Source organism: Pseudomonas sp. nanlin1 (assembly GCF_045571515.1).
Lineage (GTDB): Bacteria > Pseudomonadota > Gammaproteobacteria > Pseudomonadales > Pseudomonadaceae > Aquipseudomonas.
In genome coordinates, this window is the sequence record NZ_CP124218.1 from 3489680 (window position 1) to 3600828 (window position 111149).

112 protein-coding genes and 1 tRNA gene (2 of these 113 running past the window's edge) are annotated in these 111149 nt (G+C 61.0%); 42 read left to right on the forward strand and 71 right to left on the reverse strand.

The features are described from left to right. On the reverse strand, positions 1 to 271 hold the 5' portion of the coding sequence (locus QCL65_RS16170) for a hypothetical protein (RefSeq protein ID WP_407310407.1). 35 nt of this gene lie to the left of the window's left edge; only the first 271 of its 306 coding nucleotides appear in the window; its start codon is at positions 269 to 271; its stop codon lies beyond the left edge, outside the window. A gap of 148 nt (positions 272 to 419) precedes the next feature. Here QCL65_RS16170 and QCL65_RS16175 point away from each other — a divergent pair, with 148 nt between their 5' ends. After that, a complete protein-coding gene (locus tag QCL65_RS16175) occupies positions 420 to 671 on the forward strand; it encodes a hypothetical protein (protein ID WP_407310409.1) in 252 nt (83 codons plus the stop codon). Here the strand turns inward: QCL65_RS16175 and QCL65_RS16180 are convergent. From QCL65_RS16180 to QCL65_RS16210, 7 genes are all read right to left on the reverse strand, one after another. Beyond that, entirely contained in the window at positions 655 to 1632 is a 978-nt protein-coding gene (locus QCL65_RS16180) for a nucleoside hydrolase (RefSeq protein ID WP_407316887.1), read from the reverse strand. The genes QCL65_RS16175 and QCL65_RS16180 overlap by 17 nt on opposite strands. A gap of 72 nt (positions 1633 to 1704) precedes the next feature. Next, positions 1705 to 2109, reverse strand: a complete 405-nt coding sequence (gene rbsD / locus QCL65_RS16185; RefSeq protein WP_407310411.1) for a D-ribose pyranase — start codon at positions 2107 to 2109, stop codon at positions 1705 to 1707. Then, positions 2106 to 3026 carry a ribokinase gene (gene rbsK, locus QCL65_RS16190; protein ID WP_407310413.1) on the reverse strand — a complete coding sequence of 307 codons (921 nt, stop codon included), beginning with the start codon at positions 3024 to 3026 and terminating at the stop codon, positions 2106 to 2108. Before rbsK ends, rbsD begins: the two co-directional genes overlap by 4 nt. 33 nt (positions 3027 to 3059) lie before the next feature. Then, positions 3060 to 4070, reverse strand: coding sequence for a LacI family DNA-binding transcriptional regulator (locus tag QCL65_RS16195; RefSeq protein WP_407310415.1), 1011 nt, complete (start codon positions 4068 to 4070; stop codon positions 3060 to 3062). Positions 4071 to 4072: 2 nt separating this feature from the next. Further along, positions 4073 to 5065, reverse strand: coding sequence for an ABC transporter permease (locus QCL65_RS16200; RefSeq protein ID WP_407310417.1), 993 nt, complete (start codon positions 5063 to 5065; stop codon positions 4073 to 4075). Continuing rightward, on the reverse strand, positions 5062 to 6615 hold the full coding sequence (locus tag QCL65_RS16205; protein ID WP_407310419.1) for a sugar ABC transporter ATP-binding protein: 1554 nt from the start codon (positions 6613 to 6615) through the stop codon (positions 5062 to 5064). The genes QCL65_RS16200 and QCL65_RS16205 overlap by 4 nt, the downstream gene beginning before the upstream one ends. Before the next feature lie 53 nt (positions 6616 to 6668). Continuing rightward, the gene (locus tag QCL65_RS16210; RefSeq protein WP_407310421.1) at positions 6669 to 7628 is read right to left on the reverse strand and encodes a sugar ABC transporter substrate-binding protein; all 960 of its coding nucleotides are present in this window, start codon (positions 7626 to 7628) and stop codon (positions 6669 to 6671) included. Between the two features lie 267 nt (positions 7629 to 7895). Here QCL65_RS16210 and QCL65_RS16215 point away from each other — a divergent pair, with 267 nt between their 5' ends. Together QCL65_RS16215 and QCL65_RS16220 are read left to right on the forward strand one after the other, a co-directional pair. Next, positions 7896 to 8144 (forward strand): DUF1654 domain-containing protein, encoded by a 249-nt coding sequence (locus QCL65_RS16215; RefSeq protein WP_407310423.1) that lies wholly within the window; start codon positions 7896 to 7898, stop codon positions 8142 to 8144. A 92-nt stretch (positions 8145 to 8236) separates the two neighbouring features. Then, positions 8237 to 9196, forward strand: coding sequence for an endonuclease (locus tag QCL65_RS16220; RefSeq protein WP_407310425.1), 960 nt, complete (start codon positions 8237 to 8239; stop codon positions 9194 to 9196). Between the two features lie 13 nt (positions 9197 to 9209). On the opposite strand, the gene QCL65_RS16225 is transcribed toward QCL65_RS16220, so the two are convergent. Next, positions 9210 to 9794: an SPOR domain-containing protein gene (locus QCL65_RS16225; RefSeq protein ID WP_407310427.1), complete on the reverse strand. Its 585-nt coding sequence runs from the start codon at positions 9792 to 9794 to the stop codon at positions 9210 to 9212. 117 nt (positions 9795 to 9911) lie between these two features. On the opposite strand from QCL65_RS16225, the gene QCL65_RS16230 reads away from it, so the two are divergent. Both QCL65_RS16230 and QCL65_RS16235 read left to right on the forward strand, forming a co-directional pair. Continuing rightward, on the forward strand, positions 9912 to 10208 hold the full coding sequence (locus QCL65_RS16230) for a DUF6388 family protein (protein WP_407310429.1): 297 nt from the start codon (positions 9912 to 9914) through the stop codon (positions 10206 to 10208). A gap of 12 nt (positions 10209 to 10220) precedes the next feature. Continuing rightward, a complete protein-coding gene (locus QCL65_RS16235) occupies positions 10221 to 10604 on the forward strand; it encodes a DUF6388 family protein (RefSeq protein WP_407310432.1) in 384 nt (127 codons plus the stop codon). Here the strand turns inward: QCL65_RS16235 and QCL65_RS16240 are convergent. Further along, on the reverse strand, positions 10578 to 10901 hold the full coding sequence (locus tag QCL65_RS16240) for a hypothetical protein (RefSeq protein ID WP_407310434.1): 324 nt from the start codon (positions 10899 to 10901) through the stop codon (positions 10578 to 10580). The two genes, QCL65_RS16235 and QCL65_RS16240, sit on opposite strands and share 27 nt — an antisense overlap. Positions 10902 to 10931: 30 nt before the next feature. Between QCL65_RS16240 and QCL65_RS16245 the strand changes: the two genes are divergently transcribed. After that, positions 10932 to 11174: a DUF6555 family protein gene (locus QCL65_RS16245; RefSeq protein ID WP_407310436.1), complete on the forward strand. Its 243-nt coding sequence runs from the start codon at positions 10932 to 10934 to the stop codon at positions 11172 to 11174. Positions 11175 to 11269: 95 nt separating this feature from the next. On the opposite strand, the gene QCL65_RS16250 is transcribed toward QCL65_RS16245, so the two are convergent. Then, positions 11270 to 11346: transfer RNA gene (locus QCL65_RS16250), tRNA-Val, on the reverse strand. Between the two features lie 189 nt (positions 11347 to 11535). Between QCL65_RS16250 and QCL65_RS16255 the strand changes: the two genes are divergently transcribed. Further along, complete coding sequence (locus tag QCL65_RS16255; protein WP_407310438.1) at positions 11536 to 12819, forward strand: NAD(P)/FAD-dependent oxidoreductase; 1284 nt, start codon at positions 11536 to 11538, stop codon at positions 12817 to 12819. Positions 12820 to 12821: 2 nt separating this feature from the next. Here QCL65_RS16255 and QCL65_RS16260 read toward each other — a convergent pair whose 3' ends face one another. From QCL65_RS16260 to QCL65_RS16270, 3 genes are all read right to left on the reverse strand, one after another. Further along, positions 12822 to 13478 carry a peptidase C39 family protein gene (locus QCL65_RS16260; protein WP_407310440.1) on the reverse strand — a complete coding sequence of 219 codons (657 nt, stop codon included), beginning with the start codon at positions 13476 to 13478 and terminating at the stop codon, positions 12822 to 12824. 588 nt (positions 13479 to 14066) lie between these two features. Next, the gene (locus tag QCL65_RS16265; protein ID WP_407310442.1) at positions 14067 to 14834 is read right to left on the reverse strand and encodes a TerC family protein; all 768 of its coding nucleotides are present in this window, start codon (positions 14832 to 14834) and stop codon (positions 14067 to 14069) included. A 32-nt stretch (positions 14835 to 14866) separates the two neighbouring features. After that, a complete protein-coding gene (locus QCL65_RS16270; protein WP_407310444.1) occupies positions 14867 to 15124 on the reverse strand; it encodes a hypothetical protein in 258 nt (85 codons plus the stop codon). A 133-nt stretch (positions 15125 to 15257) separates the two neighbouring features. On the opposite strand from QCL65_RS16270, the gene nhaR reads away from it, so the two are divergent. Next, positions 15258 to 16151 carry a transcriptional activator NhaR gene (gene nhaR / locus QCL65_RS16275; protein WP_407310446.1) on the forward strand — a complete coding sequence of 298 codons (894 nt, stop codon included), beginning with the start codon at positions 15258 to 15260 and terminating at the stop codon, positions 16149 to 16151. Here the strand turns inward: nhaR and QCL65_RS16280 are convergent. Further along, a complete protein-coding gene (locus QCL65_RS16280; RefSeq protein WP_407310448.1) occupies positions 16140 to 17297 on the reverse strand; it encodes an MFS transporter in 1158 nt (385 codons plus the stop codon). The two genes, nhaR and QCL65_RS16280, sit on opposite strands and share 12 nt — an antisense overlap. Positions 17298 to 17484: 187 nt before the next feature. Here QCL65_RS16280 and QCL65_RS16285 point away from each other — a divergent pair, with 187 nt between their 5' ends. Continuing rightward, entirely contained in the window at positions 17485 to 17859 is a 375-nt protein-coding gene (locus QCL65_RS16285) for a carboxymuconolactone decarboxylase family protein (protein ID WP_407310450.1), read from the forward strand. A gap of 6 nt (positions 17860 to 17865) precedes the next feature. Here QCL65_RS16285 and garD read toward each other — a convergent pair whose 3' ends face one another. The 3 genes from garD to QCL65_RS16300 all read right to left on the reverse strand — a co-directional run bounded on the left by garD (position 17866) and on the right by QCL65_RS16300 (position 21898). Then, a complete protein-coding gene (gene garD, locus QCL65_RS16290) occupies positions 17866 to 19419 on the reverse strand; it encodes a galactarate dehydratase (RefSeq protein WP_407310452.1) in 1554 nt (517 codons plus the stop codon). Positions 19420 to 19493: 74 nt separating this feature from the next. Then, positions 19494 to 20855: an MFS transporter gene (locus tag QCL65_RS16295; protein ID WP_407310454.1), complete on the reverse strand. Its 1362-nt coding sequence runs from the start codon at positions 20853 to 20855 to the stop codon at positions 19494 to 19496. Between the two features lie 311 nt (positions 20856 to 21166). After that, positions 21167 to 21898 (reverse strand): FadR/GntR family transcriptional regulator, encoded by a 732-nt coding sequence (locus QCL65_RS16300; protein WP_407310456.1) that lies wholly within the window; start codon positions 21896 to 21898, stop codon positions 21167 to 21169. A gap of 207 nt (positions 21899 to 22105) precedes the next feature. On the opposite strand from QCL65_RS16300, the gene QCL65_RS16305 reads away from it, so the two are divergent. Both QCL65_RS16305 and QCL65_RS16310 read left to right on the forward strand, forming a co-directional pair. Further along, a complete protein-coding gene (locus QCL65_RS16305; RefSeq protein ID WP_407310458.1) occupies positions 22106 to 22264 on the forward strand; it encodes a hypothetical protein in 159 nt (52 codons plus the stop codon). A 265-nt stretch (positions 22265 to 22529) separates the two neighbouring features. Further along, positions 22530 to 23999, forward strand: a complete 1470-nt coding sequence (locus QCL65_RS16310) for a sugar porter family MFS transporter (protein ID WP_407310459.1) — start codon at positions 22530 to 22532, stop codon at positions 23997 to 23999. A gap of 39 nt (positions 24000 to 24038) precedes the next feature. On the opposite strand, the gene QCL65_RS16315 is transcribed toward QCL65_RS16310, so the two are convergent. Next, entirely contained in the window at positions 24039 to 24182 is a 144-nt protein-coding gene (locus tag QCL65_RS16315) for a hypothetical protein (protein WP_407310461.1), read from the reverse strand. 202 nt (positions 24183 to 24384) lie between these two features. On the opposite strand from QCL65_RS16315, the gene QCL65_RS16320 reads away from it, so the two are divergent. Beyond that, the gene (locus tag QCL65_RS16320; RefSeq protein ID WP_407310463.1) at positions 24385 to 25638 is read left to right on the forward strand and encodes an AGE family epimerase/isomerase; all 1254 of its coding nucleotides are present in this window, start codon (positions 24385 to 24387) and stop codon (positions 25636 to 25638) included. A 50-nt stretch (positions 25639 to 25688) separates the two neighbouring features. Here the strand turns inward: QCL65_RS16320 and QCL65_RS16325 are convergent, their stop codons facing one another. Next, positions 25689 to 26222 carry a cytochrome b gene (locus QCL65_RS16325; RefSeq protein WP_407310465.1) on the reverse strand — a complete coding sequence of 178 codons (534 nt, stop codon included), beginning with the start codon at positions 26220 to 26222 and terminating at the stop codon, positions 25689 to 25691. Next, on the reverse strand, positions 26219 to 27277 hold the full coding sequence (locus QCL65_RS16330; protein WP_407310467.1) for a catalase family peroxidase: 1059 nt from the start codon (positions 27275 to 27277) through the stop codon (positions 26219 to 26221). The genes QCL65_RS16325 and QCL65_RS16330 overlap by 4 nt, the downstream gene beginning before the upstream one ends. Positions 27278 to 27441: 164 nt before the next feature. On the opposite strand from QCL65_RS16330, the gene QCL65_RS16335 reads away from it, so the two are divergent. From QCL65_RS16335 to QCL65_RS16350, 4 genes are all read left to right on the forward strand, one after another. After that, positions 27442 to 27951: a sigma-70 family RNA polymerase sigma factor gene (locus QCL65_RS16335; RefSeq protein ID WP_407310469.1), complete on the forward strand. Its 510-nt coding sequence runs from the start codon at positions 27442 to 27444 to the stop codon at positions 27949 to 27951. Beyond that, entirely contained in the window at positions 27948 to 28691 is a 744-nt protein-coding gene (locus QCL65_RS16340; protein ID WP_407310471.1) for an anti-sigma factor family protein, read from the forward strand. Before QCL65_RS16335 ends, QCL65_RS16340 begins: the two co-directional genes overlap by 4 nt. Before the next feature lie 61 nt (positions 28692 to 28752). Further along, the gene (locus QCL65_RS16345; RefSeq protein ID WP_407310473.1) at positions 28753 to 29742 is read left to right on the forward strand and encodes a LysR family transcriptional regulator; all 990 of its coding nucleotides are present in this window, start codon (positions 28753 to 28755) and stop codon (positions 29740 to 29742) included. Continuing rightward, on the forward strand, positions 29739 to 30803 hold the full coding sequence (locus QCL65_RS16350) for an FUSC family protein (protein ID WP_407310475.1): 1065 nt from the start codon (positions 29739 to 29741) through the stop codon (positions 30801 to 30803). Before QCL65_RS16345 ends, QCL65_RS16350 begins: the two co-directional genes overlap by 4 nt. Before the next feature lies 1 nt (position 30804). Here the strand turns inward: QCL65_RS16350 and QCL65_RS16355 are convergent, their stop codons facing one another. Continuing rightward, complete coding sequence (locus QCL65_RS16355; RefSeq protein ID WP_407310477.1) at positions 30805 to 31407, reverse strand: LysE family translocator; 603 nt, start codon at positions 31405 to 31407, stop codon at positions 30805 to 30807. 150 nt (positions 31408 to 31557) lie between these two features. Here QCL65_RS16355 and QCL65_RS16360 point away from each other — a divergent pair, with 150 nt between their 5' ends. Next, positions 31558 to 32097: a cytochrome b gene (locus QCL65_RS16360; RefSeq protein WP_407310479.1), complete on the forward strand. Its 540-nt coding sequence runs from the start codon at positions 31558 to 31560 to the stop codon at positions 32095 to 32097. A 198-nt stretch (positions 32098 to 32295) separates the two neighbouring features. Beyond that, entirely contained in the window at positions 32296 to 33918 is a 1623-nt protein-coding gene (locus QCL65_RS16365; protein ID WP_407310481.1) for a methyl-accepting chemotaxis protein, read from the forward strand. A 33-nt stretch (positions 33919 to 33951) separates the two neighbouring features. On the opposite strand, the gene QCL65_RS16370 is transcribed toward QCL65_RS16365, so the two are convergent. Both QCL65_RS16370 and QCL65_RS16375 read right to left on the reverse strand, forming a co-directional pair. Continuing rightward, the gene (locus tag QCL65_RS16370; protein WP_407310483.1) at positions 33952 to 34410 is read right to left on the reverse strand and encodes an Lrp/AsnC family transcriptional regulator; all 459 of its coding nucleotides are present in this window, start codon (positions 34408 to 34410) and stop codon (positions 33952 to 33954) included. An 82-nt stretch (positions 34411 to 34492) separates the two neighbouring features. Further along, the gene (locus QCL65_RS16375) at positions 34493 to 35107 is read right to left on the reverse strand and encodes a YitT family protein (protein ID WP_407310485.1); all 615 of its coding nucleotides are present in this window, start codon (positions 35105 to 35107) and stop codon (positions 34493 to 34495) included. 209 nt (positions 35108 to 35316) lie between these two features. On the opposite strand from QCL65_RS16375, the gene QCL65_RS16380 reads away from it, so the two are divergent. From QCL65_RS16380 to QCL65_RS16400, 5 genes are all read left to right on the forward strand, one after another. Then, a complete protein-coding gene (locus tag QCL65_RS16380) occupies positions 35317 to 36090 on the forward strand; it encodes a transporter substrate-binding domain-containing protein (protein WP_407310487.1) in 774 nt (257 codons plus the stop codon). A gap of 221 nt (positions 36091 to 36311) precedes the next feature. After that, positions 36312 to 37001, forward strand: a complete 690-nt coding sequence (locus tag QCL65_RS16385; RefSeq protein ID WP_407310489.1) for a GntR family transcriptional regulator — start codon at positions 36312 to 36314, stop codon at positions 36999 to 37001. 15 nt (positions 37002 to 37016) lie between these two features. Next, positions 37017 to 37694, forward strand: coding sequence for a DUF2848 domain-containing protein (locus QCL65_RS16390; protein ID WP_407310491.1), 678 nt, complete (start codon positions 37017 to 37019; stop codon positions 37692 to 37694). After that, complete coding sequence (locus QCL65_RS16395) at positions 37694 to 39061, forward strand: amidase (RefSeq protein ID WP_407310493.1); 1368 nt, start codon at positions 37694 to 37696, stop codon at positions 39059 to 39061. Before QCL65_RS16390 ends, QCL65_RS16395 begins: the two co-directional genes overlap by 1 nt. Beyond that, positions 39058 to 40383: an MFS transporter gene (locus QCL65_RS16400; protein WP_407310495.1), complete on the forward strand. Its 1326-nt coding sequence runs from the start codon at positions 39058 to 39060 to the stop codon at positions 40381 to 40383. Before QCL65_RS16395 ends, QCL65_RS16400 begins: the two co-directional genes overlap by 4 nt. 20 nt (positions 40384 to 40403) lie before the next feature. On the opposite strand, the gene ptrR is transcribed toward QCL65_RS16400, so the two are convergent. Beyond that, positions 40404 to 41252: a putrescine utilization regulator PtrR gene (ptrR, locus tag QCL65_RS16405; protein WP_407310497.1), complete on the reverse strand. Its 849-nt coding sequence runs from the start codon at positions 41250 to 41252 to the stop codon at positions 40404 to 40406. Between the two features lie 119 nt (positions 41253 to 41371). Here ptrR and QCL65_RS16410 point away from each other — a divergent pair, with 119 nt between their 5' ends. Then, positions 41372 to 42760: an aldehyde dehydrogenase family protein gene (locus QCL65_RS16410; protein ID WP_407310499.1), complete on the forward strand. Its 1389-nt coding sequence runs from the start codon at positions 41372 to 41374 to the stop codon at positions 42758 to 42760. A gap of 182 nt (positions 42761 to 42942) precedes the next feature. Here the strand turns inward: QCL65_RS16410 and QCL65_RS16415 are convergent, their stop codons facing one another. Then, positions 42943 to 43590, reverse strand: a complete 648-nt coding sequence (locus tag QCL65_RS16415; RefSeq protein ID WP_407310501.1) for a DUF1826 domain-containing protein — start codon at positions 43588 to 43590, stop codon at positions 42943 to 42945. Continuing rightward, positions 43587 to 44492, reverse strand: coding sequence for a GTP cyclohydrolase FolE2 (gene folE2, locus QCL65_RS16420; protein WP_407310503.1), 906 nt, complete (start codon positions 44490 to 44492; stop codon positions 43587 to 43589). The genes QCL65_RS16415 and folE2 overlap by 4 nt, the downstream gene beginning before the upstream one ends. A 147-nt stretch (positions 44493 to 44639) precedes the next feature. On the opposite strand from folE2, the gene QCL65_RS16425 reads away from it, so the two are divergent. After that, positions 44640 to 44981 carry an FKBP-type peptidyl-prolyl cis-trans isomerase gene (locus tag QCL65_RS16425; RefSeq protein WP_407310505.1) on the forward strand — a complete coding sequence of 114 codons (342 nt, stop codon included), beginning with the start codon at positions 44640 to 44642 and terminating at the stop codon, positions 44979 to 44981. Between the two features lie 327 nt (positions 44982 to 45308). Here the strand turns inward: QCL65_RS16425 and QCL65_RS16430 are convergent, their stop codons facing one another. Then, on the reverse strand, positions 45309 to 46934 hold the full coding sequence (locus QCL65_RS16430) for a methyl-accepting chemotaxis protein (protein ID WP_407310507.1): 1626 nt from the start codon (positions 46932 to 46934) through the stop codon (positions 45309 to 45311). A 379-nt stretch (positions 46935 to 47313) separates the two neighbouring features. Between QCL65_RS16430 and QCL65_RS16435 the strand changes: the two genes are divergently transcribed. The 6 genes from QCL65_RS16435 (at position 47314) to QCL65_RS16460 (ending at position 53375) form a co-directional block, all read left to right on the forward strand. After that, positions 47314 to 48774, forward strand: coding sequence for an NAD-dependent succinate-semialdehyde dehydrogenase (locus tag QCL65_RS16435; protein WP_407310509.1), 1461 nt, complete (start codon positions 47314 to 47316; stop codon positions 48772 to 48774). A 155-nt stretch (positions 48775 to 48929) separates the two neighbouring features. Then, a complete protein-coding gene (gabT, locus tag QCL65_RS16440; protein WP_407310511.1) occupies positions 48930 to 50219 on the forward strand; it encodes a 4-aminobutyrate--2-oxoglutarate transaminase in 1290 nt (429 codons plus the stop codon). 87 nt (positions 50220 to 50306) lie between these two features. Then, positions 50307 to 50993 (forward strand): hypothetical protein, encoded by a 687-nt coding sequence (locus QCL65_RS16445; protein ID WP_407310513.1) that lies wholly within the window; start codon positions 50307 to 50309, stop codon positions 50991 to 50993. A gap of 37 nt (positions 50994 to 51030) precedes the next feature. After that, a complete protein-coding gene (locus QCL65_RS16450) occupies positions 51031 to 51525 on the forward strand; it encodes an Lrp/AsnC family transcriptional regulator (protein WP_407310515.1) in 495 nt (164 codons plus the stop codon). 151 nt (positions 51526 to 51676) lie between these two features. Then, positions 51677 to 52603 (forward strand): 2-hydroxyacid dehydrogenase, encoded by a 927-nt coding sequence (locus QCL65_RS16455; protein ID WP_407310517.1) that lies wholly within the window; start codon positions 51677 to 51679, stop codon positions 52601 to 52603. A gap of 67 nt (positions 52604 to 52670) precedes the next feature. Next, a complete protein-coding gene (locus QCL65_RS16460; RefSeq protein WP_407310519.1) occupies positions 52671 to 53375 on the forward strand; it encodes a YoaK family protein in 705 nt (234 codons plus the stop codon). Between the two features lie 349 nt (positions 53376 to 53724). Here the strand turns inward: QCL65_RS16460 and QCL65_RS16465 are convergent, their stop codons facing one another. Continuing rightward, positions 53725 to 54609: a LysR family transcriptional regulator gene (locus QCL65_RS16465; RefSeq protein WP_407310521.1), complete on the reverse strand. Its 885-nt coding sequence runs from the start codon at positions 54607 to 54609 to the stop codon at positions 53725 to 53727. A 95-nt stretch (positions 54610 to 54704) separates the two neighbouring features. Here QCL65_RS16465 and QCL65_RS16470 point away from each other — a divergent pair, with 95 nt between their 5' ends. After that, complete coding sequence (locus QCL65_RS16470) at positions 54705 to 55220, forward strand: GNAT family N-acetyltransferase (protein WP_407310523.1); 516 nt, start codon at positions 54705 to 54707, stop codon at positions 55218 to 55220. A 9-nt stretch (positions 55221 to 55229) separates the two neighbouring features. On the opposite strand, the gene QCL65_RS16475 is transcribed toward QCL65_RS16470, so the two are convergent. The 7 genes from QCL65_RS16475 to QCL65_RS16505 form a co-directional block, all read right to left on the reverse strand. Then, on the reverse strand, positions 55230 to 55928 hold the full coding sequence (locus QCL65_RS16475; protein ID WP_407310525.1) for a response regulator: 699 nt from the start codon (positions 55926 to 55928) through the stop codon (positions 55230 to 55232). Then, a complete protein-coding gene (locus tag QCL65_RS16480) occupies positions 55925 to 58582 on the reverse strand; it encodes a DUF4118 domain-containing protein (protein WP_407310528.1) in 2658 nt (885 codons plus the stop codon). The genes QCL65_RS16475 and QCL65_RS16480 overlap by 4 nt, the downstream gene beginning before the upstream one ends. A 22-nt stretch (positions 58583 to 58604) precedes the next feature. After that, a complete protein-coding gene (kdpC, locus tag QCL65_RS16485; RefSeq protein WP_407310530.1) occupies positions 58605 to 59165 on the reverse strand; it encodes a potassium-transporting ATPase subunit KdpC in 561 nt (186 codons plus the stop codon). Between the two features lie 22 nt (positions 59166 to 59187). Continuing rightward, positions 59188 to 61248: a potassium-transporting ATPase subunit KdpB gene (kdpB, locus tag QCL65_RS16490; protein ID WP_407310532.1), complete on the reverse strand. Its 2061-nt coding sequence runs from the start codon at positions 61246 to 61248 to the stop codon at positions 59188 to 59190. Positions 61249 to 61255: 7 nt separating this feature from the next. After that, entirely contained in the window at positions 61256 to 62950 is a 1695-nt protein-coding gene (kdpA, locus tag QCL65_RS16495; protein ID WP_407310534.1) for a potassium-transporting ATPase subunit KdpA, read from the reverse strand. 6 nt (positions 62951 to 62956) lie between these two features. Further along, positions 62957 to 63046: a K(+)-transporting ATPase subunit F gene (kdpF, locus tag QCL65_RS16500; protein WP_407310536.1), complete on the reverse strand. Its 90-nt coding sequence runs from the start codon at positions 63044 to 63046 to the stop codon at positions 62957 to 62959. Between the two features lie 161 nt (positions 63047 to 63207). After that, positions 63208 to 64167, reverse strand: coding sequence for an RHS repeat-associated core domain-containing protein (locus tag QCL65_RS16505; protein ID WP_407310538.1), 960 nt, complete (start codon positions 64165 to 64167; stop codon positions 63208 to 63210). 237 nt (positions 64168 to 64404) lie between these two features. Here QCL65_RS16505 and QCL65_RS16510 point away from each other — a divergent pair, with 237 nt between their 5' ends. Continuing rightward, a complete protein-coding gene (locus QCL65_RS16510) occupies positions 64405 to 65169 on the forward strand; it encodes a response regulator (RefSeq protein ID WP_407310540.1) in 765 nt (254 codons plus the stop codon). Then, entirely contained in the window at positions 65166 to 66224 is a 1059-nt protein-coding gene (locus QCL65_RS16515; protein WP_407316889.1) for a sensor histidine kinase, read from the forward strand. The genes QCL65_RS16510 and QCL65_RS16515 overlap by 4 nt, the downstream gene beginning before the upstream one ends. Here QCL65_RS16515 and QCL65_RS16520 read toward each other — a convergent pair. The 7 genes from QCL65_RS16520 to QCL65_RS16550 all read right to left on the reverse strand — a co-directional run bounded on the left by QCL65_RS16520 (position 66221) and on the right by QCL65_RS16550 (position 71387). Further along, positions 66221 to 67255 carry an AI-2E family transporter gene (locus tag QCL65_RS16520; RefSeq protein ID WP_407310542.1) on the reverse strand — a complete coding sequence of 345 codons (1035 nt, stop codon included), beginning with the start codon at positions 67253 to 67255 and terminating at the stop codon, positions 66221 to 66223. The genes QCL65_RS16515 and QCL65_RS16520 overlap by 4 nt on opposite strands. 21 nt (positions 67256 to 67276) lie before the next feature. Continuing rightward, positions 67277 to 68077 (reverse strand): DUF4892 domain-containing protein, encoded by an 801-nt coding sequence (locus tag QCL65_RS16525; RefSeq protein WP_407310544.1) that lies wholly within the window; start codon positions 68075 to 68077, stop codon positions 67277 to 67279. 130 nt (positions 68078 to 68207) lie between these two features. Then, positions 68208 to 69059, reverse strand: coding sequence for an alpha/beta fold hydrolase (locus QCL65_RS16530; protein WP_407316891.1), 852 nt, complete (start codon positions 69057 to 69059; stop codon positions 68208 to 68210). A 3-nt stretch (positions 69060 to 69062) separates the two neighbouring features. Further along, the gene (locus tag QCL65_RS16535; protein ID WP_407310547.1) at positions 69063 to 69503 is read right to left on the reverse strand and encodes a hotdog fold thioesterase; all 441 of its coding nucleotides are present in this window, start codon (positions 69501 to 69503) and stop codon (positions 69063 to 69065) included. 35 nt (positions 69504 to 69538) lie between these two features. Next, entirely contained in the window at positions 69539 to 69997 is a 459-nt protein-coding gene (gene sixA / locus QCL65_RS16540; RefSeq protein ID WP_407310549.1) for a phosphohistidine phosphatase SixA, read from the reverse strand. Next, a complete protein-coding gene (locus QCL65_RS16545; RefSeq protein WP_407310551.1) occupies positions 69994 to 70341 on the reverse strand; it encodes a DUF4389 domain-containing protein in 348 nt (115 codons plus the stop codon). Before QCL65_RS16545 ends, sixA begins: the two co-directional genes overlap by 4 nt. A gap of 20 nt (positions 70342 to 70361) precedes the next feature. Then, complete coding sequence (locus QCL65_RS16550) at positions 70362 to 71387, reverse strand: NAD(P)H-dependent glycerol-3-phosphate dehydrogenase (protein ID WP_407310553.1); 1026 nt, start codon at positions 71385 to 71387, stop codon at positions 70362 to 70364. A gap of 328 nt (positions 71388 to 71715) precedes the next feature. Between QCL65_RS16550 and QCL65_RS16555 the strand changes: the two genes are divergently transcribed. The 4 genes from QCL65_RS16555 to QCL65_RS16570 all read left to right on the forward strand — a co-directional run bounded on the left by QCL65_RS16555 (position 71716) and on the right by QCL65_RS16570 (position 76192). Further along, positions 71716 to 73623: a response regulator gene (locus tag QCL65_RS16555; RefSeq protein WP_407310555.1), complete on the forward strand. Its 1908-nt coding sequence runs from the start codon at positions 71716 to 71718 to the stop codon at positions 73621 to 73623. Between the two features lie 245 nt (positions 73624 to 73868). Next, a complete protein-coding gene (gene fabA, locus QCL65_RS16560; protein WP_407310557.1) occupies positions 73869 to 74384 on the forward strand; it encodes a 3-hydroxyacyl-[acyl-carrier-protein] dehydratase FabA in 516 nt (171 codons plus the stop codon). Positions 74385 to 74394: 10 nt separating this feature from the next. Next, positions 74395 to 75615 carry a beta-ketoacyl-ACP synthase I gene (gene fabB, locus QCL65_RS16565; RefSeq protein ID WP_407310559.1) on the forward strand — a complete coding sequence of 407 codons (1221 nt, stop codon included), beginning with the start codon at positions 74395 to 74397 and terminating at the stop codon, positions 75613 to 75615. Between the two features lie 166 nt (positions 75616 to 75781). Further along, entirely contained in the window at positions 75782 to 76192 is a 411-nt protein-coding gene (locus tag QCL65_RS16570) for an OsmC family protein (RefSeq protein ID WP_407310561.1), read from the forward strand. On the opposite strand, the gene QCL65_RS16575 is transcribed toward QCL65_RS16570, so the two are convergent. Together QCL65_RS16575 and htpG are read right to left on the reverse strand one after the other, a co-directional pair. Further along, on the reverse strand, positions 76193 to 76921 hold the full coding sequence (locus tag QCL65_RS16575) for a dienelactone hydrolase family protein (RefSeq protein WP_407310563.1): 729 nt from the start codon (positions 76919 to 76921) through the stop codon (positions 76193 to 76195). A gap of 71 nt (positions 76922 to 76992) precedes the next feature. After that, positions 76993 to 78897 carry a molecular chaperone HtpG gene (htpG, locus tag QCL65_RS16580; protein ID WP_407310565.1) on the reverse strand — a complete coding sequence of 635 codons (1905 nt, stop codon included), beginning with the start codon at positions 78895 to 78897 and terminating at the stop codon, positions 76993 to 76995. Positions 78898 to 79153: 256 nt separating this feature from the next. Here htpG and QCL65_RS16585 point away from each other — a divergent pair, with 256 nt between their 5' ends. Then, the gene (locus QCL65_RS16585) at positions 79154 to 79432 is read left to right on the forward strand and encodes a hypothetical protein (RefSeq protein WP_407310567.1); all 279 of its coding nucleotides are present in this window, start codon (positions 79154 to 79156) and stop codon (positions 79430 to 79432) included. A gap of 68 nt (positions 79433 to 79500) precedes the next feature. Here QCL65_RS16585 and QCL65_RS16590 read toward each other — a convergent pair whose 3' ends face one another. The 11 genes from QCL65_RS16590 to sdhC all read right to left on the reverse strand — a co-directional run bounded on the left by QCL65_RS16590 (position 79501) and on the right by sdhC (position 92885). Continuing rightward, on the reverse strand, positions 79501 to 79902 hold the full coding sequence (locus QCL65_RS16590; protein WP_407310569.1) for an MAPEG family protein: 402 nt from the start codon (positions 79900 to 79902) through the stop codon (positions 79501 to 79503). A 58-nt stretch (positions 79903 to 79960) separates the two neighbouring features. Then, complete coding sequence (gene brnQ, locus QCL65_RS16595; RefSeq protein WP_407310571.1) at positions 79961 to 81262, reverse strand: branched-chain amino acid transport system II carrier protein; 1302 nt, start codon at positions 81260 to 81262, stop codon at positions 79961 to 79963. Positions 81263 to 81549: 287 nt separating this feature from the next. Continuing rightward, positions 81550 to 82431: a succinate--CoA ligase subunit alpha gene (gene sucD / locus QCL65_RS16600; protein WP_407310573.1), complete on the reverse strand. Its 882-nt coding sequence runs from the start codon at positions 82429 to 82431 to the stop codon at positions 81550 to 81552. Then, positions 82431 to 83597, reverse strand: coding sequence for an ADP-forming succinate--CoA ligase subunit beta (gene sucC, locus QCL65_RS16605; RefSeq protein WP_407310575.1), 1167 nt, complete (start codon positions 83595 to 83597; stop codon positions 82431 to 82433). Before sucC ends, sucD begins: the two co-directional genes overlap by 1 nt. 183 nt (positions 83598 to 83780) lie before the next feature. Next, positions 83781 to 85214, reverse strand: coding sequence for a dihydrolipoyl dehydrogenase (lpdA, locus tag QCL65_RS16610; protein WP_407310577.1), 1434 nt, complete (start codon positions 85212 to 85214; stop codon positions 83781 to 83783). Between the two features lie 99 nt (positions 85215 to 85313). After that, positions 85314 to 86534: a 2-oxoglutarate dehydrogenase complex dihydrolipoyllysine-residue succinyltransferase gene (odhB, locus tag QCL65_RS16615; RefSeq protein WP_407310579.1), complete on the reverse strand. Its 1221-nt coding sequence runs from the start codon at positions 86532 to 86534 to the stop codon at positions 85314 to 85316. 43 nt (positions 86535 to 86577) lie between these two features. Next, positions 86578 to 89409 (reverse strand): 2-oxoglutarate dehydrogenase E1 component, encoded by a 2832-nt coding sequence (locus tag QCL65_RS16620; protein ID WP_407310581.1) that lies wholly within the window; start codon positions 89407 to 89409, stop codon positions 86578 to 86580. 246 nt (positions 89410 to 89655) lie between these two features. After that, entirely contained in the window at positions 89656 to 90360 is a 705-nt protein-coding gene (locus QCL65_RS16625; protein WP_407310583.1) for a succinate dehydrogenase iron-sulfur subunit, read from the reverse strand. 12 nt (positions 90361 to 90372) lie between these two features. Next, positions 90373 to 92145, reverse strand: coding sequence for a succinate dehydrogenase flavoprotein subunit (gene sdhA, locus QCL65_RS16630; protein ID WP_407310585.1), 1773 nt, complete (start codon positions 92143 to 92145; stop codon positions 90373 to 90375). Positions 92146 to 92148: 3 nt separating this feature from the next. Continuing rightward, positions 92149 to 92517, reverse strand: coding sequence for a succinate dehydrogenase, hydrophobic membrane anchor protein (gene sdhD / locus QCL65_RS16635; protein WP_407310587.1), 369 nt, complete (start codon positions 92515 to 92517; stop codon positions 92149 to 92151). Further along, on the reverse strand, positions 92511 to 92885 hold the full coding sequence (gene sdhC / locus QCL65_RS16640) for a succinate dehydrogenase, cytochrome b556 subunit (protein ID WP_407310589.1): 375 nt from the start codon (positions 92883 to 92885) through the stop codon (positions 92511 to 92513). The genes sdhD and sdhC overlap by 7 nt, the downstream gene beginning before the upstream one ends. Positions 92886 to 93246: 361 nt before the next feature. Between sdhC and gltA the strand changes: the two genes are divergently transcribed. Beyond that, positions 93247 to 94536: a citrate synthase gene (gene gltA / locus QCL65_RS16645; RefSeq protein ID WP_407310591.1), complete on the forward strand. Its 1290-nt coding sequence runs from the start codon at positions 93247 to 93249 to the stop codon at positions 94534 to 94536. A 111-nt stretch (positions 94537 to 94647) separates the two neighbouring features. Here the strand turns inward: gltA and QCL65_RS16650 are convergent, their stop codons facing one another. From QCL65_RS16650 to QCL65_RS16690, 9 genes are all read right to left on the reverse strand, one after another. Beyond that, entirely contained in the window at positions 94648 to 95253 is a 606-nt protein-coding gene (locus QCL65_RS16650; RefSeq protein ID WP_407310593.1) for an START domain-containing protein, read from the reverse strand. After that, the gene (locus QCL65_RS16655) at positions 95250 to 95531 is read right to left on the reverse strand and encodes a YkgJ family cysteine cluster protein (RefSeq protein WP_407310595.1); all 282 of its coding nucleotides are present in this window, start codon (positions 95529 to 95531) and stop codon (positions 95250 to 95252) included. The genes QCL65_RS16650 and QCL65_RS16655 overlap by 4 nt, the downstream gene beginning before the upstream one ends. An 85-nt stretch (positions 95532 to 95616) precedes the next feature. Beyond that, positions 95617 to 96120: a translation initiation factor 2 gene (locus QCL65_RS16660; RefSeq protein ID WP_407310597.1), complete on the reverse strand. Its 504-nt coding sequence runs from the start codon at positions 96118 to 96120 to the stop codon at positions 95617 to 95619. A gap of 75 nt (positions 96121 to 96195) precedes the next feature. Beyond that, positions 96196 to 97641 (reverse strand): PLP-dependent aminotransferase family protein, encoded by a 1446-nt coding sequence (locus tag QCL65_RS16665; RefSeq protein ID WP_407310599.1) that lies wholly within the window; start codon positions 97639 to 97641, stop codon positions 96196 to 96198. 122 nt (positions 97642 to 97763) lie between these two features. Then, complete coding sequence (locus QCL65_RS16670; protein ID WP_407310601.1) at positions 97764 to 98579, reverse strand: OmpA family protein; 816 nt, start codon at positions 98577 to 98579, stop codon at positions 97764 to 97766. After that, complete coding sequence (locus QCL65_RS16675) at positions 98576 to 98929, reverse strand: DUF4398 domain-containing protein (protein WP_407310603.1); 354 nt, start codon at positions 98927 to 98929, stop codon at positions 98576 to 98578. The genes QCL65_RS16670 and QCL65_RS16675 overlap by 4 nt, the downstream gene beginning before the upstream one ends. Positions 98930 to 98939: 10 nt before the next feature. Continuing rightward, positions 98940 to 99770: a substrate-binding periplasmic protein gene (locus QCL65_RS16680; RefSeq protein WP_407310605.1), complete on the reverse strand. Its 831-nt coding sequence runs from the start codon at positions 99768 to 99770 to the stop codon at positions 98940 to 98942. Between the two features lie 110 nt (positions 99771 to 99880). After that, on the reverse strand, positions 99881 to 100825 hold the full coding sequence (locus QCL65_RS16685) for an electron transfer flavoprotein subunit alpha/FixB family protein (protein WP_407310607.1): 945 nt from the start codon (positions 100823 to 100825) through the stop codon (positions 99881 to 99883). Further along, on the reverse strand, positions 100826 to 101575 hold the full coding sequence (locus QCL65_RS16690) for an electron transfer flavoprotein subunit beta/FixA family protein (protein WP_407310609.1): 750 nt from the start codon (positions 101573 to 101575) through the stop codon (positions 100826 to 100828). A gap of 372 nt (positions 101576 to 101947) precedes the next feature. On the opposite strand from QCL65_RS16690, the gene QCL65_RS16695 reads away from it, so the two are divergent. Next, the gene (locus QCL65_RS16695; RefSeq protein WP_407310611.1) at positions 101948 to 103612 is read left to right on the forward strand and encodes an electron transfer flavoprotein-ubiquinone oxidoreductase; all 1665 of its coding nucleotides are present in this window, start codon (positions 101948 to 101950) and stop codon (positions 103610 to 103612) included. 119 nt (positions 103613 to 103731) lie between these two features. Here QCL65_RS16695 and QCL65_RS16700 read toward each other — a convergent pair whose 3' ends face one another. The 6 genes from QCL65_RS16700 to QCL65_RS16725 all read right to left on the reverse strand — a co-directional run bounded on the left by QCL65_RS16700 (position 103732) and on the right by QCL65_RS16725 (position 110575). Further along, positions 103732 to 105492 carry a S8/S53 family peptidase gene (locus QCL65_RS16700; RefSeq protein WP_407316893.1) on the reverse strand — a complete coding sequence of 587 codons (1761 nt, stop codon included), beginning with the start codon at positions 105490 to 105492 and terminating at the stop codon, positions 103732 to 103734. A 45-nt stretch (positions 105493 to 105537) separates the two neighbouring features. Further along, positions 105538 to 106341, reverse strand: coding sequence for an IclR family transcriptional regulator (locus tag QCL65_RS16705; RefSeq protein WP_407310613.1), 804 nt, complete (start codon positions 106339 to 106341; stop codon positions 105538 to 105540). Positions 106342 to 106411: 70 nt separating this feature from the next. Then, complete coding sequence (locus QCL65_RS16710) at positions 106412 to 107689, reverse strand: MFS transporter (RefSeq protein ID WP_407310615.1); 1278 nt, start codon at positions 107687 to 107689, stop codon at positions 106412 to 106414. 94 nt (positions 107690 to 107783) lie between these two features. Beyond that, the gene (gene dgoD, locus QCL65_RS16715; protein WP_407310617.1) at positions 107784 to 108932 is read right to left on the reverse strand and encodes a galactonate dehydratase; all 1149 of its coding nucleotides are present in this window, start codon (positions 108930 to 108932) and stop codon (positions 107784 to 107786) included. A gap of 34 nt (positions 108933 to 108966) precedes the next feature. Next, positions 108967 to 109587 carry a 2-dehydro-3-deoxy-6-phosphogalactonate aldolase gene (locus tag QCL65_RS16720; protein WP_407310619.1) on the reverse strand — a complete coding sequence of 207 codons (621 nt, stop codon included), beginning with the start codon at positions 109585 to 109587 and terminating at the stop codon, positions 108967 to 108969. 1 nt (position 109588) lies between these two features. After that, positions 109589 to 110575, reverse strand: a complete 987-nt coding sequence (locus QCL65_RS16725; protein ID WP_407310621.1) for a 2-dehydro-3-deoxygalactonokinase — start codon at positions 110573 to 110575, stop codon at positions 109589 to 109591. 173 nt (positions 110576 to 110748) lie between these two features. Between QCL65_RS16725 and QCL65_RS16730 the strand changes: the two genes are divergently transcribed. After that, positions 110749 to 111149, forward strand: the start of a protein-coding gene (locus QCL65_RS16730) for an MFS transporter (protein ID WP_407310623.1). The gene runs 874 nt beyond the window's last position; only the first 401 of its 1275 coding nucleotides appear in the window; it begins with the start codon at positions 110749 to 110751; the stop codon falls past the right edge of the window.

The window sequence follows — 111149 nt, forward strand, 5'->3', positions numbered from 1 at the left end:
GCCAATGCTGCCTAAGGGCGTTGAAAATTTGTTCAACCCAGGCTGCATCCAAAGCCGCCTCAGGCCCTACGTAGCCCGAACCGGCCGCCCAGGTCTCAAGGCGAAAGCTCAAATTGCCGATGTCCGTACCACCGACCACCCCCGCCGACAAATAGGCCAGCCCCTGACGGGTGACCCTCAGCTGGTTGTGGACCTTGCTATCGCCCAACGCAATCAGTTGCCTAACGGCTTCTGAGGTGAATTGCGCAGGGTCGTTCAGATCTATCTGCACGAGGGTTCTCTACCGCCTAAAGAGGCTTCAGTTTGGCACAAGGGCCAGCGTTATTCCTAAGTAGCAGTGCCAAAAAGCATGCAAAATGCTTTACTGCAACAACCTGCACCGACAATCGCAGGCACCCTAAGCCCACTGCGAGCCCATCATGGCAAACGTATCGATCAAGGCCGACATTCGCGTCGAATGGCCCCAAGGCCAGAGCTCATACAGCCCTGGCAACCCCGAGGAACTGGCAATCATCGGCGTCGATGTGCTGGTCAAGGAGCTCGGCACAGAAGCCGCTCGCTCGTTTATCCGCCAGGTATTCGAGCGCTACGCCAGCGATGCGCCGGACGCAGCGACCCTGAACGCCGTGGGGGTACTCGGCCTGCTAACGGAGATCAAGGCAGGCGCTTGAGGCGCTCGGTGAGCAGGTCGAAGAACCCTTGCGCATCGCCATTCTCGATCCATAGCACATTGGCAGGCTGCTTCAAGGTGCCGTACCAGTCGGCGATGGTCTGACCGAAAGTGGGCCCTTCCCGGCTATCGACGCTCATATGGATCTCCCTGCCACTGAATAACTCTGGCTGGAGCAAGTAGGCAATTACGCTGGCATCATGCACCGGGCCACCGGGCAGGCCATAGTGCAGCATGTCAGCCTTGACGTACTCGTTGAGAATGTCCCCCACCAACTGACCTGCACGGTTATCCAGCCCTGCTATCTGCTGCAACCTGGCTTCACTGGTGAGAATTTTGTGGGTGACGTCCAACGGCACGTAAGTCAGCTTGACGCCGCTACCCAGTACCACCTCCGCCGCTTCAGGGTCGGCGAACAGGTTGAATTCGGCCACAGGGGTGATGTTGCCGCCATTGAAATGCGCGCCCCCCATGACGATGACCTCTTTGAGCCCCTGGGTGATTTCCGGTGCCTGGATCAAGGCCAACGCCAGATTGGTCTGCGGGCCCAGCATGGCCAGGGTAATGCTGTGGGGCTTGGCCTTGCGCAAGGTGTCCACCAGGTAGTTCACCGCATTGCCTTCGGCCAGACCAAGGGTGGGCTCGTGCACGGGCACACCCGGCAGCCCTTCGGCGCCATGGATATTGGCGGCATAGATCGGCGTGCGCAACAACGGCCGTGGAGCCCCGGCGTAGATGGGGATGTCAGTGCGACCCGCCCACTCACGGGCCAGGCGCGCGTTACGGGACGTTTTGTCCAGACGCACATTGCCCGCAACCGTAGTGATGGCGCGGATGTTCAATTCGTCGGGTGATGCCATGGCCAGCAACAAGGCGACGACATCGTCCGCTCCAGGGTCGGTATCGATGATCAGATCGATTTTGTCGGCTGCCGTAGCCGCGTTACCCGAGAGCAATGCCATTAAAAAAATACCTTTGAGTAGAGAATTGAAACGACGCATGGGCACTCCTTGTGCGTGGGGGAGCGGTAAGGTTTAAAACGTCACGCCCGCTACTAGCGCAATATTGGTGTACGGCTGGCACTCGCCCGTTCGTACCACCGCGCGGGCCTTGGCCGTTAGCGCCTTGAACGCCTCGTGGTCCAGGGTCCGCGCGGCGCCCAACATACCGCACGCTTGCAATTGCTGGAGCGTGGCCAGGGCCGGTGGCTGGCGGTCGAATATCTCACTGGCCAGCACGTGGCTCTCCACCTGCATTTCTGTCAGCACCGCACTGAGCACGCTGATAAAGCTGGGCGTACCGGGGGTCAAGGCCAAATCGATCAACTCGACCCCAGGCGGTACCGGTAGGCCCGCATCGCCGATCACCACCAGGTCACCATGACCCAGTGAGGCGATCAAGCGCGACAGGGCAATGTTCAATAAGGGGGTCTTTTTCATGGCTGAGCCTGCTTACTGAGTTCGCACAGGTGCGGAATAGAGGGCTGAGCCCCGGCACGGGTAACCGATAGCGCAGCTGCACGCTGGCCGAACAGAATCGCCTCGCGCTCCGATTGGCCACCGGCAAGCGCTGCGGCAAATGCACCGACGAACGTATCGCCCGCGGCGGTGGTATCTAGCGCCTGCACCACTGGCGCTGGGAAATGTACGGCGCCGCCCTCGCCTACTAATAGCGCGCCCTCGGCGCCAAGGGTGACGATGACCGTCCCGGCCCCCAAGGCGCGCAACTTCTCAGCCGCTGCCTGAGCGCTGGCGCGGCTATCCACGGCAACACCGCTGAGGGTTTGCGCCTCGCTTTCATTGGGGATCAGGTAATCAATGTTGGCGTACCAGCTGTCTGGCAACGGGCCAGTGGCCGGCGCGGGGTTGAGAATCACGGTCTTGCCTAAACGGCGAGCGCGCGCCAGGGTATGAGCCACCGTATCCAACGGCACCTCAAGCTGGCAAATCACCACTTCGGCTTGCTGGAGCAAGCTATCGAGGCGCTGAACATTGGCCGGGAGCAGGCAAGCATTACCGCCAGCAATGATCACGATGGTGTTTTGACTGCTGGCATCGACCACAATCAATGCGAGCCCACTGGGCTGGCCCTCAGCCACACTGACCCCCTGGCAGTCGATGGATTCGGCTACCAGTGCCGCTCGCAACTGCTCACCATAGGCATCGGCACCCACGCAGCCGACCATCGCCACCTTGGCGCCCAGCCGCGCAGCGGCCACGGCCTGGTTCGCACCTTTACCGCCGGGCACGGTGGCAAATTCGCTACCGACCACCGTTTCGCCTGGGCGCGGCAGCGTCTTGCTGCGCGCCACCAGGTCCATATTGATACTGCCCACTACCACCACATTTGCTTGCATGTACCTGCACTCTCGTTGCCTGAACGGCAAGATTCACTGAATAGGAAAAGGCGGTGCGGTCGACTCTCGCACCATTAACCGGGGCTCTATCACTTGCTGGGAGGCCCCTGCATCGGCCCTGCCCGCGATTCGGTCGAGCAAGCGCGCAGCCGCCCGCTCACCCAACTGCAAGATCGACTGCCCAACACTGGTGAGCGCCGGATAGACATAGCGACACATCTGAATATCATCAAAACCGATTACTGACAGCTGAGCAGGCACCGCGATACCGCGCTCGGCAGCGGCCCGCAGCGCGCCCATGCCAATCATATCGTTGGCAGCGAAGATCGCCGTCGGCCGTGCGCTATCCAGCAGCCCGGCGGCGGCCAGGTAACCGGCCGGGCCGGTAAAATCGCTGGGCAATACGCGGGCTTCATTCCAGGCCACCGAGAACTCGGCCAAGGCGCGCCGGTAGCCGGCCAAACGCATCTGCGCCACGCGGGTGTCGGAAGGCCCGTTAATGCAGGCGATATCTCGATGGCCTAACTCCAGCAGATGACGTGTCGCTAGGTAGCCGCCTTGCTCATGGTCAATACACACCAAGTCCGCCTCCACGCCCTGCAACGCCCGATCGACGATCACCAATGGGGTACGCGCCGTCGCCAGCGATTCCACCAGGCCATCGTCACTCCCGACCGAAGCGACCACCAGGCCGTCAACGCGTTTTTCCAACAAGACCCGTAGGTAATTGCGCTGTTTGTCCGGGTCATCGTCCGAATTGCAGAGGATTACGCAATAGCCCATGCGCTCGCAATAATCTTCGATGCCCCGAGCCAGTTCGGCAAAATACGGGTTGATGCTGTTGGGCACCAGCAAGCCAATGGTGGCGGTGCTCTTGGCCTTCAACGAGCGGGCCACCGCGCTGGGTACGTAATCGAGCTGGGCAATGGCCGCCTCGACTTTCAAGCGCACGGGCTCGCTCACCGGCCGGGTTTTGTTCAGCACATGGGACACGGTGGTGTAGGAAATACCCGCGAGGGCAGCGACATCCTTAATGGTGGCCATGCTCAGCTCCGCTGGCGAGAACGTCGGCTACGGTAAGTATCGAGCACCACGGCAATCACGATAACGGCCCCGGTGATGATGCGTTTGGTCGGCTCAGAAGCACCGATCTGGGCCAAACCGGCCGCCAGAACCGAAATGATCAGCACCCCAAAGAAGGTGCTGATCACCGAACCACGGCCGCCCATCAAGCTGGTGCCGCCGATCACCACCGCAGCGATGACCTGCAGCTCAAGGCCGGAGCCGGCGTTCGGGTCAGCTGCTTCCAGCCGTGAGATCTGGAACAGCGCGGCGAGCCCTGCCAACAGGCCCATTAGCGAGAACACCAGAATCTTATAGGGTTTGGGGTTGATGCCGGCCAGCCGGACCGCCTCCTCGTTGGTGCCGATACCAATCAGGTAACGGCCGAATACGGTTCGGGTCAACACCAGGTGGGCCACCACGATTACGGCCAGGGCAATGATGAACGACGGTGAAATGCCAAAGGCAAAAGGGTTGGATAACCAGGCGAACGCATCGCCGATATAGGCGGTGCGCGAGTCGGTCATTTGATAAGCGACCCCTCGTGCCATTTCCAGCACACCCAGAGAAACGATAAAAGAAGGGATACGCCAGGCCACCGTGATCGAACCGGTGATGGTCCCGGCCAACGCCGCGCAGCCCATGCCCAGTAAGGCCGCCGGGAATACGCTCCAGCCCCAGCCCAGAATCGCCACGCTGACCGCCGAAGCCGCCAGGGCCAATACCGAGCCCACCGACAGGTCAATGCCGCCGATGATCAGGATAAAGGTCATGCCCACCGCAAGGACCATCAGATCGGGTATCTGGTTGGCCAGGGTGCTGAACGTGGCGTAGGACAGGAAATGACTGCTCAGTAGGGAAAACAGGATAATCATCGCCAGCAAGGCACCGGCCAGGCCCAGGTAAGTGCCGAGGCCAAAGTAGGTGCCGCTGCGTTTGACCGGGGCGCTCGAGTCGTCGATCGTAGGGGTTTTCATGCAAGGTCCTTGGGCGCTGTGTCACTGACCAGCGCATCTCGTTTTTGATAACCGGCGAACGCCGCGGCCAGGATCTCATCCTGGCTCCAATGCTCGCGTTCGAAAGTATCGATTAGTTTGCCAGCGGAGAGCACCGCAATGCGGTCGCATATCAACATCAGCTCACGCAGGTCGCTGGACACCACTACCAGCGCCTTGCCCTGCCGGGTCAAATCGCCCAGCAAGGCATAGATGTCGAACTTGGCCCCCACGTCGATCCCGCGCGTAGGCTCATCGAACAATAAAACCTGGCAATCGCGTTCTAACCAGCGGCCAATCACGACCTTTTGCTGGTTGCCCCCAGAGAGTTCCGCCACCGACTGCCGCACGCTGGAGCTGCGAATGTGCATCGCCTGTACTTGACGCTCGGCCAGGGCTTGCTCGCGGCCGCCATCCATCAGCCCGCCCCGGGAAATCGCCGGCATATTACCCAGCGCCAGGTTGCCGCTGATGGACTGCGACAGCAGCAGCCCCTCGCCTTTGCGGTCTTCGGTGATCAGAGCAATGCCATGGCCCACGGCGTCGGCCGGCGAAGTAATGCGAGCTGCCCGCAGTGGCGAACCCACCGAAACGCTGCCGCTGTCCGCCCGGTCGGCGCCAAAAATCAAACGCAGCAGTTCTGTCCGGCCCGCCCCGATCAACCCGGAAATGCCGAAGATCTCCCCCGCTCGTACCTCGAAAGAAACGTTTTCGACCTTGCCGGCGCGGCTCATGCCCTCGACACGCAATAACGTTTCGCCGATCTGGCGCGCGCCCAGGTCGATCTGCTCACCCAGCTCGCGCCCGACCATCAGGGTCACCAACTGCTCGCTGTTGTAACGGGCAATCGGCTCGACGCAGACCAGTTTACCGTCGCGCAATACCGCGATGCGCTGCGCCACCCGGGCCAGCTCCTCCAGGCGGTGGGAAATATAGATGATCGACACCCCCCGTGCGCGCAGGCGGGTGATCTGTTCGAAGAGCATCTCGACTTCGCGGGACGTCAACATCGCCGTCGGCTCATCGAGGATCAATACACGGCAGTCGCCAATCAAATTACGCGCGATCTCCACCATTTGCTGGTGGCCGATGCCCAGTTCACCCACCAGCGTGTCTGGATCGATCGCCTCCAGGCCCACCTGCGCCATGGCTTGTACGGCCTGCTCGCGCAAGCGCTTGTGGTTGATCCAACCAGCGCGGCTGGGCAGGTTATCAAGAAACAGATTTTCGGCCACCGACAACGTCGGCAGCAGGTTGAGCTCTTGCATCACCATGCGCACACCCAGGCGCTCGGCCGAAGTGCGACTGCCTGGCGCGTAGGCCTGGCCCAGGTACTGCATATCACCAAAGGTGGGTACTTCGAGCCCGCCGATCATTTTCGACAAAGTGCTCTTACCCGCACCATTTTCCCCGGTCAGGGCCAATACCTCACCCTGTAGAAGGTCCAGCGTGACGTCCGCCAGCACCGGCTGGGCATACGTTTTACCTAAGCCGCGAACGCTTAATACGACCTTTGAAGGCACATCTGACATACATCCTCCGCGCGCCCACCCTTGCGAATGGGCGCCTGCAATGCCAGCACTGGCTAAGGTTGGGTCACCAGCTCGACGGGGGTTTGGATGACCCCATTGGCGTCGGTTTCTACCTTCTCTTTCTTCAGCATCTTCAATGCCGTCTCAATGCCAAATACCGCCTGGCGCGCTGCGAATTGGTCAGCGGTGGCCAGAACTCGGCCATCCTTGAGCATCGGTTTGATCGCTTTGATATTGTCGTAGCCGACCACCTGCACCTGCCCCGCCTTGCCCGCTGCCCGTACCGCCGAAACCGCGCCTAGCGCCATGCTGTCGTTGCCCGCCAGCAGGGCCTTGAGGTTGGGGTATTCGTTGAGCATGGCCGCGGCGACCGCATTGCCTTTGTCGATCTCCCAATTGCCTGACTGCACGCCGACGATTTTCATACCGGCGCCTTCCATCGCATCTTTAAAACCTGCGGTGCGCATCTGCGCGTTGGTGGTGGTGGAAACACCTTCGATAATCCCCACCTCATCGCCCGCCTTGAGCTTGCCGGCCAGGTAGTCACCCACCAGCTTGGCGCCCTTGCGGTTATCCGGCCCTACGAAGGGAATGTTCAAGCTTTTGCTTTTGAGCACACCAGGGTCAAGTTGGTTGTCGATGTTGACCACAATAATGCCAGCATCGGTGGCTTTTTTCAGTACCGGCACCAGGGCTTTGGAATCCGCCGGCGCGATCACCAATGCATCGACTTTGGACACGATCATCTGCTCGACGATGCGGATCTGGTTGCTGGTGTCGGACTCATCTTTGATGCCGTTGGAGATCAACTGAAAATCAGCGGAATGTTCTTTTTGGTAAGCCTTGGCGCCATCTTCCATGGTCAGGAAGAACTCATTGGCCAGGGACTTCATCACCAGCGCCACTTTAGGGGGTTGCGCGGTCTCGGCCTGGGCCATGCCCAGAGAACCAAGGGTGCACAGCGCTGTGAGCATGGAGACGGCAAGCAGACGTGGGGCAAAGGGCAATTTCATGGGGTCACTCCGATCTTATGGTTATTGTTCGGCAGCGCGCATGCTATGTCAGCGGGAAGGATTCAGCTAAGCGTGACATCGCAAACGTTTGCGTTAGCAAACTATGCGAAGGAAGCAGCGGTTTGTCAACGGCGAGGCTGGGTGATTTCATACCGCGATAGTCGTCCTCGGTTCACGTAGGAGAGTGACTCAACTAACCGTCAGATATTGCACAGCGTGCTTGTTTCAAATACTGTATGCCCATACAGCACAATAAGGAGTACCGCTATGGCCGGTCAACCCGCCGCCTCTAAAGCCCCGAGCAGTTATGAACTGATGGGGGTACGCATACAGAAGATCATTAACTCCACCCAGGCGCAAAAGGCTAAATCGGCGCTGTTGTTCAAACTCGAACAAGAGTCGAGCGCGGACTGGGAGCAAATGCTTGAAGAGATCGGCGAAAACGACAATGTCACCCTCGCCTTGCGTGATGACGGCGGCGTGCAGCTGTTTTGGGTCGTGCCCAAAGAAGACTGAACAGCGCCGCGCGGGTTCAGCACCTTTACTGGCAACAAAAAGAACCGGCCCACGTACAATAGGCCCCCTCTGAATATGAATTATTGCCCTCCATGAAAAAACTGATTTACGTTTTAACGCTGCTCCTGTTCGTCAGCCAAACTGCACTTGCAGACCCTCCTAGCACTTTTACCGAAGCCAAAGTCATCGCCAAACAGAAGGTCTACCTGGACCAGGCCAACAGCGCCCAGGGCGAGCTTTACTGCGGCTGCAAATGGACATGGGTGGGGCAATCGGGTGGTCGTATCGACCCCAATTCCTGTGGCCTCAAGGCGCGCAAACAAGCCACCCGCGCGCAGAGAACCGAGTGGGAACATATCGTGCCGGCCTGGACGTTCGGCCACCAACGGCAATGTTGGCAGAACGGTGGGCGTGAGCACTGCGTCGACGACGATCCGATATTCCGCGCCATGGAGGCTAACCTGTTCAACCTTTACCCGGCCGTGGGCGAAGTTAACGGCGACCGCAGTAACTTCAACTATGGCATGGCGTCGGCAATAGTCCCTCAATACGGTCAGTGCAAAACCAAAGTCGATTTCGAGCAGCGCGCCGCCGAACCCCGTGATGAAGTCAAAGGCCTGGTGGCCAGAACCACCTTCTACATGTTTGACCGCTATAACCTGAGCATGTCCCGCCAACAGCAGCAGTTGCTGATGGCGTGGGACAAACAGTACCCCGTGACGCCTTGGGAGCAAGAACGCAACAAACGCATTAGCGCGATCATGGGGCACCCCAACCCTTTCGTGACCCGGGAGCGCACCTGGACTGCGGGCTATAAGACCGTAGGCGATGGCGTGATCAGTTCACTTCCCGGCAAAACAGCAGGGGCCAAGAAAACCGCCGACGCCTCTGCCCCGGCCGGTAAAATCATTGGCAACAGTAGAAGCCATGTTTACCACCTGCCGGAGGGGTGCCCAGGCTATGCCCAAGTCTCCTCAAAAAACCAGGTCACTTTCGCCTCGGAATCTGCCGCGCAATCGGCGGGCTATCGCAAGGCAGGAAACTGCAAGTGAGCGTAGAGCGGTTCTATTGAGCCGCCTCCTCGTGGGGCACCACGATGGACTCGATACCGCGCGAAGCCATTAGCCTGGCCCGTTCGGCATCGGCTTGCGGCTTGTTATCGAAGGGGCCCAGGTAAACTTGGGTCTGCCCGTCCGGGCCTTTGGCAAAGCTGGCGACAAAGCCGTTTTCCACCAGGCGCGCGGCCATATCGGTCACCGCCCCCATATTGCGCCCCTGCACGATCCGCACTTCCCAGCGCTGGCCCGCCTGCTCGACGACGCCTGCATCGGCCATCTGATTGGCAGCGATTTCTTCCGGCGTGCCGCAGGCTTGCAGCACCTGGGGGTTGCGGCCGTCTTGATCGATAACGGCCTCATATGTGCTACCCCGCTTGAGGGCCACATAGCTGCGATAGCCGTCGTAGCCGCCATTAGGATTTTTCATCTTGACCTGCCCGCAGACATTACCTTCGGCAGTGGTGCGAACGTTGGTGAAGCGCGCGCCTTTCGGGGTTTCCAGCTTGTCGATAACCGCCTGTTGCGCCGCCTCGAAACCGGTCCCGCAACCAGCCAGTACCGCCATTGCCACCATTAGTGTCACCTTGCGCACGCTGCACCTCCTAATTCAATGGCGCGAATTTTACCTCATCGGCCCGCCGAAGGCGCGCTGCCGTGCCAATGGTCTGGGCCTATGGCATCATGAGCGACTTTATCAAGAGGCCCGGCCATGATTGCCAAAGAAGACAGACACGAAGCCGCCATTGCGAAATTTCTTGCGCTCAAACCGGACCTCAAGGAAGAAATTCAGGATCTGGAGCCCGGTGAACAACAGCAACAGATCGAATGGGCTTTCGAAGACGAAGCACAATCCCAAGGCTTTGAGCCCTGGGAGTGGACCTTGGAACTGATCGCTCAGTCGCCGGCCGAACTGGAAGCCATGCGTCGAGAAGTCCACCAAGAAGCCGCCGAGACCTTAGGCATGGCTTGGAACGAGTACTGCCAACTGAACGACATCAAGCCTTAAGCCGGAGCCAGCATGCCCGAACCCGAACAACGTCATCAGGCAGCTTTGGAGCGTTTCCTAAGCGATCATCCCGAGGTGGCCAGCGAGCTCAATAACCTCAACCCATTGCTGGCTCGCGCGGCCGGGCTCACGCCTGAACAATACCGCGCCGAACGCTTGCATGAAGCGTTTGAAGAAGAGGCCCAGCGGCGCGACCTGTTCGCCTGGGAACTAACCCTGCAACTAACGGCAGAAAGCCCTGAGGCTTTTCAGACCCAGCGCCTTGAAGTGCACAGAGAAGTCGCGGAAATGGCAGGCATGCAGTGGGCCGATTACTGCAAGATGCAGGGGCTGGCCTTCCAGGGGCTGGCCAACCAGGGGCTGGCCCCTCTAGACACAAAAATGCAGGGCGAGTAATAGCAAGGTCACTGCCAGGATCAGCTCAGCGAATATCGCCAGGCCGTCGTCGGCCTGATCTGCACTTCTGAGCACATGCCCCCCGGGCGATTCTCCACAGCCTGACCCGGCATCAGGCGAATGCTCACGCACATAGGCCATGCCCCAGACCAGCACGCCGGATATGCCCAAACCGATAGCAAGGGTTAAGATCGACACCGTGATTTCCCGTGTATAGCCGCTATGAGGTTTAGTTGTATAAACGGCGAAATCGTTCACGCCAAATCGCACACTCGGGAACCGGCACACCGCGCTCATGTCTTATTGCCATCAACCAAGGATTGAATGATGGGTACTTGGCGTAATTTTGTGATTCTTTACCGTTTCAACGGCACACAATTTCGATTCAACCAGCGCGACCGCACCATGAGCGACACTGATGCGTGGCACTACGCCGCCCTGCATTGCGGCGTTTACCTGGGTCCGCAGCTCAATGCGACCGAGGCCGGTGTCGCGCAGCTCAAGGCTCAGGCCGAAGGCGGTGGGCTTACGGATGTGCAATGGTATGAAGTAGGGAATACTTCGAGTTAGCAGCGGCCCAGACGCTGCACAAAAATCACGCACAACAAAAAAGGCGACCCATTGGGATCGCCTTTTTCACACCGCCCAGCAGAGCGGATTTTGTTTGGTAGGCGCGATTGGACTCGAACCAACGACCCCCACCATGTCAAGGTGGTGCTCTAACCAACTGAGCTACGTGCCTGCTGTGGGGCGGGATTCTACGGATCTGGGCAACGCTGTCAACTGTTTTTCTCCCTAAGCCCATGAATATCCGTATTTTTTTACCCCTACCCGGCGGCTGTCGTTGTCCCTTGTCAGTACCGCACTGGTGGCCCTGGGTGATCTCGGGTAGCATCGAATCAACGTAAAAAATATAGAACAGGGTTACAAGATGACGAACACGTCCTACCCCCAGTCCTACTACGCGGCGTCGGCGAATGCAGCGCCTCTTCGCCCCGCCCTGCAGGACGTGGTTGAAACCGATGTGTGCGTGATTGGCGCCGGCTATACCGGGCTGTCCAGTGCGTTGTTTCTGCTGGAACATGGTTTTTCCGTCACCGTACTCGAGGCCGCTCGGGTCGGCTTCGGTGCCTCAGGGCGTAACGGTGGGCAGATCGTCAACAGTTATAGCCGCGACATCGACGTCATCGAACGCAGCGTCGGCGCCGAGCAGGCGCAGTTGCTGGGGCATATGGCGTTCGAAGGCGGGCGCATCATCCGCGATCGGGTGGCGCGCTACAACATTCAATGCGATCTGAAAGACGGCGGCCTATTCGCTGCCTTCTCGCCACGGCAAATGGGTCACCTGCAAGCCCAGAAAGCCCTGTGGGAGCGCTACGGGCATACCCAGCTGGAACTGCTCGACCGCCAGCGCATGGCTGAAACCGTGGCATGCGAGCAGTACGTAGGTGGCCTGCTGGACATGAGCGGCGGGCATATTCACCCGCTGAACCTGGCCCTGGGTGAAGCGGCTGCAGTGGAGTCCCTTGGCGGGCGTATATTCGAGCAGTCCGCGGCCATAAAAATCGAACGTGGCGCCAACCCGGTGGTGCACACCGCCAAAGGTCGGGTGCGGGCCAAGTTCGTGATCGTGGCGGGCAATGCCTACCTGGGTAACCTGGTGCCGGAGTTGGCCGCCAAATCCATGCCGTGCGGCTCCCAAGTGATCACCACCGAGCCGCTGGACGAGGCGTTGGCGGCCAGCTTGCTGCCCCAGGACTATTGCGTAGAAGACTGCAATTACCTGCTCGATTACTACCGGCTCTCGGCAGACCGGCGGCTTATCTTTGGTGGCGGCGTGGTTTACGGCGCGCGCGACCCGGCCAATATCGAGGCGATCATTCGGCCGAAGATGCTCAAGGCGTTTCCACAACTGCAACATGTGAAAATCGACTACGCCTGGACCGGCAACTTCCTGCTCACGCTGTCGCGCTTACCCCAGGTAGGTCGGCTCGGCGACAACATTTACTATTCCCAAGGTTGCAGTGGGCATGGCGTGACCTATACGCACTTGGCAGGCAAGGTGCTGGCCGAAGCACTGCGCGGTCAGGCCGAGCGCTTTGACGCATTCGCCGGCCTGCCCCACTACCCGTTCCCTGGCGGGCGCCTATTCGGCACACCGCTGACCGCGCTGGGTGCCTGGTACTACAGCCTGCGGGACCGTTTCGGGGTTTAAACTCAGCGTTGTTCCAGGGCTTTGATGGCCCTGGTCGCTGCAGGCTCCTGGCCCGAGCGGGCCAATGCCTGGGCGGCACTGCGCCAGCGCTGGGGGTCGACCTTTGCAGGCAGTTGTTCCGGCCTTTGTACCAATAAAGCCCAGGAACCAGCGTCTTGCCAGGCGGAGGTAAAACTGCTGAAGCTCATCACTTTGCGCCGCTGCATGCCCGAGCGCAGCAGCACGCGTTCTTTATAGCGGTCGTAACCCACTAACAGGGCATAGCGCGGTTCGCTCCACACGAGCGAACCTTCGGTATAGCGCACGACCACCGGATAACCCGCCGAGACCTGCGCCAACAGGGCGTTCAACTGAGGTTCCAATGGGTAGGCGACCATGCCATAGCCACGGGCGGCTTCAGGCAGCGACTGGGCCAGGCCGGCGGGATGCTCCACGTCCAGCGCCGTTTCAACGAGCCCCGGGGAGATATTGACCCCCTGCATGGACAGTACACTGGCTAACACCATAGGCGCGCTCTGATGGGCATTGCCGCGAAAGAACGGCACGCTGCTCAGCTCGACCCGATCGGCCAGCCCCGGTAACTGCGGGCCATTACTCGCGCAGCCACTGAGCAGCATCACGACGACCAGCCACCCTAGCCCCAACCCCTTAACCACCATGTTCGCCCTCATGCGCTACCCGGCACCCTAGGTTCTGTACGTAAAGTCGCCGAGCGGCGATCAGGCAAGGCAAAAACAGGCGAGGAAGCGGAGTTTACTGGTTGTAAATGAGCATTCCGAGCCTGTTTTTAACGCAGCATGATCGACGCGCAGGCACTTTACGTACAGAACCTAGCCCGGCTTGCCGCCGATCATAGAGCCCTGCCTCAATGCGGTACAGCGTAAAACGCACAGCTCCCCCCTTCCCCGACAAAGATGGCCAATGACCATCGGTCAACTGGTTGCAACACCCTCCGGCCTAGCCTGTCAGTTACTACAGGAGCGCAAGCATCCACTCAAGCGAAGGAGGCCCTCATGAGCCTTGCAATGATTTTGTTCATGTTAATTAGCGCGTGGTTAGCGGTGGCTTGCGCCATGCTTTGGGGCGTACTGCGGATCGCCCGGCGTCACCACCCGGTGACGACTGCTGCGAAGCCGCAACGTGCGCTGCCCACTCGGCACGCCGCCGCGCACTGACTACATCTTATGTAACTCTGGCAATAAAAAAGGCCGCCTCTAAAGGCGGCCTTGTCGGTCCAGGTGAAGCGATTACACCTTATGGGCCTGCTCTTCGGCCAAGGCTTTTTTCTGCCGCGACTTGCGCGACCAGATATTCAAGCACTCGATGGCCGCCGAGAACGCCATGGCGGTGTAGACGTAGCCTTTAGGAACATGGGCGCCAAAGCCTTCTGCGATCAACGTCATACCAATCATGATCAGGAAGCCAAGGGCCAGCATTACCACGGTCGGGTTGTCGTTGATGAACTTGGCCAATGGTTCCGCCGCCAGCAGCATCACCAATACAGCAGCCACTACCGCGATGATCATGATCGGCAAGTGCTCGGTCATGCCGACCGCAGTAATGATGCTATCGACCGAGAACACCAGGTCGAGCATCAGGATCTGACCGATCGCCGCAGCGAAGCCCAGGCTCACCTTAGACGCGCCAGCCTGCTCCTCGGGGTGCACTTGAGCATCGACGCTGTGGTGAATCTCTTTGGTCGCCTTCCACAGCAGGAACAAACCACCGGCGATCAGGATCATGTCCTTCCAGGAAAACGCATGCCCGAACACTTCGAATACCGGCTGAGTCAGCTGCACGATGTACGCCACGGTGCTGAGCAAGCCCAGGCGCAGTACCAATGCCATGCTGATACCGATTTTCCGAGCTTTTTCCTGATGCTCTTTAGGCAACTTGTTGGTCAGGATGGAGATGAAGATCAGGTTGTCGATCCCCAATACCACTTCCATCACCACCAATGTGACCAGTGCCACCCACGCCGTGGGGCTTGAAGCCAACTCTACGAGGTATTCCATCAATCGTTTCCTGCCCTACGCCAATGATTTAGTCAGATTTCCCGAGGTGTCTCTTCGTTCCGGGCTTCACTCGTATTCTTTTCTTCCTGCTGCAGCCGGGGTAGTGCCTGGTTAGCCTCATTGAGCGCCTGTTGGGCGGCCTTGTTACCCTGGTCAATAGCCTGTTTAGCGGTCTCACTGGCTTGATTCAGCAGGCTTTGCGCCGATTTTTCCGCCTGGTCGCAGCCGCTGAGCCCAGCGACGGAGCCTGCCAGTAACGCGATTCCCAGTAACTTCTGGTAATAATTCATGGTCACCCTCTTCAGAATAGCCTGTCTCAAACAGATGGCTTATTGATAGCGCTGGATTCTAAAGAAATGAATCAATCAGGAAAATTCGTATTTTTAGGGTTTATACTTCGGTTTTTACGAATCGGCAAAGATCATGCTCAATTATCGACAGTTGCATTACTTTTGGGTGGTAGCCAAAACCGGCAGCGTCGTACGTGCAGGTGAACAACTAAACCTGACCCCGCAGACCATCAGCGGGCAGATCACGCTGCTGGAACAGACCTTTGGCATTGACCTGTTTCAGCGCAGCGGCCGTCAGCTGGAACTGACCGAGGCTGGACGCCAGGCCCTGCCCTATGCCGAGCAGATGTTCCAGTTGGGCAATGAACTGGAGAGCATGCTGCGCGCACAACCCAAAGAACAGCAGATCGCCTTTCGGGTGGGGGTGGCAGACGTGGTGCCCAAGTCCATCGTGTATCGCCTGATCGCGCCGACCATGGAGCTGGCAGAACCAATCCGCATCACCTGCCGAGAAGACAAACTGGAACGGCTACTGGCCGACCTGGCGATTCAGCGCCTGGACCTGGTCATCTCCGACAGCCCCATGCCCAGCCATCTCGACATCAAAGGCTATAGCCAGAAACTGGGTGAGTGCGGCGTCAGTTTTTTTGCCAGCGCCGCGCTGGTCGAGCGCTATGGGCGTGATTTTCCGGCATGTCTGGACGGCGCGCCGCTGTTGATCCCCGGGCAGGAAACGGTAGTGCGCAGCCGCCTGTTGCGCTGGTTCGGCGAGCAGCAGATCAGCCCGCGGATCGTCGGGGAGTTCGATGACAGCGCGCTGATGCAGGCATTCGGGCAATCGGGCAGCGGCATCTTCATTGCCCCTAGCGTGATCGCCGAGGAGGTGGCGCGGCATAACGAGGTACAGCTGATCGGGCAAACCCAGGCGGTCACCGAGTCGTTCTACGCGATCTCGGTGGAGCGCAAGGTCAAGCATCCGGGGATCGTGGCGATCACCGAGGGCGCGCGTCGCGAGCTATTCAACTGACAACACCGCCGTACCCCGGCGCATCAACAGCATGGCCAGGGCAATGGCTAACACGATGAACCCCGCCGCTGCGAAGCCCAGTTTGGCCAGGCCCAGGCTGTCGATGATGCGGCCGCCGACGATGGCACCCAAGCCGATCCCCAGGTTGGCCCCGGCGATGTTCAAGGACGCGGCGAAGGCCGGCGCCTGCGGGGCGACTTTCATCAAGCGCACATGGCTGACCAGAAACAACGCCGCCTGGGTAATGCCCCACAGCGTCATGGCCACCGCCAAAGCCACGGGCGAATGAAGGCTTGGCACCAGGGCGACCATGCCGACCACCATCACCCCACAGAACAGCATCGAGGCCAGCAGCGGGTGGCGGTCGACCGCGCGCCCGCCCAGGGAGTTGCCGATCAGGCCGACCGCACCGAACCCCATCAGGCACCAGCCCACCAGGGCCCCGTCGAAACCGGCCAGGCGTTCGAGGATGTCGGCCAGATAGGTGTAAACGGTGAACATGCCGCAGAACACCAAGATCGACAGCAGCACATGGCCCTGCAACAGCGGGCTACGCAGGATGCCGAATTGCTGGCGCAACGAACGTTGGTCGAACTTCACCGGCGTGACGGGTAGGTACAACCAAAGCAGCAATGCTTTAACCAACGACAGCAAGGCCAATAGCCAGAACGCGGCACGCCAGCCAAACCCATCAGCGATCATCGTACCCACCGGAATACCAAACACGGTGGCGCAGACAATCCCAAAGCCGATCTTGGAAATGGCCCGGCCGGCGAACTCCGGCCCGACGATGTCCACCGCCGTTTCACTGGCCAAGGCCCAAAACACCGGCAGGCCAAGGGCGGGGATCAAGCGGGCCAAGCCCATGACCCCAATGTTCGGGGCCACGGCCGCCAGAGCATTGGCCAGGGCGAACAGCAGCAAAATGCCGATAAATAGCCGCTTACGCTCGAACCGTGCGCAATAGGCCGTTAAAAACGGACCGAAACAGGCCACGGTGAAAGCGAACAAGGTGACCAATAGGCCCGCCTGAGGTATCGAGACCTGCAGGTCTCGGGCGATGCCTGGCAGCAGGCCAACGATGACAAATTCCGTGGTCAGCACGGTGAAACCTGCGGCTGACAACAGAAGGATGGGGAACAACATTAAAAACCTCGAAAACGCGAGAGCAAGCCGAGCGCTGAAGACGCGGCCTGGAAGAGTTGGGGCTGGGGAGGCGCCATGGTAGCAGGTTGCCGAGGCTGCCAATAGGTCAAGCGCTAGTGGGCGCGTTTGCGGCGGCTGCGTTCATGGCTATAGTGGGCTTTCCCCTACCCCACCGAGGTGATTCAGTATGGTCGACACCCCAAAAGCCGGCGTTGAAATACGTCGCCAAGTGATGGGCGACGCCTTTGTTGACCGCGCCCTGGGCAACGCCACAGCGTTTAGCCAGCCCTTGCAGGACTTCACCAACGATCACGCCTGGGGCAGTGTCTGGGCCCGGCCTGGCCTGGACCTGAAAACCCGTAGCCTGATCACCCTCGCCGCCTTGACCGCGCTGAAGGCCCCGACCGAACTCAAAGGCCACGTGCGCGGGGCGCTGAACAACGGCTGCAGCGCCGAGGAGATCCGTGAAACCCTGCTGCATTGCGCAGTGTATGCCGGCGTGCCGGCCGCGCAGGAGGCCTTCCGCGCGGCCCAGGAAGTGCTCGACAGCCTGCAGACCTGAGTGGGTTCAGGTAATGGGCGCGGGGTTGAACAGCGTAATGTCGTTATGCAATTTATGCTGTTCGGCCCAGGTTTTTTTGCGCCCACTGGCTACGTCCAGGTAGTAATGGAACAGCTCCCAGCCCAGTTCTTCGATGGTTGAGCGGCCGGTGGCGATACGCCCGGCGTCGACGTCGATCAGGTCGGGCCAGCGCTCGGCCAACTCGGTGCGGGTCGAGACCTTGACCACCGGCGCCATGGCCAAGCCATAAGGCGTGCCACGGCCGGTGGTGAAGACGTGCAAGTTCATCCCGGCAGCCAATTGCAAAGTGCCACAGACGAAATCGCTGGCTGGGGTCGCGCAATAGATCAAGCCTTTACCTTTGAAGCGTTCGCCAGGGCCCAGTACGCCACTGATGGCACTGCTGCCGGACTTGACGATGGAGCCCAGGGATTTTTCCACAATGTTCGACAACCCACCTTTTTTATTGCCCGGGGTGGTGTTGGCGCTGCGGTCGGCTTCACCGCTTTCCAGGTACTTGTCGTACCAGTCCATTTCCCGCACCAACTCAGTGGCGATCTCGGGCGTCTGCGCGCGGGCCGTCAACATATAGATGGCATCGCGCACCTCGGTGACTTCGGAAAACATCACCGTGGCCCCGGCGCGCACTAACAGATCAGACGCGAAGCCCAGCGCCGGGTTAGCGGTGATACCAGAAAAAGCGTCGCTGCCGCCACACTGCATGCCCAGGATCAGCTCCGCCGCCGGTACGGTTTCTCGGCGGCGTTGGTCGAGCTTTTTCAAGCGTGCTTCGGCCAGCTGCAGGATCTGTTCGATCATCTCGCTGAAACCGTGGCTGGAGTCCTGTAAGCGGTACAACCAAGGCTCGCTGAGGTCAACCGAGCTGTCGTTTTCGTGCATCACCTGCCCGGCCTGAAGCTTTTCGCAGCCCAGGCCAATGACCAGCGCCTCGCCCCCCAGGTTTGGGTTGCGCGCCAGGTTGCGCACGGTGCGAATCGGAATATAGGCATCGCGGGCATTGATCGCCACGCCGCAGCCGTAACTGTGGGTGAGCGCCACCACGTCGTCGACGTTCGGATACTTGGGCAGCAGCTCTTCGCGGATTTTTTTCACGGCGTGGTCGAGCACCCCGGTCACGCACTGCACGGTGGTGGTGATCCCGAGGATGTTGCGCGTGCCCACGGTGCCGTCGGCATTTCGATAGCCTTCGAAGGTGTAGCCTTCCAGCGCGGGCAGCGGCGCCGGCACCGCGTCGGCCATGGGCAGGCTATCCAAAGGCGGCGCACTGGGCATAGCCAGTTGGTTTTCCTTGACCCAGCTGCCTTGGGCGATGGGCTGCAATGCATAGCCAATCACCTGGCCATAACGGCGCACCTCGCCACCCTCGGCAATATCCACGGTAGCGACTTTATGGCTCTGCGGTACACCTTCGATTACCGTCAGGCCGTCGGGGAAGCGGCTGCCTTGGGCAACCCCTTGGTCATTGACTACCACCACCACATTGTCGGCGGGGTGCAGGCGCACATAGCGGGGGGAGTCGGCATGTTCGATCAAAGTCATAGGTCGGCCCTTCTTATATTTTTCAGGCTAATCAGGTGCCTGGCGGCGATCTGCGCCGACGCCAGGCGGGGCTATCAGGTAGGACTACTGGCCAGTTTTGCCGGTGTGTCGCTCAGCTCGACGCCGTGCTCGTCACGCAATACCACGCGCTTGATCGGGCCGACAATCACTAGGTAGCTGAACACCGCCAGCAAAGCGTTGGCCCCGACATACACCAGCGCGTACTTGAACGAACTCGTGGCGGCGATGATGTAACCAATCACGATCGGTGTGGTGATGGACGCCAGGTTGCCGAAGGTATTGAACAGCCCGCCGCTGATACCGGCGATCTGCTTGGGCGAGGTGTCAGACACCACGGCCCAACCCAGGGCACCAATGCCCTTACCGAAGAAGGCCAAGGCCATAAAGCCCACGACCATCCAGTCGGCCTGCACGTAGTTACACAACACCATGGTGGTGGAGAGCAACAGGCCGCAGACGATCGGCAATTTGCGCGAGAAAGTCAGCGAGTGGCCGCGGCGTAACAAATAGTCGGAAATCACCCCGCCGAGCACCCCGCCAATGAAGCCGCAGATGGCCGGTAAGGAGGCGATGAAGCCCGCCTTGAGAATCGTCATGCCGCGCTCCTGCACCAGGTACACGGGGAACCAGGTGAGGAAAAAATAGGTGATGCCGTTGATGCAGTACTGGCCCAAGTACACGCCCAGCATCATGCGGGTGCTTAGCAGTTGCTTGATGTAACCCCACTTGGGGCCGGATTTAGCGCCATCGGCTTTTTCCATGTCGACCAGGCCGCCATTGCGCTCGATAAAATCGAGTTCTTCGGCGTTGATCATCGGGTGTTCTTTGGGGTTGTGGATGTACTTCAGCCAGAACCCGGAAAACACGATACCCAGCACGCCCATCACCACGAACACGTGTTCCCAGCCCAGAGCGTGGACTATCCAGCCCATCAGCGGGGCGAACAGCACCGTGGCGAAGTATTGCGCAGAGTTGAAGATCGCCGAGGCCGTGCCACGCTCGGCGGTGGGGAACCAGGCCGCGACGATGCGGGCATTACCCGGAAACGACGGCGCCTCGGCCGCGCCCACCAGAAACCGCAGCATAAACAGGGCAATCACGGCACTGGCCATGGGCATGTAGCCCACGAAGCCCTGCAGCACGGTGAACAGCGACCAGGTGAAAATACTCCAGGCGTACACCTTCTTCGAGCCAAAGCGGTCCAGCAGCCAGCCACCGGGGATTTGCCCGAGCACATAGGCCCAACCGAACGCGGAGAAGATATAGCCGAGCATGACCGAATCGATGCCCAGGTCCTTTTGCAGGCTGGAGCCAGCAATGGAAATGGTCGCCCGGTCGGCGTAGTTGAGGGTGGTGACAAGGAACAACAGCAACAGAATCAGATAGCGCACACGCGTTGGTTTCACGGCTTGCATGCAGATGTACTCCCACTCGTTATTTTTATGCGGGTCAACAGTTTTGGTCTGCGCCAGAACTTCAGTTACGTTATCGTACAACTGCACACAATTCTATGGGGGTTTGGATTTATTTTTTGGGTGGGCGGTGGCTCTAGCGGCGAGTTTGAGAGCTATATGGTGGGAATTCTCGGGAGTGGGTTGTCGTACTACATGTGAGGTTTCGAAGAGCTCGGGGGCAAGACCCCCTGCTACGCTCGGCGACACACACGCTCGTAGGAGGGGGTCTTGCCCCCGAGCTCTTCGATCCCCCAACGGTAACCGTCAAACGGTCAAACCGCTCCAGGATGGGACCGCAGCACCCGCGCGCGGCTATTGGACAGGTGAATACGCATCGCCGCACGGGCAGCATCGGCGTCCTGGCGGGCGACGGCGAGGTAGATGTCCTCATGCTCGCGCACCAAGCGCTCGTGCTTTTGCTGGCGATCGAGACGGGCAATGGCCACCGTATTAAGCCGAGCCCGGGGGAACATACTGGTGCCAAAATGGCTGACGATATCGGTGAAATAGCGGTTTTGCGTAGCCATAGCCAGCTGCAGGTGGAACTGGAAGTCACCAATCAACGAGCTGCTGGTATCGTTGGCCTGGGCAAATCGCCCGAGGGCCTCGCGCAAAGCCTGCAGTTGCGCCTCGCTGCGGCGTAATGCGGCAATCCCTGCGCCCTCGACTTCGAAGCTCATGCGTACATCAAGAATAGCCACCGTGTCTTGCAGCGTGCGCACGCTGGCCGGTGCCAGGCGCGCCACAGCCGAGCCCGGCGTATTCAGGACAAACGAGCCGATACCCCGACGAATCTCGACCAACCCCGACACTTCCAAATGCGACAATGCAGCCCGCACCACCGAACGGCTAACCCCGCTATGGGCCATTAGCTCGACTTCAGTGGGCAACTTGTCGCCTGGGGTCAGGCGCCCGTCGCCAATCATGCTGCAGAGTTCATCGATCAGGCTTTGCCTGAGGCTTTGTGGTTTGCGCGCGGCGCGGGTAGGCGGTTGCAGCGTCATTGCTGTGGATACCACAGTGGTTCGGTGGCGTCGATCATAGCGCAGGGTGCGGTGAGGCGACAGCAAGGCGGCGCCTGATGGGCAGAGCCATCATATGGCCTGCAATCATCATTTTGATCAATGACTGTCATCGCCCTAATGCACTTCCGCTATGCGAGCTCGAGGGTAGAATTGAGCCCATACCCAAGACATCCAGAGGTTACTGTCATGACACGTACTTTATTGCTTAGCGTTGTATTTTCTTTGTTCGCCACTAGCGCCTTCGCCCAGCCCGCTAAAAACGCTGACTTCAATGCCCCCGGCCAAAACGGCGTGGCGCAGGCCGGTTCGCACTTCCCCAACGAAGACAACCAGCACGCGCGTTGATCTCAGCGCAGACGCTACAGCATCAAGCCCGGCCCTATGCGCCGGGTTTTTTGCGTAAATGTTGCAAGATTTTTCCGAGCCATTGCGCTTAATCGATTCCGCTAAAGGCCTTGTCCCGTGAGGGCTGGAGCCGTATTACCCGCCTTCTCCCTCCTGCGCGCTGCCAAAAAGTCGCTGAACGATCCGCGCTAGAGGCCTTCAAACCCCCTTGAACAAGCTGGAGTGAGGCACGCCAGTGCCCGCACGATCTGACAAGGAAACCCTCATGAGTAGCGAATCGACACCCCCTGCGGCTGAATCCAGCCCTTCTGACCAGCCGTACACGACGAACATGTCGCCCGGGCGCCTGGTGGTGCAGGTCGCTATCATTGCGACCATGGGTGCCCTGGCCTTCGGTTACGACACCGGCGTCATCTCCGGTGCCCTGCCCTTCATGACCCTGCCGCCCGACCAAGGCGGGCTCGGCCTGAATGCCTTCACCGAGGGCCTGGTGGCCTCCTCGTTGATCCTGGGCGCAGCATTGGGCTCACTGTTCGCCGGCCACTTGGCGGACAAATACGGCCGCCTGACTGCCCTGAAAACCCTGGCCATTCTCTTTATGATCGGCGCCCTGGGCTCGGCCTTGGCGCCGTCCATCTCGATCATGGTGGGCATGCGCTTTATTCTGGGGATTGCCGTGGGCGGCGCATCGGCCACCGTGCCGATGTTTATCGCCGAAATGGCTGGGCCCAGTCGACGCGCACGCTTGGTGAGCCAGAACGAGCTGATGATCGTCAGCGGCCAACTGCTGGCTTACTGCTGCAACGCATTGCTGGCCCACTTTGCCAACACCCCGGATGTCTGGCGCTACATGCTCGCGGTCGCGTTGATCCCCGCAGCGCTGCTGTGGATCGGCATGCACTTTGTGCCCAAATCACCCCGCTGGCTGGCGGCCAAGGGGCGTTTCGACGAAGCCCGCGCGGTGTTGCTGCAATTGCGCACTAGCGCGCAGCAAGTCGATAAAGAGATGAAAGAAATTATCGACGCCAGCAAGGTCGAACGTGCCGAAGCCAGCTTTGCCAGCATCTGGGGTGAGCCCTGGATCCGCAAGCTGCTGTTGATCGGTATGGGCCTTGGCTTTGTCGCACAACTGACCGGCGTCAACGCGTTTATGTATTTCACCCCGATCATCCTTAAATCCACCGGCATGGGCACCGGCGCTGCGCTCACTGCCACCATCAGCAACGGGGTGGTGTCTGTGATTGCGACCCTGATCGGCATTTGGCTGGTGGGGCGTCATGGGCGCCGCCCGTTGCTGATGATCGGCTTGGCGTTCGTGGTAGTTGCGCAAATATCGTTGTGCCTGGTCTTGCAGCTACTGCCCGCCAACCTGGTGCAAAGTTACTTGGCCCTGGGGTGTATTCTGATGTTCCTGCTGTTTATGCAGACGTTTATCTCGCCAGTGTACTGGTTGCTGATGTCCGAGCTATTCCCTTCGCATTTGCGCGGTGTGCTCACCGGCATCGCGGTGTGCTTCCAATGGCTGTGCAACGCTTTCGTGGCGTTTATGTTCCCGATGGCCCTGGAGCGGCTGGGCAGCAATACCTTCCTGCTGTTTGCCGGCATTAACGTCGTGTCATTCCTGTTTGTTTTGCGCTGGGTCCCAGAAACCCGCGGTAAATCCCTGGAGCAGATCGAACAGCATATGGAAGAACAGCTGTCGGATGACGACATTCCCGCTGTCGCCACCAAGTAAACCCAGTTGGGCGGCGCCCGCCGCCCAACCTTGGCCAGCTCATTGCTCGTCAGCATCGTCCTCGTCTTCTTCCTCCTCAAGCAACGGCACCGTCGCGTCTTTAAGCGGTAAGGAGCCTGGGTCCTCGTTGCCTTCGTTATCGAACGGGTCTGTATCCTTATCAGGTACGGTTGCAGCGTTCATGGCTCGCCTCATTATTGTGGGGTGGGAACATGCCATTGGACGGCGGGTTGGCCTGGGAGTGCAGGTCTGTCCCTAGAAAAAACCGGCACTCTTTAACACTCTAGCGCCACTTGGCCCCATAGACTGGCGGCATAGCCCTTCGACAGCGTCGCGCAAACCTCTACACTGCCCGAACGATTTGCTTATCGAGACGTTCGCGGCAATGAATAACAATAAGTACGCATCTAGCAGCTGGCTCAGTTCCACTGCCCACCTCGCCTGGCTCAACAGCCAAGGCCAGCAATTGCTCGACTTCGCCAAAGCCTCACGCTTGCCAGTGGGTTTCGGCAGCCTCGACCGCTACGGCCAACTGCCCGCCGACGCCTTGGCCGATACCATGAACACCGCACGCATGGTGCATAGCTTCGCCCTCGCCCACCTGCAAGGGCTGCCCGGCTGTGGCTTGTTGGTCGATCACGGCTTGGCCGCGCTGCTGGGGCCACTGCGTGACGGCGAATTCGGTGGCTGGTTCGCCAGCCCCGAAGGGGCCGACGGCGACTTGCGCAAGCCGGCCTACCGCCATGCCTTCGTCGCCCTGGCCGCCAGCTCGGCGGTCGCTGCCGGGCGGCCCCAAGCACAAACGTTGCTGGACCAAGCGGTCGATGTGCTGGAACGGCACTTTTGGAGTGACAGCGAAGGTGCCTTGCTGGAGTCTTTCGCCCGCGACTGGAGCGATTGCGAGGCCTACCGTGGCGGCAACAGCAATATGCACGGCACCGAAGCGTTTCTGGCCCTGGCCGATGTGCTGGAGGACCCTAAATGGTTGAAGCGTGCCCTGGCGATCAGCGACAAGGTGATTCACCAGCAGATCAGCCAGGCCAACGACCTGCCGGTGGAACACTTCGATGCGCAGTGGCAGCCGTTGCCCGACTACAACGTCAGCAAACCGGACGACGGCTTTCGCCCTTATGGGCAAACCCCGGGCCATGGCTTTGAATGGGCGCGATTGTTGTTGCACCTGGAAGCGGCGCTGCCGCTTGCAGGCCTGGCCGCGCCCGCCTGGTTGTGCGAAGACGCACGGCGCCTGTTTGCTGCCTCCGCAGCACTGGGCTGGCATGCCGATGGCGCCGACGGGATCGTTTATACCCTGGACTGGCATGGCAAACCGGTGGTTCGCCAGCGCCTGCACTGGACGCTCGCCGAAGCGGCCGCAGGCGCGGCGGCCCTGCTGCAACGTACCGCCGAGCCGGTTTATGAAACCTGGTATCGGACGTTCTGGGACTACATAGACGCTTACCTGATCGACCGCCAACACGGCAGTTGGCACCATGAACTGGGGGTAGACCAGCAGCCGGCCGGGGAGATCTGGCCGGGCAAGCCCGACCTTTATCATGCGTACCAGGCTATTCTTTTGCCGCAGTTGCCGCTGGCGCCGAGCCTGGCCACGGCGTTGAAAAGCAGGGTGATGCGCGGTTAAGAGCGAGAGATCGGGGGCAAGCGGAGCGCCGCCCCCGATCTTTCCTGCCGTTATGAACCCCCACCCCGCGCCATGCTTTGCAGCACACCATCACGGCGAATCAACCCGTGATACAACGCCGCAGCCAAGTGCACCAGTACAGTAAAAAACAGCAAATAAGCCAAATAACCATGGGCTGCGCGCAAAAACGCAAAGGTACCCGGGTCTGCCGCCAGCAAGGGCGGTAAGCGTAACGCGCTACCGAGCATTACCGGATCGCCCGCCGCCGACACCATCGCCCAGCCAATGATCGGCATCGCCAACATCAGGCCATACAACAGCCAATGCGAGGCTTTAGCCGCCAGCACCTGAATAGCTGGCAGGTCCGCGGGCAGGGGCGGTTGCCGGGTGGTGAAACGCACCAGCAATCGAATGATCACCAACGCCAACAGGGCGATGCCCAGCGGTTTATGGATGCCCACCAGCCACTCGTGACGGGCCGAGACCGAGGCCACCATGCCTACGCCAATGAACAACATGGCTAGCAGCAATACCGCCATTAACCAATGCAGCACGCGCGCTGGCGCAACGAAATGGCTTCTCATGGGCGTGGCTCCTGTTGGGCGTGGGACTCTTCGCCCGTACGGCGAACATAGGAATTGGCGTACGCGGCTGAACGCGCGGCCAGCAACGGGTCGGCCGAAGCCTGAATGCCTTCGGGCAGTACCAGGGGGTCATAGTTGATATCCCGGCACGCGCCATCGCTTTGCGCCTGGCTGCTGTCCAGCACCAGGGTGCCGGCAGTCAGGGTGCGGCGCTCGCTGGGCCACTGCTTGCTGGCATCGTCCACCGGGTCGTTGGGTTCGGCCAGGGTCACGCGCAGTTCCCAGCGCAAGGGCCCTGCAGCCAGGCGTTGAGCCAAGTCTGGCTGCAGTACATCCGCGCCCTGCCCTACCTCGCTGGCCGCCTGGCCAGGGGCTGGGACCACCGCCCAGCGCACGGCCTGGCGTTGACCCGCCGCGTTCACCAAGTAAAACGCGTTAACGCTGTTGTAGGTTTCGCTGGCGAAGCTCGCCGAGGGTTTCGCGTTTTTTACCCACGCCAGAAACGCAGCAGTCTCCGGATGGCTGGCGAAAAACTGTTTCATGCTGTCGGGGTTGGGCTTACCGGTGGCAGGGTCTGGCTGGCTGGCCAACTGCTGGGCATAAAACGCCTCAACAGTGCCAATGGGAAACACCGGCATGCTGTTCATGCCCGTGCGCCACTGTTGCCCATCGCTTTGCATAAAGCGCACGGCAAAGCTGCGAATCGGCACCGAAGTATCGGGGGCGTAGGGGTTGGGCCCTGGCAGGGCAAAACGCCCAGTCAAGGGCGTACGTGGATCACTGAACACCTTGGCCTGGGACAGCGCCTTTAGTTGCCCAGAGCTCTCGAAATAGCCACTAACACAAATGCCTTTGGCGTGGTTACGGCGAAAACCTTCGTGCACACCGCCCGCCCGCTCCAGATTGTCGACCAGTTTGTCAGGGGTCAGGCGTTGCGGGTCGAGGGTGCCATTAACGTAGGCGAAGGCGCCGCCCAGGGCGGCCACCACCAGCGCGATGGCGCCCAGGCGTATGACTTTCTGCGACGTATCCAAAGGTGCGGGGGTTTGCTGCATCGGTCGCTCCATGCCCGAAGGCATCCGTTTGTCCGTGGAAGGTGCAGTAGGACGCAGCAAAGCGCACCCTATTCCCTGCCAATGCAATTATTTTCAAGGGTAGCCCCTGGAATAAACCTCGGCACCCGGCGTCTCATTTTTCAGCCACTTTATTTCGAGAAACCATGCACGCGCTCGATGCATCGCTCCGAGACCTACTGCCGCGCCTGCGCCGCTTCGCGTTGTCCCTGACCCACGAAGCCAGCAGCGCCGACGACCTTGTCCAAGCCTGCCTGGAGCGCGCGTTGGCCCATTGGCACAATCGCCAGGCCCACAGTGACCTGCGCGCGTGGTTGTTCGCGATCCTCTACCGGCAATTCATCGACGGCCACCGCCGCGCTAAACGGGACGCGCAACTGCTGGCCGGGCTCAACGAAGACCCCGCCTATCAGCCGTCCACAGAGCGCAGTGTGCTGGCACAGTCGGCCCTGCAAGCTTTCGCGCAATTGAAGCCGGAACAACGTGCCCTGCTGTACGCCGTCAGCGTCGAAGGCCTGAGCTACCAACAAGCCGCCGACATGTTGCAAGTGCCCATTGGTACGGTCATGTCGCGGCTGTCCAGGGCCCGCGAAGCATTGCGAAGGCTTAGCGAAGGTGAAATCAACAGCGCCCCTGTATTGCGGATACTCAAATGATCGGATTGCCCCCCAGTGAACATGACCTGCACGCCTACGTCGATCATCGGCTAGACGCCGCCAGCCGCCGCCAATTGGAAATCTGGCTGGCCGCGCACCCCGACGTCGCCGCCCAGGTCAGCGCCTGGCAGCAAGACGCTCAGGCCTTGCGGATCGCGCTGGGCAGCGTGCCCCTGGCGGCCAACCCGGCCCTGGACCCCACGGCCTTGCGCGGTCAGCGCAAGCGCCGCCAGCAGCGCCATTGGGCGCAGGCTGCGGGGTTGTTGCTGGCCCTGGGGATGGGCGCGCTGGGCGGCTGGCAGGCGCGGGACTGGTCCAGTGCCAGCCAGCCGATGGGCGACGCGCTGCAGGCCTATCGGCTGTTCGCGCTGCAAGGCGTCCTGCCCGCCGACCTCAAAGCCAGCGGCACGCCCCAGTTTCAAGGCTGGCTCGACCAGCGTTTCAAACGCGCCGAGCGCTTGCCTGACTTCCAGGGGGCCGGGTTCGAGCCGGTCGCGGCGCGCCTGATAAACACCGAGCAAGGCCCGGCCGCCATGGTCCTGTACCGGGCGAACGATGGCCGCCAAATCAGCTTCTATATTCGCCCACCTGGGCCTAACGCGCGCCTGCTGCCGCGGGGTAATCGCCGTGATGGCGAGCTGCAGGCCGATTACTGGTCCGGCCCTGGCTACAACTACGCCATGGTCAGCGCCAGCAACGAGCCTAGCTCGGCGCAGCTCATACAGGCCCTGGGAATCTGAACAGGCAGTGGCAGCGCTCGCCGTTTGCGTTCAGACTGGGGCTTTTCCACTGAGCCAGGCCATGTCACGCATTCCCGAAGCCAGCCAGATCCACAGCCGCCTACGCCTGCGTCAACTGCGTCTGATGCTCAACCTCAAGGAATTCGGCTCACTGCGCCGGGCCGCCGACGAAATCGGCATGACCCAACCGGCGGCGACCAAAATGCTCCACGAAGCCGAAAGCCTGCTGGGTGTCGAGCTGTTCGAGCGCTTACCACGGGGCATGCGTGCCACGCCCTACGGCGAGACCGTGATCTACTACGCGCGCATGGTGTTCGCAGAACTTTCGGGCATGCGCGAAGAGTTGGTCGCCCTGGAGTCCGGCAACCTCGGGCGGGTCAGCGTCGGGGCCATCCCCGCTCTGGCCTCGGGCTTGCTGACCCGTACCATCGCACGGCTGAAGCAGAGCCACCCGCGCCTGTCCATGAGTATTCAGGTCGACACCAGCGATGTGCTGGTCCAGGCCCTGCAACAGGACCAACTGGATGTCGTGCTCGGGCGCATCCCCACCGGCGCCCGCGCCGATGATCTACTGTTCGACAGCCTGGGCGAAGAAGAACTGTGCGTCATCGTGGGCGCCCAGAACCCCGTCGCCAGTTTGAAAAAAATCGATTGGCAAGGCCTGCAAAACCTCACCTGGGTCTTGCAACAGCACCCCAGCCCCATGCGTGCCATCGTTAACCAGGCATTCCACAACGCTCGGGTGGACATCCCCAGCAGCGTGGTCGAGACCACTTCGATCATGACCCTGCTGTCGCTATTACAGCAGACCGATATGATTGGGGTCACACCGCGCTCCGTGGTCGACGACTACCCTGGGCGCCACCTCCTGGCGGTCTTGCCGATCACCTTCGTGCCGCGCCTGCCGCCCTTCGGCCTGGTCACCCGGCGCCACCGCATCAAGTCCTCGGCCATGCAAGCCTTTATCAACGCCGTGAAAACCGAACACGGCCAACCCGCTCTCAGCCCCACTCACCCGACCGTCGCGAAAAAAGGCGCCGCCACTCCATGAAAACTTCTTTGCACTTACACCTGCCCGGCTGGGCGCGACGCCTGCTACGGCCTCTGCTGGACCCCTACCGGCGCTACCGCCACGCGCGTTACATCCACGCCGCCCGGGTGGTCATGGGCTTGATGGTGTCGATCCTGATCACCACTGGGCTCAACCTGCCCCACGGCGAGTGGGCGTCGGTGACGATGCTGATCGTCATCGGCGGCCTTCAGCACCATGGCAATATTGGCAAAAAGTCAGTGGAGCGGGCCTATGGCACATTGATCGGGGCCGCCCTCGGCCTGGCGGTGGTCGCCCAGCAGAACTACCTGGACATGCCCCTGCTCACCTGGCTGTTGATGTCTTTGGCCTGCGGCTTCTTCGCCTACCACGCTATCGGCAAGGGCGGCTACACCGCGCTGCTCTCGGCCATTACCCTGTTCATCGTCGCCGGCCATGGCTACAACCCAATCACCGACGGCCTGTGGCGCACGGTCGATATCCTTATCGGTATCGTCCTGGCCCTGGCTTTTTCCTTTGCGCTGCCGCTGTACGCGGTGTATTCGTGGCGCTACAACCTGGCCACCGGCCTGCGCGACTGCGCCACGGTGCATGGGCGGATTATCAGCGGCCAGTCAGTGAATGCCGACGAACACCTCAAGCTAATGGCCAAACTGAATGCCAACATGGTGCAGTTGCGTTCGCTGATGCCGTCGGTTTCCAAAGAAGTGCACATTTCCACCACCGAGCTGGATGCGATTCAACGCCACTTCCGTATGTGCCTCAGCACCCTGGAAATCCTCGCCAACTTGCGCCCCTCGGGCAGCGACCAACAGGCCATGGCCCAGTTGCAACTGTGCCTGGCGAGTGAAAACCGGCACATTCGCCGGCAACTGATTGGTATGGCTCGCGCCCTGCGCGACGGCGCCACCGAACGCCTGGAACGTACCCGCGAAGTGGCGGAGCCCTGCGAGGTGCCGGCGCAGTTGACCGGCTACCGCCTGCTGACCCTGCAACTGGCCGACAACATCGACGGCCTGCAGCAGCGCCTGGCAAAAACCGCCAAGCGCTGGAAGATCTGACTCACGCCAGCATGGGGTACAGTGAGAGCACCAACAGCGCGGCCATGCTCAGGTTGAACACCAACAACCAGCGTGGCTCACGCAGCACATTGCGTAAAGCGCTGCCACAGCCGGCCCAGATGAACACGCTGGGCAAATTGACCAGGGCGAACACCGCCGCGATGATAAACACGTTGGTGATATAGCCCTGGGAGGGCGTGTAGGTGCTGATTGCACCGACCGCCATGACCCACGCCTTGGGGTTGACCCATTGGAAAGCGGCGGCGGCGAAAAAACCCATGGGCTTACGGCCCGCAGCCGATTCACTGGCCAGCGGCCCCGACGTGGCGATCTTCCAGGCCAGGTAAAGCAGATAAGCCGCCCCCACATACCGCAGCAAGGTGTACGTCCACGGCAGTAGCCTGAATACCTCACCCAAGCCCAGCCCTACGGCGATCACCAAGAGCATAAAGCCGACGCTGATCCCCACCGCATGGGGTATGGTGCGGCGGAACCCGAAGTTCACCCCGGAGGCCAATAGCATGGTGTTATTGGGCCCTGGGGTGACCGAGGAGACAAAAGCAAATAACGTAAACGCGGCGAGCAGGTTGTACGAGAGCAGCATGGGGAGCATCCCGGCAATGTGTTGGCCAGGCAACGTTAGCGGATGCACCCGCAGGCTTTGTCATACAGTTACCGAGTAATCAGCCGCTACACTTGGTGGGTGAAGCCCCCCTACCCCACACGGGTTTTCCTACCCAGCGGAGCAGTTGCAGTGACTCAACGCTATACCGGCATCGCCCAAGCACTGCACTGGCTGACCGCAGGCGCGTTATGTTTTTTGCTGCCATTTGTATGGGTCGCGGAAAACTTCCCACCGGGGCCGATCCGTACCTTTTGGTACATGGCCCATGAATCCATGGGCATCAGCGTGTTGCTGCTCGTGCTCATGCGTTTGACCTGGCGCTGGCGCCACCGCCCGCCACCTCCGCCGCAGGCCACGCCGGCCTGGCAACGCTGGGTTAGCGCAACCAACCATGGCTTGCTGTACCTAGTGTTGCTGGTCATGCCCGTCACGGGCTACTTAATGGCCGGCAACGGCCAGGCCGTACCGTACTTCTGCATACTCAACCTACCAGGCTTCAGCCAGCGGGCCGCCTTGGGCGTCTGGGCCAATAGCGTGCATGTGGCCGGGCAGTTTGCGTTGTACGCGCTAATCATTTTGCATGTGGCAGCCACGGTTTGGCATGTCGCTATACGCCGCGATGGCCGGCTCGAACGGATGCTGCCCGAACAGCGAAAAGAGCCCCGATAAAAAAGTTTCCCTATCACCATTGATCGGCGACCAACGGTAGCGCGCCACTTAAAGTTTGGATCCTGTGCGTCGATAAACGTTTCGACATATGGCACATTGACATGTAGGGACCGATGCAAATTTGCTCGTGTTTTCAGTCACTGGGCGCATATACCCTACAGCACGCCACGGATCCGGCCGCATCAGGTGACGATCGCCATGTTTAGTAAACTCAGCATTTCGCAAAAGCTTTATCTTTCATTCGCCACTATCGTGAGCATCATCCTAGTACTGGATATTGCGGCCTACCGGGGTTTCGACAAAGTCCAGGACGCGACCCTGAGCAATGTGCACACGTATAAAGTGCTCAGCGAAGCGCGCTTGGCCCTGGAACAATTGATCAACATCGAAACCGGCATGCGCGGGTTTGTCATTGCCTCCAAAGAAGCTTTCCTGGAACCTCAAGTGGCCGGTGAACAGTCGTTCAAAGCCCACTTGGAAGAACTCAAGTCCTTGACCCGTGACAACCCAGAGCAGCAGGCGCGCCTGAATAAATTGGGGCAGTTGCAAACCAGCTGGCTGAATGAAGATGTGCATCCGGTGATCAACCAGCGTCGTCAACTCACTCAGTCGGGACAGCCTGACGACGAACTGGTCCAGCGCATCACCGCCGGCACCGACAAAGCCAAAATGGACGCCATGCGCGGCCTGATCGATGAAATCATCCAGACCGAAACCCTGCTGTTGGCCAAGCGTAGCCAGGAAATGGCCGATGCCAAGGCCAGTGCCGTGACCGTACTGGTCTACGGAGGTATCGCCGCCGCCCTGCTGTCGATCGTTCTGGCCTATATGTTGGGTCGTAGCACCACTGCACGCTTGCAACTGGCAATCGACGCGGCCACCGCCATCGCCAATGGCAAACTGGACACGGTGATCGACACCAGTACCCACGACGAATTACCGAAAGCGTTCGACCGCATGCAGAACCGCCTGCGTGAAATGATCCAGCAGATCAGCCTGGCCGCCAACCAACTGGTTCAGGCGGTCAATCAGATCTCCGGAGCGTCTAAGCAGTTGTCCGGGGCGATTCAGGAGCAGTCCAACGGTGCTTCGGCCATGGCCGCGACCATTGAAGAACTGACCGTGAGCATTGGCCACGTGTCGGAAAGCGCCAACGAAGCCCACGAGATTGCCAGCCGCTCGGGCCAGCAATCTAAAGAAGGTGCCATGGTCATCGAAAGTACTTTGACCAGCATGAATGGCATCGCCCGCACCGTGCAGCAGTCCTCGGCTCAGGTGGCCGGCCTGGGTCAGCACTCCGAACAGATCTCGTCCATCGTCAGCGTGATTCAAGGCATCGCTGACCAGACCAACCTGTTGGCCCTCAACGCCGCCATCGAGGCCGCCCGCGCGGGTGAACAAGGCCGTGGGTTCGCGGTGGTGGCCGACGAAGTTCGTCTGCTGGCGCAAAACACCGGCAAGTCGACCAAAGAAATCGCCGGCATGATCGAGAAGATCCAGGCCGGTGTGCGCGAAACGGTGGAAAGCATGCGCAGCGGTGTGGGCGAAGTGAATGAGGGGGTCGCCATGGCTGGCAGTGCGGGCTCGGCTATCGTTGAGATTCGCGACAGTTCGAGCCAAGTGCTGAGCGTGGTCGACCAGATCTCCTTTGCCCTGCGCGAACAAAGCGCCGCCACCCACGACGTTGCCCGTAATGTGGAACGCAGCGCGCAAATGGCTGAGCAGAACAACCTGTCGGTGCAAGATCTGCTGCAGACCAGCAACAGCCTGGGCGAGCTGGCCAACAGCTTGCAGCAAGAAGTGCGGCGCTTTCAGCTCTGAACCCGGTTTGAGCGGTGCGCCCAGCGCGCCGCTTTACACATAGCTCAGCGGCAGCACCGTGGTGTACTTGATTTCTTCCATGGCGAACCGCGAACTGATGTCAGACAGCCCCGGTAGCTGGATCAGTTGCTTGTACACGGCGTCATAGGCAGCGATGTCCGGCACCACCAAGCGCATCAGGTAGTCGGTGTCGCCCGCCATGCGGTATAGCTCCAACACTTCTTCAATGGCGGCGACCTTCTCATGGAAGGTCTTCAGCCATTCGGCGCTGTGCTGGTTGGTCTTGATCGAGACGAATACCGTCACCCCCACATTCAGTTTGGTACTGTCGAGCAGCGCCACGCGCTTGCGCAGAATGCCTTCTTCTTCGAGCTTTTGAATGCGCCGCCAACAGGCTGTGGTGCCCAGGCCAATCTGTTCGGCAATGGCACCCACGGCGCGGGTGCTGTCGGTCTGCAGAATCTGCAAAATCGCCAGGTCGAATTTATCCATGTCGGGTGGTCCAGGCCGTTGGGCCGATCATCCTAAATTCAAATGGCGCGCAATAACATCATTGATCCGCACCCTGGGCCATTCAGGCTGAATAGCGGTGGGGCCGATGATTCATGGCGATGATCAGGTTCAGCACCAGGGCGCCGCCGATCGACGCTAACAAAACCTGCAGGCTGACCACGTAAAGCGCGGCCAGCAATACGCAGACATCCACCACCATTTGCAACTTGCCAGCCCGAATACCCAGGCGCTCCTGCAGGTACAGCGCCAGGATGTTAACCCCGCCCAAGCTGGCTTTGTGACGAAACAGCACGATAAAACCGAGCCCCATGATCAGGTTGCCGAACAGGGCGGCGTACACCGGCTGCAGTTGATCGATATGGATAAAGCGCCCATGCAGGTCGGTGAACACCGAAACCAGTGCCACGGCGCAGAAGGTCTTGAGGGTGAAAGCCCACCCCATACGCCGCACAGCCAGGTAATAGAACGGCAGGTTAATCACGAAAAACGCCGTGCCAAACGACACCGGCCAGGCATAGTGCAGCAGAAAAGCCACCCCAGCCGTGCTGCCGGTCAGCGCACCGGCTTGGCGCAAGAGCATCAGGCCAAAGGAAACCATCAAAGTGCCGATCAGCACAGCCAGCACGTCTTCCAGCACGCTGTGCCGCACATCTGGGGGGGTGATTGCCTGGGCCATAAGTTTCGCTCGATTCACGCAGTGTGCGTGAATCATACGCAAAACGTGCATGCGCGTGCGTGGTAGCCCATGATCAACTGCGCCTGCTCCAGGCTGATGCGCCGCCGGGAGCACTGCCGCAGTGGCACCTGGCTTCGTTCTTGCTGAACCCGCCACAGCGGTGATTCTAACCGCAATCCCCATCGCCTCAGTCGAAGAGCCCTGCGCCTATGAAAAACCCCGTCATCCTTAGCCTGCTGTTAGCCCTGCCCGCCCTCGCCCACGCGCAGGAGCCGCCGTCGCACCTGGATTCAGTGCTGCAACAAGGGGAACTGCGGGTCTGCACCACCGGCGACTATAAGCCCTACTCCTATAAAAACGCGGGCGGCGATTATGAAGGTATCGATATCAGCCTGGCCAAAGCCTTGGCCGATAGCCTGGGGGTCAAGGTGCAGTGGGTGCCCACCACCTGGAAAACCCTGCTGCCAGATATGCAAGCAGGCAAGTGCGACATCGGCGTAGGTGGTATCTCGGTCACCCTGGCTCGGCAGCAGAAAGCCTTCTTTAGCAGCACCCTGGACGTGGACGGAAAAATCCCCCTGACCCGCTGCGAAAACCAGGCCCGCTACCAGACGGTCGAGCAAATCAACCAGCCTTCGGTGCGCTTGATCGAGCCCGCTGGCGGCACCAACGAAGCCTTCGCCCACGCCTTTTTACCCAAAGCGCAGTTGATCCTGCATGACAACGTCACGCTGTTCCAGGAACTGCTGGACGGCAAAGCCGACGTGATGATTACCGAGGCCTCCGAAGCGCTGTACCAGCAGAAGCTCAAGCCGGGCTTGTGCGCGGTCAACCCGACCCAGGCGCTGCAATACGGTGAGAAAGCCTACTTGCTGCCGCGCGATGATATGGGCTGGAAACTCTACGTAGACCAGTGGCTGCACCTGAGCAAAGCCACCGGGGCGTATCAGAAGGTCGTCGGGCAGTGGCTGGCGGCGCCTTAATGCCTACCACGGGGCGTGCACGTGCACGCCCCGTGGTCATCACTTGGCAAAATCGCTCCACTTCGGGGCACTTTGGTAACAACCAGCCCTGCGGCTCCCCTCCCTGATAACGCCGTTGTATCGCCTTTTCAATGACTTAAGCCTGGCTGGCAAGCGCTGGCACAGGCTTTGCTTCGCCTGAAATACATCTGATATATCAGAGTATTTTCAGGACACCCAAGATGGCTGAACCGATCGATCTTGCCCAACACCGTCGCCCTTCTGGCATACCCAATAGCAATGCCGCCCAGTTGCGTGAACTGGCCTACGCGCAAATCAAGCAGCGCATCATCAGTTGCGAACTGCGCCCTGGCGATTCCATCAACGAGGCGCAACTGGCCGCCCTGTTGGGTTTGGGCCGCACGCCGATCCACCAAGCGCTGCATCGCCTGGAAGTCGAAGGCATGGTCACCATCATGCCGCGCAAGGGCGTGATGGTGACCGCGTTGTCGCTCAATGACGTGCTGGACATGATCGAGGTACGGGTCAGCAACGAACAACTGTGCATCAAGCTCGCCGTAGAACGCGCCCATGATTCGGACATCAAGGCGATGCGCGACATTCTCGACCGCACTCCAGCGTTACTGGCCAGCCATGACGTGCCGGGCTTGATGTCACTCGACCTGCAGTTTCACCTGTCCATCTCGGCGGCCGCGCGCAACCGGGTGCTGGCCGATTTGTTGCGCAAACTGCATGAAAAGCAGGCGCGCTTCTGGTTTTTGACCCTATCGGAGAACCACCACAGCGAGCGTATCTACCAGGAACACCTGGAAATCCTGCACGCCTTGGAACAGCGCGACGGCGCCGCTGCGGTCGCTGCCGTACACCACCACATCGATGATTTTCGCCGCGCAATCATGCGCACGCTCTAAAAGGACCCTAGCCCCATGACGCTTATGACATTTCACGTAGTCGGCCAAGGCGAGCACCTGGCCAATATCGAACACTTGATCATCGCCGGTTGGGCCGGCCGTGACAGCGCTGCGGTCGAGCACCATATCGCGGAACTTGAGGCCATCGGCGTGCGGCGGCCGACGCAGATTCCCTGTTTTTATCGAGTGTCAGCCAACCTGCTGAACGATGCCCAGAGCATCCAGGTGCCAGGCGCGGATTCGTCCGGGGAAACTGAGTTCGTGCTGATCCACAGCGAAGACGGTTTGCTGGTGGGCTTGGGTTCGGACCATACCGACCGCAAGGTGGAAAGCTACGACGTCACCGTGTCCAAGCAGATGTGCGACAAGCCGATTGCCCGTGAAGTCTGGCGCTACGCCGAAGTGCGCGACCACTGGGACCAACTGGTGATGCGCACCTGGCGGGTCCGCGATGGCGAGCGCGCTTTGTACCAGGAAGGGCCGGTGACCAGCCTGCTGGCGCCCGAGACGCTGCTGGGCAAACTCAACAGCCAGGCTTCCCTGCCCGCCGGCACAGCGATGTTTTGCGGCACTCAGCCGGTGATCGGCCAGTTGGGCTATGGCGAAGCCTTCGAAATGGAATTGTACGACCCGGTTTTGGACCGCCGCTTGCGCCACGACTATACCGTTGAAGCCCTACCGGTGGCGCAGTGATGACCATGACCAGTATCCGCCAACAAGCCCAAGCCCTGGCCGCTGGCCATAGCACCAGTGAAGCGCTGATCGAGCAGAGCCTGCAGGGCATCGAACTTCACCGTCGCCAAGGCGGTAGCGCCTATATCAGCGTTGACGCTGACGGCGCCCGGCAGGCCGCCCGGGCCAGCGACCTGGCGCGGGCAGCGGGCTATGTGCCTTCGCCCCTGGCCGGCCTGCCGGTGTCGATCAAAGACCTGTTCGACGTGGCCGGGCAAGTCACCGCCGCGGGCTCCACGCTACTTGCCGACAGCCCTGCGGCGGCCCTGGATGCGCCCGTGGTGCAACGCCTGCGCAATGCCGGAGCAATCCTGGTGGGGCGCACCAACATGAGCGAATTCGCCTTCTCCGGGCTCGGCCTCAACCCCCACCACGGCACGCCCTTGAGCCCTTGCGCCGAAGGGCGCATCGCTGGCGGCTCCAGCTCCGGTGCGGCGGTCAGTGTTGCGCTGGGCCTGGCGGTCGCGGGGCTGGGCACCGACACCGGTGGCTCGGTGCGTATTCCGGCGGCGTTCTGCGGGCTTACCGGGTTCAAGCCCAGCGCCCGACGAGTGCCCCTGAGCGGCGCTTTCCCGCTGTCGGGCAGCCTGGACTCCATCGGCCCGCTGAGCCACAGCGTCGACGATTGCGCCCTGCTGGACGCAATACTCAGTGGTGAGGCCCTGGACACTCGCGCCGCGCCGCTGCAAGGCCTGCGCCTGGCGGTCACCCGCGATGTGCTGCTGGATAACCTCGACCCTGAGGTATCCAGTGCGTTCGAGCGCAGCCTGGCCTGGCTTGAGCAGGCAGGGGCGCAACTGCGCTGGTTCGATTTTCCGGAACTGCACGAGCTGCCGCAAATCAACGCTGCCGGTGGCCTGGTCGCTGCCGAGGCTTGGCACCTGCACCGCGGCTGGCTAAGCAGTGACGATGCCGAGCGTTACGACCCGCGCGTGGCGCAGCGGATTCGCCGGGGCGCTGCTATCGATGCGGCAGCCTACCTCGACCTGCTCGGCGAGCGTCGCCGCTTGATCGAAGCGGCACGTCAGCGCCTGGGGGACGCCGACGCCTGGTTGCTGCCCAGCGTCGCTGTGGTGCCCCCGCGCCTGGCCGACCTGCAGGCCGATGCCGCGTTTTTTGCCTGCAATGGCCTGGTCCTGCGCAACACCAGCGTGATCAACTTTATCGACGGCTGTGCCCTGAGCCTGCCCTGCCATCAGGCCGGTGAACTGCCGGTGGGCTTGTCTATTGCGGGCCTTAACGGGCAGGACGCGCGGGTGCTGCAAGTGAGCCGCAGCGTTGAACAACTGCTGCGCAGCAAACTGGATGCCACCGGAGGTTGCCAATGAGCCTGAATCCCGCCCTGGGCGACCTGCCCGCAGGCCACGCGCCGATGAGCGACGAAGCGGCGGCCACCTACCGCAAGATCGCCTGGCGCCTGCTGCCGTTTCTGGTGTTTTTGTTTGTGCTGGCCTGGATCGACCGGGTCAACGTTGGCTTTGCCAAACTGGGCATGCTGCAAGACCTCGGCTTCAGTGAGGCGGTTTATGGCCTGGGGGCGGGGATCTTTTTCATCGGTTACTTCATTTTCGAAGTGCCGAGCAATCTGCTCCTGGAAAAAATCGGCGCCCGCCGCACCTTGGCCCGCATCACCATTCTGTGGGGCCTGACATCCATGGCCATGGCGTATGTGGAAAGCGCTTGGTCGTTCTACCTGCTGCGGTTTTTGCTGGGCGTGTTCGAGGCCGGCTTTTTCCCCGGCGTGGTGCTGTACCTGACCTACTGGTTCCCAGCTGCACAACGGGCGCGCATCAACGGCCTGTTCATGACCTCGTTCGCCATCGCCGGTGTGGTCGGAGGCCCGCTCGCCGGGTTGATCATGAGCCGCATGGTCGGCGTAGGCAGCCTGGCCAACTGGCAATGGTTGTTTATCCTTGAGGGGATCCCCTCGGTGCTAGCGGGCTTGGCGGTCCTGCGTTACCTGCCGGAAAAACCGGCCAACGCCCAATGGTTGACACCGGCCCAGCGTCAGTTGGTCAGCGAAACCATCGCCCGTGAAGACCGTGCCCCAGAAAAGCACAGTGACCTGCGTGCGCTGCTGCGCTACCCAAAGATATGGCTGTGTGCACTGGTGTATTTCTGCATCGTTAGCGGCAACGCCACCATCGCGTTCTGGACGCCCTCGGTGATCAAATCCCTGGGCATCAATGACAACATGAGCATTGGCTTGCTCTCAGCCATTCCCTTCATCCTCGGCACCGCCGCCATGCTATGGAACGGCAACCATTCCGACAAAGCCGCCGAGCGCCGCTTGCATTGCGCGCTGGCCGCGCTGTTAGCCGGGGCCGGGTTGATCGGTACCGGGCTGTTGCTGGGCAACGCCACGCTGGCGTTGATCGCCCTGACCATCGCGGCCATGGGCATTCTCGCAGCGTTTCCGGTGTTCTGGTCGATTCCCGGGGCATTCCTGGCCGGCACTGCCGCCGCCGGAGGGATCGCCCTGATCAACTGCATCGGCAACCTGGCCGGCTTTGTCGCGCCCTACATGATCGGCTGGCTGAAAACCCTGACCGGCAGCCTGGCCTCCGGCCTGTACTTCGTAGCGGCCCTGGAGATACTCGCTGGCGTACTGTTGCTGGTGCTGTTCAAGGACATCAAGGTCAAGGTGTAGCGGCACAGCAATTCACGGCGCTACAGCATTCCCTGGAGCGCCGTGACATTGGCTGCCCTGGCGCCTTTGCGCCATATCAGCCAGGTCTGCAACTGGCCAAAGCCCTCTTTCAGCGCATAAGCGTCGACGTTGACACTGCCCGGCATGCTTTCCAGCATGCTCCTGGGCACCAATGCCAAGCCTGCACCGGCGGTCACGCAGGCCAACATGCCGTGGTAGGACTCCATTTCGAAAATTTTCCCGGGGGATACCTCATCGGCGGCAAACCAATTCTCGAAATGGCGCCGATACGAACAGTTGGAACGAAAGGCGTAGATGGACTCGCCTGCCACGTCGCGGGCGCAGCTGATGGGGCGATGGCTCTTGGGCGCGATGACGACCATTTCTTCGTCGTACACCGCTACGCCGTCGAGCAACGGGTGGCCTAATGGGCCGTCGACAAACGCCGCGCTCAGGCGCCCCGCCAATACCGCGTCGACGATATCGCCCGACGGGCCGGTGGTCAGGTCCAGTTCGACCGCCGGATAACGCTGGTGGAAGGCCGCCAATAGCGGCGGAATACGCACCGCCGCCGTGCTTTCCAGCGCGCCGAGAGTAAACACGCCCCGGGGCTCGGTGCCCACCGCCGCGTCGCGGGCCTCTTCGACCAGTTCGAGGATTCGCCGAGCGTAGTCGAGAAAGGTCCAGCCGGTGACCGAGAGGCGCAAGCGTAGCTTTTCTCGAATGAACAACTGAACGCCCAGGTCGGCTTCCAATTGCTTGATTCGGGTGGTCAGGTTCGAAGGCACCCGATGCAGCCTGGCGGCCGCCGCGCTAATGCTGCCCTCCTCGGCCACGGCTTTGAAGATTTCTAACTGGGTTAAGTCCATACCATCACCATTCGAGAAAGAACCATTCTTTATTATTCATTTTTAATGAATACAGGAGAAGTTTAAGGTGGGTCTTATCGACGCTCAAGTCGTTTATCGAATCCACAGGAGACTGACTGATGCCCATCCTTACCTCTGGCCAGCAGGCCACTTCACTCAATCCGGCGACGGGCGAAACGCTCCAGTCTTACCCGTTCGCCAGTGCCGAGCAGTTGGAGCAAGCGCTGCAGCGAGTCGATCGAGGCTTCCAACAATGGCGCGGCACCGCCCTGGACGCTCGCGTAGCAGTGTTACAGGCGTTGGCCCGGGTCCTACGCGATCAGGCTGAAGATTTCGCGCGAATGGCCGCCAACGAGATGGGCAAGCCTATCGTGCAAGGGCGGGCGGAAATCGAAAAGTGCGCGCAGCTCTGTGAGTGGTACGCCGCGCATGGCCCGCAGATGCTCGAACCGGAAAAGACCTTGGTGGAAAACGATCAGGCCTACATCGCCTATCGGCCACTGGGCCCGGTGCTGGCAGTGATGCCCTGGAATTTCCCGGTCTGGCAGGTCTTGCGCGGCGCGGTGCCGATCATTCTGGCGGGCAACGCCTACGTGCTCAAACACGCGCCAAATGTGATGGGCTGCGCTTATCTGATGCAACAAGCCTGGGCCCAGGCCGGCTTGCCTGACGGCGTGTTCGAGGTGATCAATGTGGACAACCAGGGCGTATCCACTGCCATTGCTGACCCGCGTATCGCCAGCGTTGCCGTGACCGGCAGCGTGGGGGCCGGCTCCGCGATTGCCGCCCAGGCCGGTGCGGCGTTGAAAAAATGCGTATTGGAGCTGGGCGGTTCCGACCCCTTTATCGTACTCGCCGATGCGGACCTCGATGAGGCGGTGCAAGCGGCCACCGTCGGGCGGTTCCAGAATACCGGGCAGATCTGCATCGCGGCCAAGCGGATTATCGTCGAAGCGTCGGTGGCCGCCGCCTTCGAGGAAAAATTCGTTGCCGCTGTCCAGGCGCTGGTGGTCGGTGACCCCTTGGATGAAGCCACCTATATAGGCCCAATGGCCCGGTTTGACCTGCGCGACGAGCTGCATGGGCAAGTCCAAGCGACCTTGGGCGAAGGCGCACGGCTATTGCTCGGCGGTGAGCCCATGGCGCGGGCAGGCAACTACTACGCACCGACTATTCTGGCCGATGTGACTGCGGACATGACGTCGTTCAAACAGGAGCTGTTCGGGCCGGTGGCCTCCTTGATCGTCGCCCGTGACGCCGCGCACGCCATTACCCTGGCCAACGACAGCGACTTCGGCCTAGCCGGAAGTATCTGGAGCCGCGACATTCCACGCGCGGAACAACTGGCCGCCCAAGTGCACACCGGCGGCATGTTTATCAACCGCTACAGCGCGTCCGACCCACGGGTGCCGATTGGCGGCGTGAAAAAAAGCGGTTTCGGCCGCGAACTGTCGCACTTCGGCGTGCGCGAGTTTTGCAATGCGCAAACGGTGTGGGTTAATCGGTGATGTTGGGTTAGGTCTAGGCCGGTGGAACCCGGAAGAGTTCGGGGGCAAGCCCCCTCCTACGGTTTGGGGGCATATGCGATATCGAATGTGTCGCCGACCGTAGGAGGGGGCCGGGCGGCGCTCCGCTCGCCCCCGAGCTCTACCCAGAGCCCCCAATCTCTTCCCAGAAGCCCAGATCACCTTCACAACCAGTCCAAGGTCATAATCAGGCGCCGTTGGCGCGGCCCCGCGCTGGGTGAGCGATGGACAATCCCACGCCCCGCGTTGCCCTCCCAACGTTCGCCCTTGAACAGCGCCACATCGCCTTCAGCCAGTTGTCTGGGGGGCTGGTCCGGTTCCACGCCCGCTTCACCCAGACGCTCGCGGGGAAACGCCACTTCGGGCAGCCATTCGCTGCCTGCTCCGGCATAGGTGGTGATCAACCGCAGCGACACCCAGTCAACGTGAAAGCGTGGGCACATGGCCGAATCCAACACCCGCAGGCGCAGGCCTACCCGCTGGGCGCCCAGCAGGCAGGCGTACGCCTGGGTCAACCAGGCCACATCGGCGACAAAGCCAGCGTAGCCCTCCAGGTCTGCGAATCGCCAGGCTAGCTCGGGCAACTGCAGCGGCTGGTCGTCGTGCACTTCAACGACGCGGGATTCGCCCAGGGGCTCGCCCAAGCTCAGCAAGGTATGGGCGAAAGACGACACATGCAGCGGCAATCGGCGCTGCCACACCGCCAGGTTGACATCATCCTGTAGCGCTTCGCTGAGCACGAGCGGGGTTTGCCCCTGCACCTGGCGCGGGGACGGGTTTGGTAACGGCAAGGATTGCGCGGATACGTTCATGGCTGGGCCTCGTGAGATACCGTGGCGACGGCGTCGTGGGGGTGCAGGCTTTCCATATGGCGCACGCTGACGCTGGCCTGGGGATAATCCGCGCGCAGTGCCTGCAAAATATTGCGCGCGGCGTCTTCGACATACATCAGGTGAGCGCCATTGAGCTGGGCAAAAGCTTGTTCATCGGCGCGCTTGACCGCCGTTTGCAGGGGCGTGGCCAGCGCAGCCTCTACACATTGCAGCAGAGGCATAAGGCCCAGGCCGCCGGCGTGCTCGGTCAGCGGTATACGCACCAGCGCGATACTGCGCTGGCTGTGCGCCGTGGCCAAACTGGCATGCTCGCGTAACCACTGGGCGACCTGCTGGGCCACCAGGTGAGGTTGCTCGGCAAAGTGCGCCAGGAACGCCGCTTCGACCAATTGCCGGGCCAACGCCGCCGAGCAGGGGCAGGTCGACGAGTAACCGACCTGCACCTCGGCATGCAGGGTAAAACGTGCGTGTCGCCATTCGCCCTGCAACCGCACGGGGTAGGCTTTCCAGCCACTGAGCCCTGGGGTGACCAACGCCGGGCGGCGGCACAAGAGGTCGAATTGCACAGCCAGACGCGCGCCGGTGGAGCCGCAATCATGATGGCTGGCCACCATGTCGTGCAGGGTCTGCGCGATCTGTTCGCCGCTCAGCGGCGCATCGCCCAAGAGGTCGAGCAGTCGGTACAAACGTGACATGTGAATGCCCTTGACCTGCGGATCGGGCAAATCGACCGCGACATCGGCCCGGCCATGGACCTGGGCAACAGCACCGGGCTCGGCGAGCTGCAAAGACAAATCGATACCTGACATACCCACCCAGTCCAAGGCCAATAGGTTGGCTGGGCTGTGGGTACGGGCGATATCGGGTAACGGCTGGGTCATTGGGAAGGCCTCCAAGTCTGAAGCAAACCAGGATACAGATTGATACGTTATAAAGTAACGCTAATAGCAAAAATTTCTCCACCCGTCGTGCACTCCCCTGCGGTTATCCTTGGTTGCATCGATCGAGGTCTTACACAGGAGCGGTTCATGAGCGACGAGCTACAGGTCACCGACATTGCCCTAGGCGAAGGTAAAGCCGCAGTCAAAGGAGCGCTGATCACCACCCAATACAGCGGGTATTTGGAGGACGGCAGCCTTTTCGATTCGTCCTATCAGCGGGGCAAGCCGTTTCAATGCGTGATCGGTACGGGCCGAGTGATCAAGGGCTGGGACCAAGGCCTGATGGGCATGCGCGTGGGCGGTAAGCGCAAGCTTTGGGTGCCTGCGCACCTGGCCTATGGCGAGCGGCAAGTCGGCGAACACATCCCTGCTCACTCGAACCTGGTGTTCGAGATTGAGTTGCTGGAGGTATTAACGCGAGACGACTAAACCTTAGGGCTACGAACCGATCCGCCAGTCGCGTCTTGGGTACCAGACGGGCGCTACATCCTGTTCGGAAACGTCCTATTTCGCGAAAAAACCACCGGCGTATGGTGGTTTTTTTGGGAGGTGGGTTATGCAGGTCGTCCTTATTTTTCTTATCGTATTGCTCAGTGGTTGCCGGCTAATCGCTGGGAACGTCAACCCTAATGGGCCGACTGGCCAATCCTGGGGCCCTGGCGATGGTGCAAGCAGTGTTTGCGTGCGGGACCCCTATAGGCCGGGCTGCGAACACTGGGGCCACTATTAGGTTCTGTACGTAAAGTGCCTGGCTGATCACGTCCGAAAACGGGTGACCATCTGATTCAGATTCACCGCCAACTGCGACAGCTCGTTGCTGGCAATCAAGGTTTGTTGCGTGCCTTCGCTGCTCTGCAGAGCCAGGTCACGAATACTGGTGAGCGCGCGGTCCACTTCTCGGGCCACGTGGGCCTGTTCCTCTGCGGCAGTGGCGATCTGATGGTTGCGGTCGTCGATCAGTTGCACGGCATCGGTGATGGCTTGCAGGGAGCGCCCCGCTTCGTCGGCCGTGCGCTGGGTGTTATGCACTTCCTCAGTACTGCTGCCCATCGAAGCCACCACCTGCGAAGTGCCGGTCTGGATCGCCGAAATCATTTGCTCGATTTCCTGGGTCGAGGTCTGGGTGCGGTGGGCCAAGGCCCGCACTTCGTCAGCGACCACGGCAAAACCGCGGCCCTGTTCACCAGCGCGCGCGGCTTCAATGGCCGCGTTGAGCGCCAGCAGGTTGGTTTGCTCGGCGATCGCGCGGATCACCCCCAGCACTTTGCTGATGTCCTGGGCTTGCCCTGCCAAGCCCTGCACTTGCCCGGAGGTCAACTCGACCCGTTGGGTCAGGCTGTGCATAGCCTTGAGGGTTTCACTGACTTTCTGGTTACCGCTGGCGGCGGCTTTGTTCGAGTCCTTGGCCGCTTCAGAGGTGGAGTTGGCATTACGGGCCACCTCTTCCACGGCGGCGCTCATTTCGGTCACGGCGGTGGCGGCTTGTTCGATTTCACTGTTTTGTTGCAACAGCGTGCGGTTGGCACTTTCAGTGATTGAGGTCATCTCCACTGCCGCCGAGCTGAGCTGGGCCGACGCGTCGGAGATCTCACCGATGGTACTGCGCAAAGTGCCCTGCATGGTATTCAGCGCTCGCATCAGGCGCGCGGACTCATCGTTACCGGTCACTTCCAGGGTCAAACGCAGGTCACCTGCGGCGATTTCTTCGGCCATTTTCAACGAGGCGCTCATGGGCCTGACGATGCTGCGGGTCAGCAAGATCGCCAGCACAATAGTCAGCACCAAGGCGATGGCGACGACGACATCGACCACGGTGGTGCTGTGGTCGTACACGCTGGTGGCGACCAACCCTGCCTCAGCTGCACCTTTGCTGTTGTGTTCACGCAGATCGGCGATTTTTGCCTGGTAGGCCGCCGCCCTGTCCCGTTGTTCGGTGTTGGCAAATGTTACTGCTTGTTCGTGCTGATCCGTATCGAGTTTGACGATCTGCTGCAGGCCGTCGAGAAAGCGCACCATCAGCGCCGCCGCCTGTTCGAAATGCTCACGTTCCTGGTCGTCGGACAGCAGGTTTTTGCGATAGAAGTCGGTGCGCTCATCTAGGCGCTGCTTGGCCTTCTCCAATTGCTGAACGGCGGCGGCATGCTCCTGAGGGTTATTGGTGGCCAGCAAGCGAATGCTTTCCAAACGCGCGCCGAGCATGGCGATCTGAATGTCGTCGGCGGTCTGAATGCTTGCCAGCCAATTGTTTTCGATGTCCTGCTCGGTGGCGCGCAGCTTACCCAGTTGGAGGTAGGCGAACCCGCCCAGGGCGATCACCAGCAGGGTAATCAGGCCGAAACAGAGGGATGCTCTGGGGGCGATATTCAGCGAACGCAAATTCATGGACACTCCAATAAGGGCGCGCCAGCAAAAAACTGGCGTTATGCCCAGGCTATCTGCCGCAACGTTCAAGAAATGAATTGAAACCTTCTATTACAATCACAGTGCCACCATGGCGGGGCGCGCCAGGTTTCATTAGGCCAACCGGAATATTTTGCGCAACTCATCGATAGTCTCCTTCTATTACCGCACCTAACCCATTGCTTCGGTTAGGCGCAGGTCATGCCGCCAGCTCGGGCAAAAACGCAATAAAGCACTCCGTGCGGGCCCATTTGTGCGCTCGGGCGCTAGCCATCCCCCGGTACATTGAAGCCACTCCATAACCCTCATGCGCGGGCACGGCGGGTACCGCTGCCTGGCCCGCAGAACACAAGGTTTGCCCATGCCCAACATGCAGCTTCGTGACCCCTCACTCTTGGTTGAGCGTGCCTACGTCAACGGCGCCTGGATTAGCGCCGACGACGGCGCCACCCTGGAGGTGACCAACCCCGCTACCGGCCAGGTGATCGCTCGTGTGCCAGCCTTGCAGGCGAATGAAACCCGCCGCGCCGTCGCTGCGGCCGAGGCCGCTTTAGAGCAATGGCGGGAGACACCCGCAGCCGTGCGGGCTGGCTTGCTGGAGACTTGGCACGGCTTGGTCTTGGCCAACCAGGAAGACCTGGCGCAGATCATGACCGCCGAGCAGGGCAAACCGATTGCCGAGGCCCGCGGTGAGATCGCCTATGGCGCCAGCTTTATCAAGTGGTTCGCCGAAGAAGCCCGGCGCGTGTATGGCGACACTATCCCTGCCCCCACCCGTGATCGGCGGATTCTGGTGCTCAAGCAGCCTATTGGCGTGGTCGCGGCGATCACCCCGTGGAATTTCCCCAATGCCATGATCACCCGCAAGTGCGCCCCGGCCCTGGCCGCCGGTTGCCCGGTGTTGGTCAAACCGTCGGACATGACCCCGCTCTCGGCCTTGGCCCTGGCGGTACTGGCCGAACGCGCCGGGATCCCGGCCGGCGTGTTCAATGTGCTCACCGGCATGCCCAGCGGCATCGGTGGCGAACTCACAGCCAACCCCGCCGTGCGCAAGCTGTCGTTTACCGGCTCTACCCGCGTCGGCCAATTGCTGATGGCCCAGTGCGCCGACACCATCAAGCGTCTGAGCCTGGAACTGGGCGGCAATGCGCCCTTTATCGTGTTCGACGATGCCGACCTCGACCAGGCAGTGGCGGGGGTTATGTTGAGCAAATTCCGTAACGCCGGGCAGACCTGCGTGTGTGCCAACCGGATTCTGGTGCAGGACGGCATTTACGAGCGCTTTGCCCAAGCCCTGGCGGCCGCCGTGGCCGGCCTCAAAGTGGGCGATGGCCTGGACGAAGGCGTGACGATCGGCCCCTTGATCAACCAGGCAGCGGTGGACAAAGTCGCCCGCCACATTCACGACGCCGTGGCCAAGGGCGCCAGCATCGCCGTGGGTGGCGCCCCCGAAGGCCAAGGTTTGTTCGTGCAACCGACCATCTTGCGCGATGCCTCGGCAGACATGCTGCTGGCCAATGAAGAAACCTTCGGCCCGGTGGCGCCGCTGTTTCGCTTTGAGGATGAAGCCCAGGCGCTGGCCCTGGCCAACGCCACGCCTTACGGCCTTGGGGCGTACTACTTCACCCAGAATATGAGCCGCGCCTGGCGCGTGGGGGAAAAACTGGAATTTGGCATGGTCGGTTTGAACACCGGGATCATCTCGATGGAAGTCGCCCCGTTCGGCGGCGTGAAAATGTCCGGCAGCGGCCGCGAAGGCTCGAAATACGGCCTGGATGAGTTCCTCGAGATCAAGGCCTGGCACATCGGCGGCCTCGGCTGAGTCGGCCCTGGCTAGCGCGCAGTCGATTATGTCGCGGCGCGCGGCGAAAACAGCCGATCTCGGCAAAGCCGGGGGCAAGTTCAGCGCTTGTGACTCTGGGCAATCCTTATCCTGAATGTACGCAGCCGCCCGTTCCGGCGGCCATGGAGACCGAGATGAATTCTGCATTGACCCACAACGAGCGCCTGCTGGCACAACGTGAACGCCATGTGCCGCGAGGCATCATCACGGCCCACCCGATCGTGGCCGCACGGGCCCAGGGTGCCGAGCTGTGGGACGTGGACGGCAAACGCTACCTGGACTTCGTCGGCGGCATCGGCGTACTCAATGTGGGCCATAACCACCCACGGGTGGTGGAAGCGGTGCGGCGCCAGGTTGGGGAGATCTCCCACGCCAGTTTTCAAGTGGCCGCGTACGAGCCGTATATTCAAGTGGCCGCGCGGCTCAATGCGCTGATCGGCGGCGACCAGCATTTTAAAAGCGTGTTGTTTACCTCCGGCGCCGAAGCGGTGGAGAACGCCATCAAGATCGCCCGCGGCTATACCCAGCGTACCGGGGTGATTTCATTTCGCGGTGGCTTCCACGGGCGTACCCTGCTGGGCGTGACGCTGACGGGCATGAGCCAGCCCTACAAACAGAACTTTGGCCCCTTCCCCGCCGAGATCTACCACGCCTTGTACCCCAACCCTTATCGCGGCATCAGCAGCGAGGCCGCCCTGGCCGACCTCGACGAGCTGTTCGCCACCGATGTCGCCCCGGACCGCGTGGCCGCTATTCTGATCGAACCGGTGCAAGGCGACGGCGGCTTCCTGGCCGCCCCCAGCGCTTTTCTACAAGGCTTGCGCGAGCGTTGCGACCGCCACGGCATTGTCTTGATCATGGATGAAATCCAGGCCGGGTTTGGCCGCACGGGCACCATGTTCGGCTACCAGCACTCGGGGATCCAGCCCGACCTAGTGACCGTGGCCAAGAGCTTGGCCGGCGGCATGCCGTTGTCAGCGGTGGTCGGCCGCGCGGCGATCATGGATGCCCCAACCCCGGGCGGCCTGGGCGGCACCTATGGCGGCAATGCCGTCGCCTGCGCGGCGGCCTTGGCGGTACTCGACCTGTTCGAACAGGAAGATTTGCTCGCCCAAGGCCAGCGCCTGGCAGTGCAATTGCATGAAGGCTTATTGGCCCTACAACAGCGTTACCCGCGGATTGGCGACGTACGCGGCCTCGGGTTTATGCAAGCCATCGAATTGGTCGGCGCCGACGGGGTCAGCCAGGACGCTACGCTGACCCAGAAAGTCATCGACCATGCCCGCGAAGCCGGCCTGCTGGTGATCAAATGTGGGGTCCACCGCAACGTCGTGCGCTTCCTCGCGCCCCTGGTGACGACGCCGCAGCAGCTGGCCGAAGCACTGCAGATGCTTGACCGAGCGCTGGCGCACGCGGGTGCTTGAACCCGGCTGGTACGCCCCCCGTTGAACCGGGCCCGGGCAGCACATGCTGCGCCGGGCTCGTGTTCGAACGACAAGGAGAAATACGCCATGAGAATTACCCAGTACAAGGCCTTGGGCTTTTCCTTCAGCACCTTGGTCGACCGCGAACGGGGCATTCTCGAAGGCCTGCGACCCCTTGCGGTGCAGGAGGCCAATGCCACCAGCGACGACCACCTGCTCAGCGTCTACCGGCGTACGGCGCAGGCGCTGGCCCGCACCGCAGGGGGCAGCAGCCCGGGTGCGTTCCACGGCCAGCTCTACCAGCGGGTGGCTCAGCAATTGCAGGTTGTAGCCGATTGGGATGAAAGTGTTGCCTTTAGTAGCGCCGCCAACCATTGGCCGATTTTCGAGGACGCCCCCGGCGCGTTGCAGTACCTGGGTAAGTTTTACCGGCTGATCTTGATCGCCCCGCCCCACGGCATCGATATCGGCTCATTGGTACGGCGCTTGCCGGTGGAGTTCGACGCGGTCATCGCCCCCCACGGCCAGGATTGGCATGCGGGATTGGCCATGGCGCTGCAACGTTTGGGGCTCAATCGCTCGCAGTTGTTGCCGGTACGCAGCACCGAGGTCGACGACCCCTGGAGCGAGCGGGTCGACTTTCCACTGTGTACGTTGCGCCGAGGCCATCCGCAGCCCTGGAACCATTCGGAACAGGCCATGGACGGTAAACGCTGTGAGTACGCAAGCCTGGCGGACCTGGTTCACGCGCACCAGAAGGCGTTGCACGCTTGAATCCTGAGGGAATTCTGACTTTTGCGAGGTATTGATGATGGAAGCAGCAACCAAACTTGACCGAATCGACATCAATATTCTGGTGCAACTGCAAAAAGATGGGCGCATGACCAACGTTAGCCTTGCCGAAGCCGTCGGCCTGTCACCCAGCCCCTGCCTGCAACGGGTCAAGCGCTTGGAGGCAGCGGGCTATATCAGCGGCTATGAAGCCCACGTCAACCTGGCCAAGTTTGCCAATTCGGTCACCGTATTCACTGAAGTCACCCTGTCGGACCACAAACGTGCAGACTTCGTGAAATTCGAATCGAGCATCCGCAACATCGATGAAGTGCTGGAATGCCATTTGATCAGCGGCGGTTACGATTACCTGGTGCGTTTCCTGACCAGCAGCATCCAGCACTACCAAGAGCTGATGGAATCGATCCTCGACAAAAACATCGGTATCGAAAAGTATTTCAGCTACATCGTGATCAAATCGCCCGTGGTCAAGAGCGCTGTACCGCTGCGCAGCCTAGTCAAAGCGGCGATTTGAGCGGCCAAGCGCTTGCGGCGATCTGCTGAAGCGCTGGCTAAAAACCCCATGATCTCCCGCCAACGCCCAGTGTTTCGGGAGATCGTTGCGCGCGCATCCGGCATGCTAGGTTCTGTACGTAAAGTCCTTCTTGGTTAATACGAGTGCTGCGATGACCCTGCTTTTCAAAGTCGATGCCGAACGCGGCCAATTGTGGAAGGCCCTGTTCGCCGAACACGCGCCGGATATTCCCGTCAAACTCTGGCCCGATATCGGCGACCCCGCCGACGTGCGCTATCTGGCGACCTGGGCGCCGCCCGAGAATCTGGCGCAAACTTTTCCCAACCTGGAGGTGGTGTTCGCCACCTCGGCCGGCGTCGATCAGTTCGACCTCAGCCAACTGCCCCCGAAGGTGCGCGTGGTGCGCATGCTCGACCCCGGTATCGCCGAGGGCATTATTCAATACGCCTGTTTCGCCGTACTGGCCCAGCACCGGCAAATTCCCGTTTACCTCACACAGCAGGCCGAACGCCGCTGGCAGGCGCAGCCCTACCGCGCCGCCGGCCAGCGCCGGGTGGGGGTGATGGGCCTGGGTAACCTGGGCACGCCGGTGGCCGAGCGCTTGCGCGGCTTTGGCTTTGCGCTCAATGGTTGGTCGCGCTCGCCCCGGCAAATCGATGGCGTGGCGTGTTTTGCTGGCCCTGGGCAACTGCCTGAGTTTCTTGCCCAGACCGATATTCTGCTGTGCCTGCTGCCTCTGACCGACGACACCCGGGGTATTCTCGACCATCAGGCCTTCGCCACCTTGCCCCGCGGCGCCAGCCTGATCAACCTGGGCCGGGGTGGCCATTTGGTGGAAGCTGACCTGCTGGCGGCGCTGGACAGCGGGCACTTGGAACATGCTGTACTGGACGTGCTCAACGAGGAGCCTGCCCCGGCCGAGCATCCGCTGTGGAACCACCCCAAGGTCTGGCTGACCCCCCATGTCGGCGCCGTCACCCGCCCGGAAACGGCGTTCGACGTATTGCTGGCCAACCTGCGCCGCCTGCAAGCCAGTCAACCTATGGAAGGTGAGGTGCGTCGGCAAGAAGGCTATTGACGGCGCGTTGGCCATGGCTGAAGGTACAGGCAGCTGATTGCCCTGTGCCATCATGGAGGACCGCCCCATGTTGCCTCTTCCCCTCCAACGCCGACCCAATGCGGCCTTGCTACGGGCCCGCGTGTGGCGCGGCCGCGTCGGCCTGTGCCTGGTCGCGGCACTGTCGGTGCTGGCCGGCATGACCGACGCCATCGGCTTTATGGCCACCGGTGATTTCGTGTCCTTTATGAGCGGCAATACCACCCGCCTGGCGGTAGCCGCCAGCGCCGGCGATTTCAGCTTGGTGGCGCGCCTGTTGATGCTGGTCGCCGTGTTCATCGGCGGTAACGCCCTGGGCGTGATCGTCGCTCGGCTCGGCAAACGCCACGCCCTGCCCCTGTTGCTGCTGGTTGCGGCGTTGCTGGGGCTGGCGGCGCTGCTGCCTGGGGCTTACCAACTACTGGCGCTGCTGCTCACCATCACCGCCATGGGCATGCTTAACGCCGCTGTCGAGCAGGTTAACGGGCTACCCATGGGCCTGACCTACGTCACCGGCGCCCTATCGCGCTTCGGCCGTGGCCTGGGCCGCTGGCTACTGGGCGAACGTCCCCACGGCTGGCGTGTGCAGTTGGTGCCTTGGGCAGGCATGCTGGTGGGCGCGCTGATAGGCGCCTTGCTGGAACAGCGCCTAGGCCTTCAGGCGCTGTATGCCAGCGCGGGGCTGGCCCTGCTGTTGGCCGGCATCGCCTGGAAAATCCCCCATCGTTGGCAGTTGCGATACATGCCACGGTGAGAGATCGGGGGCAAGCGGAGCGCCGCCCGGCCCCCTCCTACCGGATTGCGCCCACCCAATATCGAATATGCCCCCAACCAAATCTCGGGTATGCCGCGGACCGCACCGTAGGAGGGGGCTCGCCCCCGATCTTTTAATCGTCAACAGTATTGGCCCCCATCTGATCCGCTTTTATCTTGGCTATCTGACCCTGTGATGTTTTTCCACCCAAGCGCATAGTGAATCCCACGTTTTTCCTGCTCAATCATCGAGAGGTTTATATGGACGGGATTATCATGCTGGTCATCATCGCCGGAACCGTCGGCTCCTTTGGGTATGTGATGTACCTGATTCATCGCGAAAGCAAACGCTAACCTAGCGCCCGCATCGCTCCTAGCACCTCACGCAGGCCGCGAGTCAGGGGTTTGTCCTGGCGTAAAGCGATGGCCAGGGTGCGTGACAGGCGCGGGGCCAACTCGACCACCTGCAGGCCACGCCGATGATGGGCCTGGGCGACGGCAAGGCGTGGCACCAGGCTGTAGCCCAAGCCGGCGGCGACCATTTCCTTGATCGCCTCAATGCTGCCCAGCTCCATCACGGGCTTGACCCACACCCCCGCCTCGCCAAACCAGCCATCGATCAGGCTACGGGTACTGCTGCCCGCTTCGAAGACCACCAGCGGCAGTGCCGCCAGGCGTTCGGGCGTCAACGGGGCCACAGGCTTAGCGGTGGCGCTGCTGAAAATAGCCACGAAGTCGTCGTCCAGCAAAGGTGTAACTTCCAGGCTGCGCCGCGCGGCTGGCAGCGTGACCAAGGCCAGGTCTAGCCGATTGTCCTCTAACGCCTTGAGCACCCCATCGGTATTGCCGATGCTCACCCGCACCTCGAGTTGGGGAAAGCGCTGGCGCAGCTCGCTCAACATCGGCGGCAGCAAGTGGATACAGGCGGTGGCGCCGGTGCCAATGACGATCCGCCCCACCACGCCTTGCGCATGGCTGGACACCTCGCGTAACGCGTCGTCGACCGCTGCATTGATGTGTTCGATATGGCCCAGCAGGGCCAAGCCCGCACTCGATGGCCTGATCCCACGGCCGACCCGCTCGATCAAGCGCACGCTCAAGCGGGCCTCCAACTGGCGTACTTGAAGGCTGACCGCCGGCTGGCTGAGGTTCAGTTGGTCGGCGGCGGCGGAAAAACTGCCAGCGGCCACGACCTTGGCGAAGGTCTGAAGATGGGTCAGGTTCAGCGGGCTCATGGCAAAGTTTTACTAATACAAAGGATAACGGATCATAACTTTTTTATAGACACCCAACACGGCATCATTGCCGCTCCTCCCTTGCGAACGCCACCATGAACGCCCCACTACTCGTCCGCGACGCCCATGACGATGACCTGCCCAGCGTGCAAGCCATCTATGCCCACCATGTACTCTACGGCAGCGCCAGTTTCGAACTGGAGCCGCCCACCGTTGCAGAAATGCAACGACGCCGCGGCGAGATCATTAACAATAGCCTGCCGTATCTGGTGGCCGAGCGCGCGGGTGTGGTGCTCGGCTATGCCTATGCGACGCTGTACCGGCCGCGCCCGGCTTACCGGTTCACCGTGGAAGACTCGGTGTATGTGCGTGATGGCCTGGGCGGCCAGGGCATCGGCCAGGCACTGCTGGCTGCGGTGATCGAACGGTGCAGCGAGCAAGGCCGGCAGCAAATGATCGCGATTATCGGCAATAGCGAAAACAGCGCGTCGATTCGCCTACATGAACGTCTGGGCTTTAAACGGGTGGGTGTGTTCGAGTCGGTGGGGTTCAAGCATGGGCGCTGGTTGGACACGGTGCTGATGCAGCGGGCATTGGCTAAGCAGGCGTAGCGACGGTGCCTAACCCGCCTCGCCGCCCATCAAGCGATAGCCCACACCCGGCTCGGTCACGATAAAACGCGGCGCCGCCGGGTCATCGCCCAGTTTTTGCCGCACGTGCCCGATCACGATCCGTAGGTAATGGCTGTCGTCCACGTGGGAGGGCCCCCAGATATCCCGCAAGAGCTGCTGCTGGGTGATGACCCGGCCTGGATGCCGCGCCAGCTGCGCCAACAGCGCATATTCCTTGCGGGTCAGCGCCACTTCGACGCCAGCCAGGGTGATGCGGCGCAGGGCCAGGTCAATGCTCAACGGCCCCAGGCTGAGGGGGCCCGGGTTGGCTTCGCCCGCTGGCGCCTGACGCAATAAGGCACGAACCCGGGCGAGAAACTCCTGAATACCAAAAGGCTTGGTCACATAGTCGTTGGCGCCGCCGTCCAGTGCCTCGACCTTTTGCGCTTCGCTGGCCCGTACGCTGAGCACCAGCACCGGCACCGGCGACCACTCACGCAGATCGCGCAGCACCTGTTGGCCGTCCATGTCGGGCAGGCCAAGGTCGAGCACCACTAAATCCGGACGCGACAGCGCCGCCTGGGCCAGGCCGTCACCGCCGGTGGCTGCCTCTAATACCTTGTACCCCTGGGAAGCCAAGCTGATGCGCAGAAATTTGCGGATCTGCGGTTCGTCGTCGATCACCAGAATGCTTGCGGTTTGGCTCATGTCTCAGCTTCATCGGCGGTGCCGGGCGGCGCCTGCAACGGCAAGAATAGAGTGATGCAGGTGCCTTGACCACCGATCCCCTCGCCGACCTCCACGCGCCCACCGTGGGCCCCGATCATCCCTTGGCAAATGGCCAGGCCTAACCCAGTGCCCTGCCCCCCTCGATCGCCGCGTGCGGCGGTGTAGAACATGTCGAAAATCTTCGCCCGCTCGTGCTCCGGGATGCCCGGACCCTGATCGCTAACCGCGAAATACAAGCTATCGGCGCTGGCCCCAGCAGCCACGCGCAGGCGCCCCTGGGGTGGGGAAAAGCGCGCGGCATTTTCAATGACATTGACCAGCGCTTGCTCCACCAATGCCGCGTGCACTTGTAACAACGGCAGACTCTGGGGCACCTGTACCTCGACCCGCAGCGGCGCCAACAGGGCGCGCAACCGGCCCACCGCGCTGGCGACGATGTCCCCTGGGGCGACCCAGTCACGTGACAGTTTCAAGGCACCGTGGCCCAGGCGGGTCATGTCCAGCAGATTCTGGATATAACGATCCAGGCGTTCGGCTTCGTCGCGGGTGCCTTCCAACAACTCGACCTGCTCCCGGGCCGGGATCTGTTCGCCCAGGGCGAGCAAGCTGTCGATGCTGCCGCGCATGGCGGTCAGCGGCGTGCGCAGGTCGTGGGACACCGAGGCCAACAACGCGCTGCGCAATTGTTCGGTTTCACCCTTCAGGCGCGCAGCCTCCAGCTCATCCACCAATTGCGCGCGGGCCAGGGCCTGCGCCAAGGGTTGGCTCAAAGCGATCAGCAAGCGCCGACGCTCGGCGCTGAACACCTGACCTTCGAGGGCCCGCACCCCCAGCATGGCCAGGGGTTTTTCATCCGCTGAGAGCGGCCACCACCACCAGCGCCCTGAAGGCAGCGTCGCGGTGCCAAACCCGGCGGCCTGGCCGTGTTGCCAGGCCCAATCAGCAGCGCCACGTTCGCTGTCGCTCAGGCCGACCTCGGGGCCTGCTGCAGGTCGCCATTGGCCGTTGGCGTCATGTTCCAGCAAGCTGATCTGCACTTCCTGCCAGCCTTGCAGGTGCTGGGCGGCGGCACTGAATACGGCTTGCCGATCGGTGGCTGCAGTGAGCTTGCGCGACAGGTCGAGCAGCTCACTGGTTTGCCCCTGGGTTTCGCGCAACGCGCGCAGCTGACCACGTTGACGGGTGGCCAGGTTGCCCGTGAGGGCGGCCATCAACAGAAAAAACGCCAGGGTCAACACGTCTTCTTCGCGGGCGATGCTCAGGGAGTAACTCGGCGCAATAAACAAGAAGTCATAGGCCAGGAAGGACAGCACGGCGCACACCAAAGACGGCCCCAGGCTACTGCGCACGGCTACCAGCAACACCGCCGCCAGAAACACCAGGGAAATATTGGGCAGTTCCAATACCCCTGAAACCAGCCAGGCCAAACCACTGGCCAAGACGGTGGCCAGCACTGCCCAAGCGTAATCCTGCCCCCGCCAAGGCCCGAGTAGGCGCGCGCGACGAGGGGCCTGGCTGTGGTCATGATCGAGCACGTTGATTTCCAGGCCACGGGCATCGCGCAACAAGCGCGCGCCCAAACCGCCACCGAACCAACGGCGGCGCCAGCGGGCACGGGTCTGCCCGACCAACAGCAAACTGGCGCGGCGCTGCCCGGCGTGCTGGATCAGCGTGCGCGCCACCTCGGTGCCCTGCAGCACCACCACTTCTCCGCCCAAGCGCTCGGTCAACTGCTGAGCCGCTTGCAAACGGCTACGGGATTGTTCGTCGGCAGACCCGCCATCGTCGACATGGACCAAGCTCCACGGCAAGTGCCGCCGTTGCGCGACGCGGCTGGCGTGGCGCACCAGGCGCTCGGCCTGCTCGTCGCCCTGAACCCCCACCAACAAACGCCCGCGCAGCGCCGGCGCGGCTTCACCGCGCTGGCGATAGCCTAAGGCCAGGTCGGCATCCACCTGGGCGGCCGCCGTTTGCATGGCCAGCTCGCGCAGGGCGTTGAGGTTGGTTTGGCTGAAAAAGGCATCAATGGCCGCCCGCGCCTGCTCCGGCACATAAACCTTGCCGTCGCGCAGGCGCTCGAGCAGCTCACGGGGCGGCAGGTCGATCAGGACCAGCTCGAACGCCTCCTGCACCACCCAGTCAGGCAGGGTTTCACGCACCTGCACACCGGTAATGCCGCGCACTTGGTCATTCAGGCTTTCCAGATGCTGCACGTTCACCGTGGTCAGCACGTCTATGCCTGCGGCCAGCAATTCTTGGATGTCCTGCCAGCGTTTCGCGTGGCGGCTGCCCGGCGCGTTGCTGTGGGCCATCTCATCGACCAGCGCCAGTTGCGGGCGCGCTGCAAGCAAGCCGTCGAGGTCCATTTCTTCAAGCTGCATGTCGCGGTAGCGGCTGCGCAGCATGGGCAATTGCGGTAAGCCGGCGAGCAACGCCGCGGTTTCCGCACGGCCGTGGGTCTCGACCACCCCGGCCAGCAGGCGCACGCCCTGGCGCTGCAAGGTCTGCGCGGCCTGGAGCATGGCGTAGGTCTTGCCCACGCCGGGCGCGGCGCCCAGAAAAACCTTCAGGCGCCCGCGCTCGCCCCGCCCCAGCCCGGCTAGCAGCGCATCGGCACGGCTCGCTTCATTCATACATACGGCCCATTGTTTACCCTTATCGAGGCGCTGACGTTAGCTGATCCAGCGCCCGGTTCAAAGCCAATACATTGACCACCGGCGGGCCCACCCAGGAGGTTTCGGTGAATTGTTGGACCAAGCCGCGGACCTGCGCCTCAGGCAACTGCCGTGCGCTGGCGATCCGCGCGATCTGATACGCCGCTGCGGCGGGCGGCAGGTGGGGGTCCAAGCCGCTGCCAGAAGTGGTCAGCTGGGCCAATGGCACCGGGCCCTGGCCCGGCACGTATTGCTCGGCCGCCGCTGCCTGGATGCGGCTGGCCAGGGCGGGATTGCTCGGTGCCAGGTTGCTGGCACCGCTGGCAACGGTCTCGAAGCTCCCCGCCGAAGGCCGCGGTTGGAACCATTGGGGTCCGTCGAAGGCTTGGGCAATAAGGCTGGAACCCAGCACCTGGCCCTGACCATCACGCACCAGGCTGCCGTTGGCCTGCTCGGCGAAGGCCAGTTGCGCCACCCCGGTGACCGCCAGTGGGTAGGCCACGCCGGTGATCAGGCTCATTAACAGAATCAGGCTCAAGGCCGGACGCAATACAGTGGACATGTTCAGATCTCCATTCGGGTCATCAAACCCAATGCAAGGCAGTGAGCAACAGGTCGATCAATTTGATCCCGACAAAGGGCACCACCAGGCCGCCCAGGCCGTAGATCAGCAGGTTGCGCCGCAACAGCTGCGCCGCGCTTGCCGCTTGCACCCTGACCCCGCGCAGCGCCAGGGGTATCAGCGCGACGATGATCAAAGCGTTGAAGACGATCGCCGAGAGAATTGCGCTTTGCGGGCTGGCCAGGTGCATGATGTTGAGCACGCCCAACTGCGGGTAAATCGAGGCAAACAACGCGGGCAGAATGGCAAAGTATTTGGCCACGTCGTTGGCCACCGAGAAGGTGGTCAACGCCCCGCGGGTCACCAGCAACTCCTTGCCGACCCGGACTACGTCCAGCAGCTTGGTCGGGTCGCTATCTAGATCGACCATGTTGGCCGCCTCGCGCGCAGCCTGGGTGCCATCGTTCATGGCCACACCGACATCGGCCTGGGCCAAGGCCGGCGCATCGTTGGCGCCGTCGCCACACATGGCGACCAGGCGGCCTTCGTCTTGTTCCTGGCGAATACGTGCGAGTTTTTTCTCGGGGGTGGCCTGCGCGATAACGTCGTCGACGCCGGCTTCTGCGGCAATCGCAGCGGCGGTCAGCGGGTTATCGCCGGTCACCATAACGGTGCGGATACCCAGCTTGCGCAGCTCTTCGAAGCGTGCCCGAATGCCCGGTTTGACTACGTCCTTGAGGTGAATAGCGCCGAGCAGGCGCTGATCACGGCAGACCAGCAATGGCGTGCCGCCGCTTTGGGCGATTTTGTCGATTTCACGGGCCAGCGGTGCGGGCAGGCCTTCTCGGCCCAAACCGACGAACGTCAGTAGGGAATCCACCGCACCTTTGCGGTAAGCCTGACCCTGATAGTCGACCCCCGATAAGCGTGTCTCGGCGCTGAAGGCTACCAGCGTCAGGGCACTCGCGGCGGGCTCTGGCAGCTTGTGCAGCGAGCGTATGTACTCGACCACCGATTTACCTTCGGCGGTATCGTCGCCCAGCGACCCCAGCAGCGCGCCTTCCGCCAGCTCTTCAGGGGTGACTCCGGGGGCTGCATACAACGCACTGCAACGGCGGTTGCCAAAGGTGATGGTGCCGGTCTTGTCCAGCAACAGTACATGCACGTCCCCCGCCGCTTCCACGGCGCGGCCGGACTTGGCAATGACGTTCAGGCGCACCAGGCGGTCCATGCCGGCAATGCCGATGGCCGACAGCAAACCGCCGATGGTGGTGGGAATCAAGGTCACCAACAGCGCCACGAGAAAGATCAGCGGCAAGCTGCCGCCGGCGAAATGGCTGAACGGTTGCAGGGTGACCACCACCAGCAGAAAGATCAGGGTCAGGCCAATCAGCAAAATGTCCAACGCCACTTCGTTGGGGGTCTTCTGCCGCTTGGCGCCTTCGACCAGGGCGATCATGCGGTCTAGGGTCGACTCCCCCGGGTTGGCAGTAATCCGGATCAGCAGCCAGTCAGACACCAGCCGCGTATTACCGGTGACTGCCGAGCGGTCGCCGCCGGACTCGCGGATCACCGGTGCGGACTCCCCCGTCACCGCCGCCTCGTTGACCGCCGCGACGCCTTCGATCACTTCGCCGTCGCCGGGGATCATCTGCCCGGCCGTGACACGCACCACATCACCGCTGCGCAGGCTACTGGCGGGCACCGTAAGAAACGCGCCATCGCTGCCGCGCAGTTGCGCGCTCAGGCCTTCGCTGCCGGCTTTAAGGCTATCGGCTCGGGCCTTGCCCCGGCCCTCGGCGAGGGCTTCGGCAAAGTTGGCGAAGAGCACGGTAAACCACAGCCACAGGGCGATTTGCACCGCCAGCAGCGTGGGCACGGCTGGGTCCGGGACCAGGCACAGCGCGGTGGTCAACAGCGCCGTCAATTCGACCACCAGCATCACTGGCGAGCGTTTCAATTGGCGCGGGTCGAGCTTGACGAAGGCTTGCAGCAGCGCCGGCCGCCATAGCGCCGACATGGACGTCTTGGCCGAGGCCTTGGCTGCGCTGGCTTCAGTTACAGGAGCAGGCATATTCATCATCGAGTCCTCAGAACCCCATACTCAAATGTTCAGCGATTGGCCCTAGGGCCAGGGTCGGCAGAAAGGTCAGGCCGCCCACCAGCAAAATGGTCACGGTCAACAAGGTCACGAACAGCGGGCCATGGGTGGGGAAGCTGTCGCTGCCCTGGGCCACGGTTTTCTTCGCCGCCAGGCTGCCGGCCAGGGCCAGCACCGGGATGATGTAGCCAAAACGGCCGATCAGCATGCCCAGGCTCAGCAACAGATTGTGCAATGGCGTATTGGCCGTGAACCCACCGAACGCCGAGCCGTTATTGGCCCCCGCCGAGGTGTAGGCATACAGCAGTTGGCTAAAGCCATGGGGCCCGGGGTTGCTCACCGAAGCGACCGCCGCGGGCAGCACCGAGGCAATCGCGGCCAACACCAGTACGGCCACCGGCATCACCAGCAAAGTGGCGACCAATAGTTGTACTTCCCGCGCCTGCAGTTTTTTACCGAGGTATTCCGGGGTGCGGCCAATCATCAGGCCCGCCAGGAACACCGCAATCAGCACGTTCAGCAACATGCCGTAGAGACCCGCCCCGACCCCACCGAAGATCACTTCACCCACCATCATATTGGCCAACGCGACCATGCCGCTGAGGGGGTTGAGACTGTCGTGCATGGCATTCACCGAGCCGTTGGAAGCGGCCGTGGTGGCGGTCGCCCACAGCACACTGGCGGTGGTGCCGAGGCGGCTTTCCTTGCCTTCCAGGGGCGCCGTCTGTTCGATCTGCGCCGAGGCCAGCGCCGGGTTCGGTTGCAGCTCGGCCCACAACGAGGTGGCGAACCCCACCGACAACAGCACTAACATGCAGGCGATGATGGCCCGGCTCTGACGCAGGTCTTTTACGTAGTGGCCAAAGGTGAACACCAAGGCGGCGGGAATCAGCAGGATGGCCGCCATCTCGAACAAATTGGCCCAGGCCGTGGGGTTCTCGAACGGGTGCGCCGAATTGACGCCGAAGAAACCGCCGCCGTTGGTGCCCAGTTGCTTGATTGCAATTTGGCTTGCGGCCGGGCCCAGCGGGATGACCTGGTCGGCGCCCTGTAGGGTGTGTGCGCCGACATACTGGGCGAAGGTCTGCGGCACGCCTTGCCACACCAGGAACAGGGCCAGGGCAATACTCAGAGGCAACAGCCCATAGAGGGTCGCGCGGGTCATGTCGACCCAGAAATTTCCCACGCTGCTGGCCGAACGCCGCGCGATACCCCGGCACAGGGCGACCAACACGGCAATACCGGTGGCGGCGCTGACGAAGTTTTGCACCGTGAGGCCAACCATCTGGCTGAGGTAGCTCAGCGACGCTTCGCCGCTATAGGCCTGCCAGTTGGTATTGGTGACGAAACTCACCGCGGTGTTGAACGCCAGCGTCCACTCCTGGCCTGGCAAACCTTGCGGGTTGAGCGGCAATACGCCCTGCAACAGCAGCACCGCGAACAACAGCAAAAAGCCCACCAGGTTAAAGGCCAGCAAGGCCAACAGGTAGCGCTGCCAACTGTGCTCGCTGTGCTCGTGCACCCCGCTCAACCGATAGCAGCCGCGCTCCAGCGGCCCCAGTACCGGGCTCAGCCAGGTGCGCTGACCTTCCATGACCCGGTAAAAAAACCGCCCCAGCCAGGGCGCCGGGAGCAGCACCAAGGCCAGAAAACCAAGGATCAATGCGAAATCGTAACCGTGCATGGCCGCCTACCCCCGATCCGCGCGCAACAGCGCGACCAACAGGTAAACGAACAACCCCACTGCCAATAGCAGCGATACCCCATCCAGAACGCCCATGAAACCGTCTCCGTCATACGGCGATTGCCGCTTGCGGGACATTGTCGGGCGCGGTGGTGTAAAGGTTCGAGTGGGGGGGTGGGGGGTGGGCGTAAAGAAAGCGTAAAAACCAGCTTTGGCCTACGCTTTCCAAGCGAATTGGCAAGCTACCGCTCGCATATCTAGCGGTCAGGTACTCTGACATCGCGACGATAACGGCCACTGCGTGGGTTATTAAGGTAACCCTGCCGAACGTCATCAATTGAACGCGACACTGCTCCATCGCTGCCGCTCTCAGAAGCACTGTCTGTAGAATAATATTCAGTGTCGGGGCTACTGCTATGACTATTGCGACGACTAGAAGATGGCCTGCCGCTAACACTATTATTACGACTGGGAGGTGGGGCAAGGTAACCGCTATTAACAGAACTGCGCGGTGGGCTACCGCTCACACTAATATCAGGACTGGAAGGTGGGGTACCGTCCAAAGAAGATAACGAACCTCTTGCCCCCTGCTGCTGCCTCCCCAGCAGCCCAATGCGTGGTCCCCATTTCGCAGGTGTGTAACTCAACTTGGCGCCTTCAAATTGCCGAGGCCGAAAGAGGCTCCCCCCGCCTGCCAATAAAGACCCGGTCCCAGCGGCAAAACTTGCCCAACTCAGTCCCAGGGCAACATTAGAATCCGCAACCACTTGCGCACCAACAGCCGCCCCCACCCCCACCACACCGGAGGCCACCGATACAGCCCCGTAGAACGACAAAGCGCCGCCACCGGACAGCGTGCCCACCATACCCAATACCGACTCGATTACTCCAAACAAGGCCACCGAGAATGCACCATTGGGGTCAACCCGGTTGACCGGATCACCCTGACAATAGGTATAGGCATTCAACCCGCCCTGGCCAAAAGGGCTAAGGCGATCGGCGCTGAGAAAACGCCGCAGGCTGGGCGAGTAACCTCGGTAACCGTTGCCTAACAGGTAATGCCCGTGGCGCTCACTGCGTTGCCCATTGAAGCCTAACGCACTGCCACCATGCTCCTGGTGGCCATAAGCGGTGTAGGCACGGGCACGGGCCGATGCGGTATCGAGTTCCTCAAGTACGCTTGCTTGAACATCGGTGGCTAACAACGTGATGTGCATGTACGCATTTTCCAAAGCAGTGCAGGCCTAAACAGGATCACAGCCCGCCGCCCTTCCAGCTACCTGGCAAATCCGCCAGGTGCGCCCGCAAAAAGTATCGATTTCGATACAATGCAGAAACGCCCCCAACACGTACCCGCTTTACCCTCGCCCCACGCGAACACTTCGTATCCGTGCTCACCGCCCATAGGCCGGTGGGCTACCCTGTAGAGAACACCCCGGCAGATGAACGCACCCATGCACAACTCAGCGCCCTTCGTGAACGACACCAGCAACGTGCAAGTGGGCGAAGACGGTAAGCGCTGGAACACCCGCGCGCTGATCGTCGATGACGACGTGCCGATTCGTGAACTGCTGATCGATTATCTGGCGCGTTTTGGCATCTTCGCCATCGGCGTGAGCGACGGCGGCGAAATGCGCAGCGCGCTGGCGGCCGAGAGCTTCGATGTGGTGGTGCTTGACCTGATGCTGCCAGGCGAGGACGGTCTGTCGCTGTGCCGCTGGTTGCGCGCCGAGTCGGACATCCCCATCCTGATGCTGACCGCACGCTGCGAGCCCACCGACCGTATCATCGGCCTGGAACTGGGCGCCGACGATTACATGGCCAAACCCTTCGAGCCGCGGGAGCTGGTGGCACGCATTCAGACCATCCTGCGCCGCGTACGCGATGACCGCCCAGAGCAAAAAGCCCATATGCGTTTCGATAATTGGCGGCTCAACAGCGTACTGCGCCAGGTCATTTCCGCCGATGGCTTGGTGGTGCCGTTGTCCAATGCCGAATTCCGCCTGCTCTGGGTGTTCCTCGAACGGCCGCGGCGGGTGCTGAGCCGCGAACAATTGCTGGACGCCGCCCGCGGCCGCTCGATCGAGGCCTTCGACCGCAGCATCGACCTGCTGGTATCGCGCTTGCGGCAAAAACTCGGTGACGACCCCAAAGCGCCGCAACTGATCAAAACCGTACGCGGCGAGGGTTATTTGTTCGACGCTAAGGACATTGGCTGATGCACCGCTTCGATACGCTGTTCGCGCGCTTATTCAGCGTATCGCTACTGGCGATCGTACTGGCCCACTTACTGGCGTTCATTTGGTTCACCCAGTACGACTTCCCACCCCGCCCGCCCAGAGAATGCCTGGCGCTGGCCGACCCCGGCGTCGCCGAGCAGATGCCTGAACTGCACGAGCGCTGCGGGCCGCCGGTATTTCGTGGGCCCATCGTGTTGCTGGTGTTTCAACTGATCACCCTGGTGGCTGGCGCCTGGTACGGCGCCAAGCTGCTGGCCCGGCCCATTCAGCGCTTCAACGAAGCGGCCGAACGCCTCAGCGAAAACCTCGACAGCCCACCCCTGCTCGATGCTGGGCCCAAGGAAGTACAGCAGGCCGCGCAGATTTTCAACCGCATGCAGCAGCGCATCCGTGGCCAGGTGCAACAGCGCGCGCGCATGCTAGGTGCCGTTTCCCATGACCTGCGTACGCCGCTGTCACGGTTGAAATTGCGCCTGGAGCAAATCGACAACGAAAAACTGCAAGCGCAGATGCGCCAAGACCTTAACGACATGATCGGCATGCTCGATGCCACCCTCACTTACCTGCACGAGCAGCGCACCAGTGAGGCCTTGCAGCGTTATGACGTACAAGCCTTGGTGGAGTCACTGGTGGAAAACGCCCAAGACCATGGCGCCGAGGTCGAAGCCCACGGCCAGTGCGCACCGCTGCAAACCCAGCCTATGGCACTGCGCTCCTGCGTGAGCAACTTGATCGACAATGCGCTGCGCTACGGTGGGGCCACCCGGGTCGAGCTGCACGACAGCGACGCAGCCCTGGAAATTCGCATTATCGACCACGGCCCTGGCATCAGCGCCGAGCAACGTGAGGCCGTGTTCGAGCCGTTTTTTCGCCTGGAAGGCTCACGCAACCGTAACTCCGGCGGTGTCGGCCTGGGCATGACCATCGCCCGCGAGGCTGTGCAGCGCTTGGGCGGGCACTTGCTGCTGGAAGAAACCCCGGGAGGCGGTTTGACCTCGATCATTGGCCTGCCGCGTGGGGTCCCAACTGACTAGGCCTTCTCGCTACGGGTCCAATCCAGCAGCAGGCTATAAGCCACAGCTAACAAGGTGGGCCCGATAAACAAGCCGATAAAGCCAAACGCCAGCAAGCCGCCGAATACCCCCAGCAGCACGATCACCAGCGGCAGGTTGCCGCCACGGCTGATCAGGTAGGGTTTGAGTACGTTGTCCACGCCACTGATGATAAAGGTGCCCCACAGGCCGAGAAACACCGCCATGCCGTACTCCCCACGCGACGCCAGCCAGGCGGTGGCGGGGATCCATACCAAGGGTGGGCCCATGGGGATCAGGCTGAACAGAAAAGTCGCGAGCCCCAGCACCAGAGCCCCCGGCACGCCAGCGATCATAAAGCCGATCAAGGCCAGCAGGGCCTGGGCGGCGGCGGTACCGATCACGCCGTTGACCACCCGTTGTACGGTGGCGGCGACCAGGTCCAGGTAATAGCCCGCCCGCTCGCCGATCAGACGCTCCAACAACCGCAGCACGAACGCTGCCAGGCGCGGCCCATCACGGTAGAAGAAAAAGACGAAGATCAGGCTCAGGGATAGCTCCAGCAACCCACCCCCTACCTGGGCGCTGCGCGCCAGCAACCAGTTGCCCACCTGGCCCAGATAAGGCCTGACGGTGGTGATCAGCGCGGCGCCTTGTTGGTCAATGGTATTCCAGGTCGCCACCAGGCGCTCCCCCACCAGCGGGATGCCGGCCAGCCAAGTGGGGGCATCGGGCAGGCCGTCGACCTGCACGTCACGCACGAATGCCGTGGCATCACGCAGGTGGTCTGCCAGGTTGAAGCCCAACCAAACCAAGGGCAGCACCACCAGCAACATCCAGCAGCCGGTGAGGATTGCCGCCGCCAGGGCCTCGCGGCCTTTCAACCAGCCGGTCAGCAGGCGCATCAGCGGCCAACTGGCGTATGCCAGGATGGCCCCCCAAAGCAATGCCGAAAAGAACGGCAGCATCACCCAGACGCAAGCCCCTAATAAGGCTAAAAGGAGAATCTGTACCAGTAACCGGTCGTTTGTCATGGTTTGCGCGAAGGCCCCGCCTCAACGAATCAATTGAAGGTGTAACCCTTTGGCGCTGCCGGTTTCTGCCTCCAGCCGCGAGCCCCGTACATTGCGCGCAATCAACGCTTCGCGCCAGGCTTCGGCCTGGGGCCCGGAAAGGGTAACCCGCAGCGAGCCATCGCGATTCAGGCTGTCGGCCAGTAACTTGGCCCAGACCGCATCGGGTTCGCCGTCAAGGGTGGGGTAATCCAGTTCTTTAGTACTGCGCAATTCGCGCAGCACAGTGCCGGGCGTCGGTAGCAGATCACCCAGGGGGGCTACCGCAGTGAATTCTTCGACATGCAAATAGCCGCGTTTGTTGCCCCCGGTGATGCTGTACACCGCGATCAGGGTGTTGTCATCCGGTTCGGCGCGGCGCAACAACAGCACGGCCTGCTGATCACTGGCGCCGTTGAGCCAGCGCGAATTGCCGAAGACCTCGTTGGCCCACAGGCTGCTTTCGCCACAGTCACGGCCTTGACACCAGAACAGCACGTAGCCGTCTTCGCTCTGCAGCTTCTTGCGGGTATCGGTGAATGCCTGGCTAGCGCTCAGCTCGCGCGGCAACTCCCAGGTCAATGAGCGGCTATGGCCGCGGGCCTCGACCTTGGCATCGACGCGCAGGCGGCCGCTGATCTTGGTCAACGCCCCAATGGGGTAGATGCGTTCCTGCTCGGCCTTGCTGCTACTGGCCTCTTGGGTCGCATCGGCGGGCGCCAGGGTGGAGATGTCGGCCGCATAGGCGGCCGAGGACAAGAGTAGGGTCATGACGGCAATGGACGAACCGAGGGGCCACTTCATGGGCGCACCGCGGCGGTCAATGTGGGGCTGGATCCGACGATTGCCGGGAATAACGACACTGCGAGGCAGAGTTCTGACATGGTTGACTCCCTTTTCAACCCGCCAAGCCTCGGCACTTGCCGGTCGCAAGTCAAGGCATGGCAAAAAAGCGATTGAAACAGTCTGCGACAAGACTAGCGCCCTGCTCATCGTTCAGGTGCAAGTGATGCCCACCGGGCAGTCGCTCTACCCTGAAGGGTAGTTGATCCAATAGCTCGGTGTGCTTGATCAACAAGCCCTGCTCGGCCACCAGCAATTGTGCCGGGCAGGCCACTCGTCGAATGAAGGCGTGCACTTGAGCTTCCTGCAAGCGAACCGGCGACGTCAGGGTCAGGCGGCTGTCACTGCGCCAGCTATACCCCCCTGGCACCGCCTCCAGGCCCCGTTCTGCCAGCAGTTCGGCCGCCTCATAGCTGACGGCTACCAAACCGCGCATGCGCGCGGCCACCGCTTGTTCCAGGCTGGCATGCACCGCCTTGCGCTTGCTCGCCAGGCCCATCTGCTCGCGCAGCGCCTGGCCCATGCGTTCGGCGGGGTCCAGTGGCGGGCCCGGGGGCGGCACCAGGCCATCGATCAATGCCAAACGTTCCACCCGTTCAGGCACGGCCCCCGCCAGCACCAGCGAAACGATGGCGCCCAGGGAATGCCCCAACAGGGAAAATCGCGACCACCCCAGCTGTTCGGCGACCTGTAGGACGTCGTAGGCGTAATCCCACAGCGCATAACCAGCACCCAGCGGACGATGGGCAGAAAAGCCATGCCCGGCCAGGTCGACGGCGACAATCCGCAGGCCTGGCAGCCTGGGGGCCAGGCGCGCGAAGCTGTTGGCGTTGTCGAGCCACCCATGCAAGGCAATCACCGGCCGCCCGTCAATGGGCCCGTACACCTGGGCGGCCAGCTCGATATGGGGCAGGCGTAGACGGATTTCTTCGATCAAGGCAATTTCTCAGCTAGCCGGCAGCTTGTCTAACGCGACCACTGCGACGGTCAGGCGCGAGATGCAGGTGGCCTTGCCCTCGTCGCTGCTCAAGCGGATGTCCCAGACGTGGGTGGTACGCCCAATATGCACAGCCTGGGCAGTGGCAGTCACCCTACCGCTGCGCACGCTACGCAAATGATTGGCATTGACCTCGATGCCCACGCAGTAATACTTCGTGGTGTCGACGCACAGATAGCTGGCCATGGAGCCGACCGTTTCGGCCAATACCACCGATGCCCCACCGTGCAACAGGCCGTAAGGCTGATGGGTACGCTGGTCGACTACCATGCTCGCGGTCAGCGACTGCTCGTCGAACGCCTCGAAACGGATGTCCAGAGCAGCGCCGATGGTATTGACCATGGCCGAATTGAGCTGTTCGAGGTCGGGGCGGGTTCGCCAAAGGCTCATCGTGTTGTCCTTATACGGATGAAAAGGGGGCCAACTCAGTGGCTGTGGTGAACCCGGCGCAACGTCATGCTGCCCGCCAGCGGTAATTGGCCCTGCAGTTCGGCCAGGCTGGCGGGGTCCATGGGTTGCGCCGGGCGCACCGAGCCGTGCTCGAGCAAGCTGATCAAGGCGCCCACTAGCGGCTGATGGCTGACCAGCAGGACGTTTTCATGGTCCAGTTTGGCCAGTTCGTCCAGCACCTGCGCGGGGTCGTTGTCGGGTGTCAGCCAGCTCGCTTTGAGCAGAGGCTTGGTCACGCTGAGGGCGTCATGCACCAACACAGCGGTCTGCTGGGTGCGCACGTAAGGGCTGGCGATGATCAGGTCCGGAGGATTTTCGAGCATCCGCGCAGCGCTGTTGAGTACCTCTTTACGGCCACGCGGGGTGAGCTCGCGCTGGGCATCGGTGGCGGCGTGGTTGTGCGCCTCGCCGTGGCGCAATACCCACAGGTTCATAGCTTGGGCTCCTGGGGGTGCACCGGCTGGGCCGTGGTCGGCGCCTGGTAAGCGGCTTCGCCAAGCGGAGCTCGCGGCGCTGGCCAGTCGGCGAACGGCCAAGGCTTTTGTTCCGTGTGGAAAGTGCCGAACTGGCCAATCTGCGCCAGGTAACGGCTGAGGCTGTCGCCAAACTCCATCAGGTGGCCACTGGGCGCGCCCTGAGCCAGGCGATAAACCAGTTGCACCAGCACGATGGCACCCAACAGCAGTTGGGCGGCCTGCCAGACCAGTAAAAACAGCAGCATCCAGACAATGCGCAAGGCAATGGACTCACGCTGCGCCTGAGTTCTTGATTCGTTCATAGGTGTCGCTCCTTTATCGGTCAGTCGAAACCGCTGGTGGGGATGAAATCCACGTCGGTTTTGGGTTCAGCGCGCATCAGTGACTCGATCACCTGCGCCAGGGTGCGTCCTTCGAACAGAATAGCGTGCAAACCTGCCACCAGGGGCATGTAGACCTGCAGTTCTTCGGCCTTGACCTTGAGCACTTTGAGGGTATTGACGCCCTCGGCCACCTCACCCAGGCGGTTGACCGCTTCGTCCAGGCTCAGGCCCTCGCCGAGGGCGTAGCCCACCTGGTAGTTGCGGCTTTTGGCTGAAGAGCAGGTCACGATCAGATCGCCCACACCGGCCAACCCCAGGAACGTCATCGGGTTGGCCCCCTGGCTGACGGCGAAGCGGGTCATTTCGGCCAGGGCCCGGGTGATCAGCATGCTTTTAGTGTTTTCGCCCATACCCAGGGCCGCCGCCATGCCGGCGATAATCGCGTAGACATTCTTCAACGCCCCGCCCAGCTCGACCCCAAAGCGATCGGCGCTGGCATATACGCGGAACGTGCGGCCATGCAGGGCGGCTTGGACGCGCTGGCAAAGCTCTTCGTCGGTGCTGGCGATCACCGTGGCGGTCAAGGCATGTTCGGCCACTTCGCGGGCCAGGTTCGGCCCAGACAACACGCCGATGCGGGCCTGTGGGGCGATTTCTGCGAGGATTTCGCTCATCAGCTTGAAGGTTTGCGCCTCGATGCCTTTGGTCAGGCTGACCAGCAATTTGCCCGCCAGACGCTCGGCGTGTTCAGCGAGCACAGTGCGCAGCGCGCTGGAAGGCAGTGCCACGAATATCAGGTCGCAGCCCTGCAGGGTTTGCAGTAGATCGGTGACCGGCTCCACCCCAGGGTGAATCTTGATCCCCTTCAAGTAGCGCGGGTTTTCTCGCACGCTGCGCATCGCTTCGGCTTGCTGCGGATCGCGCATCCACTGGCGCACCTGATGGCCGTTTTCGGCCAGCAAATTGGCCGCCGCCGTACCAAAGCTGCCACCCCCCAATACCGCCACAGGCTGCTGTTCAGTCATATCGAATCCGTCTAAAGCCTAAGGTGACTTGCGATGCAGGCATTATACGGAGCCGGCGCACGCGAGCCAGCCTTGGGCCAAGATTGCGTGGCGACGGCGCCAACCTGCCGTAAAGCTGACTGAAAATGTCGCGTTCAAAGGGCGACTTAGGCGACAATCCGCAAACTTTAGCCTTTGTCTGAATGCCGCCGTGCCGAGTACGCTCCCACGGTAGCCATAATATGCCCCGTGCGCTGGCACCAGAGTCGAGTAAATCCATGCGCTTACCGTGCATCCTTTCGCTGCGCCCGACGCCTGCCGGCGGGTCGATTGTTCCCCGGGCAGCGCTATGACTTCGCGCTGGCGGGGCGATATTCATACCCGCACGCAACTGATCAGCCTTGGCCCGGCTCTGCTCCTGACGCTCCTGCTGATTGGCTTTTTCACCTATGTGCGTATTCAGGATTTACGTCAGGAACTCGACCACACGGGCCAGTTGATCGCCAACCAGTTGGCCCCCGCAGCCGAGTACGGGGTAGTGGCCGGCAACATGGCTGTTCTGGAAAGTCTGCTGCGCGCCACCCTGTCGACGCCCCACGTGCGCTTTCTGGAAATTCAGGACCCCACTGACCAGGTGCTGGTGTATGTCGAACAGCCCGGCGAACAGCATGACCGCTCCAGCCGCCTCGACGTTTTCCAGGCCCCTATCCGGCTTCAGCATATTCAATTGGCCAGTGGCTATATCAGCGAGACCCAAGCCATTCGCAACACCGACAGCAACGAATACCTGGGCCGGGTCATCATCGGTATGTCCTCCGAAGCCTTTAGCCAACGCCAGCAGGAAATACTCTTCAAGGCGGGCGTGCTGGCGTTATTCGCCCTGTTATTCACCTTCATTCTGGCGCGGCGCCTGGCCCTTAGCCTGGCCCAACCGATCAGCGCCATGGGCCTGGCGGTCAAGGCGATGCAAGCAGGCGACTTCAACGCACCGCTGCCGATCGTCGACAACAACGAGCTGGGTGACCTGGCCCGGCACATCAATAATTTAGCCAACGGCCTGGCCAGCGCTGCCCGCGAGCAACAACAAGCCATCGAGCAGTTGATCGCCACCCGCGAACAGGCCGAGCAGGCCAACAGCGCCAAGTCGGAATTTCTGGCAATGATGAGCCACGAATTGCGCACCCCCATGAATGGCGTACTGGGCATGCTGCAGTTGCTGGAGACTACGCCGCTGAATGATGAGCAAGCGGAGTATGCGGCCCTGGCCATGGAGTCGACCGAACACCTGCTCAAGGTGATCAACGACATCCTCGACTTTTCCCGTATCGAGCGCACGGAGTTGGAACTCGAACACATCAGGTTCAACCTCGGGGAACTGATCAACACGTGCGCCCAAGCGTTTCAACACAGTGCCCGACAAAGTGGGCTGGTGCTCGATCTCGACTTGGCGCCAGGCATCGAACGGCTGAATGTGGACGGCGACCCTACCCGGATTCGGCAGATTCTGGTCAACCTGATCGGCAACGCCTTGAAGTTCACCGAAGAAGGCACGGTCAGTATCCAAGCCCACTGGCAGGTGCTGGACGCTCAACTGATCTGGTTCACCTGCCGCATCAGTGACACCGGCATCGGCATCGACAGCGAGCGCCTGGAGCAAATGTTCGTTGCCTTCCAGCAGGCCGACAGCTCGATTTCCCGGCGCTATGGCGGCACCGGCCTGGGCCTGCCGATTGCGCGAACCCTGGCCGAACGCATGGGCGGTACCCTGCGCGCCCACAGCGAAAAAGACCGCGGTTCGCAGTTTACCCTAGAGGTTCCGCTGGCCCTCAGCCAACAGCACACCCCGTTGGCACCGCCACCGCGACAAGCCCCCGACGCCGCGCGCCTGAACGGCATGCGCAAGGTATTACTGGTGGAAGACAACCCGGTCAACCAGACCGTGATCGAGGCGATGCTGCGCAGCCTGGGCTACCAAGTCAGCCTGGCAGCGGATGGCGCGGCCGCCATCGAGTTGTGTACCCAACAGCAGTTCGACGCGGTCTTGATGGACTGCCGCCTGCCCGGCATCGACGGTTATGAAGCCACCCGCAGGATCCGCACGCTACCGGGCCGTGAAGCCTGGCCGATCATCGCGCTGACCGCCAACGCACTACAGGGTGACCGCGAGGTGTGTTTGAGCGCCGGAATGGATGATTACCTGGCCAAACCCTTCAAGCGCGTCGAACTGCAGGAAACCTTGCAACGATGGCTGGGTTGAACGGTCCATATCCCAGCAGTTAGTCGGCAAAAACTGGTAAACTGCGGCAATCTTTGCACGTTGCATTATGCAGATGATAAGGTCTGGCTATTCATTTCAGTGCACAGGTGTACATTGATGCCACCGGTGCTGTGACTTTCACCACAACGCAATAGTCTATGTGTAGGCTGCCGGTCGGGCATGACCGCTTTTGATCGGCCGGGAAGATTTGCCCCCTGCCACCCAGGGATTATTGAGGAGCTCGCATGACCCAACAAAACGCCTTTACTCGGGAAGACCTGCTGCGCTGCAGTCGCGGTGAGCTGTTCGGCCCAGGTAACGCGCAACTGCCCGCCCCCAACATGCTGATGGTCGATCGTATCACCCATATCAGCGCCGAGGGCGGCAAGTACGGCAAAGGTGAATTGGTCGCCGAGCTGGATATCAATCCAGACTTGTGGTTCTTCGCGTGCCACTTCGAAGGTGACCCGGTCATGCCTGGCTGCCTCGGCCTCGATGCCATGTGGCAGCTCGTCGGCTTTTTCCTTGGCTGGCAAGGCAATCCAGGGCGCGGGCGCGCCTTGGGCTCCGGTGAAGTGAAGTTTTTCGGTCAGGTGCTGCCGACCGCGAAGAAAGTCACCTATAACATTCAGATCAAACGCGTCATGAAGGGCAAGCTGAATCTGGCCATTGCCGATGGTTCAGTGACCGTTGACGGTCGCGAGATCTACACCGCCGACGGCCTTCGCGTCGGCGTGTTCACATCCACCGAAAATTTCTAAGGGTATCCGCATGCGCCGCGTCGTTATCACTGGTCTGGGCATTGTTTCCTGCTTGGGCAATGACAAAGACACCGTCTCCGCAAACCTGCGGGCGAGCCGCCCTGGCATCCGCTTCAACCCGGAATATGCCGAAATGGGCCTGCGTAGCCAGGTTTCCGGTTCCATCGACCTCAACCTCGAAGAATTGATCGACCGCAAGGTGTATCGCTTCGTCGGCCACGCGGCGGCTTATGCCTACCTGGCCATGAAATCCGCGATAGCGGACTCCGGCTTGACCGACGAGCAGATCTCCAACCCCCGCACCGGCCTGATTGCCGGCTCCGGTGGCGCCTCCACGCTGAACCAGATGGAAGCGCTGGACATCCTGCGCGAAAAAGGCGTGAAACGTGTCGGCCCGTATCGGGTCACGCGGACCATGAGCAGCACGGTTTCCGCCTGCCTGGCCACGCCTTTCAAGATCAAAGGCGTGAACTACTCGATCGCCTCGGCCTGCGCCACCAGCGCCCATTGCATCGGCAACGCCATGGAGCAAATTCAGCTGGGCAAGCAAGACGTCGTTTTCGCCGGTGGCGGCGAAGAAGAACATTGGACCCAGTCGTTCCTGTTCGACGCCATGGGCGCCCTGTCCAGCCAATACAACGAGACCCCGGAAAAGGCCTCCCGCGCCTACGACGCCAAGCGTGATGGTTTCGTCATCGCCGGCGGCGGCGGCATGGTGGTAGTCGAAGAGCTCGAACACGCCCTGGCTCGCGGCGCGAAAATCTACGCCGAGGTAGTAGGCTACGGTGCGACTTCCGATGGCTATGACATGGTTGCCCCGAGCGGCGAAGGCGCGATCCGTTGCATGCGCCAAGCGTTGGCTACCGTCGACACGCCTATCGACTACCTGAACACCCACGGCACCTCTACGCCAGTGGGCGACGTCGCAGAAATGAAAGGCGTGCGTGAAGTGTTCGGCGACAAAGCCCCCGCCATCAGCTCGACCAAAAGCCTCTCGGGGCATTCTTTGGGTGCTGCGGGCGTGCATGAAGCGATCTACTGCATGCTGATGATGGAAGGCAATTTCATTGCCGGCTCTGCGAACATCGACGAGCTGGACCCGGAAGTCGCCGACATGCCGATTCAGACCGTGACCAAGGAAAATGTTGAGCTCAACACGATCATGAGCAACAGCTTTGGCTTTGGCGGCACCAACGCCACGCTGGTGCTCAAGCGCTGGCAGGGAAAGTAACAGCTCATACGACGGCGCCTCAAGGCGCCGTTGTTGTATGGGTAAGACGGGGCCGAGGCCCCTCGCCACAGTAGCGAGGGGCCTCGGCCCCGATCTTCATTGGTCGATGGAACACCGATGGCGAATACGCACTCAAAGACGTACACCGCCACATGCAAGGACCGCCATGACCATCACCGTGCGCAGCGACGAAGGCTATTTACACAGCATTGAGGCCGACGGGCATACCTTCTTCAGCGACTTACCCGAAGCATTGGGCGGTGAAGGCCAAGCGCCCTCCCCCCACGACTACTTCGATGCCGCACTGGGAGCGTGCAAGGCGCAAACCTTGCGACTCCACGCGCAACGCCGGGGCATCCCGCTCAAGGGCATATGTGTGGAGGTCACCCGCAATAATACCCAGGAGGCCACCGGCCATTACCGGCTGGAAGTCAGACTGACATTGAGCGGCACACTCAGCACGGCGCAACGCAAAGAGCTGGACCGCGTCGCCGACCACTGCCCCGTGCACAATTTAATGACCACGGCGCAGGTAAGCGTCACCACCTACCTGGCCGAAGAGCCGCCACTGACCTGATCAGGCCTTGAAGACTTCTTCCAACAGGTTGTGCATGGCCTGGAAAGCCCGGTCGGAGGTTTTCTGGTCATACATGAACATGCCCGGCGTGTTCGCCTCAGGGTCAGTGAACGAGTGCACCGCCCCACCGTAACTCAGCAATTGCCAGTCCACACCGGCGGCATCCATCTCCGCTTCGAAAGCCGGCAGTTGCTCTTTGGGCACCAAGGGGTCCGCTGCACCATGCAGTACCAAGACCGAACCTGCGATGTTCTTGGCATCGGCCGGGTTAGGCGTGTCCAGCGTGCCATGGAACGACACCGCAGCCTTTAGCGGCGCACCGTCGCGTGCCAGCTCGAGGGCGCAGCAACCGCCGAAGCAAAAACCGAACGCAGCCATATTGGCTTTATCCACGACCGTTAAGGTTTGCGCCTGCAGTTGCTCGTAAGCGGCCTGCATGCGCTTGCGCAGCAACGCTCGGTCGTCCTTGAGAGGCATCATGGCCGCGCCGGCATCATCGGGGTTAGTCGGCCGCACGCTTTTGCCGTAAAGGTCTGCCAGCAGCACCACATAGCCCTTGGAGGCCACGGCCTGAGCAATACGCTCAGCGCCTTCGGTCACGCCCATCCAATTCGGCGCCATCACCAGGCCTGGTCGCGGGGACAGAATATCGGTGTCGTACACCAGCCGGCTTTCAAACGCCGTACCTTCGATTTCATAGACAATGGATTTAACAGTAACTGTGCTCATTGCGGCTTCCCCAAATAAACCAAGGAGTGGAAATGAAAAAGCCCGCCGAAGCGGGCTTTCCTTCAACTTGCTTAAACCGACAACTCAACCAGCAACTTGTTCAAACGGCGCACGTACGCCGCTGGGTCCTTGAGGCTGTCGCCGGCCGCCAGGGCGGCTTGATCGAAGAGGATATGCGAGAGATCGGCAAAGCGATCTTCACTTTGCTCATGGTCGAGCTTCTCGATCAGAGGGTGGCTAGGGTTGAATTCGAAGATCGGCTTGGAGTCTGGCACCTTCTGCCCGCTGGCTTCGAGGATCTGGCGCATTTGCAGGCCCAGGTCCTGTTCGCCAATGGCCAGAATCGCCGGAGAGTCGGTCAAGCGGTGGGAAACCCGCACCTCGCTGACGGTCTCGCCCAGCGCAGCTTTCAGGCGCTCGACCAAACCTTCGTTACCCTTGGCCACTTCTTCCTGGGCTTTTTTGTCCTCTTCGGAGTCCAGTTTGCCCAAGTCCAGGTCACCCCGGGCGACGTCGACAAAGCCCTTGCCGTCGAAGTCGGTCAGGTAGCTCATCAGCCATTCATCGATACGATCGGTCAACAGCAGCACTTCGATGCCTTTCTTACGGAAGACTTCCAAATGCGGGCTGTTTTTCACCTGAGCGTAGGACTCACCCGTCAGGTAGTAGATTTTTTCCTGCCCGTCTTTGACCCGAGCCAGGTAATCGGCCAAGCCGACGCTCTGTTCGCCACTGTCGTCCTGGGTGGATGCAAACCGCAGCAGGCCAGCGATTTTCTCTTTGTTGGCGAAATCTTCGGCCGGGCCTTCCTTCAGCACTTGGCCGAAGTTCTTCCAGAAACCTTTGTATTGCTCTGGCTCGTTCTTCGCCAGTTTTTCCAGCATGTCCAGGGAGCGCTTGGTCAGGGCCGATTTCATCGAATCGATGATCGGATCTTTCTGCAGAATCTCCCGGGACACGTTAAGCGACAGGTCGTTGGAGTCCACTACACCTTTGATAAAGCGCAGGTACAGCGGCAGGAACGACTCTGCCTGATCCATCACGAACACACGCTGCACGTAGAGCTTCAGCCCACGTGGCGCTTCGCGCTGGTACAGATCGAACGGGGCACGCGCCGGTGTGTAGAGCAGCGAGGTATATTCGAGCTTGCCTTCGACCTTATTGTGGCTCCAGGTCAATGGGTTTTCGTAGTCGTGGCCAACGTGCTTGTAGAACTCCTGGTATTCCTCGTCCTTGATCTCGGTACGCGGACGGGCCCACAGAGCGCTGGCACGGTTGACGGTTTCCCATTCCAGAGCCGGTGTTTCTTCGCCTTCAGCGGCGCTCTGCTCTTTAGGCAATTCGATCGGTAAGGCGATGTGGTCGGAGTACTTCTTGATGATATTGCGCAGGCGGTAGCCATCGGCGAATTCGCTTTCGGCGGCCTTCAGATGCAGCACGATACGCGTGCCGCGCTCAGGCTTCTCGATGCCGGCGACCTCGAACTCGCCTTCACCTTTGGAAGACCAATGCACACCTTCGCTCGCCGGGGTGCCAGCACGGCGACTAAACACGTCAACCTGTTCGGCCACGATGAAGGCAGAGTAGAAACCGACGCCGAATTGACCGATCAGATGGGAGTCTTTTTTCTGGTCACCGGTGAGGTTTTTCATGAAGTCAGCGGTGCCCGACTTAGCAATGGTGCCCAAGTGGGTGATGACATCGTCGCGGTTCATGCCGATACCGTTGTCCTCAAGGGTGACGGTATTGGCTTGCTTGTCGAAGCTCACGCGGATCTTCAGATCGCTGGCGCCTTCGAGCAACTCGGGCTTGGCCAAGGCTTCGAAACGCAGCTTATCGACCGCGTCGGAAGCGTTGGAGATCAGTTCGCGAAGGAAAATTTCCTTGTTGGAATACAGCGAATGGATCATGAGGTGCAGCAGTTGCTTCACCTCGGTCTGGAAGCCCAGGGTTTCCTTTTGAGTTTCCACGCTCATGGTCATCAAACTCCGATCAGATGGCAGATACCGCGCGGCAAGGTCATGCGCGGCGGGATGTCATTCAGATGGGGGCCGGGGAGGCGATTTCAAGTGCAGAGGCCGCTAACCCGATAATAAAAATTCCCTTTGCGACTCCGGGTCAATAAAAAAAATCGATACATATCCAGGGTTTATATATCTACTTCAAGGATGGAACTTAATCTGGCGGTGCGCGCTCGAAAGCTGCAGTACACCCAATAAGGAGAAATACCCCATGCGCAACACTTTCGCTTATGCCCTCATGCTTGCCGCCACCCTCGGCCTGGCCGCATGCGACAACAAATCCGAAGACAAAGCCCAAGACGCTCAATCTCACGCTGAATCCGCGCAAAAGCAGATGGATAAAGCTCAGGAAAACGTCAACGAAGCCGCTAAGGAAAACGCCGAAGCCGCTCAAGACAGCGCTGAAGCCAAACAAGAAGCTGCTAAAGAGGGCGTACCTGCCCCGGCCACTCCGGTCGCTCCAGCACCGGAAGCTGCTCCGAAGAACTGATTCGGGCTTTGTAAAAAAAGGGGGCAAGCGGTTAACCGCTTGCCCCCTTCTCGTTTCAAGGCCGGTGTCTACGCCAGTGCCCAGCGCAATACCGGTGCCAGCATCAGCAGCAGGCTGCACACCACCCCCACTACCCAGGCCATAGAACGCAGCGAAGCGCGGTCGGCCAAATACAAGCCCAAGTAAGCGATACGTGCGATCACGAACACAATCGCCAACCCATCGATGAGAAACCCTTGGGTCTGCGTGGTATGCGCCATCAGCACACCCACCGCGAACAAGATAAACGCCTCGAAGCTGTTTTGATGGGCCGCCAGCGCCCGCGCGCCGAGCCCGGTCAAACGCGCTTGCTGCGCCCTGGGCTGATTATTGTCATAGCCTCCTTCGGCCTTCATGGCCTTGGCCACCGGCATTCGCGCGATATAGATCAACAGCGCACTGATGAACACACACCAGAATGGAATACTCATTCAGCAACTCCTTGTTGAATCGACAATAAAGGTGACAGCCGGGCCAGTGTACGTGAAATCAAGCCAGCGCTTCGCTACGCCGACCCAACAAACGATCGACCACCACAGCGACGCTTAACACCACCAGGCACGGCACTAGCCATGCCAAGCCCTGCTCGCTGAATGGCAACTGTGGCCAGTCGGCACCTACCCCCAGGCCTTTGAGCGCATCGAGCACCCCGCAGATCAGCGCCATCAGCATCACTGGCCCGACGATACGCCCTTGGGCATACCAGAACCCTTTGCAGAAACTCAACGCGACCAGCACGATGCAAGGCGGGTAAATGGCCGTGAGCACGGGAATAGAAAACTGGATCAGCTTGGTCAAGCCAAGGTTGGACACCAGCAGCGAGAACAACGCCAGCAGCAGCACCAAGGTGCGGTATGACAATGGCAGCACGCGGCTAAAATATTCAGCGCAGGCACAGGTCAAACCGACTGCGGTCACCAGGCAGGCCAGTGAAATCAGCACCGCCAGGAAAGCGCTGCCCAGGGTGCCGAAAGTGCTTTGCACATAGGCGTGCAGCACCGCCGCGCCATTGCTAGCGCCTGCAGCGATCACGTGGCTACCGGCGCCCAGACGAAACAGGCTGATGTAGACCAATGCCAGCCCCACCCCGGCAATCAACCCAGCGATGACTGCATAGCGGGTGATCAACTGCGGCGACTCGACACCCCGCGAGCGAATCGCGTTGACAATGACAATGCCGAAGACCAGCGCGCCCAGGGTGTCCATGGTCAGGTAACCATTGATAAACCCTTGGGCGAACGGCGCCGCCACGTAGGCAGGCTGAGCCTCGCCGATACCGCCGGCCGGCCAGGCAAATGCAGCGATGCCCAGCAACGCCAGGGCGAGGATCTTCAGCGGGGCCAAAAACCGCCCTACCGTGTCCAGCAGCCGCCCGGGGTACAGCGACACCGCAAACACCAACACAAAGTACACCGCACTGTATAAAAACAGCGCCAGTGGGCCATCGCCGGTCAGCGGGGCCAGGCCCACTTCGAAGGACACGGTGGCCGTGCGCGGCGTCGCGAACAAGGGGCCGACCGTCAGGTAACACACCGCCGCCAACAGCCCCCCCGCCACCTTGCCGATGGGGCTACTGAGGGTATCCATGGCGCCGCCCACCCGGGCCAGTGCCACCACAGTGATCACGGGCAAGCCCACGGCCGTGACCAGAAAGCCTAAAGCGGCCCACCAGACATGGGGCCCGGCGTGCAGACCCACGATGGGAGGGAAAATAATATTGCCTGCTCCGACGAACAGAGCAAAAGTCATGAAGCCCAGCGCCAGGATGTCCTGGCCTTTCAACACTTTCATCACGCAAACCAGATTAATTCATTGAAGGGAGGGGCCTGCCCTTTTAGATAGTGGGCAGCCTGGACGCCAGGATAAGTGCGAGCCAGCGGCCGCCCATGCACCCTTATGAGGCGCGCGACGGCAAAAAAGGCTGCAAGGGTAGCCGATTCACTTAACTGACGCACCTTTAACGCACATTTTTCAGCCTATTGGCCGACTCCTGGCCATATGGCTTTTGTCGGCCGCACAAACACAAAAGCCACCCGAAGGTGGCTTTTGTGGGCAGAACCCTTAAGTAAGCACAGGGCTTACTTCATGGCCCAACCGGTCAGCTCGGACAATGCCTTGCCGATGTCTGCCAGCGAACGCACGGTTTTAACACCGGCGTCTTCCAGGGCAGCGAACTTCTCGTCAGCAGTGCCTTTACCGCCGGAGATGATCGCGCCCGCATGGCCCATGCGCTTGCCTGGAGGGGCAGTCACACCGGCGATGTAGGAAACCACAGGCTTGGTCACGTTAGCCTTGATGTAGGCTGCCGCTTCTTCTTCAGCCGAACCGCCGATCTCGCCGATCATAACGATCGCTTCGGTCTGCGGGTCTTCCTGGAACAGCTTCAGGATATCGATGAAGTTGGAACCAGGGATCGGGTCACCACCGATGCCGACGCAAGTCGACTGGCCGAAACCGGCGTCGGTGGTCTGCTTCACGGCTTCGTAAGTCAAGGTGCCGGAACGCGAAACGATACCGACCTTGCCTGGCAAGTGAATGTGACCGGGCATGATGCCGATCTTGCATTCGCCCGGAGTGATCACGCCTGGGCAGTTAGGCCCGATCAGGACCACGCCCAGCTCGTCGCACTTGACCTTGGCGTCCAGCATGTCCAGGGTAGGAATGCCTTCGGTGATGCAGACGATCAGCTTGATACCGGCGAATGCCGCTTCAAGGATGGAGTCTTTGCAGAAGGGTGCAGGTACGTAGATAACGCTGGCGGTGGCGCCAGTGGTCTCTACGGCTTCCTTGACGGTGTTGAACACCGGCAGGTTCAGGTGGGTAGTACCCCCTTTGCCTGGGGTTACGCCGCCAACCATCTTGGTGCCGTAGGCAATGGCTTGTTCGGAGTGGAAAGTACCCTGCGAACCAGTGAAGCCCTGGCAGATGACTTTGGTGTCTTTATTGATCAGGACGCTCATTACTTGCCCTCCGCAGCTTTAACGACTTGTTGAGCAGCGTCGGTCAGGCTGGTGGCAGCGATGATGTTCAGACCGCTTTCTGCCAGTACCTTGGCGCCCAGTTCAGCGTTGTTGCCTTCGAGGCGAACGACGACCGGGATTTTCACGCCGACTTCTTTCACGGCGCCAATGATGCCTTCGGCAATCATGTCGCAGCGCACGATGCCGCCGAAGATGTTGACCAAAACTGCAGCGACGTTGTTGTCGGACAGGATGATCTTGAACGCTTCGGTCACACGTTCCTTGGTTGCACCGCCGCCTACGTCGAGGAAGTTGGCTGGTTTGCCGCCATGCAGGTTGACGATGTCCATGGTCCCCATGGCCAGGCCAGCACCGTTGACCATGCAGCCGATGTTGCCTTCGAGGGCAACGTAGTTCAGTTCGAACTTGGCAGCGTGGGCTTCGCGCGGGTCATCCTGGGATGGGTCGTGGAAGGTCTTGAGCTTAGGCTGACGATACATTGCGTTGGCGTCGATGTTGATCTTCGCGTCCAGGCAGTGCAGGTCGCCGTCGGCCTTGATGACCAGCGGGTTGACTTCCAACAGGGCCAGGTCGTGGTCCTTGAACAGCTTGGCCAGGCCGACGAAAATTTTCGCGAACTGTGCCACTTGCTTACCTTCCAGACCCAGCTGGAAAGCCAGCTCGCGACCCTGGAACGGCTGCGCGCCGACCAGCGGGTCAACGGTGGCCTTGAGGATCTTCTCGGGGGTGTCGTGAGCGATCTTCTCGATGTCGACGCCACCTTCGGTGGAGGCCATGAACACGATACGACGGCTGGAACGATCAACGACGGCGCCCAGGTACAGCTCTTTGGCGATGTCGGTGCAGGATTCGACCAGAATCTTGGTCACGGGCTGGCCGTTGGCGTCGGTCTGGTAGGTCACCAGGCGCTTGCCCAACCACTGCTGAGCGAACGCCTTGGCGTCTTCCTTACTGCGAACCAGCTTGACGCCGCCCGCTTTACCGCGCCCACCGGCGTGGACCTGGGCCTTGACGACCCACTCGGTGCCACCAATCTTGTCGCACGCTTCGGCTGCTGCTTCCGGGGTATCTACCGCGTAACCCTTGGATACTGGCAGGCCGTATTCAGCGAACAGCTGCTTACCCTGATACTCATGAAGATTCATGCTTTTTACCGTCTTCGTTAGGTACTGCACTTTCGGCGCTGCGCTTCCTGTTGCCAGGAAGTGCCGCACCACCTGTGACCGCTACTGCGCGGGTTGACCCGCGAGGTCGAGTCCGGCGGACATTCCGCGGTGAGTCATGCGCACACGACTCACGACGGGCCGACCACCGTGGTTTCTTATTGTTTAACGCTTCTTGCGGTTGGCAATGTGAATGGCGCCGCCATTCACCGCCAGAGCAGCTTCGTGCAGCGCTTCGGACAGGGTCGGGTGAGAGAAGACCATCATGCCCAGGTCTTCTGCACTGGTGCCGAACTCCATGCCGATTGCGCCTTGCTGTACCAGCTCGGCGGCGCTCGGGCCAATCACGTGAACACCCAGGACCCGATCGGTCTTGGCGTCAGCGATGATTTTGACGAAACCGCCGGTGTCGTTGGCTGCCATGGCACGGCCACTGGCAGCGAACGGGAAGGTGCCTACGTTAACTTCAACGCCTTCGGCCTTCAAGGCCTGTTCGGTCTTGCCGACCCACGCGATTTCCGGGTGGGTGTAGATAACCGATGGGACCAGGTCGTAGTTCATCACAGCCTTGTGGCCCTTGATGCGCTCGACGACCATGATGCCCTCTTCCGAGGCTTTGTGCGCCAGCATCATGCCGCGCACCACGTCACCAATGGCGTAAACGCCGGGGACGCTGGTGGCGCAGTAGTCGTCGACGAAGATAAAGCCGCGCTCGTCGATATCGACGCCGCTGTCCGCTGCCAACAGGTCAGTGGTCACTGGACGACGGCCTACGGCCACAATCAGCTTGTCGAAGGTGATGGTCTGCTCGCCATTGGCGTCGGTGTACTTGACCAGCACTTCTTCGCCCTGGACTTCGGAACCGGTCACCCGTGCGCCGAGTTTGATGTCCAGGCCCTGCTTGGTGAAGGTCTTCAGCGCTTCTTTGGAGACTGCCGTGTCGGCGGCCATCAGGAAGGTGTCGAGCGCTTCCAGCACGGTCACTTGCGAACCCAGGCGCGACCATACTGAACCCAGCTCCAGGCCGATAACGCCCGCGCCGATCACGCCAAGGCGTTTTGGCACTTGCTGGAATTCCAGCGCGCCGGTGGAGTCGACGATGGTGGTCTGGTTGACCGGAGCTGGTGGAATGTCGATAGGGCGCGAACCGGAAGCCAGGATGACGTTATCGGCTTCGACGATTTCAACGCCGTTCGGCCCAGTCACTTCGACCCGCTTGCCGGCCAGCAGCTTGCCGTGGCCTTGCAGTACGGTCACGCCGTTGGCTTTGAACAGGGTGCTGACGCCCGAGGTCAGGCCTTTGACGATGTTGGCTTTGCGGCCGATCATCGCCGGGACGTCCATGCTCACGCCGGCATGGTTGATACCGTGAATGGCGAAGCCATGCTGCGCCTCATGGAACTTCCAGGAGCTGTCCAGCAACGCCTTGGACGGGATGCAACCGACGTTCAGGCAGGTGCCGCCCAGGGCCAGCTTGCCCTCGCCATCTTGGTACTTCTCGATGCAGGCGGTCTTGAGGCCCAACTGGGCTGCCTTGATCGCCGCAACATAGCCACCAGGGCCCGCGCCAATCACTACCACGTCAAATTTCTGGGTCATATAAAAATCCTTAGCTGCGAACTTTAAGCTGCGAGCTGCATGCCTGAGCCGAACCTGGAAAGGCTCGAAGCTCGAGGCATGCCGCCCGCCTCTGCTTTATCAGATATCCAACAGCAGACGCGCTGGGTCTTCCAGCAGGTTCTTGATGGTCACCAAGAAGGTCACGGCTTCTTTGCCGTCGATCAAACGGTGATCGTAGGACAGGGCCAAGTACATCATTGGGCGAATCACCACCTGGCCATTGACGGCCATCGGGCGCTGCAGAATGTTGTGCATACCGAGGATGGCGGCCTGTGGTGGGTTGACGATCGGGGTCGACATCATCGAACCGAAGGTACCACCGTTAGTGATGGTGAACGTACCACCGGTCATTTCGTCCATCGACAGCTTACCGTCACGCGCCTTTTTACCGAAAGTGGCGATACCGCCTTCGATTTCCGCCAGGCTCATTTGCTCGGCGTTACGCAAGACCGGCACCACCAGGCCACGGTCGCTGGACACGGCAACGCCGACGTCAGCATAGCCGTGGTAAACGATGTCGGAACCGTCGATCGAAGCGTTGACCGCCGGGAAGCGTTTGAGCGCTTCGGTGGCGGCCTTGACGAAGAACGACATAAAGCCCAGACGCACGCCGTTGTGGGACTTCTCGAACAGGTCCTTGTACTTGGAGCGCAGAGCCATGACCTCGGTCATGTCGACTTCGTTGAACGTGGTCAGCATGGCCATGTTCGACTGGGCTTCAACCAGACGCTCGGCGACTTTGGCACGCAGGCGGGTCATCGGTACACGTTTTTCAGTGCGGTCGCCGCTGGCAACCACCACCGGTGCCGCAGCAGCCGGTGCCGCAGGCTTGGCGGCAGGCGCGCTTTTCTTCGCTTCGATGGCAGCGACTACGTCTTCTTTAGTGACGCGGCCATCTTTGCCAGTGCCCTTGACGCTGTTGAGGTTGATGCCGTTCTCTTCAGCCAGCTTGCGCGCCGCCGGGGCGCCGATAGCATCTTCGTCAGCCGCCGCAGGGGCTGCAGCTGCAGCCTCAGCAGGCGCACTGGCCGCCGGGGCAGCGGCGGGAGCTGCCGCCGCACCGCCCGCTTCGATGGAGCCCAACACTTCGTCGGACAGCACGGTGTCGCCTTCGTTTTTGACAATCGCGCCCAACACGCCGTCTGCCGTGGCCAATACTTCCAGCACCACCTTGTCGGTTTCGATGTCGACGATCAGGTCGTCACGCTTGACGGCATCGCCAGGCTGCTTGTGCCAGGTGGCAACGGTGCCATCGGCAACCGATTCCGGGAAAGTAGGGGCTTTGATCTCGATAGCCATTATCAGTAGTTCCTTAAATTCGGTTTCTTATGCTCGAAGGCGGTTAGACAGTGAAAGCGTCGCGCAGGAGTTTTTCCTGCTGCTCGGCGTGCATCGAAGCGTAACCACAGGCCGGTGCAGCGGATGCTTCACGGCCGGCATACTCGAGGACCAGGGTCTTCTTGTGGTTGCCGATGCTGCGACGCAAATGGTGCTGACTGCTATACCAGGCGCCCTGGTTCATCGGTTCTTCCTGACACCAGGCCACGTTTTCGAGGTTGGTGTAGGGTGCGATGGCCTCCATCAGGTCATCTTCCGGGAACGGATAGAGCTGCTCGATACGCACGATCGCGATATCGTCACGGCCTTCGGCACGGCGTTTTTCCAGCAGGTCGTAATAGACCTTGCCGCCACACAGCACCAGGCGCGTGATTTTAGCCGGGTCGTGGGCGTCGATTTCCGGGATCACGGTCTGGAACGAACCTTCGGCCAGATCTTCCAGGGTCGATACGGCCAGCTTGTGGCGCAACAGCGACTTGGGCGTGAGCACAACCAGCGGTTTGCGCAGCGGGCGAATGACCTGGCGACGCAACAGATGGTAGATCTGTGCTGGGGTGGTCGGTACGCACACCTGGATATTGTGCTCAGCGCACAACTGCAGGTAACGCTCCAGACGTGCCGAGGAGTGCTCTGGCCCCTGCCCTTCGTAACCGTGCGGCAGCAGCATGGTCAGACCGCACAGGCGGCCCCACTTGTGCTCGCCACTGGTGATGAATTGGTCGATGACCACCTGCGCGCCGTTAGCGAAGTCGCCGAACTGGGCTTCCCAGATCACCAGCGCCTCGGGCGTGGTGGTGGAGTAGCCATATTCGAACGCCAGCACCGCTTCTTCGGACAGGAACGAATCGTACAGGTCGAAACGTGGCTGGCCGCTGTAGAGGTTCTGCAACGGAATGTAGGTGGCGGCATCCTTCTGGTTGTGCAACACCGCGTGACGGTGCGAGAAGGTGCCACGGCCGATGTCCTGGCCGGTCATGCGGATCGGGTGACCTTCGAACGCCAGGGTCGCGTACGCCATGGTTTCAGCGTAACCCCAGTTGATCGGCAAGCCGCCGGCCTGCATTTTCTGGCGGTCTTCGTAGATCTTCGACACTTGGCGTTGCACGACGAAACCTTCCGGGATCTCCAGCAACTTGGCTGAGAGTTCCTGCAGGGTCTTGAGGTCGAAACGGGTGTCGTGCCGAGCGGTCCAGGCATGGCCCAGGTAAGGGCGCCAGTCGACGAACAATTCTTTGTTCGGCTCTTTGACCAGGCTCTTGACCACGTGCAAGCCGTTGTCCAAGGCATTGCGGTAGTCGTCGATCTGGCCCTGAACGCTGGCTTCATCGACCGCACCGGCCTTGACCAGGCTTTCGGCATACAGCTCGCGGGTGGTGCGCTGCTTGGCGATCTGCTGATACATCAACGGCTGCGTGCCGCTAGGCTCGTCGGCTTCGTTGTGACCACGGCGGCGGTAGCAAACCAGGTCGATGACCACGTCACGCTTGAACTGCATGCGGTAGTCGATAGCCAACTGGGTGACGAACACCACGGCTTCGGGGTCATCGCCATTGACGTGCAGGATCGGCGCCTGAATCATCTTGGCCACGTCGGTCGCGTACTCGGTGGAGCGCGCGTCGAACGGGTTGCTGATGGTAAAACCGACCTGGTTGTTGATCACGATGTGCACCGTGCCGCCGGTCTTGAAACCGCGGGTCTGGGACATCTGGAAGGTTTCCATGACCACGCCCTGGCCGGCGAAGGCCGCGTCGCCGTGGATCGAGATCGGCAGCACTTTGTCGCCGGCCGCGTCATTGCGGCGGTCCTGACGAGCACGCACCGAACCTTCGACCACTGGGGAGACGATCTCCAGGTGGGACGGGTTGAACGCCATCGCCAGGTGAACTTCGCCGCCGGTGGTCATCACGTTCGACGAGAAGCCCTGGTGGTACTTAACGTCGCCAGAGCCCAGCTCGACTTTCTTCTTGCCTTCGAACTCGTCGAACAGCTCACGCGGGTTCTTGCCGAAGGTGTTGACTAACACGTTGAGACGGCCACGGTGGGCCATGCCGATCACGACTTCTTTGGTGCCGTAGGAGCCTGAGCGCTGGATCATCTCGTCCAGCATCGGGATCAGGCTCTCGCCCCCCTCCAGGCCGAAACGCTTGGTGCCTGGGTACTTGGTGCCCAGGTATTTCTCCAGACCCTCGGCCGCCGTCACGCGCTCAAGCACATGGGAACGGATCTCGGGGGAGAACGCCGGGCGCCCACGCACGCTTTCGAGACGCTGCTGAAACCAGCTGCGCTGCTCGGAATCGGTGATGTGGGTGAACTCGGCGCCGATGGTGCGGCAATATGTCTGCTGCAACGCTTCGAAAATTTCGCGTAGGCTCGCTTCCTCTTTGCCGATGAACAGGTCGCCGGCACGGAAGGTCGTATCCAGATCGGCATTGGTCATGCCGTAATGGTTGATTGACAGGTCTGCCGGAGCAGGTCGCTTCCACAGCCCCAGCGGGTCCAGCTGGGCTGCCTGGTGGCCGCGCATCCGGTAAGCCTGAATCAATCGCAGCACTTCAACTTGCTTCTTCTCGTGCTCGCTGCTCACGCTACCGGCAGATACCGGTTGAGCGCGGCGCTGGTTTTTCGCCAGCAACACGAAATGATCGCGAATAGTTGAGTGTGAAACATCGGTGGCGGTGCTGCCTTCTGCGGGCAACTTCTGAAAGTAGGTGCGCCATTCTTCTGGCACAGCGTTAGGGTCGTGCAGGTAAAGCTCATAGAGCTCTTCCACATAGGCAGCGTTACCACCGGAAAGGTAGGCGCTGTTCCACATGCGCTGCATCACGCTTTCTTGCATGCTTGGTCACCCTCGTTTAGGGGCCACCACCGGCGTGGACGCCATAGCACGCTCGAGATAGTCCTATACAGCGACTACACCAAGCCACTTCGGATCCCGCTGATAGTCCGGGTACCAGCCCGGATGCCCCTGCTGGTCTCATTACTGCAAAATTAAAAGCGCAAACCTGGGGGCTTACACTCAAGTTATCACTGCGGCACCGGCATCGATGCAAGCGCCGCAGCGGCTTACGGGTAAAGCAATGAATCAGACGCCGCTTTGCAGCAACATATTACGTACGTGACCGATTGCCTTGGTTGGGTTCAAACCCTTGGGGCAAACGTTGACGCAGTTCATGATGCCCCGGCAGCGGAATACACTGAACGGATCGTCCAGCGAAGCCAGGCGTTCGTTGGTCCGGGTGTCACGGCTGTCAGCCAGGAAACGGTAGGCTTGCAGCAGCGCAGCAGGGCCCAGGAATTTGTCTGGGTTCCACCAGAAGGACGGGCAAGACGTCGAGCAGCAAGCGCACAGAATGCACTCGTACAAGCCGTCGAGCTTCTCACGTTCTTCGGGCGATTGCAGGCGCTCGATAGACGGCGCCGGCGTATCGTTCTGCAGGAACGGCTTCACCTTCTCGTATTGCTTGTAGAAGATGCTCATATCGACCACAAGGTCACGGATAACCGGCAAACCTGGCAGCGGACGCACCACCAATTTGTTACCTTTTACGACAGCCGACAACGGCGTCACGCAGGCCAGGCCGTTTTTGCCGTTGATGTTCATGCCGTCGGAGCCACACACGCCTTCACGGCACGAGCGACGGTAAGAAAAGCCTTCGTCCTGCTCTTTGATCAGGGCGAGTACATCGAGCACCATGACATCCTTGCCGCCGGTATCGACCTGGAACTCCTGCATCGACGGCGCAGCGTCCTGGTCCGGGTTGTAGCGATAAACACTGACTTGCAACATAGCTGCCACCCCTTAATAAGTCCGGATTTTCGGTTCGAAAGTCGGAACGGTTTTCGGCGAGAAGTTCACGGCGCGCTTGGCAACACGTTTTTCACCCGGGAAATACAGGGTGTGACACAGCCAGTTTTCGTCGTCGCGGTCTTCGAAGTCTTCACGGGCGTGAGCGCCGCGGGACTCTTTGCGGTGTTCTGCAGCGATAGCGGTGGCTTCAGCCACTTCCAGCAGGTTTTGCAGTTCCAGCGCTTCGATTCGAGCCGTGTTGAAACCCTGGCTCTTGTCGTTGATTTTGACGTTGGCAATGCGCTCGCGCAGGCTAGCCAGCTGGTCGATACCCTTCTGCATGTATTCGCCGGTACGGAACACACCGAAATAGTTCTGCATGCAGCTTTGCAGTTCTTTGCGCAGGGAAGCGACGTCTTCGCCGGTGGTCCGCGCATTCAGCGCGTCCAAACGAGCCAGTGCGACTTCCAGGTCGGTATCGCTGGCACGGCGGTAGTCGATACCTTCGCTGAGCGCTTTCTCCAAATGCAGCCCGGCCGCGCGGCCGAATACCACCAGGTCGAGCAGCGAGTTGCCACCCAGACGGTTGGCACCGTGGACGGATACACAGGCGACTTCACCTACCGCGAACAGCCCCGGGATAACAACGTCATTGCCGTTGGCGTCCTGGGTCATGGCCTGGCCATGAATGTTGGTGGCAACGCCGCCCATCATATAGTGGCAAGTCGGCACAACCGGGATCGGGGCCACGGCGGGGTCGACGTGGGCGAAGGTTTTCGACAGCTCCATGATGCCTGGCAGGCGGCTGTGCAGCACTTCCTCACCGAGGTGATCGAGCTTGAGCATCACGTGGTCGCCATCTGGACCACAGCCGTTACCGGCGATAATTTCTTTAACCATGGAACGTGCGACAACGTCACGCCCAGCAAGGTCCTTCGCATTCGGCGCATAACGTTCCATGAAACGCTCGCCATGCTTGTTGATCAGGTAACCGCCTTCACCTCGGCAACCTTCAGTGACCAGTACACCTGCGCCGGCGATGCCGGTTGGGTGGAACTGCCACATTTCGATGTCTTGCACCGGCACGCCAGCACGCAGCGCCATGCCAACGCCGTCACCGGTGTTGATCAGGGCATTGGTGGTGGACGAATAGATGCGCCCTGCACCGCCGGTAGCCAGAACCGTAGCGCTGGAACGGATGTAGGAGGTTTCGCCGGTTTCGATGCAGATAGCGATAACGCCGACAATGGCGCCGTCCTGATTCTTCACCAGATCCACAGCGTAGTATTCGTTCAGAAACACCGTGCCAGCTTTGAGGTTGGCCTGATACAGGGTGTGCAACAACGCGTGACCGGTACGGTCAGCCGCGGCGCAGGTACGTGCCGCCTGGCCGCCTTTGCCGAAGTCCTTGGACTGGCCACCGAATGGACGCTGGTAGATGCGGCCCTGCTCGGTACGCGAGAACGGCAGGCCCATGTGCTCCAGTTCGAACACCGCCTCAGGGCCTACGGAACACATGTACTCGATGGCGTCTTGGTCGCCGATGTAGTCGGAACCCTTGACGGTGTCGTACATGTGCCAGCGCCAGTCATCGTTCGGGTCGGCAGAAGCGATGGCGCAGGTAATACCGCCCTGGGCCGACACGGTGTGCGAGCGAGTGGGAAATACTTTGGTGACTACGGCGGTTTTGTGGCCGCCCTGGGCGAGCTGCAGCGCCGCGCGCATGCCAGCACCGCCACCACCAATAATGATGGCATCAAAAGAAAGCGTACTAATATTAGCCATGAATCAGATACCCCAAAGAATCTGCACGCCCCAGACGAAGTACGCAAACATCGCGACCCCACAAACAGCCTGGAACAGGAAACGTATCGTCGTTGCGGACTTACCGAACGCCATGGGCGTGAGGTAGTCGGTGGCAATGGTCCACATGCCGACCCACGCGTGGGCGCCAAGGGCAACCAGAGCCAGCAGGCTGAAGATACGCATCGCGTTATTGGCAAACAAAGCATGCCATTGGGTGTAGTCGATTCCTGGGTGGGCCACGATGTAGCCGATCAGAAAAATGAAATAAGCCGCGAGAACGACCGCAGAGACTCGTTGCGCCATCCAGTCATAGAGGCCCGAACGCGAAAGGTTCGTAACGTTGGTTACCATATCCAAACTCCTGCCAGAACGATCAGCACCACAGATACGGCGAGAACGATTTTCGAGCCCAGTTTGCCGCCTTCCAGCGTTTCACCGATGCCCGAGTCCATGATCAGGTGACGAATGCCAGCCACCAGGTGGTACAGCAGGGCGGATAGGAGACCCCAGATCACGAGCTTGGCCAGCGGGCTGGTCATCCAAGCCTTCACGTCATCGAAGCCTTCCTGCGAATCCAGAGATGTGCCCAATGCATAAAGCATGATGGCGATTCCCAGAAACAGGATGACACCGGAGATACGGTGAAGAATGGACGTGTAAGCAGTGACAGGGAGTTTGATGGTCCTTAGGTCTAGGTTTACAGGTCGTTGGCTTTTCACGGCTTTTTTTTCACACTGAAGAGCCCCTAACAAGCAGGGCAAAGTTGTCGGGAAGTGTACTGGTCAGGTACTCACCACCCAGGGAGTGACGACCCCGTCGAACAGGCTCAAAAGCCCCGGCGGTCGGAGGCCGAGTATAGACAGTTAGGCTACTAATGACAACGCACCCCGCTCCCCGTAATGGTGCATTGCAATGATCGGATAAAAGGCGTAAATAGCGATGAATTTCGCGGAAAAAACCGCCGTAAAGCCTTATACAACGCGACTTTAAGCAAATTGACATTCGCATTTATCTCACTATAGTGGTGCGGGCCCTGCGTGGGGGGCTGTCTGATGATTTCAAGCATTAATAGGAGGCCACATGGCTGACAAAAAAGCGCAGTTGATCATCGAGGGCGCAGCCCCCGTCGAGCTGCCCATTTTAACCGGCACCGTGGGTCCCGATGTCATCGACGTCCGGAGCTTGACCACCACAGGCCGTTTCACCTTTGACCCCGGTTTCATGTCGACCGCCTCGTGCGAATCGAAGATCACCTATATCGACGGTGACAACGGTATCCTGCTGCATCGCGGCTACCCGATAGAACAGTTGGCGGAGAAATCCGACTACCTGGAAACCTGTTATCTACTGCTTAACGGCGAACTGCCGAACGCCGAGCAGAAAGCTACCTTCGTCAGCACCGTAAAGAACCACACCATGGTGCACGAGCAGCTCAAGACCTTCTTCAACGGCTTCCGCCGTGATGCTCACCCCATGGCGGTCATGTGCGGCGTGGTCGGCGCCCTGTCGGCGTTCTACCATGACTCGCTGGACATCAAAAACCCGCAACACCGGGAAATTTCCGCTATTCGCCTGGTTGCCAAAATGCCAACCCTGGCGGCGATGGTTTATAAGTACTCCATGGGCCAGCCCATGATGTACCCGCGTAACGACCTGACCTACGCGGAAAACTTCCTGCACATGATGTTCAACACCCCGTGCGAGATCAAACCGATCAGCCCGGTGCTGGCCAAGGCGATGGACAAGATCTTTATCCTTCACGCCGACCACGAGCAGAACGCCTCCACCTCCACGGTGCGCCTGGCGGGCTCGTCGGGTGCCAACCCGTTCGCCTGCATCGCGGCCGGCATCGCGGCCCTCTGGGGCCCTGCCCACGGCGGCGCCAACGAAGCCGTACTGACCATGCTGGACGAAATTGGCGATGTGTCGAATATCGACACCTACATCGCCAAGGCCAAGGACAAAGACGACCCGTTCAAGCTCATGGGCTTCGGCCACCGCGTCTACAAAAACCGTGACCCACGGGCCACGGTCATGAAGCAGACCTGCGACGAAGTGCTCAAGGAACTGGGGATCACCAACGATCCGCAACTCGAACTGGCCATGCGCCTGGAAGAGATCGCCCTGACCGACCCGTACTTCATCGAACGCTCGCTGTACCCGAACGTCGACTTCTACTCAGGGATCATCCTGAAAGCGATCGGCATTCCTACCAGCATGTTCACCGTGATCTTTGCCCTGGCACGCACCGTCGGCTGGATCTCGCACTGGAAAGAAATGCTCTCTAGCCCCTACAAGATCGGGCGCCCGCGCCAGCTCTACACGGGCGAGCCATCGCGCGACGTGACCCAACTCGACGCGCGCAAGTAATCGTTCGAGCAAAGCAAAAAGGCTGCCCGCGGGCAGCCTTTTTTGTGGATCGAACTAAAGTACGGTACAGCTAAAAATTATTCGACCAAAGGTCAAGGTGTACCGATTCAGCTACTGAGCCGCTCGCTCTTTTAATGCCTTGAGCGTATTGAACGGGGCGTCGACCACAAACTTATTGGCCAGCCAGGACGGCACGCTACCGCCGGGTTCGGTGTGCACCTGGTAGATCACTTCAGTTTGGTCCTTGCCTTTGGGCACCATCTTCCAGAAGCCTTTGACCTCAGCCACCCGCACGAAGCCTTTTTCCTCGGGGATGTATTGTGGCGCGCCTTCGAGCTCGCGGGTCAGGCTGCCATCTGCGCCCTCGACCGTGGTGATGTGCAACACCGAATCCCGCGGCGTCACCGGCCATGGGGTATTGAACTGGCTGTAGGTCCAGGTCTGATTGCCTTCATGCTTGAGCAGCTTTTGCATCTTGCACTCATGCACCCAAGCACAAGCCCCCGTCACGTCCTCCTGCAAGGCACGCAACTTGGCGACGCTGGCATTGATCACGGTCACCCCACGATACGCCTTGTACTTGGAGCCCGGGACCTCACTCAAGGACACCTTGATGCCCTCGGCCTCCTTGGCCACCTGCCAATCTTCTGCATGGACCGCCCCCGCGACCCAGCCCGACAGGCACAGCACAACCGTCATTCGATGCAACGCTCTCATATTATTGTTCCTTGTTTTTGAGGATCTTCCAGGGTCATCCGCTCCCACCAGCCGAGAATCCGAATGGCCTCTTCATCGCTATCGCCACACACTTCCCGATCAGCCTTGAAGTTGCCGCACACCGCCGGCCGCTCAGGGCGACCGAATAGCGCGCAGAGGTTGGCCAGGGTCAAATGCAGGCAGCGCTGACCCGCCAGCTTGCCGTGGGGCATGCCAGGCAATGGCGAAGAGATGGATGGGGCGATACAGCAGGCCCCACAGCCTTCACGGCAATTCATGGCGACAAGACCTCGGCACAACGGACAGGATTGGATGGACGGGATATTACTCGCCTAAACAGTCGTTTGAAATCACCTCAAGCGACTATTGTTTGAATTCAAAATCCAACGCGGCACCCTCGACGTCACGCCGACTCTCGTTGCGCATCTGCAATTGCATTTCGTTGTTCAGCAAGCGCCCGTTGAGCTGGAAGGGAGTGTCTGCGGCCGGTTTTTCGGCAAACAAGGCCGGTAGCAAGGTCTTGCGGGTAGGGGGTACCTGGTTGCGGACCTGGCCTGGCGGCTGCAGGTCGTGAACCATGTCTTTGGGCAGAGTCAGGTCCAGTTTGGCCTCGGGCACATCGGCGGCGACTGCATCCGCTTTCTTCCGCGAAGCGGTCTTAGCCGCTGGCTTTTTCTTCGCCTTCGCCGCAGCGGCTGGCTTGGCTTTGGCTTTGGCTTTATCAGCCGCTTTGGCTGGCGCAGCGCTAGCCGCCGGGGCATCGGCTGCCCCTGGCGCCGATGACGACGCTTGGCCAGACTCGGCAAGCACCGGCGATGCAGCCAGACAAGCCCACAGCAAACAGGTCACGCAATAAATAGCTTTCATAGACGGCCAACAGACGCCAGCGGGGCCCTTATGCTCACCCCTGCCAGCTCGGCTGACAAGAGCCGCTCGGAGCTTTTAATAGAAGGCCCCCGAAGCGGACTCTTGGCACAGCTGCCCCGCCAACATGCCCAGGGTGGCCAAGGCCCGCTCTGCCTCGCGATTCCAGGGAAAACCGCAGTTCAAGCGGATGCAGTGGTTGAACTGCTCGGTGTTACTGAAAATCAAGCCAGGGGCAATACTGATACCCTGCTCCAGCGCCCGCACATGCAGCTCTTGGGCATTGACTCGGCCTGGCAGGCTGACCCAAAGAATAAAGCCACCCAGGGGCCGGGTGATTTGCGTGCCCTCAGGGAAATACTGCTGCACCGCCAATTGATAAGCACTGAGGTTTTTTCGGTACTCCTGGCGGATAAAGCGCAAATGGCGGTCGTAACCGCCGTTTTCCAGGTAACCCGCCACGCCCATTTGGGTCACGCTACAGGCCGAGTGAGTGCTAAAAGTTTGCAGCCGCTGGATTTCCGCCTGGTACTTACCGGCAATCATCCAACCGATCCGCACGCCGGGCGACAGCGTTTTGGAAAAACTCGAGCAGTACACGACCTGGCCCAGCCGATCGTAGGCCTTGAGCGCTTTGGTCTTACCCTGCTCGAACATCAATTCCCCATAAACGTCGTCTTCAATCACTTGGATATTGAAGTCCGAACTCAAGCGCAGTAACTGCTTCATGCGCTCTTCGGGCATGGTCCCGCCCAGCGGGTTGCTCAACCGCGGCGTCAGCACCAAGGCACGGATCGACCATTGGTTGGCCGCCAGTTGCAGGGCTTCCAGGCTAATACCAGTGGCCGGGTCGCTGGGAATTTCGATGACCTTGAGGCCCAACAGGTCGGCCAGTTGCAGCAGGCCGTAGTAAGTCGGCGATTCGGCCGCAATCAGATCGCCCGGGCGGGTCAGAATGCGCAGCGACATCTGCAACGCATCGACGCAGCCGTGGGTAATGACGATTTCGCTGGGGTCGACTACCACGCCCGCGTCGCGCATGCGGATCGCCACCTGCCGGCGCAGGGGCTCGTAGCCTGGGCTAAACATGTAGCTGAAAGCCCGCGGGCTATGAAAGCGCGTGACCTTGGCCAACTGCTGGTGCAGGGCGCGCACGGGCAGGTAGTCGACGTGGGGCACCGCCGCCCCCAGAGGGAATACCCCTTCGCGGCGGGACTCATCAAGTACTTGCTGGATAATGCTGCTGCGCGTGACCAGCCCCGGCCGCTCGACACGCGCGATGTCAGGCGTGGGCGCAGTCAACGCGGGGGTTTGGTGCACGTAATAGCCAGACTGCGGCCGTGCCCGGATCAGCCCTTGGTCTTCCAGGTTGGCATAGGCCTGCAGCACCGTGGCATGGCTGACGTTGAGCTGGGAGCTCATCTTGCGCACCGACGGCACCCGCTCACCGGGCTGGTAAACGCCGCGACGGATGTCCTCGGCCAACTGCTGGGCAATGCGCTGATAAAGCAGAAGGTTGGACATGGCCCAGCTCCGAAAAATTACCGGAACAGTCTATAACTGTACGGGGACAGTTGCCAATAAGGCATCCATAGGATCATTCTGCCCTGTCCCCGCCATGCTCATCCTTGACCTACTACCGCGCTTCAGCGCGGCAGGCCTAGGACGCCCTTCTCATTGGAAAACACGATTTCCACCCGGCGGTTCTGCGCCCTGCCCCGTTCGGACGCGTTCACGTCGATGGGATACTGATCACCGTAGCCTTCAACCTGGATCCGTTTTTCGTCGATACCCAGGTCCACCAGGGTGTCTGCCACCGATTGGGCGCGGTCCCGCGAAAGCTTCAGGTTGAAGGCCTTGTCGCCGGTGTTATCGGTATAACCTTCGATACGCACGATGCGCTTGGGGTTGAGCTGAAGAAATTGCGCAAGCTTGAGCACGGTGCGGTTGGCCGAAGCCTTGAGGTCTGCTTCACCGGTATCGAACAGGACATCGCCAAGGGTCAGGACCAAGCCACGATCCGCCTCCATATTGGCCAGGCTGACGATTTGCTCTTCCAGCCATTTGCCTTGCTGCTGCACGCTCTGCAACTTGGACTCACGCAGGGCGAGCTGCAAGCGTTGGCGCTCCAGTTCCAGTTTCAGGCGACGCTCTTCATTAAGCGCCTGCTCGCTGTGCTGGCGAGCGATCTGGCTGTAGCGTTGGCTCAAGTAGGCGTAGTGTTGGACATCTTCAGCCGTGCCCCAGTAGCTGGCCAAGCGCTCGGCACGCGCTAACGACTCGCCCGCCCGGATGACGTCTTTAGGCGCGCTGCGCAGCACTGCGGAATCTTCTTTGACCTGCTGGAAGCTGGCGCTGGCCTGCTGCAGGGCCTGTTGGCTGTCCTGACTGCTGGCGCAACCGACCAGGCCGATGGCTACGGCGGCGAGGGACCAATGGGCAAGGGTGCGCGAATGTCTCATTGGCTCGCCCCCAACTGCTTGCGCAGGCGCTCGATACGGGTTTGCAGCAGCGTCACCTGGGCCTGGCTTTTCTCGGTCAACACCTGTGCTTCGGCCAGGCGGGCATCCAGTTCAGCCTGCTCGGCCTGCAAACGCGCCTGACGATAAGCCTGATGCTGAATATCGGCCTGGGCCTGGGCGTATTTGTCACTGGCCAGTTTCATTTCTGCGATGTCGTCATTGGCACCCACCGCACGCGCTTGCTCAACGGCCTGCTGGGTCAGAAGCATCTGCTCGGTTGGCAGCGGATCGGACGCGCAGCCGGCCAGGCCCAGGAGCCCCACAGCCGCGCATAATGATCGAAATTTCACTAAGTATTCCTTACTGTTTTGGGGCGCTAGGGGCAGGCTGTTGAGCCTTCCAGCGCTCTACGTTGCGCTGCACCAGTTCAGGCGGCACACCGGCGGCGGCCAATTCTGTCATTTTTTTCGCCAGCTGTCCGCGCAACCAAGGCTCATTGCACGCCGAGTCATGGGACAGCGCCAAATACAGGCCTGGGCGATCCAGGGGGATTTCCCGGGGGCCCAGGTCTTGGCCCAAGCCCAGGGCCTGCACCTGGGCAATGGCGGCATAGCGCCCGGCAACCACGTACTCGACCTGGCCGAGCATCAGCTTATGCAGGGCGCGGGTCAGGTTTTCCGTGCGCTCGAGGCTCAACTGTTCCTGGGCCAGGGCCTGGAACGCGGCGGTCGGGCGCGCGCGATTGGAAATTGCCCCCGCATGCCCATGCAAATCGGCCAGGCTGCGGTACAGCAAGGGCGAATCGAGCCGGGTCCACACTAGATAGTCGTTCTGCACCATGGCGGGGTGGACATAGTCCAGGGTTTCCAACTCGGCTACGGTCAGGGGAGCGTCGGCTAGCAGGTCGATGCGCCCACTTTTCACTTCTTCCAAGGCTTCGCTGCGCTTGCCGGCGTAGAGCAGGTCGAGCTTCACGCCCAACTCTGTGGCTACTTTGTCGAGCAAGTCGGCGTTGATACCAATCAGGTGCCGAGGGTCTTGCGGGTCACGCCACAAATACGGCGGCGCATCCGGGCTGCCGGTGGCCACCAACCGCTCGCACTTGCCCGCCGCCTGTGCAGCGCTCCATGGCGCCAGCGCCAACCCCAATAGCAGCACCCAGTGGCGCCCGCCTAGCCGAACCATGCCCATGCCCTTTTATCGGTGTTTGAAAATGCCCTGAAACGACAAAGCCCGCGCGCCTTGCAGTTGCCATTTGGGCAACCCTCGACGAACGGGCTTTGGCCGATCAAGTGCTGGAATTAAACCAGCTTCTCCAGCTCAGGGACAGCTTCGAACAAGTCAGCCACCAGGCCGTAATCGGCGACCTGGAAAATCGGCGCTTCTTCGTCCTTGTTGATCGCAACGATCACTTTGGAGTCTTTCATGCCTGCCAAATGCTGAATGGCGCCGGAGATGCCCACGGCGATGTACAGCTGTGGCGCGACGATCTTGCCGGTCTGGCCCACCTGCATGTCGTTGGGCACAAAGCCCGCATCGACTGCCGCACGCGAAGCGCCCACCGCAGCACCAAGCTTGTCGGCCAGGGTGTAGAGGTGGCTGAAGTTCTCACCGTTTTGCATACCACGGCCGCCGGAAACGACGATCTTGGCGGCGGTGAGCTCAGGCCGATCGGACTTGGCCAGCTCTTCACCGACAAAGCTCGACTGCCCGGCATCATGGGCGCCTGCGACGGTTTCGACGGACGCCGAACCACCTTCTGCAGCCACAGCATCGAAGCCGGTAGCCCGAACGGTGATGACTTTGATCGCGGCACTCGACTGCACGGTGGCGATCGCATTGCCTGCGTAGATCGGGCGCTTGAAGGTGTCGGGCGACTCTACCGAAATGATCTCGGAGATCTGATCGACGTCCAGCACGGCGGCCACGCGCGGCATAATATTCTTGCCATTGGCAGTGGCGGCGCTCAGCACATGGCTGTAGGCCGGTGCCAGCTCAACGATCAGCGGCGCCACGTTTTCTGGCAGCTGGTGAGCGTAAACAGCATTGTCGGCCACCAGCACTTTGCTCACGCCGGCGATCTTGGCGGCAGCCTCAACCACACTGCCCACTTTGTCGCCCACCACCAGCACGTGCACTTCGCCGCCGATCTGAGCGGCAGCGGCAACGGTGTTCAAGGTCGAAGGGGCCACGCCAGTGTTGACCTGACCTTCGGTTACATAGTCAGCGATAACCAGGATCGTCATTTAGATTACCTTCGCTTCGTTTTTCAGTTTTTCGACCAGTTCAGCCACCGACTTGACCTTGATACCGGCGCTGCGCACGGCCGGCGCTTCGACTTTCAGGGTTTTGTTGGTAGAACCGACAGCGACACCGAGGGCATCGGGGGTCAGCACTTCCAGCGGCTTTTTCTTGGCCTTCATGATGTTCGGCAACGAGGCGTAGCGTGGCTCGTTGAGGCGCAGGTCGGTGGTGACGATGGCTGGCAGGGCCAGGCCGACCGTTTGCAGGCCGTCGTCGACTTCACGGGTGACGTTGACTTTGTCACCGGCCACTTCGACCTTGGAGGCGAACGTGCCTTGGGCGTAGCCACTCAACGCGGCGAGCATTTGCCCGGTTTGGTTGTTGTCGCTGTCGATCGCCTGTTTACCCAGGATCACCAGTTGCGGCTGCTCCTTGTCGACCAGCGCTTTGAGCAGCTTGGCCACGGCCAGGGAGTTCAGCTCTTCGGCGTGCTCGACCAACACAGCGCGGTCGGCGCCCAGGGCCAGAGCGGTACGCAGTTGCTCTTGGGCGGTGGTCGGGCCAATGGTGACCACGACGATTTCGCTGGCCACGCCCTTCTCTTTGAGGCGTACGGCCTCTTCCACGGCGATCTCGCAGAAGGGGTTCATGGACATCTTGACGTTGGCCAAGTCGACGCCGGAGTTGTCCGCCTTGACGCGGACCTTGACGTTATAGTCAACCACTCGTTTGATAGCTACAAGAACCTTCATGGATTCCTCGTTACGCTCCGGTGAAAAGAAAGTCGCCCAGGCAGACCGGACGATGTGAATACGTTGGAAGCCGATCCGGCTTTAAGTGCTGAACCTATATTACACTGACAAGGCAGGCAAAACCGCCCGTATCTTGACTGCATAGCCTAGGCCGGTCAATACGCGGAACTGACCGGTCACGCCCCGCGCCACTTTGATTTTACAGGCCTGCAACCGATTCAAACAAACGTTTGTATTGGACCCCGCCAGCGGTATGGATATAATGCCCAGCCTTGATGCCAAATGTTTCTGTAGTGCCTGCCGGTCTGCGCTACACCGAGCACCTTACACCTAATTAGAAAAGCCTGATGAGCCTTGAGTAGGAGACAACCTGTGGAACGCGAATACATGGAATTCGACGTGGTCATCGTCGGGGCCGGCCCCGCTGGCCTGTCCGCTGCCTGCCGGCTGAAACAACAAGCCGCCCAAGCCGGTGGCGAGATCAGCGTCTGCGTGGTGGAAAAAGGCTCCGAGGTCGGCGCCCATATCCTTTCCGGCGCGGTATTCGAACCACGGGCCTTGAACGAACTGTTCCCCGATTGGAAGGCACTCGGTGCGCCGCTGCACACCGAGGTCAAGCGCGACGACATCTTCATTCTAAAGAATGCCCAGGCCGCAAGCAAAATCCCCGGCCCGTTCGTGCCCAAAACCATGCACAACGAAGGCAACTATATTATCTCCCTGGGCAATCTGTGCCGCTGGCTGGCCCAGCAGGCCGAAAACCTCGGCGTGGAAATCTACCCCGGTTTCGCCGCCCAGGAAGCCCTGATCGATGAAGCCGGTGTGGTGCGCGGCATCATTACTGGCGACCTTGGTGTCGACCGCGAAGGCAAGCCAAAAGAAGGCCTGTACACCCCTGGTATGGAATTGCGTGGTAAGTACACGCTGTTCGCCGAAGGGTGCCGCGGGCACATTGGCAAGCAACTGATCAAGCGCTACAACCTGGACAGCGAGGCTGATGCCCAGCACTACGGCATTGGCCTGAAAGAAATCTGGGAAGTCGACCCCGCCAAGCATGAGCAGGGCCTGGTGGTGCACACCGCCGGCTGGCCGCTGGACATTATGGGCACCGACAACACCGGCGGGTCGTTCCTTTACCACGTAGAAAACAACCAGGTGGTGGTGGGCCTTATTGTCGATCTGTCCTACGCCAACCCGTACCTCTCGCCCTTCGACGAATTCCAGCGGCTCAAGCACCATCCGGTGTTCAGCCAGTACCTGGAAGGCGGCAAGCGCATCAGCTACGGCGCTCGGGCCATCTGCAAGGGTGGTTTGAACTCGCTGCCCAAGATGGTCTTCGCCGGTGGTGCCCTGATCGGCTGCGACCTGGGGACGCTGAACTTCGCCAAGATCAAAGGCAGCCATACGGCCATGAAGTCCGGCATGCTGGCCGCCGATGCAGTGGCCCAGGCTCTGCTCGCGGGCGCTGAAGGCGGTGACGTGCTCAACGGTTACGTCGATGGTTTCAAGGCCAGCTGGCTGCATGAAGAACTATTCGCCAGCCGTAACTTCGGCGCGGCGATCCACAAATGGGGCCCGTTACTGGGCGGTGCGTTCAACTTCGTCGATCAAAACCTGTTCGCCGGCAAGTTGCCGTTCACCCTGCACGACAACAAGCCCGACTACGCCTGCCTGAAACTGGCCGCTGACTGCGCCAGAATCGACTACCCCAAGCCGGACGGCAAACTGAGTTTCGATAAGCTCAGCTCGGTGTTTATCTCCAACACCAACCACGAAGAAGAACAGCCCTGCCACCTCAAGCTCAAAGACCCGAGCATCCCCATCAGCACCAACCTGCCGCTCTACGATGAGCCCGCGCAGCGTTACTGCCCGGCCGGTGTGTACGAGGTGGTGACCCAGGAGGACGGCGAAAAACGCTTCCAAATCAATGCCCAGAACTGCGTGCACTGCAAGACCTGCGACATCAAGGACCCTTCGCAGAACATCACCTGGGTTACCCCGGAAGGCGCTGGCGGGCCTACTTACCCTAATATGTGATTTGAAGATCAAGGGCTCGGGGGCAAGAACCCCTCCTACGGTTCAGACCGCCGATCGTAGGAGGGGGCCGGGCGGCGCTCCGCTTGCCCCCGATCTTTTGCCCTAAAAACACAAATTCATTATCGGCCTCGGGCCTGTTCCAGGCTCTGGACCGAGACGTCCAGGGCTTTTTGCATATCCAGCCGCGCCGAGCGGCCGACGTCTGGGTTGTCGATCTGAAAATTACGCTCCGAGGGCAAGATCGGCGCGGTCAGGTCGTCAGCGTCCGATGGCTCGAAGTCATAATTGGCACCCAATGTCATCGCGCTGCGGCGTAGCAGCATGCGCACCTGAGCTGGGCTCAAGGTCGGGTTGATCGAAAGCATGGCCGCAACGATCCCGGCCACCATGGGCGTTGCGTAGGATGTGCCGCAATGCACGGCGCCCTGCTCGCCCGCGTTGAGGGTCGATGCATGGGTGCATGCCGAGGCGCTGATATCAACCCGCGTATCGACATTGGACGAAGCACGCTTGACCACATAAGCCGGATCGTCGAGCGGCACCGCTGGGCCGTCGCTGCGCTGATGCCCACCGATCACCAGCAACTGGTCGGTCACGAACGACGAAGGCAAGCGGTACTCATCGGTGCCGGAGAACGACGCGCCATTGCCGGCCGAGTTGATCACCAACACGTCGGGGTGCTCGCGCCGCAACCAGAGGAAAAATTCTTCCAGTAACTCTTCGTAGCCGCTCATGGCCAGGCCAGAACGCACCAGCGAGTCGACCTCATCGCCCTCCACGTTCAAGGCGCCGACCCGGTGCAGGCCCCAGCTCCAATTGAGCACCCGCACCCCGTCTTCGACCAGGTTCACCGAGGCTGCAACATTGGCGGTAATGCCTGCATCGGAGTTACGTTCCAGAAGCACTTCAAAACCCTGGCTAGCGCCCTCCAGCCCGCGCAGAAAACCGCTGTACCCCGGCCCCTTGCGCTCGGCCAAGAGAATGCCCGCCACGCTCGAACCATGCTGCGTGGGCTGCTGCGCATCGCGGGCGTAGAGGCAACTGCGCGGTGCCTGGCAGGGTTGCAGGAAGCGGGCAAAGTCGGGCGAATCGAAATCCACATCGCGCTCGATCACCCCGACCCGGATCGGCGTGGTTTTGATCGGCGCCTTCTTGGCTAGCACGCGCCGCTGGTAAAAATTCACCGCATCGGCAAAACGGTTGGCTGCCCATTCGTCGCTGTCAGGGCTGGGCTTGGGCTGCTCTTTGCGGCCCTCGGTTTCGCTTTCGCCTTCGGGCGAAGACTCCTCCACCACCACGGCATCGACGCTGACTTCGCTGCCCAAGCGCAACACCATGGCATCGCGCTCCACCAAGTTGTGCACCGGCAGGCGCAACTGGTAAGTATTGAGCGGCGCAATCGCCCCCACCACTTGGGCGCCGTATTTCTCGGCCAACTTGCGCGCCTCACCGAGGCCGTCGAAGCGCTCTTCGATGATGACGCTGACCAAGTCGACGTAGGTGGTCAGGCCATCCATGTTCTTGGCTACTTCGGCAGGCGTCGCCGCCAGCACATGGCTGCCCGCCATGCTCAACCACACCGGGTTGCTACGCCGCCCAGCCTGCTCCAGCCAGACCGGTGCACTGGCCTGGGCGCCTTGGCGCAATTGCAAGCGCAAACCCTGGCCGTCCCGTTGCGCGGCAACTGGCTGGCCGCCGAGCATCACCGTCAGGGGCCCCTCTTCGATGCCTTTGGCCTGCAGACAAAAGCTCTGCTGCTGGCGGTCCAACAGGTCACCGCAACGGGCCAGGGCCTCCAGGCGCAACGGCTCTTGAGCTTGGGCAAGACCGGCCAAGCCACACAATACCCAGGGAATCACTCGAACCGTGCCCATGCCCATCATCCTCAAAGAAGTACGCCTGTGACCGGTGCCCACGGCCTTGGTTCAGCGGCTGCCCAGCTCAGCGCTGATACGCTGAGCGGCGGCCTGCACTTGGGGCACCAGCGCCTGCATTTTCTCCAGGGGCATATAGGGCAAGGTACTGGCCACGCTAATGGCCGCGACAATCCGCTGGCTGGCATCGCGAATCGGCGCTGCCACGCATCGGATCGACGGCTCGTTGTCTTCCAGGTCGAACGCGAATTGCCCGCTTACGTATTGCTCCATGCGTTCGTGCAACTGCTGCTCGGTCTGCTGCGGGTGTTGGGGCCAACGCGGGTCGCCACCGGCCACGGGTTGGCTAAGGGCAAACAGCCGCTGCCATTCAGTGGGAGGGCTGTCGAGCAGCAAGGCTTTGCCGATTCCGGTGCGCACCAAGGGCATCCGCTGGCCGACGCGCGAACGCATTTCCGGGCCGTTGCGGCCTGGGTTCTTATGCAGGTAAAGCACTTCGTCGGCGTCCCGTATCGCCAGGTGCACGGTGTCACCGGTGGCCGCCGAAAGCTCGTCGAGCCAGGGCGTGGCGAGCATCACCAACGGCACTTCGTCGCGGGCCTGGAAGCCCAGCTCGATCAGGCGAGGCCCCAATAGATAGCCAACCTGGGGCAATACCCTCAGGTAGCGTTCATCCACCAGGGCACTGGCCAGGCGGTGGGTCGTGCTACGGGTCGTGCCGACCAAAGCGGCAATCGCCTTGAGGTCGCGCGCACCTTGCGCAACCGCCTGAATCACTGCCAGGCCGCGTAGCAGCGTTTGGGTGCCGCTGGTGGGGGCAGCGCCCGGGCGGGCAGAGGAATGAGAGTCGGGCATGGCCTACCTTGCAAGCGGTCAATGAACAGCGGGCGCATTATGTTCGCCCGCGTTGAGGGATACCAGCCACTTACAGCTCGATGCGCTCGACTTTACCCACCAGCAACCCGTAGGACAGCGCCCCCAACAGCGCCAACACCGCAATGTAAGTAATGGCTGGGGCGAACGAGTCACCGCTGACCAGAAACCCAATCACGATAGGGGTAGTGATGGCCGAAAGATTGCCAACGAAATTGAACACCCCGCCGGTCAGGCCCAGCAAGCGCGCCGGCGCCAGGGTGGACACCAACGACCAGGTGATCGACGCCAGGCCGTTGCCGAAAAAGGCCAAGGCCATGCAGGCGATCACTACGCTGGTGGAGTCGGTGTAGTTGGCGCCGATCAGGCTGGTGGAAATCAGTAGGCCACCGATGATCGGCAACTTGCGCGCCAGGCCGATGCTGGCGCCGCGGCGGATCATCCAGTCGGAGAAAAACCCGGCACATAGCACCCCGATGAACGCCGCCAGAAACGGCAGCGAAGCCAGCAAGCCGGACTTAATGAAGTCCATGCCACGGTATTTGACCAGGTAAGTGGGGAACCACGTAAGGAAGAACCACAAGGTCGAGTTCAAGCAAAACTGGCCCAGGTAGATGCCCCACAGCTTACGCTGACTGAGCACGATGCCCAGGTCGCGCCAGCTGAAACCGGCGTTGGCCTGCTTGGCCCCGGCCTGCATGTCGACCAAACCGCCGCCCGCGCTGATCAACTCCAACTCAGCCTGGTTGATGCCTTTGAAGTCCCGTGGTTCGCGATACACCGCGTACCAGATCACCGCCCAAAGAATCCCGACCAAACCGGTGCTGACAAACACCATGTGCCAGCCGTAGGCATGTTGCAGCCAAGCCAATACGGGGGTCAGGAAGGCCAGGCCGACGAATTGCCCCGAAGTGTAAAAGCCAATCGCAGTAGCCCGTTCGCGCTCGGGAAACCAAGTGGTCACCACCCGGCTGTTGATCGGGTACGCCGGCGCTTCCAAGGCGCCGACCGCCATACGCAGCACGAACAGGGCAATAAAGCTGGCGGCAAAGCCGAGCATAACGGTGGCGATGGACCACAGAGCCAAGGCCACCGTATAGAGAATACGCGGCGGCACCCGGTCGACCAACCAGCCGCCGGGGATCTGCATGGCGGCGTAGGTCCAACCGAATGCGGAAAAAATCAGCCCGACGTGCACGGGGTCGATCCCCAGTTCGCTGGTCAAAGCCGGGGCCGCGATGGACAGGTTACTGCGGTCTAGGTAGTTGATCACCACAGTGATAAACAGCAGCACCATGATGAAAAAACGCTTGCGCGTGGGGGTGTTCATAAGCGGGCCTTTATTGTGGTTGTGGCCATGGGGCTTTGACCGGGCGACGCCGCGCCCGGCCTGCCTCGTTACAGGTGCCGGCTTTAACCAGCCGTTACCATTCGGCAAAGCTGCCGTCGGCATGGCGCCAGATCGGGTTGCGCCAGCGATGACCCACCGCCGCCCGTTCTTTTACATACTCTTCGTTGATCTCAATACCCAGGCCAGGCCCGTTGGGGATCTTTACGAAGCCTTGGTCGTAGTCGAACACCTGCGGGTGCTTGACGTAGTCCAGCAGGTCGTTGCTTTCGTTGTAGTGGATGCCCAGGCTTTGCTCCTGGATAAACGCGTTGTAGCAAACCGCATCCAGTTGCAGGCATGCCGCCAGGGCAATCGGCCCCAATGGGCAATGCAGCGCCAGGGCGACGTCGTAGGCCTCGGCCATGTTGGCGATTTTGCGGGTTTCGGTGATGCCGCCCGCGTGGGATGCATCCGGCTGGATAATGTCGACATAACCCTCACTGAGTACGCGCTTGAAATCCCAGCGCGAGAACAGCCGCTCGCCCAGGGCAATCGGCGTGCTGGTCAGGGGTGCCAACTCTTTGAGCGCTTCGTAGTTTTCGCTCAGCACCGGCTCTTCGATGAACATCAGCTTGTAGGGGTCCAACTCTTTCATCAGCACCTTGGCCATGGGCTTGTGCACGCGGCCGTGGAAGTCCACGCCGATGCCGACATTCGGGCCCACGGCATCGCGCACGGCCGCCACATTGGCCAGGGCCAGGTCGACTTTTTCGAACGAGTCGAGAAACTGCAGTTCCTCGGTACCGTTCATCTTCACCGCTGTGAAGCCCCGGCCCACAGCCTCTTTGGCCGCCCGTGCGGTGTCCGCTGGACGGTCGCCGCCAATCCATGAATAGACCCGAATACGGTCACGCACCTGGCCGCCAAGCAAGTCGCTCACCGAGACGCCCAGGGCCTTGCCCTTGATATCCCACAACGCCTGGTCGATGCCGGCCAAGGCACTCATATGCACGGCGCCACCCCGGTAGAAACCGCCACGGTAGAGCACCGTCCAGATGTCTTCGATGTTGCGCGGGTCTTTGCCGATCAGGTAGTCCGACAGTTCATCCACGGCCGTAGCTACGGTGTGGGCACGCCCTTCAACCACAGGCTCACCCCAACCGCTGATGCCCTCGTCGGTTTCGACCTTGAGGAACAGCCAGCGCGGCGGCACGATGTAGGTGGTCAACTTGGTGATTTTCATCGGTGATCTCTCTTATTTGGAGGGGGTCGGGGGCTCAGCGTAGGCTCTGCCAGTTGTCGACATAGGCCTTGGCGCGCTCGGCCACGTCTTCGACGCTCATGCCCGGTTTGAACAGCCCGCTGCCCAGGCCGAAACCCTTGACCCCGGCGTCCAGGTACGGCTGCATATTGCTCGGGCCGATGCCCCCGACCGGCACCAGCAGCGTGCCCTGGGGTAACACCGCCAGCCAGGCCTTGACCACTGCGGGGCCGAGCATTTCTGCCGGGAACAGCTTGAGCACATCGGCGCCTTCGGCGAGGGCGGCGAAGGCTTCGTTGGGGGTGGCTACACCGGGTGCCAAGTAGAGGCCGGCGTGCTTGGCGGCGCGTAATACGCGGGCATCACTGTGGGGCATTACGATCAATCGACCACCGGCGTCGCGCACCTGCAGTACCTGCTCGGCGCTCATAACGGTGCCCGCGCCGATCACGCAGTCGTCCGGCAGGCTGTCACGCAGCGTGCGAATGCTGGTGTAAGGATCCGGCGAATTGAGCGGCACCTCGATGATGCGAAACCCGCTGGCGTACAAAACCCGCCCGATGCCTTCAGCTTCTTCGGGCCGCAGCCCACGCAAGATGGCGATCAGGCCATTGTGGGCCAGTGCTTGCTCAAGCATGTCAAACCTCCTGTGACGATGGGGCGACCAGGCCGGCGGCCACGGCCAGGCTCCACAAGCCTTGCTCGGTCGCGCGTTCGACGAGGGTCACCGCAGAAAAAGGAAAATGCGCCAAGGCCAGGCGGTAGCGTTGGCAGAGCTGGTCGTTGCCGATCAAGGCCACTTCAGCAGGCGCCGCAGCGCCTAAAGCCTGGCTGAGGGCGCGCAATTCGTGGCCAATCAGCAACCCCGAGAGGTAGTCGGCCTGCTGCTCCCCCGGCAGTTGGCCGGTGAGGCCCAGGGTGCGAGCGCTGAACATATTCGACAACGGGCCAAGGTCGCCTTGGGCCGAGGCCGCCACCTGCACACCCCGCTCGAAAGCCGCTTGGGCGAACTGTGCGCTGGGGCGTTGCGTGCGGCCCAGCAAGGTGTGGCTGCACAGGGCGGCGTAGACTTCGCCGGTCATAAAGGTATCGAAGTGCTCGATGCAGCCATCCACCAGCCGTACCCATTTGCTGTGGCTGCCGGGTAGGCCGATCAACAGTTCGCCACTGGCACCCGCCGCGTTGCGCTGCTGCAGCAAACCGAGCACTTGGGTTTCTTCGCCGCGCATGACATTCGGCAAGGCCCCCGCTTCAATGACACCCGGCACGACATACAGCCGATGGCCGCGCAGGGTGTCGATGGGTAGAAGGCTGGCGCCGAGGTCGGCGACTCGTGCTGGCGTCGGGCAATAGGCTGCCTCGCGCCAGCCCTGGGCGCTGCCGACCATGCCGCAGGCGATCAGCGGCACTTGAGGGTGCGCCTGCAACCAGTCACCGCAGGCCTCATCCAGGGCCAGTTCGAAACCGTCCTGGCAGTGGTGCCCGGCAATCTGCCGTGGCGCACTGGGCAACTGCATGATGCCCAGGGCCCGCGAGCGCTCTTCGAGCACGCGGCCATTGGGGCCAAGCCGGTACGCCCGCAAGGACGAAGTGCCCCAGTCGAGCGCGATCAATTGCACTGGCATCGCTTCACCTGAAAAGTTGTTATTGGTCAGTGTGCTGCGAGGACTATAAACCCGACCCTCGGAACATCTCAACATATAATTTAGCATCCCATATATAGGGATTATTCTCTGGGCTTTTTGCCGCACGCCTTTGTTATCATCCGCAGCCCCTGTCATCACCACGATCTGCGCTCATGACTACCGCCCCCGCCCTGCTCTCTCGCCGCGACCACAAAACCCTGGGCCTGGCCGCCTTGGGCGGAGCGTTGGAAATCTACGACTTCATTATTTTCGTGTTCTTTGCCTTCACCCTCAGCCAACTGTTTTTCCCGCCGCAGATGCCCGAGTGGCTGCGCCTGCTGCAGAGCTTTGGCATTTTTGCGGCGGGTTACCTGGCTCGCCCTTTGGGCGGCATCGCCATGGCGCATTTCGCCGACCGCCTCGGGCGCAAACAGGTGTTTAGCCTGAGTATTCTTATGATGGCCCTGCCCTGCCTGCTGATCGGTGTAATGCCCACCTATGCGCAGATCGGCTATTTCGCTCCGCTGGCGCTACTGCTGCTGCGCCTGCTGCAAGGTGCCGCCGTGGGCGGCGA

What these genes read in the sequence shown, in the direction of transcription:
- QCL65_RS16280 (WP_407310448.1), bottom strand. Translation starts at nt 17,297, where the DNA reads ATGTTGTTCCCCATCCTTCTGTTGTCAGCCGCAGGTTTCACCGTGCTG.
- QCL65_RS16285 (WP_407310450.1), top strand. Translation starts at nt 17,485, where the DNA reads ATGGTCGACACCCCAAAAGCCGGCGTTGAAATACGTCGCCAAGTGATG.
- fabA (WP_407310557.1), top strand. Translation starts at nt 73,869, where the DNA reads ATGACCCAACAAAACGCCTTTACTCGGGAAGACCTGCTGCGCTGCAGT.
- QCL65_RS16465 (WP_407310521.1), bottom strand. Translation starts at nt 54,609, where the DNA reads ATGAGCCCGCTGAACCTGACCCATCTTCAGACCTTCGCCAAGGTCGTG.
- QCL65_RS16215 (WP_407310423.1), top strand. Translation starts at nt 7,896, where the DNA reads ATGGCCGGTCAACCCGCCGCCTCTAAAGCCCCGAGCAGTTATGAACTG.
- htpG (WP_407310565.1), bottom strand. Translation starts at nt 78,897, where the DNA reads ATGAGCGTGGAAACTCAAAAGGAAACCCTGGGCTTCCAGACCGAGGTG.
- QCL65_RS16245 (WP_407310436.1), top strand. Translation starts at nt 10,932, where the DNA reads ATGGGTACTTGGCGTAATTTTGTGATTCTTTACCGTTTCAACGGCACA.
- fabB (WP_407310559.1), top strand. Translation starts at nt 74,395, where the DNA reads ATGCGCCGCGTCGTTATCACTGGTCTGGGCATTGTTTCCTGCTTGGGC.
- kdpF (WP_407310536.1), bottom strand. Translation starts at nt 63,046, where the DNA reads ATGGGCGTTCTGGATGGGGTATCGCTGCTATTGGCAGTGGGGTTGTTC.
- QCL65_RS16230 (WP_407310429.1), top strand. Translation starts at nt 9,912, where the DNA reads ATGATTGCCAAAGAAGACAGACACGAAGCCGCCATTGCGAAATTTCTT.
- QCL65_RS16200 (WP_407310417.1), bottom strand. Translation starts at nt 5,065, where the DNA reads ATGAAAACCCCTACGATCGACGACTCGAGCGCCCCGGTCAAACGCAGC.
- QCL65_RS16350 (WP_407310475.1), top strand. Translation starts at nt 29,739, where the DNA reads ATGAAAACTTCTTTGCACTTACACCTGCCCGGCTGGGCGCGACGCCTG.
- QCL65_RS16355 (WP_407310477.1), bottom strand. Translation starts at nt 31,407, where the DNA reads ATGCTGCTCTCGTACAACCTGCTCGCCGCGTTTACGTTATTTGCTTTT.
- QCL65_RS16295 (WP_407310454.1), bottom strand. Translation starts at nt 20,855, where the DNA reads ATGCAAGCCGTGAAACCAACGCGTGTGCGCTATCTGATTCTGTTGCTG.
- QCL65_RS16725 (WP_407310621.1), bottom strand. Translation starts at nt 110,575, where the DNA reads ATGCCAGTGCAATTGATCGCGCTCGACTGGGGCACTTCGTCCTTGCGG.
- QCL65_RS16340 (WP_407310471.1), top strand. Translation starts at nt 27,948, where the DNA reads ATGATCGGATTGCCCCCCAGTGAACATGACCTGCACGCCTACGTCGAT.
- QCL65_RS16425 (WP_407310505.1), top strand. Translation starts at nt 44,640, where the DNA reads ATGAGCGACGAGCTACAGGTCACCGACATTGCCCTAGGCGAAGGTAAA.
- QCL65_RS16300 (WP_407310456.1), bottom strand. Translation starts at nt 21,898, where the DNA reads ATGACGCTGCAACCGCCTACCCGCGCCGCGCGCAAACCACAAAGCCTC.
- QCL65_RS16585 (WP_407310567.1), top strand. Translation starts at nt 79,154, where the DNA reads ATGCGCAACACTTTCGCTTATGCCCTCATGCTTGCCGCCACCCTCGGC.
- rbsK (WP_407310413.1), bottom strand. Translation starts at nt 3,026, where the DNA reads ATGCAAGCAAATGTGGTGGTAGTGGGCAGTATCAATATGGACCTGGTG.
- nhaR (WP_407310446.1), top strand. Translation starts at nt 15,258, where the DNA reads ATGCTCAATTATCGACAGTTGCATTACTTTTGGGTGGTAGCCAAAACC.
- QCL65_RS16660 (WP_407310597.1), bottom strand. Translation starts at nt 96,120, where the DNA reads ATGAAAGCTATTTATTGCGTGACCTGTTTGCTGTGGGCTTGTCTGGCT.
- sucC (WP_407310575.1), bottom strand. Translation starts at nt 83,597, where the DNA reads ATGAATCTTCATGAGTATCAGGGTAAGCAGCTGTTCGCTGAATACGGC.
- QCL65_RS16385 (WP_407310489.1), top strand. Translation starts at nt 36,312, where the DNA reads ATGGCTGAACCGATCGATCTTGCCCAACACCGTCGCCCTTCTGGCATA.
- QCL65_RS16700 (WP_407316893.1), bottom strand. Translation starts at nt 105,492, where the DNA reads ATGGGCATGGGCACGGTTCGAGTGATTCCCTGGGTATTGTGTGGCTTG.
- QCL65_RS16175 (WP_407310409.1), top strand. Translation starts at nt 420, where the DNA reads ATGGCAAACGTATCGATCAAGGCCGACATTCGCGTCGAATGGCCCCAA.
- QCL65_RS16415 (WP_407310501.1), bottom strand. Translation starts at nt 43,590, where the DNA reads ATGAACGTATCCGCGCAATCCTTGCCGTTACCAAACCCGTCCCCGCGC.
- QCL65_RS16375 (WP_407310485.1), bottom strand. Translation starts at nt 35,107, where the DNA reads ATGGCCCAGGCAATCACCCCCCCAGATGTGCGGCACAGCGTGCTGGAA.
- ptrR (WP_407310497.1), bottom strand. Translation starts at nt 41,252, where the DNA reads ATGGACTTAACCCAGTTAGAAATCTTCAAAGCCGTGGCCGAGGAGGGC.
- QCL65_RS16680 (WP_407310605.1), bottom strand. Translation starts at nt 99,770, where the DNA reads ATGGGCATGGTTCGGCTAGGCGGGCGCCACTGGGTGCTGCTATTGGGG.
- QCL65_RS16410 (WP_407310499.1), top strand. Translation starts at nt 41,372, where the DNA reads ATGCCCATCCTTACCTCTGGCCAGCAGGCCACTTCACTCAATCCGGCG.
- QCL65_RS16460 (WP_407310519.1), top strand. Translation starts at nt 52,671, where the DNA reads ATGTTGCCTCTTCCCCTCCAACGCCGACCCAATGCGGCCTTGCTACGG.
- brnQ (WP_407310571.1), bottom strand. Translation starts at nt 81,262, where the DNA reads ATGAAAGTGTTGAAAGGCCAGGACATCCTGGCGCTGGGCTTCATGACT.
- kdpC (WP_407310530.1), bottom strand. Translation starts at nt 59,165, where the DNA reads ATGTCCACTGTATTGCGTCCGGCCTTGAGCCTGATTCTGTTAATGAGC.
- QCL65_RS16320 (WP_407310463.1), top strand. Translation starts at nt 24,385, where the DNA reads ATGAATAACAATAAGTACGCATCTAGCAGCTGGCTCAGTTCCACTGCC.
- QCL65_RS16210 (WP_407310421.1), bottom strand. Translation starts at nt 7,628, where the DNA reads ATGAAATTGCCCTTTGCCCCACGTCTGCTTGCCGTCTCCATGCTCACA.
- sdhD (WP_407310587.1), bottom strand. Translation starts at nt 92,517, where the DNA reads ATGGTAACCAACGTTACGAACCTTTCGCGTTCGGGCCTCTATGACTGG.
- QCL65_RS16520 (WP_407310542.1), bottom strand. Translation starts at nt 67,255, where the DNA reads ATGACAAACGACCGGTTACTGGTACAGATTCTCCTTTTAGCCTTATTA.
- dgoD (WP_407310617.1), bottom strand. Translation starts at nt 108,932, where the DNA reads ATGAAAATCACCAAGTTGACCACCTACATCGTGCCGCCGCGCTGGCTG.
- QCL65_RS16575 (WP_407310563.1), bottom strand. Translation starts at nt 76,921, where the DNA reads ATGAGCACAGTTACTGTTAAATCCATTGTCTATGAAATCGAAGGTACG.
- garD (WP_407310452.1), bottom strand. Translation starts at nt 19,419, where the DNA reads ATGACTTTGATCGAACATGCCGACTCCCCCCGCTATGTGCGCCTGCAC.
- QCL65_RS16665 (WP_407310599.1), bottom strand. Translation starts at nt 97,641, where the DNA reads ATGTCCAACCTTCTGCTTTATCAGCGCATTGCCCAGCAGTTGGCCGAG.
- QCL65_RS16205 (WP_407310419.1), bottom strand. Translation starts at nt 6,615, where the DNA reads ATGTCAGATGTGCCTTCAAAGGTCGTATTAAGCGTTCGCGGCTTAGGT.
- QCL65_RS16670 (WP_407310601.1), bottom strand. Translation starts at nt 98,579, where the DNA reads ATGAGACATTCGCGCACCCTTGCCCATTGGTCCCTCGCCGCCGTAGCC.
- rbsD (WP_407310411.1), bottom strand. Translation starts at nt 2,109, where the DNA reads ATGAAAAAGACCCCCTTATTGAACATTGCCCTGTCGCGCTTGATCGCC.
- QCL65_RS16380 (WP_407310487.1), top strand. Translation starts at nt 35,317, where the DNA reads ATGAAAAACCCCGTCATCCTTAGCCTGCTGTTAGCCCTGCCCGCCCTC.
- sucD (WP_407310573.1), bottom strand. Translation starts at nt 82,431, where the DNA reads ATGAGCGTCCTGATCAATAAAGACACCAAAGTCATCTGCCAGGGCTTC.
- QCL65_RS16370 (WP_407310483.1), bottom strand. Translation starts at nt 34,410, where the DNA reads ATGGATAAATTCGACCTGGCGATTTTGCAGATTCTGCAGACCGACAGC.
- QCL65_RS16720 (WP_407310619.1), bottom strand. Translation starts at nt 109,587, where the DNA reads ATGCTTGAGCAAGCACTGGCCCACAATGGCCTGATCGCCATCTTGCGT.
- QCL65_RS16470 (WP_407310523.1), top strand. Translation starts at nt 54,705, where the DNA reads ATGAACGCCCCACTACTCGTCCGCGACGCCCATGACGATGACCTGCCC.
- QCL65_RS16535 (WP_407310547.1), bottom strand. Translation starts at nt 69,503, where the DNA reads ATGAGCCTTTGGCGAACCCGCCCCGACCTCGAACAGCTCAATTCGGCC.
- QCL65_RS16195 (WP_407310415.1), bottom strand. Translation starts at nt 4,070, where the DNA reads ATGGCCACCATTAAGGATGTCGCTGCCCTCGCGGGTATTTCCTACACC.
- QCL65_RS16445 (WP_407310513.1), top strand. Translation starts at nt 50,307, where the DNA reads ATGAGAATTACCCAGTACAAGGCCTTGGGCTTTTCCTTCAGCACCTTG.
- QCL65_RS16260 (WP_407310440.1), bottom strand. Translation starts at nt 13,478, where the DNA reads ATGGTGGTTAAGGGGTTGGGGCTAGGGTGGCTGGTCGTCGTGATGCTG.
- sdhA (WP_407310585.1), bottom strand. Translation starts at nt 92,145, where the DNA reads ATGGCTAATATTAGTACGCTTTCTTTTGATGCCATCATTATTGGTGGT.
- QCL65_RS16475 (WP_407310525.1), bottom strand. Translation starts at nt 55,928, where the DNA reads ATGAGCCAAACCGCAAGCATTCTGGTGATCGACGACGAACCGCAGATC.
- QCL65_RS16325 (WP_407310465.1), bottom strand. Translation starts at nt 26,222, where the DNA reads ATGAGAAGCCATTTCGTTGCGCCAGCGCGCGTGCTGCATTGGTTAATG.
- gabT (WP_407310511.1), top strand. Translation starts at nt 48,930, where the DNA reads ATGAATTCTGCATTGACCCACAACGAGCGCCTGCTGGCACAACGTGAA.
- QCL65_RS16400 (WP_407310495.1), top strand. Translation starts at nt 39,058, where the DNA reads ATGAGCCTGAATCCCGCCCTGGGCGACCTGCCCGCAGGCCACGCGCCG.
- QCL65_RS16255 (WP_407310438.1), top strand. Translation starts at nt 11,536, where the DNA reads ATGACGAACACGTCCTACCCCCAGTCCTACTACGCGGCGTCGGCGAAT.
- QCL65_RS16710 (WP_407310615.1), bottom strand. Translation starts at nt 107,689, where the DNA reads ATGAACACCCCCACGCGCAAGCGTTTTTTCATCATGGTGCTGCTGTTT.
- QCL65_RS16505 (WP_407310538.1), bottom strand. Translation starts at nt 64,167, where the DNA reads ATGCACATCACGTTGTTAGCCACCGATGTTCAAGCAAGCGTACTTGAG.
- QCL65_RS16390 (WP_407310491.1), top strand. Translation starts at nt 37,017, where the DNA reads ATGACGCTTATGACATTTCACGTAGTCGGCCAAGGCGAGCACCTGGCC.
- QCL65_RS16590 (WP_407310569.1), bottom strand. Translation starts at nt 79,902, where the DNA reads ATGAGTATTCCATTCTGGTGTGTGTTCATCAGTGCGCTGTTGATCTAT.
- QCL65_RS16365 (WP_407310481.1), top strand. Translation starts at nt 32,296, where the DNA reads ATGTTTAGTAAACTCAGCATTTCGCAAAAGCTTTATCTTTCATTCGCC.
- QCL65_RS16510 (WP_407310540.1), top strand. Translation starts at nt 64,405, where the DNA reads ATGCACAACTCAGCGCCCTTCGTGAACGACACCAGCAACGTGCAAGTG.
- QCL65_RS16430 (WP_407310507.1), bottom strand. Translation starts at nt 46,934, where the DNA reads ATGAATTTGCGTTCGCTGAATATCGCCCCCAGAGCATCCCTCTGTTTC.
- gltA (WP_407310591.1), top strand. Translation starts at nt 93,247, where the DNA reads ATGGCTGACAAAAAAGCGCAGTTGATCATCGAGGGCGCAGCCCCCGTC.
- QCL65_RS16305 (WP_407310458.1), top strand. Translation starts at nt 22,106, where the DNA reads ATGACACGTACTTTATTGCTTAGCGTTGTATTTTCTTTGTTCGCCACT.
- QCL65_RS16235 (WP_407310432.1), top strand. Translation starts at nt 10,221, where the DNA reads ATGCCCGAACCCGAACAACGTCATCAGGCAGCTTTGGAGCGTTTCCTA.
- QCL65_RS16435 (WP_407310509.1), top strand. Translation starts at nt 47,314, where the DNA reads ATGCCCAACATGCAGCTTCGTGACCCCTCACTCTTGGTTGAGCGTGCC.
- kdpA (WP_407310534.1), bottom strand. Translation starts at nt 62,950, where the DNA reads ATGCACGGTTACGATTTCGCATTGATCCTTGGTTTTCTGGCCTTGGTG.
- odhB (WP_407310579.1), bottom strand. Translation starts at nt 86,534, where the DNA reads ATGGCTATCGAGATCAAAGCCCCTACTTTCCCGGAATCGGTTGCCGAT.
- QCL65_RS16545 (WP_407310551.1), bottom strand. Translation starts at nt 70,341, where the DNA reads ATGAACGAATCAAGAACTCAGGCGCAGCGTGAGTCCATTGCCTTGCGC.
- QCL65_RS16480 (WP_407310528.1), bottom strand. Translation starts at nt 58,582, where the DNA reads ATGAATGAAGCGAGCCGTGCCGATGCGCTGCTAGCCGGGCTGGGGCGG.
- QCL65_RS16240 (WP_407310434.1), bottom strand. Translation starts at nt 10,901, where the DNA reads ATGAGCGCGGTGTGCCGGTTCCCGAGTGTGCGATTTGGCGTGAACGAT.
- sixA (WP_407310549.1), bottom strand. Translation starts at nt 69,997, where the DNA reads ATGAACCTGTGGGTATTGCGCCACGGCGAGGCGCACAACCACGCCGCC.
- folE2 (WP_407310503.1), bottom strand. Translation starts at nt 44,492, where the DNA reads ATGACCCAGCCGTTACCCGATATCGCCCGTACCCACAGCCCAGCCAAC.
- lpdA (WP_407310577.1), bottom strand. Translation starts at nt 85,214, where the DNA reads ATGACCCAGAAATTTGACGTGGTAGTGATTGGCGCGGGCCCTGGTGGC.
- QCL65_RS16620 (WP_407310581.1), bottom strand. Translation starts at nt 89,409, where the DNA reads ATGCAAGAAAGCGTGATGCAGCGCATGTGGAACAGCGCCTACCTTTCC.
- QCL65_RS16550 (WP_407310553.1), bottom strand. Translation starts at nt 71,387, where the DNA reads ATGACTGAACAGCAGCCTGTGGCGGTATTGGGGGGTGGCAGCTTTGGT.
- QCL65_RS16345 (WP_407310473.1), top strand. Translation starts at nt 28,753, where the DNA reads ATGTCACGCATTCCCGAAGCCAGCCAGATCCACAGCCGCCTACGCCTG.
- QCL65_RS16180 (WP_407316887.1), bottom strand. Translation starts at nt 1,632, where the DNA reads ATGGCATTGCTCTCGGGTAACGCGGCTACGGCAGCCGACAAAATCGAT.
- QCL65_RS16455 (WP_407310517.1), top strand. Translation starts at nt 51,677, where the DNA reads ATGACCCTGCTTTTCAAAGTCGATGCCGAACGCGGCCAATTGTGGAAG.
- QCL65_RS16685 (WP_407310607.1), bottom strand. Translation starts at nt 100,825, where the DNA reads ATGACGATCCTGGTTATCGCTGACTATGTAACCGAAGGTCAGGTCAAC.
- QCL65_RS16335 (WP_407310469.1), top strand. Translation starts at nt 27,442, where the DNA reads ATGCACGCGCTCGATGCATCGCTCCGAGACCTACTGCCGCGCCTGCGC.
- QCL65_RS16650 (WP_407310593.1), bottom strand. Translation starts at nt 95,253, where the DNA reads ATGAGAGCGTTGCATCGAATGACGGTTGTGCTGTGCCTGTCGGGCTGG.
- QCL65_RS16265 (WP_407310442.1), bottom strand. Translation starts at nt 14,834, where the DNA reads ATGGAATACCTCGTAGAGTTGGCTTCAAGCCCCACGGCGTGGGTGGCA.
- kdpB (WP_407310532.1), bottom strand. Translation starts at nt 61,248, where the DNA reads ATGATGAATATGCCTGCTCCTGTAACTGAAGCCAGCGCAGCCAAGGCC.
- QCL65_RS16330 (WP_407310467.1), bottom strand. Translation starts at nt 27,277, where the DNA reads ATGCAGCAAACCCCCGCACCTTTGGATACGTCGCAGAAAGTCATACGC.
- QCL65_RS16625 (WP_407310583.1), bottom strand. Translation starts at nt 90,360, where the DNA reads ATGTTGCAAGTCAGTGTTTATCGCTACAACCCGGACCAGGACGCTGCG.
- QCL65_RS16570 (WP_407310561.1), top strand. Translation starts at nt 75,782, where the DNA reads ATGACCATCACCGTGCGCAGCGACGAAGGCTATTTACACAGCATTGAG.
- QCL65_RS16555 (WP_407310555.1), top strand. Translation starts at nt 71,716, where the DNA reads ATGACTTCGCGCTGGCGGGGCGATATTCATACCCGCACGCAACTGATC.
- QCL65_RS16270 (WP_407310444.1), bottom strand. Translation starts at nt 15,124, where the DNA reads ATGAATTATTACCAGAAGTTACTGGGAATCGCGTTACTGGCAGGCTCC.
- QCL65_RS16220 (WP_407310425.1), top strand. Translation starts at nt 8,237, where the DNA reads ATGAAAAAACTGATTTACGTTTTAACGCTGCTCCTGTTCGTCAGCCAA.
- QCL65_RS16655 (WP_407310595.1), bottom strand. Translation starts at nt 95,531, where the DNA reads ATGAATTGCCGTGAAGGCTGTGGGGCCTGCTGTATCGCCCCATCCATC.
- QCL65_RS16690 (WP_407310609.1), bottom strand. Translation starts at nt 101,575, where the DNA reads ATGAAGGTTCTTGTAGCTATCAAACGAGTGGTTGACTATAACGTCAAG.
- QCL65_RS16310 (WP_407310459.1), top strand. Translation starts at nt 22,530, where the DNA reads ATGAGTAGCGAATCGACACCCCCTGCGGCTGAATCCAGCCCTTCTGAC.
- QCL65_RS16395 (WP_407310493.1), top strand. Translation starts at nt 37,694, where the DNA reads ATGACCATGACCAGTATCCGCCAACAAGCCCAAGCCCTGGCCGCTGGC.
- QCL65_RS16705 (WP_407310613.1), bottom strand. Translation starts at nt 106,341, where the DNA reads ATGCCCGACTCTCATTCCTCTGCCCGCCCGGGCGCTGCCCCCACCAGC.
- QCL65_RS16450 (WP_407310515.1), top strand. Translation starts at nt 51,031, where the DNA reads ATGGAAGCAGCAACCAAACTTGACCGAATCGACATCAATATTCTGGTG.
- QCL65_RS16525 (WP_407310544.1), bottom strand. Translation starts at nt 68,077, where the DNA reads ATGAAGTGGCCCCTCGGTTCGTCCATTGCCGTCATGACCCTACTCTTG.
- QCL65_RS16315 (WP_407310461.1), bottom strand. Translation starts at nt 24,182, where the DNA reads ATGAACGCTGCAACCGTACCTGATAAGGATACAGACCCGTTCGATAAC.